The 115,343-nt window shown below is 59.1% G+C and carries 90 protein-coding genes, 1 tRNA gene and 7 pseudogenes (1 of these 98 only partly in view); 38 read left to right on the top strand and 60 right to left on the bottom strand.

Annotated features, from left to right (window positions below):
* Positions 1–372 precede the first annotated feature (372 nt).
* Positions 373–1,197 carry a M949_RS01915 family surface polysaccharide biosynthesis protein gene (locus PF1751_RS13555; RefSeq protein ID WP_031291350.1) on the top strand — a complete coding sequence of 275 codons (825 nt, stop codon included), beginning with the start codon at positions 373–375 and terminating at the stop codon, positions 1,195–1,197.
* Between the two features lie 108 nt (positions 1,198–1,305).
* A complete protein-coding gene (locus PF1751_RS13550) occupies positions 1,306–2,220 on the top strand; it encodes a site-specific integrase (RefSeq protein ID WP_021493142.1) in 915 nt (304 codons plus the stop codon).
* Between the two features lie 129 nt (positions 2,221–2,349).
* On the opposite strand, the gene PF1751_RS13545 is transcribed toward PF1751_RS13550, so the two are convergent.
* Together PF1751_RS13545 and PF1751_RS13540 are read right to left on the bottom strand one after the other, a co-directional pair.
* Positions 2,350–3,207 carry an SDR family oxidoreductase gene (locus tag PF1751_RS13545; RefSeq protein ID WP_010210431.1) on the bottom strand — a complete coding sequence of 286 codons (858 nt, stop codon included), beginning with the start codon at positions 3,205–3,207 and terminating at the stop codon, positions 2,350–2,352.
* A 196-nt stretch (positions 3,208–3,403) separates the two neighbouring features.
* Positions 3,404–4,612, bottom strand: coding sequence for a multidrug effflux MFS transporter (locus PF1751_RS13540; RefSeq protein WP_010210432.1), 1,209 nt, complete (start codon positions 4,610–4,612; stop codon positions 3,404–3,406).
* A gap of 160 nt (positions 4,613–4,772) precedes the next feature.
* Between PF1751_RS13540 and PF1751_RS29880 the strand changes: the two are divergent.
* Together PF1751_RS29880 and PF1751_RS29875 are read left to right on the top strand one after the other, a co-directional pair.
* A pseudogene (locus PF1751_RS29880) lies at positions 4,773–5,528 on the top strand (MCP four helix bundle domain-containing protein); the annotation flags it as partial.
* Positions 5,523–6,386 carry a methyl-accepting chemotaxis protein gene (locus PF1751_RS29875; RefSeq protein WP_420820067.1) on the top strand — a complete coding sequence of 288 codons (864 nt, stop codon included), beginning with the start codon at positions 5,523–5,525 and terminating at the stop codon, positions 6,384–6,386. The pseudogene PF1751_RS29880 and the gene PF1751_RS29875, both read left to right, overlap by 6 nt.
* A 58-nt stretch (positions 6,387–6,444) precedes the next feature.
* On the opposite strand, the gene PF1751_RS13530 is transcribed toward PF1751_RS29875, so the two are convergent.
* Positions 6,445–6,804 carry a winged helix-turn-helix transcriptional regulator gene (locus PF1751_RS13530; RefSeq protein WP_044287208.1) on the bottom strand — a complete coding sequence of 120 codons (360 nt, stop codon included), beginning with the start codon at positions 6,802–6,804 and terminating at the stop codon, positions 6,445–6,447.
* 103 nt (positions 6,805–6,907) lie between these two features.
* Between PF1751_RS13530 and PF1751_RS13525 the strand changes: the two genes are divergently transcribed.
* The 4 genes from PF1751_RS13525 to PF1751_RS13510 all read left to right on the top strand — a co-directional run bounded on the left by PF1751_RS13525 (position 6,908) and on the right by PF1751_RS13510 (position 12,763).
* Positions 6,908–7,657: a glucose 1-dehydrogenase gene (locus PF1751_RS13525; protein ID WP_010210437.1), complete on the top strand. Its 750-nt coding sequence runs from the start codon at positions 6,908–6,910 to the stop codon at positions 7,655–7,657.
* Positions 7,658–7,877: 220 nt separating this feature from the next.
* Positions 7,878–9,131, top strand: coding sequence for a tyrosine-type recombinase/integrase (locus PF1751_RS13520; RefSeq protein WP_044287207.1), 1,254 nt, complete (start codon positions 7,878–7,880; stop codon positions 9,129–9,131).
* A gap of 175 nt (positions 9,132–9,306) precedes the next feature.
* Complete coding sequence (locus PF1751_RS29355) at positions 9,307–10,662, top strand: tyrosine-type recombinase/integrase (RefSeq protein WP_015372089.1); 1,356 nt, start codon at positions 9,307–9,309, stop codon at positions 10,660–10,662.
* Entirely contained in the window at positions 10,649–12,763 is a 2,115-nt protein-coding gene (locus tag PF1751_RS13510) for a hypothetical protein (protein ID WP_044287206.1), read from the top strand. Before PF1751_RS29355 ends, PF1751_RS13510 begins: the two co-directional genes overlap by 14 nt.
* Positions 12,764–13,648: 885 nt before the next feature.
* Here PF1751_RS13510 and PF1751_RS29730 read toward each other — a convergent pair.
* The 8 genes and pseudogenes from PF1751_RS29730 to PF1751_RS13465 all read right to left on the bottom strand — a co-directional run.
* Positions 13,649–14,023, bottom strand: a pseudogene (locus PF1751_RS29730) (AAA family ATPase); the annotation flags it as partial.
* Positions 14,024–14,231: 208 nt separating this feature from the next.
* Positions 14,232–15,266: a hypothetical protein gene (locus PF1751_RS13490; RefSeq protein WP_016980308.1), complete on the bottom strand. Its 1,035-nt coding sequence runs from the start codon at positions 15,264–15,266 to the stop codon at positions 14,232–14,234.
* Positions 15,267–15,657: 391 nt separating this feature from the next.
* Entirely contained in the window at positions 15,658–21,204 is a 5,547-nt protein-coding gene (locus PF1751_RS13485; RefSeq protein ID WP_044287203.1) for a DEAD/DEAH box helicase, read from the bottom strand.
* Positions 21,204–22,238, bottom strand: a complete 1,035-nt coding sequence (locus tag PF1751_RS13480; RefSeq protein ID WP_044287202.1) for a hypothetical protein — start codon at positions 22,236–22,238, stop codon at positions 21,204–21,206. The genes PF1751_RS13485 and PF1751_RS13480 overlap by 1 nt, the downstream gene beginning before the upstream one ends.
* A complete protein-coding gene (locus tag PF1751_RS13475) occupies positions 22,239–24,128 on the bottom strand; it encodes a hypothetical protein (protein ID WP_016980305.1) in 1,890 nt (629 codons plus the stop codon).
* Positions 24,125–25,552 (bottom strand): hypothetical protein, encoded by a 1,428-nt coding sequence (locus PF1751_RS13470; protein WP_144407261.1) that lies wholly within the window; start codon positions 25,550–25,552, stop codon positions 24,125–24,127. The genes PF1751_RS13475 and PF1751_RS13470 overlap by 4 nt, the downstream gene beginning before the upstream one ends.
* 105 nt (positions 25,553–25,657) lie before the next feature.
* Positions 25,658–25,792: pseudogene (locus PF1751_RS30010) on the bottom strand (competence protein CoiA family protein); the annotation flags it as partial.
* Between the two features lie 18 nt (positions 25,793–25,810).
* Complete coding sequence (locus tag PF1751_RS13465) at positions 25,811–27,040, bottom strand: Druantia anti-phage system protein DruA (RefSeq protein ID WP_016980302.1); 1,230 nt, start codon at positions 27,038–27,040, stop codon at positions 25,811–25,813.
* Positions 27,041–28,243: 1,203 nt separating this feature from the next.
* Here PF1751_RS13465 and PF1751_RS13460 point away from each other — a divergent pair.
* Both PF1751_RS13460 and PF1751_RS13455 read left to right on the top strand, forming a co-directional pair.
* Positions 28,244–28,801, top strand: a complete 558-nt coding sequence (locus PF1751_RS13460) for a hypothetical protein (RefSeq protein ID WP_016980301.1) — start codon at positions 28,244–28,246, stop codon at positions 28,799–28,801.
* A gap of 2 nt (positions 28,802–28,803) precedes the next feature.
* Complete coding sequence (locus tag PF1751_RS13455; RefSeq protein WP_016980300.1) at positions 28,804–29,634, top strand: hypothetical protein; 831 nt, start codon at positions 28,804–28,806, stop codon at positions 29,632–29,634.
* Between the two features lie 16 nt (positions 29,635–29,650).
* Here the strand turns inward: PF1751_RS13455 and PF1751_RS28875 are convergent.
* Positions 29,651–29,767 (bottom strand): annotated as a pseudogene (locus PF1751_RS28875) (IS3 family transposase); the annotation flags it as partial.
* Positions 29,768–30,046: 279 nt separating this feature from the next.
* Between PF1751_RS28875 and PF1751_RS13450 the strand changes: the two are divergent.
* Positions 30,047–30,757: a DUF4365 domain-containing protein gene (locus tag PF1751_RS13450; protein WP_044287200.1), complete on the top strand. Its 711-nt coding sequence runs from the start codon at positions 30,047–30,049 to the stop codon at positions 30,755–30,757.
* Between the two features lie 679 nt (positions 30,758–31,436).
* Here PF1751_RS13450 and PF1751_RS13445 read toward each other — a convergent pair.
* A complete protein-coding gene (locus PF1751_RS13445; protein WP_044287199.1) occupies positions 31,437–33,725 on the bottom strand; it encodes a hypothetical protein in 2,289 nt (762 codons plus the stop codon).
* Between the two features lie 55 nt (positions 33,726–33,780).
* Positions 33,781–33,855: transfer RNA gene (locus PF1751_RS13440), tRNA-Lys, on the bottom strand.
* Positions 33,856–34,100: 245 nt separating this feature from the next.
* Between PF1751_RS13440 and PF1751_RS13435 the strand changes: the two genes are divergently transcribed.
* Positions 34,101–34,970: an isocitrate lyase/PEP mutase family protein gene (locus PF1751_RS13435; RefSeq protein ID WP_021493150.1), complete on the top strand. Its 870-nt coding sequence runs from the start codon at positions 34,101–34,103 to the stop codon at positions 34,968–34,970.
* 357 nt (positions 34,971–35,327) lie between these two features.
* Positions 35,328–36,650 carry an OprD family porin gene (locus tag PF1751_RS13430; protein WP_021493152.1) on the top strand — a complete coding sequence of 441 codons (1,323 nt, stop codon included), beginning with the start codon at positions 35,328–35,330 and terminating at the stop codon, positions 36,648–36,650.
* A gap of 109 nt (positions 36,651–36,759) precedes the next feature.
* On the opposite strand, the pseudogene PF1751_RS29870 reads toward PF1751_RS13430, so the two are convergent.
* From PF1751_RS29870 to PF1751_RS13420, 3 genes and pseudogenes are all read right to left on the bottom strand, one after another.
* A pseudogene (locus PF1751_RS29870) lies at positions 36,760–37,236 on the bottom strand (methyl-accepting chemotaxis protein); the annotation flags it as partial.
* A 111-nt stretch (positions 37,237–37,347) separates the two neighbouring features.
* Positions 37,348–38,115, bottom strand: a pseudogene (locus PF1751_RS29865) (PAS domain-containing protein); the annotation flags it as partial.
* 114 nt (positions 38,116–38,229) lie between these two features.
* Positions 38,230–38,718, bottom strand: a complete 489-nt coding sequence (locus tag PF1751_RS13420; RefSeq protein ID WP_010210461.1) for a winged helix-turn-helix transcriptional regulator — start codon at positions 38,716–38,718, stop codon at positions 38,230–38,232.
* A gap of 108 nt (positions 38,719–38,826) precedes the next feature.
* Here PF1751_RS13420 and fabF point away from each other — a divergent pair, with 108 nt between their 5' ends.
* From fabF to PF1751_RS13405, 3 genes are all read left to right on the top strand, one after another.
* Positions 38,827–40,095, top strand: a complete 1,269-nt coding sequence (fabF, locus tag PF1751_RS13415; protein ID WP_042572409.1) for a beta-ketoacyl-ACP synthase II — start codon at positions 38,827–38,829, stop codon at positions 40,093–40,095.
* Between the two features lie 65 nt (positions 40,096–40,160).
* Entirely contained in the window at positions 40,161–40,541 is a 381-nt protein-coding gene (locus PF1751_RS13410) for a RidA family protein (RefSeq protein WP_042572410.1), read from the top strand.
* 70 nt (positions 40,542–40,611) lie between these two features.
* Positions 40,612–42,591: a peptidase U32 family protein gene (locus PF1751_RS13405; RefSeq protein WP_044287198.1), complete on the top strand. Its 1,980-nt coding sequence runs from the start codon at positions 40,612–40,614 to the stop codon at positions 42,589–42,591.
* Here the strand turns inward: PF1751_RS13405 and PF1751_RS13400 are convergent.
* Entirely contained in the window at positions 42,569–43,471 is a 903-nt protein-coding gene (locus PF1751_RS13400) for a DMT family transporter (RefSeq protein ID WP_010210466.1), read from the bottom strand. The two genes, PF1751_RS13405 and PF1751_RS13400, sit on opposite strands and share 23 nt — an antisense overlap.
* A 109-nt stretch (positions 43,472–43,580) precedes the next feature.
* On the opposite strand from PF1751_RS13400, the gene PF1751_RS13395 reads away from it, so the two are divergent.
* Positions 43,581–44,024 (top strand): Lrp/AsnC family transcriptional regulator, encoded by a 444-nt coding sequence (locus tag PF1751_RS13395; RefSeq protein WP_044287197.1) that lies wholly within the window; start codon positions 43,581–43,583, stop codon positions 44,022–44,024.
* 10 nt (positions 44,025–44,034) lie between these two features.
* On the opposite strand, the gene xylB is transcribed toward PF1751_RS13395, so the two are convergent.
* From xylB to PF1751_RS13365, 6 genes are all read right to left on the bottom strand, one after another.
* Positions 44,035–45,525: a xylulokinase gene (xylB, locus tag PF1751_RS13390; RefSeq protein ID WP_044287196.1), complete on the bottom strand. Its 1,491-nt coding sequence runs from the start codon at positions 45,523–45,525 to the stop codon at positions 44,035–44,037.
* A gap of 7 nt (positions 45,526–45,532) precedes the next feature.
* Positions 45,533–46,534 carry a LacI family DNA-binding transcriptional regulator gene (locus PF1751_RS13385; RefSeq protein WP_010210470.1) on the bottom strand — a complete coding sequence of 334 codons (1,002 nt, stop codon included), beginning with the start codon at positions 46,532–46,534 and terminating at the stop codon, positions 45,533–45,535.
* 22 nt (positions 46,535–46,556) lie between these two features.
* Positions 46,557–47,489, bottom strand: a complete 933-nt coding sequence (locus PF1751_RS13380; RefSeq protein ID WP_010210471.1) for an ABC transporter substrate-binding protein — start codon at positions 47,487–47,489, stop codon at positions 46,557–46,559.
* Between the two features lie 30 nt (positions 47,490–47,519).
* Complete coding sequence (locus PF1751_RS13375) at positions 47,520–48,497, bottom strand: ABC transporter permease subunit (protein ID WP_021493157.1); 978 nt, start codon at positions 48,495–48,497, stop codon at positions 47,520–47,522.
* Positions 48,490–50,022 (bottom strand): sugar ABC transporter ATP-binding protein, encoded by a 1,533-nt coding sequence (locus PF1751_RS13370; protein ID WP_044287195.1) that lies wholly within the window; start codon positions 50,020–50,022, stop codon positions 48,490–48,492. The genes PF1751_RS13375 and PF1751_RS13370 overlap by 8 nt, the downstream gene beginning before the upstream one ends.
* Before the next feature lie 164 nt (positions 50,023–50,186).
* The gene (locus PF1751_RS13365; RefSeq protein WP_021493159.1) at positions 50,187–50,729 is read right to left on the bottom strand and encodes a cytochrome b; all 543 of its coding nucleotides are present in this window, start codon (positions 50,727–50,729) and stop codon (positions 50,187–50,189) included.
* Positions 50,730–50,910: 181 nt separating this feature from the next.
* On the opposite strand from PF1751_RS13365, the gene PF1751_RS13360 reads away from it, so the two are divergent.
* From PF1751_RS13360 to PF1751_RS13330, 7 genes are read left to right on the top strand one after another with little or no spacing between them, the layout of a single operon-like run.
* On the top strand, positions 50,911–51,585 hold the full coding sequence (locus PF1751_RS13360) for a thermostable hemolysin (RefSeq protein ID WP_044287194.1): 675 nt from the start codon (positions 50,911–50,913) through the stop codon (positions 51,583–51,585).
* Entirely contained in the window at positions 51,575–53,053 is a 1,479-nt protein-coding gene (locus tag PF1751_RS13355; protein WP_044287192.1) for an AMP-binding protein, read from the top strand. The genes PF1751_RS13360 and PF1751_RS13355 overlap by 11 nt, the downstream gene beginning before the upstream one ends.
* Positions 53,050–53,724, top strand: a complete 675-nt coding sequence (locus PF1751_RS13350; RefSeq protein ID WP_044287191.1) for an iron-containing redox enzyme family protein — start codon at positions 53,050–53,052, stop codon at positions 53,722–53,724. Before PF1751_RS13355 ends, PF1751_RS13350 begins: the two co-directional genes overlap by 4 nt.
* Entirely contained in the window at positions 53,711–54,511 is an 801-nt protein-coding gene (locus tag PF1751_RS13345) for an SDR family oxidoreductase (protein ID WP_044287190.1), read from the top strand. The genes PF1751_RS13350 and PF1751_RS13345 overlap by 14 nt, the downstream gene beginning before the upstream one ends.
* Before the next feature lie 4 nt (positions 54,512–54,515).
* Complete coding sequence (locus PF1751_RS13340) at positions 54,516–55,160, top strand: tetratricopeptide repeat protein (protein ID WP_044287189.1); 645 nt, start codon at positions 54,516–54,518, stop codon at positions 55,158–55,160.
* A gap of 12 nt (positions 55,161–55,172) precedes the next feature.
* Positions 55,173–55,835: a response regulator gene (locus PF1751_RS13335; RefSeq protein WP_010210483.1), complete on the top strand. Its 663-nt coding sequence runs from the start codon at positions 55,173–55,175 to the stop codon at positions 55,833–55,835.
* Positions 55,832–57,196 carry a sensor histidine kinase gene (locus tag PF1751_RS13330; protein ID WP_021493164.1) on the top strand — a complete coding sequence of 455 codons (1,365 nt, stop codon included), beginning with the start codon at positions 55,832–55,834 and terminating at the stop codon, positions 57,194–57,196. The genes PF1751_RS13335 and PF1751_RS13330 overlap by 4 nt, the downstream gene beginning before the upstream one ends.
* A gap of 200 nt (positions 57,197–57,396) precedes the next feature.
* Here the strand turns inward: PF1751_RS13330 and PF1751_RS13325 are convergent, their stop codons facing one another.
* A complete protein-coding gene (locus PF1751_RS13325) occupies positions 57,397–58,197 on the bottom strand; it encodes an alpha/beta fold hydrolase (protein WP_010210486.1) in 801 nt (266 codons plus the stop codon).
* Between the two features lie 143 nt (positions 58,198–58,340).
* Between PF1751_RS13325 and PF1751_RS13320 the strand changes: the two genes are divergently transcribed.
* Positions 58,341–59,198, top strand: a complete 858-nt coding sequence (locus tag PF1751_RS13320; RefSeq protein WP_010210488.1) for an AraC family transcriptional regulator — start codon at positions 58,341–58,343, stop codon at positions 59,196–59,198.
* Here PF1751_RS13320 and PF1751_RS13315 read toward each other — a convergent pair.
* Complete coding sequence (locus tag PF1751_RS13315; RefSeq protein ID WP_044287188.1) at positions 59,160–60,158, bottom strand: M14 family metallopeptidase; 999 nt, start codon at positions 60,156–60,158, stop codon at positions 59,160–59,162. The two genes, PF1751_RS13320 and PF1751_RS13315, sit on opposite strands and share 39 nt — an antisense overlap.
* A 90-nt stretch (positions 60,159–60,248) precedes the next feature.
* Between PF1751_RS13315 and PF1751_RS29480 the strand changes: the two are divergent.
* Positions 60,249–60,788 (top strand): annotated as a pseudogene (locus PF1751_RS29480) (TetR/AcrR family transcriptional regulator); the annotation flags it as partial.
* Here the strand turns inward: PF1751_RS29480 and PF1751_RS13305 are convergent.
* The 5 genes from PF1751_RS13305 to PF1751_RS29685 are packed head-to-tail and all read right to left on the bottom strand — an operon-like array spanning position 60,744 to position 66,026.
* The gene (locus PF1751_RS13305; RefSeq protein WP_010210491.1) at positions 60,744–61,742 is read right to left on the bottom strand and encodes a DMT family transporter; all 999 of its coding nucleotides are present in this window, start codon (positions 61,740–61,742) and stop codon (positions 60,744–60,746) included. The pseudogene PF1751_RS29480 and the gene PF1751_RS13305 sit on opposite strands and share 45 nt — an antisense overlap.
* Positions 61,739–62,437 (bottom strand): ABC transporter permease, encoded by a 699-nt coding sequence (locus tag PF1751_RS13300; protein WP_010210492.1) that lies wholly within the window; start codon positions 62,435–62,437, stop codon positions 61,739–61,741. The genes PF1751_RS13305 and PF1751_RS13300 overlap by 4 nt, the downstream gene beginning before the upstream one ends.
* 7 nt (positions 62,438–62,444) lie before the next feature.
* Positions 62,445–63,149: an ABC transporter permease gene (locus tag PF1751_RS13295; protein ID WP_010210493.1), complete on the bottom strand. Its 705-nt coding sequence runs from the start codon at positions 63,147–63,149 to the stop codon at positions 62,445–62,447.
* Positions 63,150–63,151: 2 nt separating this feature from the next.
* Entirely contained in the window at positions 63,152–64,006 is an 855-nt protein-coding gene (locus PF1751_RS13290) for a transporter substrate-binding domain-containing protein (RefSeq protein WP_029529146.1), read from the bottom strand.
* 25 nt (positions 64,007–64,031) lie between these two features.
* A complete protein-coding gene (locus PF1751_RS29685; RefSeq protein WP_010210497.1) occupies positions 64,032–66,026 on the bottom strand; it encodes an aminotransferase class I/II-fold pyridoxal phosphate-dependent enzyme in 1,995 nt (664 codons plus the stop codon).
* 333 nt (positions 66,027–66,359) lie between these two features.
* Between PF1751_RS29685 and PF1751_RS13280 the strand changes: the two genes are divergently transcribed.
* Complete coding sequence (locus PF1751_RS13280) at positions 66,360–67,712, top strand: cation:proton antiporter (protein WP_044287187.1); 1,353 nt, start codon at positions 66,360–66,362, stop codon at positions 67,710–67,712.
* Here the strand turns inward: PF1751_RS13280 and PF1751_RS29645 are convergent.
* The 3 genes from PF1751_RS29645 to PF1751_RS13275 all read right to left on the bottom strand — a co-directional run bounded on the left by PF1751_RS29645 (position 67,703) and on the right by PF1751_RS13275 (position 68,625).
* Positions 67,703–67,837 carry a hypothetical protein gene (locus PF1751_RS29645; protein WP_010210499.1) on the bottom strand — a complete coding sequence of 45 codons (135 nt, stop codon included), beginning with the start codon at positions 67,835–67,837 and terminating at the stop codon, positions 67,703–67,705. The genes PF1751_RS13280 and PF1751_RS29645 overlap by 10 nt on opposite strands.
* Before the next feature lie 11 nt (positions 67,838–67,848).
* The gene (locus tag PF1751_RS29245; RefSeq protein WP_010210501.1) at positions 67,849–68,010 is read right to left on the bottom strand and encodes a hypothetical protein; all 162 of its coding nucleotides are present in this window, start codon (positions 68,008–68,010) and stop codon (positions 67,849–67,851) included.
* 69 nt (positions 68,011–68,079) lie between these two features.
* A complete protein-coding gene (locus PF1751_RS13275) occupies positions 68,080–68,625 on the bottom strand; it encodes a hypothetical protein (protein WP_010210502.1) in 546 nt (181 codons plus the stop codon).
* A 351-nt stretch (positions 68,626–68,976) separates the two neighbouring features.
* Here PF1751_RS13275 and PF1751_RS13270 point away from each other — a divergent pair, with 351 nt between their 5' ends.
* From PF1751_RS13270 to PF1751_RS13260, 3 genes are all read left to right on the top strand, one after another.
* The gene (locus PF1751_RS13270; RefSeq protein WP_044287186.1) at positions 68,977–70,386 is read left to right on the top strand and encodes a circularly permuted type 2 ATP-grasp protein; all 1,410 of its coding nucleotides are present in this window, start codon (positions 68,977–68,979) and stop codon (positions 70,384–70,386) included.
* A 2-nt stretch (positions 70,387–70,388) separates the two neighbouring features.
* The gene (locus tag PF1751_RS13265) at positions 70,389–71,339 is read left to right on the top strand and encodes an alpha-E domain-containing protein (RefSeq protein WP_010210504.1); all 951 of its coding nucleotides are present in this window, start codon (positions 70,389–70,391) and stop codon (positions 71,337–71,339) included.
* A 107-nt stretch (positions 71,340–71,446) separates the two neighbouring features.
* On the top strand, positions 71,447–71,875 hold the full coding sequence (locus PF1751_RS13260) for a nuclear transport factor 2 family protein (protein WP_021493172.1): 429 nt from the start codon (positions 71,447–71,449) through the stop codon (positions 71,873–71,875).
* Between the two features lie 118 nt (positions 71,876–71,993).
* Here PF1751_RS13260 and PF1751_RS13255 read toward each other — a convergent pair whose 3' ends face one another.
* The 3 genes from PF1751_RS13255 to PF1751_RS13245 all read right to left on the bottom strand — a co-directional run bounded on the left by PF1751_RS13255 (position 71,994) and on the right by PF1751_RS13245 (position 76,905).
* The gene (locus PF1751_RS13255; RefSeq protein ID WP_010210508.1) at positions 71,994–72,926 is read right to left on the bottom strand and encodes an alpha/beta fold hydrolase; all 933 of its coding nucleotides are present in this window, start codon (positions 72,924–72,926) and stop codon (positions 71,994–71,996) included.
* An 80-nt stretch (positions 72,927–73,006) separates the two neighbouring features.
* Positions 73,007–75,262, bottom strand: a complete 2,256-nt coding sequence (locus tag PF1751_RS13250; protein ID WP_044287185.1) for an ATP-dependent DNA helicase — start codon at positions 75,260–75,262, stop codon at positions 73,007–73,009.
* Positions 75,259–76,905 carry a VRR-NUC domain-containing protein gene (locus tag PF1751_RS13245; protein ID WP_042571153.1) on the bottom strand — a complete coding sequence of 549 codons (1,647 nt, stop codon included), beginning with the start codon at positions 76,903–76,905 and terminating at the stop codon, positions 75,259–75,261. Before PF1751_RS13245 ends, PF1751_RS13250 begins: the two co-directional genes overlap by 4 nt.
* Before the next feature lie 186 nt (positions 76,906–77,091).
* Here PF1751_RS13245 and PF1751_RS13240 point away from each other — a divergent pair, with 186 nt between their 5' ends.
* Complete coding sequence (locus PF1751_RS13240) at positions 77,092–77,316, top strand: YgdI/YgdR family lipoprotein (RefSeq protein ID WP_010210513.1); 225 nt, start codon at positions 77,092–77,094, stop codon at positions 77,314–77,316.
* A 40-nt stretch (positions 77,317–77,356) separates the two neighbouring features.
* On the opposite strand, the gene PF1751_RS13235 is transcribed toward PF1751_RS13240, so the two are convergent.
* The 10 genes from PF1751_RS13235 to PF1751_RS13190 form a co-directional block, all read right to left on the bottom strand.
* Positions 77,357–78,769: a polyurethane esterase gene (locus PF1751_RS13235; protein ID WP_044287183.1), complete on the bottom strand. Its 1,413-nt coding sequence runs from the start codon at positions 78,767–78,769 to the stop codon at positions 77,357–77,359.
* A 49-nt stretch (positions 78,770–78,818) separates the two neighbouring features.
* Positions 78,819–81,929 carry an autotransporter serine protease gene (locus PF1751_RS13230; protein ID WP_044287181.1) on the bottom strand — a complete coding sequence of 1,037 codons (3,111 nt, stop codon included), beginning with the start codon at positions 81,927–81,929 and terminating at the stop codon, positions 78,819–78,821.
* Positions 81,930–81,972: 43 nt separating this feature from the next.
* Entirely contained in the window at positions 81,973–84,930 is a 2,958-nt protein-coding gene (gene eprS / locus PF1751_RS13225) for an autotransporter serine peptidase EprS (protein WP_044287179.1), read from the bottom strand.
* Positions 84,931–84,960: 30 nt separating this feature from the next.
* Positions 84,961–86,295 (bottom strand): TolC family outer membrane protein, encoded by a 1,335-nt coding sequence (locus PF1751_RS13220; protein WP_044287177.1) that lies wholly within the window; start codon positions 86,293–86,295, stop codon positions 84,961–84,963.
* 2 nt (positions 86,296–86,297) lie between these two features.
* Positions 86,298–87,599: an HlyD family type I secretion periplasmic adaptor subunit gene (locus PF1751_RS13215; protein WP_010210522.1), complete on the bottom strand. Its 1,302-nt coding sequence runs from the start codon at positions 87,597–87,599 to the stop codon at positions 86,298–86,300.
* The gene (locus PF1751_RS13210; RefSeq protein ID WP_044287176.1) at positions 87,596–89,347 is read right to left on the bottom strand and encodes a type I secretion system permease/ATPase; all 1,752 of its coding nucleotides are present in this window, start codon (positions 89,345–89,347) and stop codon (positions 87,596–87,598) included. The genes PF1751_RS13215 and PF1751_RS13210 overlap by 4 nt, the downstream gene beginning before the upstream one ends.
* A gap of 103 nt (positions 89,348–89,450) precedes the next feature.
* A complete protein-coding gene (locus PF1751_RS13205; RefSeq protein WP_010210526.1) occupies positions 89,451–89,819 on the bottom strand; it encodes an AprI/Inh family metalloprotease inhibitor in 369 nt (122 codons plus the stop codon).
* Between the two features lie 49 nt (positions 89,820–89,868).
* Positions 89,869–91,302 (bottom strand): serralysin family metalloprotease, encoded by a 1,434-nt coding sequence (locus PF1751_RS13200; RefSeq protein WP_044287175.1) that lies wholly within the window; start codon positions 91,300–91,302, stop codon positions 89,869–89,871.
* Between the two features lie 366 nt (positions 91,303–91,668).
* On the bottom strand, positions 91,669–92,772 hold the full coding sequence (locus PF1751_RS13195; RefSeq protein ID WP_044287174.1) for a DmpA family aminopeptidase: 1,104 nt from the start codon (positions 92,770–92,772) through the stop codon (positions 91,669–91,671).
* Between the two features lie 9 nt (positions 92,773–92,781).
* Positions 92,782–94,146, bottom strand: coding sequence for an APC family permease (locus PF1751_RS13190; RefSeq protein WP_044287173.1), 1,365 nt, complete (start codon positions 94,144–94,146; stop codon positions 92,782–92,784).
* 200 nt (positions 94,147–94,346) lie between these two features.
* Between PF1751_RS13190 and PF1751_RS13185 the strand changes: the two genes are divergently transcribed.
* Positions 94,347–95,132, top strand: coding sequence for a helix-turn-helix transcriptional regulator (locus PF1751_RS13185; protein WP_010210532.1), 786 nt, complete (start codon positions 94,347–94,349; stop codon positions 95,130–95,132).
* Between the two features lie 133 nt (positions 95,133–95,265).
* Here the strand turns inward: PF1751_RS13185 and PF1751_RS13180 are convergent, their stop codons facing one another.
* The 4 genes from PF1751_RS13180 to PF1751_RS13165 are packed head-to-tail and all read right to left on the bottom strand — an operon-like array spanning position 95,266 to position 99,039.
* A complete protein-coding gene (locus PF1751_RS13180) occupies positions 95,266–96,345 on the bottom strand; it encodes a polyamine ABC transporter substrate-binding protein (RefSeq protein ID WP_044287172.1) in 1,080 nt (359 codons plus the stop codon).
* Between the two features lie 60 nt (positions 96,346–96,405).
* Positions 96,406–96,747: a cupin domain-containing protein gene (locus PF1751_RS13175; protein ID WP_010210534.1), complete on the bottom strand. Its 342-nt coding sequence runs from the start codon at positions 96,745–96,747 to the stop codon at positions 96,406–96,408.
* A gap of 26 nt (positions 96,748–96,773) precedes the next feature.
* Positions 96,774–98,180, bottom strand: a complete 1,407-nt coding sequence (locus PF1751_RS13170) for an NAD(P)/FAD-dependent oxidoreductase (RefSeq protein WP_044287171.1) — start codon at positions 98,178–98,180, stop codon at positions 96,774–96,776.
* Between the two features lie 49 nt (positions 98,181–98,229).
* Positions 98,230–99,039 (bottom strand): helix-turn-helix transcriptional regulator, encoded by an 810-nt coding sequence (locus PF1751_RS13165; RefSeq protein WP_010210536.1) that lies wholly within the window; start codon positions 99,037–99,039, stop codon positions 98,230–98,232.
* 257 nt (positions 99,040–99,296) lie between these two features.
* Between PF1751_RS13165 and PF1751_RS13160 the strand changes: the two genes are divergently transcribed.
* Entirely contained in the window at positions 99,297–99,569 is a 273-nt protein-coding gene (locus tag PF1751_RS13160) for a DUF1652 domain-containing protein (RefSeq protein ID WP_010210537.1), read from the top strand.
* A gap of 37 nt (positions 99,570–99,606) precedes the next feature.
* On the opposite strand, the gene PF1751_RS13155 is transcribed toward PF1751_RS13160, so the two are convergent.
* Entirely contained in the window at positions 99,607–102,054 is a 2,448-nt protein-coding gene (locus PF1751_RS13155; RefSeq protein ID WP_010210538.1) for a UvrD-helicase domain-containing protein, read from the bottom strand.
* 218 nt (positions 102,055–102,272) lie between these two features.
* Here PF1751_RS13155 and PF1751_RS13150 point away from each other — a divergent pair, with 218 nt between their 5' ends.
* Complete coding sequence (locus PF1751_RS13150) at positions 102,273–102,968, top strand: pirin family protein (protein WP_010210541.1); 696 nt, start codon at positions 102,273–102,275, stop codon at positions 102,966–102,968.
* 64 nt (positions 102,969–103,032) lie between these two features.
* Here the strand turns inward: PF1751_RS13150 and pgm are convergent, their stop codons facing one another.
* The 4 genes from pgm to PF1751_RS13130 form a co-directional block, all read right to left on the bottom strand.
* Complete coding sequence (gene pgm / locus PF1751_RS13145; protein ID WP_044287170.1) at positions 103,033–104,676, bottom strand: phosphoglucomutase (alpha-D-glucose-1,6-bisphosphate-dependent); 1,644 nt, start codon at positions 104,674–104,676, stop codon at positions 103,033–103,035.
* A 107-nt stretch (positions 104,677–104,783) separates the two neighbouring features.
* Entirely contained in the window at positions 104,784–106,190 is a 1,407-nt protein-coding gene (locus tag PF1751_RS13140) for an aminotransferase-like domain-containing protein (RefSeq protein WP_010210543.1), read from the bottom strand.
* Positions 106,187–107,596, bottom strand: coding sequence for a hypothetical protein (locus PF1751_RS13135; protein ID WP_044287169.1), 1,410 nt, complete (start codon positions 107,594–107,596; stop codon positions 106,187–106,189). The genes PF1751_RS13140 and PF1751_RS13135 overlap by 4 nt, the downstream gene beginning before the upstream one ends.
* 705 nt (positions 107,597–108,301) lie before the next feature.
* A complete protein-coding gene (locus PF1751_RS13130; RefSeq protein ID WP_010210545.1) occupies positions 108,302–109,324 on the bottom strand; it encodes a zinc-dependent alcohol dehydrogenase family protein in 1,023 nt (340 codons plus the stop codon).
* Positions 109,325–109,571: 247 nt separating this feature from the next.
* On the opposite strand from PF1751_RS13130, the gene PF1751_RS13125 reads away from it, so the two are divergent.
* A complete protein-coding gene (locus PF1751_RS13125; protein ID WP_010210548.1) occupies positions 109,572–110,486 on the top strand; it encodes a LysR family transcriptional regulator in 915 nt (304 codons plus the stop codon).
* Between the two features lie 144 nt (positions 110,487–110,630).
* Here PF1751_RS13125 and PF1751_RS28870 read toward each other — a convergent pair whose 3' ends face one another.
* Complete coding sequence (locus tag PF1751_RS28870) at positions 110,631–110,915, bottom strand: hypothetical protein (RefSeq protein WP_144407260.1); 285 nt, start codon at positions 110,913–110,915, stop codon at positions 110,631–110,633.
* Positions 110,916–110,975: 60 nt separating this feature from the next.
* On the opposite strand from PF1751_RS28870, the gene PF1751_RS13120 reads away from it, so the two are divergent.
* The 3 genes from PF1751_RS13120 (at position 110,976) to PF1751_RS13110 (ending at position 113,669) form a co-directional block, all read left to right on the top strand.
* A complete protein-coding gene (locus tag PF1751_RS13120; RefSeq protein WP_044287168.1) occupies positions 110,976–111,809 on the top strand; it encodes an oxidoreductase in 834 nt (277 codons plus the stop codon).
* 26 nt (positions 111,810–111,835) lie between these two features.
* Complete coding sequence (locus tag PF1751_RS13115; protein WP_044287167.1) at positions 111,836–112,777, top strand: AraC family transcriptional regulator; 942 nt, start codon at positions 111,836–111,838, stop codon at positions 112,775–112,777.
* Positions 112,778–113,186: 409 nt separating this feature from the next.
* A complete protein-coding gene (locus tag PF1751_RS13110; protein WP_021492020.1) occupies positions 113,187–113,669 on the top strand; it encodes a GNAT family N-acetyltransferase in 483 nt (160 codons plus the stop codon).
* Between the two features lie 280 nt (positions 113,670–113,949).
* Here the strand turns inward: PF1751_RS13110 and PF1751_RS13105 are convergent, their stop codons facing one another.
* The 3 genes from PF1751_RS13105 to PF1751_RS13095 form a co-directional block, all read right to left on the bottom strand.
* Entirely contained in the window at positions 113,950–114,333 is a 384-nt protein-coding gene (locus PF1751_RS13105) for a tautomerase family protein (RefSeq protein ID WP_021492018.1), read from the bottom strand.
* 61 nt (positions 114,334–114,394) lie between these two features.
* Positions 114,395–115,225 carry a phytanoyl-CoA dioxygenase family protein gene (locus tag PF1751_RS13100; RefSeq protein WP_021492017.1) on the bottom strand — a complete coding sequence of 277 codons (831 nt, stop codon included), beginning with the start codon at positions 115,223–115,225 and terminating at the stop codon, positions 114,395–114,397.
* Positions 115,226–115,264: 39 nt separating this feature from the next.
* Positions 115,265–115,343, bottom strand: the end of a protein-coding gene (locus PF1751_RS13095; RefSeq protein WP_044287166.1) for an MFS transporter. Its footprint extends 1,301 nt past the window's final position; 79 of the gene's 1,380 nt are visible here — the last part of the coding sequence; its start codon lies beyond the right edge, outside the window — the gene reads right to left on this strand; it ends in the stop codon at positions 115,265–115,267.

Below are 115,343 nucleotides of genomic sequence, written 5' to 3'. Positions count from 1 at the left end.
ACAGCAGCAATCATTGGGGCGAACGTCCAGGCCGCAGGTTAAGAAACGGCGCCAAAGGTGAAGCGTAATCAATAGGTTAGACGATATAGCGCGGCTTGCCGTGAAGTACTGTGTTTAAGATTAAGCGTAAAAATGTGGAACAGATATGAAAGGCGGATGAAAAACTCGTTTATTTGACAGGTAGACAGCTAGGGTTCAGCTAAGCAACTAACGGGTTGTCGACTTTAGTTAGTGGGCGAAATAAGAACTGTTTGTAGGACGTTTGGTTCAACTTGAGCGCCTACGCTCAGCCAACGAATTTTAGTGAAGAATCTTCTCTGCAATGCGCCCCAAGTGCCGGTAAAGTAAGCCGTCTCTTGCCAGGGTGATCGAATGAATAGCGTGCAGCTTTTACGCGGCCAATTGCGGCCTGCTTTGATGGGATCATTGATGGCGTTGTTGATGAGCGTGGCCAGTGTCACGACAGTCCAGGCCGATGACGGCGTGGCGCTGACCAGCATCGATCAAGTGCCGGACGGCGTGGAAGTGCGCGGCAAGCAGATCGCCGCCTACACCTGGGACGATAAACAAGGCAAGAACCTGCTGGTGCTCGCCGAGCAAGTCAGCGAGCGTGACGACGACGGCACCCAGTCGGGGTTCGTGTATGCGGCGCAATACCTGATCGACGGCAACCGCCCCAAGCGTGTGTGGATGCTCTACGACGACGTGCAGCATTGCGAATTCGACGCCGCCCTGCATTTTGACAGGGCGGCGACCAAGGTCACCGACCTCACCGGCGACGGCATCACCCAGGCCACCGTGGGCTATTCGCGAACCTGCACCAGCGATGTTAGCCCCAACGAATTCAAGCTGATCATGCATGTCGGCAAGTCGCAGAAATTCCGTCTGCGCGGCCTGGACCGCGTGGGGGCTGCCTGGTGGGACGAAGAGGCTGGCGCCTTGCGCGGCATGCCGTTGCCCAAGGATTGCAGCGTGGCCGGACAGCAGGCACTGGTCAGCCAGTACAAGGAGCAGGGCACCGAGTTGCCGTTGCCGGGTTGTTATGGCGATGAAAAGGATTTTGCCAAAGCCCCTGAGGCTTACTTGACGTTCATGCGTCAACACTGGTTCGCGCTGATGCAGAAGCAGGACAGCGACTGGAGCCAGACCCAGGTCCAGCCGCAGGACCCTACCGAAGATGACGACACGGCCCCGTGATTTTGTGCCTGGGCCGGTCCTGGGTTAGACTCGGCCTTCGCCAATTCACTAAATACCTCGATTAATCAAAGGCTTGTTCGAGGTATTTAATCCAAAGGCTGATCTACCTTGACTGAGTCTATCCGCAACCCGCTGACCCTTTACCTCACCCGCCTGGCACCCTCCAGCCAACTGACCATGCGCTACGTGTTGCAAGACGCGGCCGACCGCCTGGGCTTCGAGGACATTAACCTTGAAGACATCGACTGGCATCTGCTGCAGCCCGAACACGTGATCGCCCTGGTCGCTGCCTTGCGTGAGGACGGCTACGCGCCGAATACCTCATCGTTATATGTCAACGCGGTACGCGGTGTGATGAACGAAGCCTGGCGGCTGAACCTGATCAGCCAGGAACACCTGTTGCGCATGCGCACCGTCAAGGCTGCACCGGGCACGCGCCTGAGCCAGGGCCGCAACCTGCGGCGCAGCCTGATCCGCGAAATGATGGAAGTCTGCGCTGCCGACCCTCGGCCCCAGGGCCTGCGGGATGCCGCGGTGATCGGCATTCTGTATGGCTCCGGCATGCGCAAGTCGGAGTCGGTCAACCTCGACCTGGCGCAGATCAACTTCGAAGAGCGCAGCCTGCGGGTGATCGGCAAGGGTAACAAGGAGTTGATCAAGTACGCGCCGGACTGGGCATTCGCCAAGTTGCAGGCGTGGCTGGCGTTTCGCCGCGAGCAACTCAAGGAAGGCGAGCAGGACGACAGTTTCCTGTTCAACCGCATCCGCCGCGGCAGTCATATCACCCGCGAACGCATCACCAAGCATGCGATCTACTACATCGCCCGCCAGCGCGGCCAGCAGGTAGGCGTGAAAATCATGCCTCATGACTTCCGCCGCTCGTTCATTACTCGGGTGATTGAAGAGCATGACCTGTCGATTGCACAGAAACTGGCGCACCACACCAATATCCAGACCACCGCCAGCTATGACGTGCGTGACGACAACGAGCGGCGGCGGGCGGTGGATCGGTTTGATCTGTAACGTCCGACATGATGAAGATCAAAATGTGGGAGCGGGCTTGCTCGCGAAGGCGGTTTGTCAGTCAAAGTCCGGTGACTGATACGCCGTATTCGCGAGCAAGCCCGCTCCCACAAGGGTTAGGTGTAAAGGTTAGAGGATAGGCTTGCCGCCCGTGACCGCATAACGCGACCCAGAGATATAGCTGCCTTCATCCGAGGCCAGCAGCACATAGATCGGCGCGACTTCCACCGGTTGGCCCGGACGGCCCAGCGGGGTTTCGCTGCCGAAGTTCTTCACGTCTTCATCGGTCATGGTCGCCACAATCAGCGGCGTCCAGATCGGTCCCGGCGCTACGCTGTTGACGCGAATGCCCTTGCTGCCGAGCAACTGCGCCAGACCACCCGTGAAGTTCGCGATCGCACCCTTGGTGGCGGCGTAGGGCATCAACGTCGGCTTGGGCATGTCCGAGTTGACCGACGATGTATTGATGATCGAACTGCCCGCCTTCATATGCGGCACGGCAGCCTTGCAGATACGAAACATGGCTGTGATGTTGATATCGAAGGTTTTCACCCATTCCTCGTCTGAGATCTCTTCAAGCGTTTCATGGCTCATCTGGAATGCTGCATTGTTGACCAGCACATCGATACGGCCGAATTGCTCGACCGTCTTGTCGACCAGCGACTGGCATACGCTTTTCTGCGCGATATCACCGGGCAGCAACAGGCATTGGCGTCCGGCTTCCTCGACCCAGCGTGCAGTTTCCCTGGCGTCCTCATGTTCATCCAGATAAGCGATAGCCACATCCGCGCCTTCGCGTGCAAAAGCGATCGCAACGGCGCGGCCGATGCCACTGTCGGCGCCGGTGATCAGCGCGATCTTGTTGGCGAGCCGGCCGGAGCCCTTGTAGCTTTGCTCGCCGCAATCCGGGTAAGGGTCCATTTTTTTCTGCGAACCTGGCACGTTCTGAGCTTGCGGCGCGAAGGGTGGGCGAGGGTAGTCAGCCATTTCAATCTCCATAGGTTTCCAAAGGTGCTATGGGATTAGTAGTTTTGCGCCGGACGATAGTTGTAATGGATGCCATTGAAGCCCGACGAGTGGTTGGCTTCAGACTTATGCATACAGGGTATTTCCACGCGTTGATGTTGCCCCATAGGCGCAGTCAAGATTCGAGATCCGAACCTGCTGCGCAGACGGGCAGCGATCAGGAGGAGGGCGGGGCACTGGCCAGGTGAATGGGCAGGCGGCGCAAGGTCCACAGCGTGGTGAGCATCGCTGCGATGGCGCATAGCGCAATGCCTATCAGCATCGGCGCGGGTGTGTGATCGGCGAACACACCGACCACCGTCATTGACAGGGCTGCCGTGATCATCTGGATCGCCCCGAGCAGGGCCGAGGCAGAACCGGCCACCGCGCCATGATCCTCCAACGACAACACACCGGCTGCCGGCAGCAGCAGGCCGAGAAAGCCGAAGCCGATAAACAGCAGCGTCATCATCAAGGCCAGGCTATCGACCCATAGCGTGGTGGCCGCCAGCAAGGCCATGACCGCCGCCACGGCCACCACCGACCAGCGGATCAACGGCGCCAGGCCAAAGCGTGCAGTGAGGCGCGCGGTCAGTTGGCTCATGGCGAAAAACGAGGCGGCATTCAGGGCAAAACCCAGGCTGAACTGGGTCGGCGTCAGGCCGTAATACTCGATGTACACGAACGGTGCGCTGCCGATGAACACGAAGAAGGTCGCCAAGCCAAAACCACACACCACCGACAAACCGATAAAGACCGGGTCGCGCAACAACGCGCCATAGCTGCTGAACGCATTGCCCAGGGTTTTGCCCAATCGACGTTCGGCCGGATGGGTCTCGGGCAGTTGCACGATGGTCATCACCAGGCAGGCCACGGCAACGACGGCCAGCACGGCAAACACTTCACGCCAGCTCCACAACGCGATCACCAGGCTGCCGGCGAGCGGCGCAAGGATCGGCGAGACGCTCATCACCAGCATCAGCAACGCCATGAGCTTCGCCGCTTCATGCCCGGTGTACAAGTCACGCACGATGGCCCGCGGAATCACCATGCCCGCGCACGCACCAAACGCCTGCAGGGCACGAAAGGCAATCAGTGTTTCGATGGTCGGCGCCAGCGCACACCCGACACTTGCCACGGCAAAAATTACCAGGCCTGCGTAAATCGGCGGTTTGCGCCCAAACACGTCACTGATCGGCCCGTAGAACAGCTGGCACACCCCAACGATGACGAAAAACACAGTGAGGCTCATCTGCACCAGCGCGGGTGAGGCATGCAGGCTTGCGCCCAGAGTCGGCAAGGCTGGCAAGTAAATATCGATGGCGAAGGGGCCGACTGCGGTGATCAAACCCAGCAGCAAGGCGAGGTGGGCGATACGTCGAGACATGGGGCAGTTCCGGGCGAAGCAAAGGTCGGTCAGCTTAAGGGATCTGCGCAGATCCGCAAACTTAGGCTTCAATAAGCAGTATGGTTGGCCGATAACATGACCAGCGAGGCTTCTGCGGTTGGGTTCCCAACCGACTGACCAGGCACGGGGATATATCAGCATGACGATCAAACTACGCCTGATGCTGTTGATAGCGACCGGACTGCTTACGGCCTTGATCATGAGCCTGGCCGGCTACCTGGGAAATACTCGGATGGGCACTGCCGTGCAGGACAGCGAGCTCAGCATGACGGCGCTGCGCAACCATATGGAAGCCGACATGATGCACGACGCCCTGCGCGCGGATGTGCTGTCGGCCATGCTGGTGGGCCTGGGTAAAAGTACCAGCACGAAGGCGCAGGTCAGCGATTCGCTCAAGGAACATGCCGAGCACTTTCGCCAGGTGTTGGCGGATAACCTCAAGCTGCCGCTGGACAACACGCTCAAGGCAAACCTGGAAAAAATCAAACCCAGCCTGGACAACTATATAAGTACCGGCGAGCGCATCGTCACCCTGGCGCTGGATGACCCCGACGCCGCTCGGGGCGAACTGGGTACGTTCAACGCCGCCTTCAGCCAGCTTGAAGATCAGATGGCGACGCTCAGTGAGCTGATCGAAAACAACACCCAGCAGGCCAGTGTCGGCACTCGGCAGAGCATCAGCGTCGCCAACTTCACCCTTGGCGTGGTGTTGATCGCCAGCCTTATATTGCTGTTGGCCCAGGGCCGCTGGGTCATCCTCAGCATCATGGGACCGCTGCAAACGGCCAGCCGGATTGCCGACAGCATTGCTCATGGCAACTTGAGCGAACCGATTGTCGAACCCGTGCGCAAAGATGAAGCCAGTGCATTGATTCGCAGCCTCGCCACCATGCAACGGGATTTGCGCGGCATGATCGGCGTGGTGCGCAGCAACGCCCATGGCGTCAATACCACGAGCGAGCAACTGAGCCACGGCTGTCATGAAGTGGCTGGCAGCAGCCAGCAACAAAGCGCGGCGGCAAGCGCCATGGCCGCTGCCGCGAGTGAAATGACCGCGAGCATTGAGGAAATCACTCGGCATGCCGAGCGAGCATTGGCCATGGCCAACCAGGCTGAAACACTGGCCAAGGACGGTGGCCAGGTGATTCATCAGGTGGTCAGCGACATGGACGGCATTGCCCGCTCCGCGCAACAGTCCGCCCAGGTAATCCGCACGCTGGACAAGGAGTCCGAGGCGATTTACAGCATTATCCAGGTGATCAAGGGAATCGCCGACCAGACCAATTTGCTGGCCCTGAATGCCGCGATCGAGGCCGCCCGTGCCGGTGAACAGGGGCGCGGTTTCGCCGTGGTCGCCGATGAAGTACGCAACCTCGCCGGGCGCACCAGTGCCTCGACCCAGGAAATTGCCAGCATGGTAGGGCGTATCCAGCAAAGCACGCGCGAAGCCGTCGCCAGCATGGAGGAGGGCGTTGCTCAGGTCGATAAGGGCATGGCGGTGACCGCTGATGTGGAGCGCTCAATTCGTGAGATTCTCCAGGCCACCTTGAATACCACCGAGATGGTCAACGATATCTCCCGAACCATCGGGGAGCAGAGCCTGGCCAGCAATGAAATTGCCCATCAGGTGGAGATGATTGCGCAGATGTCAGAGAGCAACAGTCGCGTAATCGGCCAGACGGCGTCGACGACGGACGAATTGTCTAGCTTGGCAGGCCAGCTGTCACAGTCCGTCGATCGATTCAGGCTCTAACTTATTGATTTAACTCAACTAAATAGTCATTTAGTTGAGTTGGATATCGGGCAGGGGCTCAGGACCGGGAGAGGGCAGACGTGCGTCGTTCGGCGATGCGCTCGACCGTTTGCATATGCTGCGTACCCCATTGGCACAACCCGCCCAGCGCCGTAGCCAAGGACTGGCCAAAGGGCGTGAGGGAGTACTCGACCTTCGGCGGTATCTCGTGAAAGTCCACACGAGCAATGATCTCGTCGCGCTCCAACTCCTTGAGTTGCTGAATCAACACTTTGTCAGTCACGCCGCCAATCGCGCGCCTTAATTCGCCATATCGATGAACATTCTGCGCCAGGTTGAACAGAACCAGGGGTTTCCATTTGCCGCCAATCACGGCCAGCGCAGCTTCCAGGCCACAGTTGAATGAGTTGTTAGCCATGATGATGAAGGCTCCGAGGGGGTACTTACTAAAAGGTGCATACTATTCAAAAGAATAGCGCAGATCTACAGTTGGGCCTCAACCTTATTCATTGGAGCTCACCATGAGCAGGCTCAACGGCAAAATTGCAGTAGTTACCGGCGGCAACAGCGGCATCGGCCTGGCAACCGCCATTCGCTTTGCAACTGAAGGCGCGCAGGTCGTGATCGTAGGACGTCGGCAGGATGAACTGGACAAGGCGCTTGCACTGATTGGCCATGAGGCCATCGCCATCCAGGGTGACATTTCAAAACTCGACGACCTGGCGCGCATTTTCACTCAAATCAAAGCCGACAAGGGCCGCGTTGACGTGCTGTTCGCCAACGCGGGCCTGGGGGATTTCCAGCCGATCGGATCCATCACCGAGGAATCGTTTGACCGGACATTCGGCATCAACGTCAAAGGCACGCTGTTCACCGTGCAAAACGCGTTGCCACTGATGCACGCTGGCAGCTCAGTGATCCTGACCGGTTCAACCACCGGCACCATGGGCACACCGGCATTCAGTGTGTACAGCGCCACCAAGGCTGCGCTGCGTAATTTCGCCAGAAGCTGGGCGCTCGATCTGAAAGGCAGCGGCATTCGCGTCAACGTGCTGTCACCAGGCCCGATCTCGACACCAGGCCTGGACCTGGCGCTGTCAGGCACGGGACAAAAGGAAGCCATCATCGACGACATGACGGCGCAGGTTCCGTTGGGTCGTATCGGCAAGCCGGAAGAAGTCGCAGCCGCCGCATTGTTCCTGGCGTCGGATGAGAGCAGCTTCATGACGGGCAGTGAAATGTTTGTCGATGGTGGCTTTGCTCAGGTTTGAGCAAGACAGGGGTTTTGCCTGCTGAAATCTCACGGGCACTGCCCCTGAATACGCAATGCGACATTACGCATAATGTATATTATGTTAAATCAGGTGCTATGTCAGATATGTTCATAAGACACGTAAGTCACTGATTCGACGAATTCGTATTTGACGTCTACTCTCTCAACGGGCCATGTCCATAGTGTTCATGACGATTCCTTGAATGAGGTGGCTGTCGATGAAACTGATTCAGTGCCGTTTCTCTTCAGGTCAACGACTACCGCTGCTTGTACAAGCTGGTGATGCGACGCCGTTGCCCATACTCATTCCGTTCATCTACGTCCAACTTAAACTCAGGCACCGCGCTTACAACACGGCTGCGGCGCACCTGCGCGCCATCCAGGCTTTCTACGCCTATGCCAAAAGCCGAGATATGGATATCGATGAGGCCATTTTGGCCTGCCACTTTGAGGCGATTCTGGCTTTGCTGGACGGTTACGCTATTTGGCTCCAAAGTGGCCGTCATGCCGATAATCTGATCGCCCGAATCGGCAAACCTGGCACTGTACTTTTTCAGCAGATCAGTTCACGAACACGTGACCAGTACCTGCGCCTGCTGAAGAAATACCTGTCTTGGTGCGTCACCCGTTACATCCCGCGCGCCCGTCAGAATTCAGCCACACAGGCAGACATCAACGTGGTATTTGCCGATGTTGCTGACGTCATTGAGCGGCGCTTTGAGAGCCATATCATCAATGCTCGTCCCGACCGCACTCGTTACCGCAGCCTGACAGATACGCAACTACAGATCGTTCGCAGACTGATTCGCCCTGGCGCTGTGGAGAATCCGTTCCCGGAACGTTTGCAACTGCGTAACTGGCTAATGATTGAATTGCTCTTGGAGACCGGCATCCGTCGCGGAGAGCTTCTGAAGCTCTACACCACGGATATCAATAAAGGTTCTCAGCACGCCTATGTCAGCATCAATGATCGCGAACATGATCCCCGCGACCCGCGCGTTGAAGAGCCTGCGCTCAAAACACATGGGCGGACCGTAGGCATCTCCGCACAGTTGTATGAGGTCTACGAGCGCTATATCCAGAGCGACCGGCGCCCTCTGCGTGATGGTAAACCGATGAAATTGCTGTATCGCTATTTGTTCATCTCGGATCGTGGCCGCCCGCTGTCGATCCGCGCGTTGTCTAACGTTCTTGATCGGCTGTTTCTGACCATTGAGCTGGCTCATCCAGGATTGTTGCCTACACTTTCTGCGCATGACTTTCGCCACACCTTTGCAGACCACTTTTTGGCTTACCTGGTCGAAAAGCGTGGGCATGACCTCGAGCGGGCCACGGACGAACTACGGCGAGTCTGCGGTTGGTCTGAGACCTCGAATATGCCACGTCGTTACGCAGGTCGTTATCTAGCCGAGTCGGCCAACCTCCACAATGCCCAGCGCACCTCGGCAGCCTGGAGCCGACTTGACAGTTAAGGAGATTCGCCGTGACCAAATCAGCCGCTCAAGAACACGCGTCACCGCCCTCCTCTTTGCCACTTACGTGTTCAGGGGGCCCGCTTACGTTACGATTCGGACTCGCACTAATGACCAGCCAAAGTATGTCGATACTCGATTGAACGTCTGGACGTGGTACGACGGCGGAACGGCAATGAATATTGATTGGTCTGGTCTAAAGTTGAGCTCGGAGTTTGTCGAAATAGCAAAGGCATTTATGGCCCATATGTTAGAGAAATACTCCCCTTCAACTGCATATAGGGCCGCCAGAATGCTCCATCGGGTTTCGGAAAGTGATATTTCCTTGAAATTCCCTTGGGCAGCCGAGGAAATTATTAGTGCATTCAACAGTTGGAACAGCTCAAGAGAGTACGTAGTCGTCTTTCGCACGCTTTATCGCTGGGTAATGGATAGAGGAATTGCCGGATTTAGTAACGATATTTATCTAAAGATCAAGGACTTCAAAACCGAACGCTCATCTCCCTACTCTCGAATTTTTCTCTCTCAGTCAGGCTTGGAGCTCGATGAGGAAATTCTATTGCTTAAACGCATTGAACGACAATCTTTGACTGACTCTTGGGAGGATGTCCAGTTTAATATCGTACTTCACTTAGGTTTCGAACTCGCACCTCGATCGATTCAATTTCATTCGCTAGACATTGCTGATTTTGAGTTTATTGAAAGCGCTGATCACGAGAAGTACTACACCCTATGGCTACCCATGGCCAAAAAAGTTGGCCAACGCAAACCTGAGCGGCGCCCTCGTAAAATAACCTCGCGCCTGGGGGTGAAAATCTCACGCCACATTTTAGAAATTCAACACCGTTTTGGTAGCGGCTGTGAACCATTATTTGTCAACCCTTGTGGAAGGCGTCTCTCGGTTAGCGAAATCGGTTCAGGTCTCAAACACGAGCTGGGTGAAGCTGGTATAGATAGGCCGAATCAGGTATCCATATTGTTGCGACATCACCTCGGGCAAAGCCTGGCGGATCAGGGTACTCCGGCAGACATGATTGCCGAACTGCTCGGACACAACAGCACGGTTGCGGCGCGTGCTTACGTAACTGCCACCCCAAACATTGCCCGGATCAAAGAGAAAGCTCTGGGTAAGAGCCCGGCCTATCAACGCATCATGCGCAGCTTATTAACTGGGAAAATCGTCAAACGCCGCGATACGGCTCCTGAAGCAGCCGTCCGCGGCGTCATTGATACGCAGTACATAGGCGATATTGGAGCCTGCGCCCTGCCCGTCCATACCCACTGCCCCTACAACCCTATATACGCGTGCTACACCTGCAAGAAGTTCCACCCCTTTGCTGACGGCCGCCATGAGCAGGTAAAGGATGCGCTCCAGCGGGAGGCCCAACGGTTCATTGATATGGCAGAACAAGCCGGTGATCTCAGTCAAAATCGGCCCCTCGCCCAGCATCAGATAACCATCCTGGCAGTAAGCACTACGATCGAACGCTGCCGGCAGCACACGGAGGGTGCCGCAGATGACGCTGTCTAGGGCAAGGCAGAGCCTCGAAGGTTTCATTAAACAGGAAAAAGTGATTTTTCAGTCTTTATCGATTCCAACCCCTTGGGAGTCAGCGCTATGGTCGGTCCAGCATTGGTTACCGCAGCGCTTAAAGCAGCAGACTATAACCTTTGAAACTCAACGACAATCACTTGAAAAGAATGGCTATTCTGTTCCTCCTAAAGCTGCCCTTCCCTTGGATTTCCAGGATTTTTGCAAGGCATTAATCGTATATCTACAACGCACCCGAAGCCTGAAGTTTTCGATGGTCGCCGCCTACAATATTGCGGTACGCCGGCTTTACAATCCGTTGTTTGAACGACGTGTATCCGACCCTACACAGTTGACGCGGGGCGATTTTGACCGTGTCGTAGAATTTCTCAGAGGGAGTGGCTACAAGAACCTTTACGACGCGATATCTCATCTTCAGGTAATTGCGGATACGATCGATAAACTACAATTAACCGACACCGCCATCCACTTTACACATGATGCAAAACCAGAGAAAAGCCGCCACGAGTTCATCTCATTGCACGATCCTGATCGTGCGGTAAAACAGCGTAAATCTGATGAGAGATTACCTTCTCGTGAGGCGATGGAGGCATATGCCATATGTTCGAACAACCCACTCAGTGACGGCGAAGAAATTTTGCTGCGAGTGATCGACTTATTGATAGCGACTGGGCAACGAGGTAACGAAATAGCAGTAATACCTTATGATTGTTGGGTCGAAAGGCCGATCAAAGGGACGACAGGAGAAGTGGTTGTCGATGCCCATGGCAAGCCTCTCGTCGAATGCGGAATTAGGTACTTCGCGGAAAAGCAATTTCAATCCCGTGTTCATTGGCTGGCTGAAAGCGACATTCCTCTAGCCAGGCGCGCAGTAGAGCGATTAAAAACGCTAACCAATGAACAACGAGAAATTGCCGCCTGGCAAGAACTCCACCCAGGACGTATTTGGAGCTACCCCCCTCAGTCAGTGATCTCCGATGCAAAGGTCTTGGACTGGCTAGGTTTTAGCGAAGCAAGAAGCGCAAGCAGAAATCTATACCTTTTCCTCACTCGCAACGGTGTCCATCCATTTGACGATGAACCGGATGAAAAGCAAGGAAGGTCGTTAAAGCGACGTTACGTCGCCGGGGAGATTGAGCGACTGATCGTCCCGAGAATCCGTGGGCACGCGGCATTGACAGAAAATGTCGGGGGACAAGTTCGTATCGTACTTAGAACCAGCGAAACGCTTGCGATCGCTTTCGACGGCCAATTTCGTTTCGGTGGACGTGAGGCGAATGTGTTTCGTGCGGTCCCGCGTCGGGTCACCCTCGGGGATATCAATCACGCATTAGGTGACAATGAAAAATATACGTCCATTTTTTCGCGTCGTTCATTAACCGAATCCGATGGAACTCCGATTAGGCTAACAAGCCACCAACCTAGACACTGGCGGAACACAATTTACCACTTGACCGGTATGAGCGATGTTCAGCAAGCATTGGCTCTGGGGCGAAAACGCCTCGACCAGAATGTTTATTACCAACACACGAGCATTGAAGAAAACACCGCTGCCCATCATGAGTTTCTGGCGTTCAATAGCTATCACGAGCGCCTCGACTTTCTACATACAGCCATAAGAGATAAGCGCATTCATGGCGCTTTGACCGATAGTTACCATGCTTTGCTATCAGATAAAGGTACAACAACTGCGGAAGCATTCCTCACGGTACACGCTACGGCGCTGCATGTGACCCCTTTCGGAGGTTGTATCCACGATTTCTCCCAGGCCCCCTGCCCTAAGCATCTTCAATGCTGGAATGGCTGCTCGCATCTACATCTGATGGGCACTTCATCGGAGCGGCTCAACCTTGAAAAACAAGCTAAGAATCTGACGAAGGCAATATCCATCATGCGCGACGCAGGCACCGGAGAGGCAGGCAGCGATGTATGGCTAGCAGACCAGGAAAACAAGCTCAAGAATTTAAAATCTGTCCTTGCACGCGATACCAATGGAGGTGTGCAACGCGTGTTTCCAAACGGGCGTCCAATCACGGTTGTGGACTCGGACAAACGACACAGTTCGGTATCAGATGACTAGGGGCAACTATGGCACGACGACAGACATTGAGGGGCGGCACTCTTGACGAAGCAATAGACGCTCTCCTCGCCCAGATGATTAGCTCAGGAGTGGAGTTCGCTCCTATTTCCCGACCGGAGGTGCAGCGCCGGCTGGGCCTGACAAGCCGAGCTACGCTAGGAGGTGACCGTGGAGGCAGAATTGAGGCCGCCCGTATTGTTCAAATGAGGGAAAGCGGGAGAGATCCGGATGGTGCCCGCCGGCGCAGAAGTCTCGAAGAGCGTATTGCAAGACTTCAAGCGGAGAACGCTGCGTTGGTAATACAGCGAGACAAGCTTTTCGAGGCTCTGTCAGTAATAGCACACAACTGCCTTATGAACGGTTTGGACGTAGAGTCAGTAATGGAACCGTTGAGAAACACCCAATAAATCAGCTTAGTAGTCTTCGTATCGACTACAGATTGCGGCATGGTAATCTGCCCACAGAGCTAGACAGGACTGCGTCAGCTCTGACGACTACACATTACGGTACACGTATCCTAACTACTTAGTCCCAGACGCAAAGCGTTGACATGTGCGCCAACCGCTCGTAGAGTTTCGGTGGTAGCCCTTTGAGGCACTTGAGTTTTATCTCCCCTAGAGGGATCTGCAAAGCCCGGTTTTTGATCGGGCTTTTGCCTTTGTGCAGTTCGGGATCAGGCGTTAAAGTATACGTAATCATCGTGACGGCGACTTGAGCATCTGAATCGCCATTTACCGTAGCTCTATAAATGGACTGACCTTGGCGGGCTAGTGCCACGACGCGGTATAGGATGACTGCATACGACGGTATTCCTTTTGTTCCTGATGCTCCAGGATGAGGTCGATCAGGTGTAACCATCCAAGCGGTGGCTTGCAACGCGCCGCGCTAGGGGGGCGGCAATTCAGCTCGCAGATCCCTAGCTCGCTCGCGGTCAGCAACGCTCCCTATGCAGCGCTCGATGAACTGAAGCTCTTGGGTGAGCTCAATGGCGCGCTTTTCCAGTGCCTTTAACCCGGCCTGGTGCTCTTGTTGCACATCTTCCGGCGCCCTGGCGAGTCCTACCAATTTCCTGCGGCCCTTCTCGATTTTTTCATTCACCTCTGCAATGTAGCAAAGTTCAGGCGTCCTTCATCAAAGGCGTAGTGCTCCTGGTTTTGGCCTCCCCAGTTCACCAGGTCATGAAAGGTCGTAGTCAATGAACGGCTCCACCAGCTTGAAGGTGTGCTCCAGGCTCACCATTGAGGTAATGCCATTCGATAGATGTCCCGCTCTTGGCGAGCAATGCATCAAGGCCTGCCAGGAACGTCTGCACGCCTTGGTTCGCGGCCCATTAGGATCGTGCGCCTCGATATCCGGCTCTTACAGCTAGCCCAGCAACGGCGCCTAAGTGGGAGGCCGCTGATCCAATTTGTAACTTAATCAATGGATTACTGTTCTTTAGTTCTCCCGCTCATTTAGATTATTTTTCTCAAATCTCGATAAATCCGTCCGGAATTAACTCATACGGTTGCAGTCCGTTGTAGGTACCTAGCGAGTCGTTAACTACAAAGCTCTGCCCCATGAAAAATCCTGGGGCAACAGAATTGCGCACGCATGTTGCAAAAATATTCAGCGCATGAACCAAGTTACGATGAAGATAAAATAGCTCCTCTCTCCATTTTTGGCTTGCCTCATCCATCTGCTTGTAAACGCTTGGCGTGCGCTGTATTTTTTTCCAGCTTCTATCTTGACTCCAAATACGATTACCGAACAAGGATGAATGCTCTGAATGCGTAAAATGATTCACCAGAGCATCTATTCTCGCAGCCAAACCATAAATGGCGCCTTCTAATTCCGGCTTCACTCCAGGCATATTTGTTCGAAACACAATAGTCGTAAACTCAGCGAAACTATCCACAAGCTTCGCTGCAATGCCTCCAGCAATCAGGTTGTCGCTTGTGTTTAACCAATACACCAGCTCTAGCTTTTGAACTGCCTGAGTCACCAAGTGCTTGTAGATAACATTGTCAGCATTGGATTCGAGCACCAGAGCGCCTAGCACGTCGGCAATCACTTCATTTTTCTGAGAAAAAAGCTTTTCCTCTAACTGGCCCGAGAGAAAAACTTCCGCAATCGTTAGGCCGTGCTCAGTTTTCAAGGCCGAAACTGCTTGGTAGATATGTGGTGATGCACCTTGATATCTGTCGTTAACTACAAAATAAAATTCGCGCACCGGAGAAATCGTATCCCAGTACGATTTAAGCGTCCTAAAATCTTTATTCAGTTTAGCAATTGCGGTCTCGGTATTGGCTGGGAGGTCTTCCGGAGCGTAGCATTGATAATATCTGCCACTTGTAGAAATCCATCCATCATTCCCACGATCACCTATGTTTCCATGTGGCTTTACAGGCTTAAAATCCTGCTCACACTGCATCATTATGCGAACAAATAAATCTTCGTACTTCTGACCATTGGCCTCATGCACTGCAAGCTTGAATTTTGTTTTTAATACACCACTATTCACTTTAATACCTCATGGGAAATTAAGCTGGAACATCCAGAAGAGTTCTAGAGCCCTAATTCATGGCTGAAGCTGCTGCTAGGTATGCTAGAGAAATTGGTAACGTGTTTACTCAGCCTCTCTAGCCCCCTCAGTGCGATATCCGCCGATGCTCTTGCTCAGGCAGCCGAACGCTTTCATGAGATCAAGAGTGGGCCTGCCCATAGGAAGTGGTCCGCCCGTACCGATTCCTGCTTTCTAGGACTGACTGGCGGCGTTCCAACCTGAATGATCACTACTCGACTCACAACCATTGAGGCGTAACACCAGGCTGTCCGGCACTTTACGCCAAGGCTAATCTGGCCAACATCAAGGTGGCCAGATGAGTTCGGACCTTTTCTTATCAGGATTTGGTTCAACGCTCTGTGAATCCTTCAAACAATGCCTTGACCCTCTGATGCGCACCGGGCATATCTGACCTGAGCAAGTACTCATTCAGCGCAAGGTGACCATCTACGTTATCCGCCGTAGCCACCCCATGCACAAAATCGGGCGTATGAATCAGTCCTGGGAAACAGCCGACCGCCAGGCTTCGACCATTACGCTGCACCAGCATTGGCACCGCCTTCACGGTATTGAACGAGCAGTCAAAGCCTTCAAGCTCAAGACTGGCGCGCAAGTGCGATAGTGTCTGCCACTGCTCATCCAAAGGCGCACAGCCAGGCACAACGCCATCCACCGCATACTTCAAGAGCGTCGCACCGAGGCGTCTGTCGAGGCGGTGCTGCAGATGTTGATTGTGGAAGTGATTCAGACATTCGGTGCAAGACGATTCGCAGTCGCAATTCTCCAACAGAACAAGGGTTGACTCGAGGATCTCTTTGATGTTCCTGGCTGCAATCTCTGCGTAGCCTGCCCCTCCCGACAGGGTGTCATAGAGGAACACTTCCAGGATTCTCGCCTCGCCCTGCACTCCTGGATCAATCCGGAAGCCCGATCCGAACTCCGAGGGATCGAGGTCAAGTTGCTGGTGACGGCTCGCCGCTAGCCGCAGTGCCTCCGCGATAGAGTGCAAGGCATCCTCAAGAATTTGTAGGACCACGACTTCGGCAGTATTGCTAACCAGTGGAGCCTCGACCTTCAGCCTGAGCAGCAGCAAGTCCGTCTTGAAATCATGGCCGAGCAGGACCCTGTCAAACCTTCCGGAGCAGAGAGTTGGCCCACCTTTCGGGTTCAACAGCTTGTAGGGGCGTTCATGAGGGCCGAGATGAACGTTGTGATCGAATACTGATGCGTGACCACACTCAACGCACACTGAGAACCCACCGAATTCGGCTCCCTCGATACCCCGGTTGACCGTCACCAGTGTCTGGTTTGTCGCATGGGTAAAACTGGCTTTCGGTCCGCAGATTTGGAAGGTCAATTCATCCGGGTTAACGGGCTGCGGGAACTGTGCCATCGTGGCGAAGGTGATCTCCTGTTCACGATCATTCTCTGGTAGATCTTCTGCTTTTTCCGGGCCGAATACCTCTGGGAGAATCATCGTCTCCGTGGCGAGCTCGCCACCGCAAACAGGGCATGGTCCATGATTACCAACCGGTGAGTTGGGGTTGCGCACAAAGGAACAGGTCTTGCAGTGAACATGGCGCTTAGCCTTCTTGAACAGAGGCGCGGCGCGGTTCACCACATTTCCGGGCAAGTCAGCGAATACGCCGCCCGAGCGATAGGTATGCCGATCGATGACAATGAGTCGTCCCGGTGCGTATTCGCTCAGCGCTTTCGAAATCGATTGTTGCGGGCGTTGAACTGTCTGGATTTCCGCCATGCCATTGACCTTGGCAATGTTCTCTATCAGGAAACTGCACAAATCCGTCGGAAACGCATAGGTGGGCAGCAAGCTGTGGTGGAATAGAAACTCCAGTAGTTCCTTTTGCTCTATTTCAGCAGTGGAAGCATTACTCTCATCGTCATTGGCGTCATCCGCCTCGCTCTCATCGTCTTGGTTGACCGCTTGTTGCGGTAATTCTGCCGCCAACTCATGCAGCCTATGAATCAGGCGGCGTGCAGTATCTTCCAGCCATTCGGCCAAGGTAAGGCCTTGCGTGTCGAGATTTGGCGGTAACCACGCCAGGACCGAATTTTTTAGAGGCGCTTCATCGTGCAGCAGCTTTCCCGAAACCCAGGACTTGAACTGTTCCAGATTAAGGCCCGAGTCGATGCCGGCGAAAAAGAAATCATGAGTCGCGCCAAGCGCCTTTTCCAACAACGCGGTCTTAGGCTTAGACAGCAACGGATTTTGCGCCATGACTTCGTGGAAAAACGTCTGAAACAGATATGCATGGACGTGACGACGGGCAATTTTCTCGTTGTCCACCTTGATTTCTGGCGTTCGCGGTGAACCAGCAACTATGTGTCGCGGATTGAGGAAATAGTGGCTGTCGTGCGGTCCGTTTTGCGAGTAGGTGACAACTGTGGAAACGGAGGAGCCACGGCGCCCTGCCCGCCCCGCGCGCTGCTGGTAGTTTTCTCGTTGAGGGGGCACGTTTCGCAGTGCAACCGCGACCAAGGAACCGATGTCGACGCCTACCTCCATGGTGGTCGTGCAACTAAGCACGTCGATCGGACGATCCGTGGGATCAATCAGGACGTCCTGGAACCTCAGTTCATAGAGCTCCGTCGTCGCATGGACCTTGCTGCGATCACGATTCGACAACTGCGCAGTATGTTCCTCTACGTTGAGATTGGTGAGCCGGGCCCCAGGCTGCAAGGCTTCTCGTACCGGCTCGCGCCAAAGTCCCTTGCGGGCGGACAAGTACGGACTGGTAGCAGGATCCACAAGCGTGGCACGATCACTCCCGCACGCGAGACAAATTTTTCCGGCCAACGCAAGTGGCGTGACAGCCGTACATTGGCCGCATTGCGCCCAAACGTGCCCAAGGTCTACGACCAGGCTAACCGAGTTAGGCGACAGGAACCACGTGCCGTTCTCTTCGTCAGCAAGATGGTTGCGGAAAGTCGTCTCGATAGCTTCAAGCGTTGTCAGACTGCCTGGTAACTGGGCCGCAAGCGCCTCCCTCAGCGGCTTGTCGAACATTCCGTTGCTGCCCCACGGTGATTTTACGTAGCCTGCGGCTTTATAACGTAGGTAGCGATCAATCGTTTTATCAAACGCGAAGTCCTGCAGCAGCGTTTCTATCCAGCCAATGGCGAGCGCTCGCAGATCTTGATCCCCGAGCGATACGCCCGCCGCACCGAGATCTTGCTTGATTTTTTTCCGTTTGGATTCGACAGGCTCGACATAGCCAATTGTTGTCCCGGTCAGAGAGTAGTAGCTGCTGCACAGCAGTTTGAGCAAGGCGATTCGATAGCGTGGCGGCAGTTCTGGGGGCAGACCGTTTTGCTGCAGAGCCTCTTCCAAGTCAGAGTCGCAATCGCGTTTGTACACCGTAATGGCGTCGGCAACCTTGCGCGCATCGTTGCCGTCAAACAGGGGCAGGTCAAACTCGGTAAGAACAGCTAGGAAGCCGGTGTAAAGCACTTGCGTAGGCCGCGGTTCACGTGAAATGTCGCGCAGCTTCTGACAGGCCAGTGCTATCGCTTGCCGGAAGACATCCAATTCAATATCGCGCGGAATGTCACGTGCCAGGCGTGCCGCTTTCTGCCGGCCGTCCGAAAAGATCAGGACTTTACGTCCGCCGTTGGGGTGGCGGGAGTCCACTACCCTGCTCTCTGCCTGTTTGGCCATCTGAGTACGAACCAAAGTGGTGAACGGTGCCTCCCCCTTGGTGACGTGGTCCATGATCTTTGAGGGTTCATCTTTACCGTTGCGAATCTTTCGAGTGCACACGGGGCAATTGTCGAAGGTAATAGCCTCGCCCGCCGGTGGCTTGTCCGGCACTCGAACCCTGCGAAACCCTTCAACCCCGTCCTTATTGGTCGAGCTCATGATGCCCGTCGACATATGCAGCCATTTGTCGCGGTGACGGCTGCGTGGGTGGGTCGTTTCTTCGACGAAAATGTCCACTGGCATCAGCGCTGCAGTGCTCGTTTCGGCGAACGGACCATTAGGTTGATGCCAAACGAAATCCATGTCTTCGTTCACGTAACCGCGCACAAACGCGGCCCCGCAATCACGGTGAGTCAGGAATTCAAAAACGCGCCCTTTGGACTCGCAGTTGCATTGCGTCGAGGGCTTGGTGTGCAAGCGGCCTAAGATAGTAGGGCCCTGGTGATCCCCTTGACGACTGGTACAGTGGGGGTTGACGCATGCATAAAGTCCCGGCAAACCGCGGTGAAATAGGTGTAGCCGGGTCGGTAATAATACCCGGCCGTCTGAGCGTCGTTGCGCGTGGCTGCCCAACGCCAGAAGTGCATCTGTTGCCTTCTCCGCAGTGGCGCCCGGAGCATCAGCGAAGAGCTTTTTGCCGAGGTCATCGAGCTTTTCCGCTTTACCTGACACCAGTTCGATCAGCTTTTCCAAGGGACCGAAACCGGTCAGGTTCTCAAACAGCCAGTCACGCAACGCAGTGTGAGCCAGGCCTTGGAACGAGGGCCATCCGAGTTCTTGAGCCAGGTTGTTCAGCGCCTGAGTAGCCGCCGGCAGGTCGTTCGCCACGCGCTGAAACGCAGGCAGATCCAAGGAAGCCAGCGCATGCATCTGCGAATCGGTGATGCTGCGATCAGCAGAGCGCGGTTCATGGGTGCCTTGAATCACACGGAGGCTGCGCGGTGACCCCTCAAGCAAGCCGGTCAAATCACGAGCAAATCGATCGCCATTGGCAGCAGCAGCATCCTCGCCTCCCAAGCTGGCACTAGTGAGGATGCAGCGCATACGCTCGCGTGGAATGTCCAGGCGGGCGCACAGCCGTCGGATCAGAAGCGCTACCTCAGCTCCGCCCGCTCCGCGGTACATATGCGCCTCGTCCAGGACCAGGATGAACTCGTTGCGGACGTCACTTTTCAGCCAATCCTTGGTCTGCTCGAAGATATCGCGCTCGATGGGGCGCATCAGCATGTACTCGAGCATGGAATAGTTGGTAATCAGGAGCTCGGGGCAGCGAACCTGCATCTCGTCACGCGTCATCAACTCGCGGTCGCCTGGCTGAGTAAGCAGGCGACCTTTCCAATTCTTCGAGATGAACTGTTTGCCTTGCCGCTTGCCTGAAGTCCAAGTCTTGGTCTGCACCGAGTCATCGGCATAAAAGCCAACCAGATCTTTGCTCGGCCAACGTCCGATCCGAGCCAGTTCGCCCTGTACTGCAGGGACTTTGGCAACCTTTTGATAGAACTGCTCAAACAGCGGTTTGATGAAGCGCTCATCGCGGCCACTGTCTCGCTTACCCGGATACGGCGTGCGACCTGTGTAACTACCAAAACGAATTGGGAGCGCTCGGTCTTGCTGGAGGATACCCGCGGCATCGGTGTCGCCGAAAATACGACGAATTCGCGCCAATTGATCATTGACCAAGGCGTTCATGGGGTACAGGAGCATGGCCCTGCATCCTGGCATCGCAGCGGAGGTGGGGCGTTCTGCACCCTCCACCGCCAGAGAGCCAATGATTGGCATGAGAAAGCTCTCTGTTTTTCCTGAGCCCGTGCCAGTGGCGATGACCAAGTCCGCTGCATCCTGACCCAAGAATGCAGTAAGTGCCTGCGACTGATGCTCATACGGGCGGGGATAGAGCCCCAGCCCCATCGCCGAGAGGTTACTCAATGCTGAGGCCGCTGCCGGCGGGATGGCCAAATTATCGTAGGTCTCACCTGTCTTGTAGACTTGAGTGGCCTCAACGTAGGGGGTCTGGGCGATCGTTTCATTGGATTGTAGTAACGCGTGCCGTTCTCTGACCAATCCTTCATCTCGGATGTGATATTGCGCTTCGATGTATTGCCGCAAGCTTTCGGCAAGACTCTTGGCGGTCTCGTGAACCCCGGTAGCCTCTGCGGTCATAGATGTATTGCTCATCAGATCCCTCCTTGCGCGCGCTTGCGCTCGACCAAAACAATGCCTAGTCCCTCAAGCGCACAGCGCACGATGGGGAATGTCTCGACAGGTATGACGTGGGTTTTTAACCCAGGATGCTCACCCTCGGCTTTGGGTAACTCCCAGCCAAGGAGGAGCGCTTTCTCCTGCTCTGGCGGGAGTCGGCGATAAGATCTCAGCGTCACGAAACGTGGCGACGTTTGTGTTTCCATCGTACAAGGACAGCCCGCCTCTAGATCCAATTGGAAACGCAGGCGGCGAACATCGGACGCTTCAATGGAAGCCAGTTGTTGAAGCCGACCGGACTGAAATCTACCGATGAAATAATTGACAGTGGTCCCGGTTTGACACTTACCCAGTAACTGACCTGAGGCATGGGGGTGGCATGCCAGCTCAGCCCAGCGCCCTTGTAGGTACACCGACACGGGTTCTAGCACCTTAGGGCATTGGGTGAAGCGCCCAGCCGCTTGCAGCACAAAGCGGGAAGACCAATTGGCCAGCCCTTCGATAGGCGCACCGATCCAGTCGCCCGGATCGCTTACATCAATCCATCCCTCGCAGAGCGAAGCTGTTACCACACGTACACGTCCGAATGTCCTGGTTTTGATACCTCGTGGGAAGCACGGTGATGGCCCTCCACCCAGCACGACCGCGTTGCCCTCCAAAGATCTGATCGCGCGTGGCGGTGGAGGCAACCATCCTTTTTCAACCCGGACCAAATCCCCAATCTGCCCAAGGCTTTCCAAAACGCTCAGTACCCCTGGCTTAGAATCTGAGTCCTCCAGCATGTCTGGCCAGATCGGCGTCAGATGTTTGCGGGCAACGCTGGTCAGACTGAGCGATGCAGCAGGAGCCCATGCCCCCTGCCCATCCGTCGGAATCGCGCACAACAAACAAGCAGATCGCAGGCACTCCGCTATGGCGGCGATCCGCAGGCCTTCGCCTTGGCTGGTACAACCCAGGCCGATGGCCACGATTCTTTGCGCGTCGTACTGGGAAATCGCCTGCCACTTCATCTAGGCGCCCTCGAAGCCGGAGGTTTCGACCTGGTGCTGCGACATAACTTGCTCCGCCACGCGGGTCAAGTCGTCGATGGGGCAGCCGGTGGCTTTCGCCCAAGGCAGCGCCCAGTGCTTCAACATGGCGTGCAGGTCCTCGGTCTCGCTCGCACCGAGTGAGGCCCGCAAACGCAAATAGGCCCGTTCGGCGCATCGTGTCCATAGATTGCCCGGCTGGAAGTGTGCCTCCTCGAACAGCGCCTTCAATTCCGACACGAGGCTGCCCGAGATGTCGCTGGCAAAACCCTCAAGCTGATCCCATGCATCACACGTAAGGTGGCCGTATTTTAGGCTTAAAGTGCGGGAAGTCACGCCGCGCATGGGCAACGCGTCAGTGTCGAAGACGGGCCCGAGTTCGGCAAGGGTACCTCCGTCGGGGAACGCGGCAGGGCCCTGCGCCCAAGAGGCAATCAGTGCAAGGCGAGGATAGGCTGGCATGCCCAATTGACGGCGGGTGATCGCATCGCGAACGGCGTAGCCATACACTTCAAAGGCAGAGCGATTGGCCCCTTTCAAGGCCAAACAACCCGAAGTATCACCCACCATATCGAGGCATTCTGCCGCGGCCTCATCCGACACTAAACCGACAGGCACGCGCCACTCGTGATATATTAGTCCGCCCACCGCCGCTGCCGCAGCATCGGTCGCCATGTCCGCCAAGGATCCGGAGAACTGGATCAACTGGCCGGCAGCCAGGGCAGCCAGGGCTTGCCGCGCAACAGTCTGTGCTGCGCCCTTGACGATACCGCAAGCTTGCAAGTTGATCGAAATCAGCTCACACGCGGTCTCTACGCTGCGGATCTCAACAACAGGCCCCTGTGCCTCCGCCTCAAAGAGACGAACCTGCGACGTTGGGGCCGTACTGTTGCGCACTCTGCCTAGGTTGCTTTGCAGGGCTTCCAGGCGATCGGACAGCCCTGCAACCGCTTCCGTGGTTCCTAACCAAGTCTTTTCCCGTGCGGTAATGGCGCCTAGCTGGTCCTCAATGGCGCCTAGGTGAGCCGCAGCCTCATCCCAGCCGTCTGCTCGGCCAGCCAATACCTCAACCGCCTCGCGCAATGATCGCGCGTTGCCATCCGCCGCTTCGGCAGCCGCATCAGCGCGCTGGGCATTTTCTTGCAGTGCCCGCAGGGTCGAGACCAGTCGCTCATCAGCGGCAAGCAGGTGGTCCGCCATGGCGTGCAGTTCGAACAAGTCATTCGTCGATTGCGCTGCGCGCTCGCTGACGTCGCCGACGTCCTGCATCAGGTTCTCAATCTTCGAGCGCAATGACTCGATTGTCTCGGCGGCCTGCTCGGTGTCCGCTTGCAGGATCTTAATACTGTCCTCAATCGTGTCGACGCGTTTCGGCAAGGCGTCGAGTAGTCGATCGCGAGCTACCGTGGACGCGGGACGGAATTTGCCCAGCACTGTTTGGCTTTCGTCGTGGTCAGCGAACCCACTGAACACGATTAATCGCTCTACCGTCTCGCGCGGGGCATCTGGGAACCGCTCAGCGAGGCCAGTGAGGAAAAGAGGACCGGCGTCATTTGCGGGCAGCAACTTGTCACCCGCGGGGAAATCGCTATCCAGATGGTGTCTAGCCCAAGCGACCCAGAAGTTGGCGAAGGTCTTCCAATCGGCTTCACCTTTCGCGCCGCCTTGCGGGTGCAAGAGATGACTGATGAGTCGTTTCTGCTTCGCTTTGAAATCCGCCGGTGAGCCGCTGCGAAAACCGTCGATCGCGGACAGGCGGTTGTAGGCGGATTTTCGATAGCTATGCGGTACTTCCTCAATGAAATCGGTAAGGTACTGTTGTTCGAACGCCGAGATCCGAACTCTTGCCTCCTGGCTGTAGTAGTAACTCATAGCGAGACACTTTTCCCTTTTCGTTTGACCTCGAAACCGCAGGCGATAACGTCCCTAATCAGGGCACGGTAATGCGGAATGAGTGCGGGTTGTGGATTGATGGCGCCGACCGCGCACACCAGTTGGGCATCATCGGCATCAACGCGGATCGGCGTGCAACCGCGCAATTGAGAGATGAAGCTGCGTACTCTCAATCGCATCGCCGTCCCAAGAGTTGGAGTGGCGACATTCGGAGCGAGCAGTTCGCTGCCGTTCATACGCAACTTACCGAACCCGCCAAGATCGAGGTCGACGTGGCATGCAGCATCTGTCAGGCAATCAATCAGATTTGCTAGTGGTTCCGGCGCGATTAGCCTTTGATACGGACTGTGGGGCGCTCTTAGGTCGCTCGCTAAAAGTTCGTACCGGATGCCCACTGAAGCTCGTACCACGTAAAACCACCCACGCGTGCCAGGAGGTACGGCCAAATACTCCAGCGTCATCTGGTTCAGCCTGGCCAAATCGATGTAGTCCTTGCAGCGAGCCCTATCGAAGGGCACCACCAGCCGCACGCCAGCGGGATTAGTAAACGCCATTTCCACCACCGGGAAATCGGCTACAGCGTCGACCTGGAATGTCGTAGATAGGAGTTTTTCGATCTCCTCCGTCCCGGCTTTGGCCACAAAAAATTGCTGAAAGTTATCAGGTATCAAGGCAAACAGTGCCGTATCCCGCTCCACCCCGGTTGCCAACAACCGCTGTTGGCCGCCGCGCATCAGCATGATGGGACCGGTATCACTCTGCCCAATCGGCATCCCTCTCGCAGCCACAATGAGCGCGGCAGACGTAGTGCATTCAGCGGAATTCAAACTCGTATTGCGGGCCAAGAATGGCCAGGCGATTGAAATATTAGGCGTCGAGCCACTGAGGGTTAAGCCCGTCAAGGACTCCAGCCATTCAGTACATGCAGTAGACGGCGCCGCAGGTACCGTGACCAACGCCAGATTCCAGTCCTGACGACTGATAAAATTGTCGGGCACCAGTTCTTCAGGAAATTTCAGTGCGTCAGGCGCCTTCCACAACAGCGCATAAGTACCTGACTTTTTGAGCTCATGTGCCCGGGGGAAACCTGCTGCACCGTCACCGCCGGAAGCGGTGAAGACGGCTGCCCCGAATGTAGGCAGTCCCTGGCAGGCACGCTCTACACCTTCTACGAAGTTCTGATCAGGCTTACCCTGAAAAGATACGATGCGGAAACTTTCTTGGGACAACTCCGCGGTTACGCGACGACCTGTAGACATCCCGCCCATGTCGATTTCCTGAAGTATCCCATTGCCCACGTCGAGCGTGACGGTCGCCTTGCAAAATCGACATGATGGTAACGTCAGTTCCAAGCACCATGCTGCGCGGTTTTTCCCTCGCTCGATTTTCAGGCGTAACTCCATACTGCGCATTGGGCGCGCAGCCAATGCGAGTCCGGCACCGTACTGCCCATGGAGACCAGGCACAAAATTTTCGCACCGCGCCGAGCCGAATCCTGGCCAGTGAGCGAAACACCTTTTCTGCTTGAGCCCAGCGCGGAGCAATACTTTGGCGCGACATATTGGGCACACGTAATTGCGCCTGCCTGTCGCATGCTCTGCTGTCTCGATCTGGTTAGTTATTGTGTTAACGGCAAAATGCACGGCCGGTCCCCTCGTGCCTTAATATCCGAAAGCGCTGATCGGTCCTTGATCCAACTGGATCTCGGGGCGCAGCAAATGGGCTTGACTACCATACAAGCCAATCAGATTCGATGCCCTCCAGCGTCTGTAATCGGGCACGCTGGCAGCTCGTGGGATCACCCAGCGCTCCAGTGCTAGACCTGCGATCTGCTTGACGGTTTGAAGAGAGCGGATATCGGGCTTGCCTTTTCCGGTTTGCAAAATCTTGGTGGCGTTTGCTGCCAGTTGGCAGATAAAAACTTCACGCTTGATGCCGTGTCGCATTAAGTCGTCCTTGAAGCCCAAAGCCTTGAGAGCGGCTCGGGTGGTTCGCAGTCGCCAATTAGGCCCTTGGCCATAGGCGTGATGATCCGCGTAGGTGTGATCAATGTGACGCAGATAGTCACGCAGTTCCATGAACAACCAGTCTGGAATATGGAAGTGTCCCCATCCGCCGGTGTAGCCAACCGACTTGAGATATTCCGTACCCTGAAGTTTCAAACGGTTGTAGACCGACGAACGCCCCATCGAAGACGTAGTGATGATGGCCATCAGGCGCGCCCGTTTTTCCTCTTGAGAAATGATGCCCGTGGAGGCCCCATAGGCATGGGCAAAATCGTTGTACAGGTCCCGACTGCGGAGCAAGCACGCGATGAGCTTGCCGCACAGCAAGGTGTTATAAGGCGGCAGCGCGCCAAGGACGTAGGCATCCATGATGTTGACCAGTCGAGCGCCCCGATCATGAGAGTTCCAACCGATAAACTTGTCACGCACGCCCAAGTTGAAGACTGGATCACCCACGGCAATTAGACCCATCAGCTTACCGTTGGATTGGTCCCACACCAGATAGCGTAGGCGTCTGCCGAATCCACTGGATACCGGCACCGACCATGAAAGCGATGCAAGTCTGAACAGGTCACTCTGCCAAGTGCCGGACGAAACTCGTTCCAGCACAGGCGAAATTTTCTTGGGAATTACCTCAGTGCCTGAGGCGAAATACTGCATCAGTTTCACACCGGCTCGGGCGACGAAGTTACCGCTCGCTATGAGCCGTTCTTCCCTCTGGGCGCCATGCAGCACCCGAATCGCTTCCTTGTCACTGCCAGGAGCACGCAAGGCGCCCTCATCGGTTCTGGTAAAGCCCAGAGAATGCAGGTGCTCGCGAACTTTTCGCTTGAGGTTCGCTTCCCTCGGGTTTACACCCGAAATAATGATGTTGCCTTGAGACATCTACGGCTTCCTGCTCATTGTCATGCTGCCTTGAATATATGATGCTCATCACTTCACGCATGCCGCACCGCGCATCGGCAAAGTGCGATCGCTTCAGGGAAATTTCGAGCAATACCCAGGCGTTTTGGCGGCGGCCGGTACTGACGAGTGAAGATATAAGTGAGCCCAACATCTCGGGATGCCAGAGCAACCGAAGAATCTCCGCACTTGGGGCCAATGCTTCTTCCCTGAACATCGTGCCGGCTCAGCCTAAAGCTTATAGGTGGCATTGCGCCAGTCTTTTACAGCGGATTTAGTGGCCTTCTGCCCAAGGGGCGACGTTAACCTCTTCCAGCAAACGTGCCCGCCAGCAAAAATGTGTTCGCTCCACATCCAGCGCTCTATGAATCGCCCCAGGAAAATCATACCACCCAAGTCACCACGCCAGTCGTGGCATTGGATCCAGTGCGTTTTGATCGCCTGCAATTATTCAAGCGCTTGCCGCGGAACCTCTATCAGCCCTCGTCAGGGGCCAATCTTCGCTACTGGGACATGCCTTGCCGACTCATGGGATCCATGTGGGGAGAAGGTGGTCGCTCTTCTGGAGAAGAAGTGCCCAAGCCGACGGTACTACGGACCATCGAATCATTCCTGGTGGCGGATGCCCCATGGAAAGTGTCCTCTCCGCGAGTGGTCGCGCCCATCGACGTTGCTGCCTTGCTCGACGGAGTATAGGCCGGGGACGTCTATCTTTTCAGGGGCAGTCCAGGTTCTGCTGCATTGAGTTGATGACGATGACTTTTGTGAGCCTACCCTCACTCAGATTCAGGGTGTGCGTTCGAGCATGCTGCTCAAGCTTGGCCAGGGTCAGAGGCGTACCATTGACCCAAATCTAGAATCCGGGGTCATGGATGAACTGTGCTGCAAGCACCGTCACGATCGCCGTCACATCCGGCATCTTGCGGGTACCTGATTGATTTACTCAACTGAATCCGCGACAAGCACGCGGATGTGCTCACCTTCCCGTGCTTCTTCAATCTGGTCGGCCTGCGCGCCCGGAACCTATCATCTCAACGCACGTGCCCGCTCATGCAGGGCATCTTGGGTTTAGATATCGGGTTTAAAAAAGCTAATTGACAGTCATCGGCCAGAACTGGCGAGCCCCGACGCTTTTTGGTAGCATCCTGCCATCATTGGATGAAAATGATTACGGATGATTTTTGAGTGGACTTCAACACGCTATTCAGATTACTGCTGACCTTCAACGCGACGTCCCTATTGGTGATTGTGTATCTGGTTCAGCGTGGAATCACATTTGGTGAGTTTATCGCAGATCCGAGCTTGCCCGGGTTGAAAGCTGCCATTAGTGGACTCTCCTATGCCCTGTATCTTGCCGTTCCTATTGTACTGACAGGCCTCAGCTTAAGACTAAGCAGACGACTGGGAAGTGATACCTTTCAACCTGGGCAGGTTGTGAGCATTGAGCATGCGAACAATAGCTTTTTGCCAAGCTATTTGGGTTATTTCTTCGTAGCGCTCAGCATCAATAGCTTCCAGACTCTAGTGTTTGTGTATTTGATACTATTTATCTTCACATACCGATCACAAGCGCTGTATTTCAATCCTCTATTCTTACTATACGGATATGAGTTTTACAACGTGAGCACCTCATCTCATGTCACGCTTTTCTTGATTAGCAAGGAAAGCTTTCGGACTCCTAAGGAGGTCGTGATTGACAAGGTGTACCGCATTAATGACTACACTCTAATCGATAGAGGCTGAAAATGGACTTTGTCCTCGCTAAAATCAAACGTCTCCAAAAGAATGCCATCGTAAAGGTTCTTTCGGACAGTAAACTTTATGCAGAAGTCGTTATCGACGCGGCAGCCTGTGTACCTTATGAGCCTGACCATAATCTGGATGAAGACTCTTGGTTTGTGATTCCTGGTTTTTCAGGGCAACCGTTCTGCATCGATTTTCTGAAAGAGCCGTTCGACAGCAAAAATCATGTCGAACTCAAGAAAAACCAGTTTGATAAAATCACATGGCTGTGTAGTGTCCAGAATGACTCCTTCTACTTTCAAAAAGTAACACCGTCCCTGCTAGTGTGCCGAAAAAGCATCACTTTCGGAGAGGTCGCGGAGCTAGACGACGGGCAGTTGCGACTTGTGATTAACACAACGCCGGACGCTATTTACCTGCCCAAAACAGATTCGCTGGTTTTCAAGAGTCTGGCCACGATCTCCAGCATTTTTAAAGGGATCGGCCAGCTGTTCAAAGAAGCAACTCATGAGGAAGTGGAAAAATTCCTTGATGAGCCCTTTATTGAGCTTTCAAATAATTTTGAGGCGGCACGTGTGTCTACACCGAACAGGAAGCGCATTGGATTGGCGATGGCGACCCTTGCAGCGCTTCCGTCTAGCCAGCGAGCTGCGATGGTCAGCTACATCGACGATTACTGCGCCGGCCACCTTGATTTCGACAAAGCCAAAGGCGTCTTCGATATTGGCAGCGATCATCAGTTAAAGCTGCTGATCTACGGCATCGAGCAACGCTTTTACACAACGCTTTTCGGAAATGAGAGGCGCCTGGCAAACTCTGTTCAACTGCTGTAGGTGAGTTGTAGTGGTAACTAATCCCGGACACGACGTCAAATTTTTCCTCGGCAGGCGCTGGTGCCAACCCCTCGTTGAATTGGTGAGGCTGAATCCAGTTGTAGCGATGCATCAAAGAATGGCTGATCTCGCGCAGTTCGATAGCCCTCCAATGCCGAGTGAACGGCTGGCTTCGATGTAGCCGCAGTTTGTTTGAGCACGTGGTCGGCGGCCTCGCGCTTGAATTCAGGAGTAACGGAGCGCCGTTGTTTGGTTATCTGACACCTCGATCTGGCGAGCATTCTCGCCTAAATGGGTGTCCGGTTTCATTAGACCACTAGAGACACAATCGACTGAGAAAAATAAGGTGCTTGCTTCCTTTCATCACCTCGCTATGCTCGTTGAGCTTAACTGACAACCTCAAGGTAACAAAATGCATTATTCCGATAATCAGCAAATCGGTGACATGGGCGAGTTAATTGTAAAGAAGGAATTCATAAAGCTTTTCAAATGGCCGTGCCGTGGCCAGGAAATTGATTTAGGGATAGACGCTGAATTCGAGGTAATGCTCGAGGACAACTCCTCCTCAGGAAAAATCGTCAAGGTTCAAATAAAATCCACTGATACCCCTTTCAAAGATGGGACAAACACCATATACCCAGATCGAGAGCACATTGAATATTGGAAAAAAATAACAACACCAGTAATATTATGCGCAGTAAATGTAGAAAGCGAAGAAATCCTTTGGAAAGTCATAGATACAGACTTCAACTATGACACGCCCAAAGGAGCAAAAATAGAACTAGATCGCACCACCGACAGATTAACCAAATCTTCAAAATTAAAGCTCGAAAAGATCGCCGCTGATGGCAACAGCGTCCTCGCCTCTCTAGCCAAAACCACAATGAACTCACTTCAAAGTTTTATAGACAGTTCGGGGGTCGCATGGTTATCAATAGACAGTCCAAAATCTTTAGAACAGCATGCCGCTAACGAAGAGGCCATTTTACTTATTCATAGGATGATTGCATTAAGCAATGGCCGACTCCCCGCATCATTCTCAAAAACCGCAGAAACCTTGAATCGTCTTTGGAATCAGATAGACATGTCACTTGATAGGCAAAAAAAGGAAGACCTTTACTAACTTTTGAATATGCGAAAGCAAGCGGAGCGCGCAGGCCGCCCCGGTCGAAGGCGTGCAGGATGAACGCCCGCAGGGCGTAGACCCGCGATGCGGGCTCGGTTCACGACAGCTTGCAGCGCATTTCCGAAATGATGAAAGCTCTGGCCGCGGTTCGGCGGCGCGGTGGTGGCGATCCGATGGCTGAGTCATTGGGAATGCCCGGTCTAAATGGCTGTACCAAACGGCTCGCTCGGTTGCCACCATCGGCCAGTATCAATCCCCCCAACGCGAATGCCTGCCCATCTACCGCAGCATCCTCACCGCTGGAGTAGCGGCAAGAGGTCGGACCGATCAGACGAGCGGGAAGCCTAGTCCATGAACATGAATCGATGAACAAGCACATTCATTTTAAGTGTGTTGAACCAAGTGCAACTGGCTTTAGAGCGGCTTATGAACACCTGACATCGCCCACTTGTTCAATGATGTGTCGGGGTGGAACTTTCTATACTTGTGCTTGAGGTCACGCGCCACCACTTTCCGATTTTTGCAGACGTTCAGGCTCTTCTCGTTGGACGTCCTTCCTGACTTCGGTCCTGATGTATGCATGAAAGTTTTGCCCCGTCTGTACAAGAACTCCAGCCAGATATACAGATATCGCTTTTGAGGCGTTCAAGCACGCCTCATCGATACAGCCGAGCGGTTAACTGATGTCATTCGTTTGCGATGGTAACAACCAATGTCGTTCGGTGGTCCATCCGAGAAAAACCTGAGCACCCTCACTTTTCCGGCGGTTCAGGGTCAACGGGAGCCCGGAAGCTGCTACACGCAACCCCATAATTGCCGGTAGAAATCTCTCTCGGAATGCAATGGGTTGAGCCGTGAAATGAGCTTCGATGCTATCGATTGCGCAACGCCTCTCGGCGTCATCCTGCATGGATAAATAAAACACCATCTGGCGCCAGGCATAAGCGGTATTTTTGAGCATCACCAAGCTAGAGTGATAGAACTTGATTTTCATCTGCTGCCGCATGCATATCCATTGGAAGCACTCCTGAGCAAGTGAGCCCAAGCGATGATGTAGCAGCGCTTTCAAACCTAGATCACCAAATAGAAGCGAAAGGTTTTGCGTTGTCAAAATCTGTTGTTGCTCGATGATCCTGCCGTTGGTTGCTGAATGCCATCCACCCGAGGGTGCATTAGCCCGCTGTGCGCACAGGTTCGCCAATGCATCACTGGTATCCAAGTCACGCTGGAAATAGTTTCTGCTCTTTGATTTCGGCTTATCGGGAAGGATCGCCAGTTGGTTCGTGTCGATGTCGTAATAATGGGCGTAAAGGGTGCCATCTATCAACGAGGCCGCTCGCCTGGCTGCTTCCACGAATTTATTCGAAAAGGTTCCCATGAAAATGTCTGCCGCGACCTCCTCCACAAAAGGAAGATCCAGCTTCGCCGTGACAGCAAGCGAACCAAACTCCTGAAGTAGCTTGTTCGGAAGGATTGCCTGAGGGAAAGCAGCGAGAGTTGTTGCCGAGGATTCGATCAAGGCTTGTCTGGCTCCCTCAACGGCGACAGTGTGTGCCTCTCGTTCACCTTCAACGGCCGCCACCCAAGGCAACTCACTGATTTTGACTTGGCTCTGTAGGTTGAGCAGTAGCAATGAACGGCGTCGCCGAAAAGCACGAGACGTTGCGATAGACAACGTGCGCAGTGTCGTATCGCGAAATCCAGCACTGCAGATTTCGGCCGTCATCGCTGGCAGTACTCGCGCCACGGTGTCCCCAGATGTGATCAATCCCTTGTCAATCAACTGACTGATGGTTCCCTTTCGACAGCGCTCGAGGCGTCGGCGAACTGCTGGTGGAATGGCGACACCGGTTTTCAGCGAATATGCCTTCGCCTCCTCATTGGTAATCGGTTCCAACAGGGACGAAAAATCAGAGATGCCTTCCGAGCTCGTATAGCTGGTCAGACGCTCAGAAACCGCCTTCGCGATCAGATGATGCTCGGGCGCGGCCACCTGATGGCGCTGTATGGCTCGGCTCTGTAGATGATTTTCGGATTCGGGATGACCATGTTTGCACACGAAATCATTGACGATCCGCCGAATACGTCCGACTTGACGCCCTGTCAGCGAGATTGGGTCACGGGAGCAGAGCCTTAGCAACGCGTACAACTCCCCTACCCGGCCCCTGAAAGGTTCAACGTTGAGGATGTCATTGCTACCGGATGCATCGAACTGACTAATTAGCGCATTCGCCTGCTCAAGCCAGCCTTCAGGATATTGCCGACAAGGCCAATCATCCTGGTACGTTAAGAGGAAGAGCGAGATAGCTGCATCGTAGAAAGGCAACCGAGTCACGACCACATGTTTTTGCACCGCCAGACGCTGCTGCGCAGGGAGTTTTGAAAGCAGCTTTTTGATATCGCCGACATCGAAGATCTGCACTTCCACCGCCGCGAGCGGTAGCCCGTCAGAAGCCATTGGAAAGAAACGCAGTTGCTCAAAAAAAGATGCGATCGACTCAATCAGTCTGCGTGCTTCCTCCGTGCGCTGCTGTCCCAACAGCCAAGCCACGTACAGTAGCGCTGCCTCTTCTGGTACATCGATCCGATAGTCGCTGTTCACCAGTTGCTTTTGCAGGGCTTCGATCCCCTCATCCGTAAGGTGCCAGGTGTTGAGATCAAGTCGTTCAAAACCAGGGCGGATGCCCGGGATTGAGGCGGCCAGCCGCCGTTCGTACTCGGTCAGTGCACCACCGGCCAGATACTGTCCAGTGGCAAGACCACCCGTGACTACCTCCAGTGTGACCCATTCAGGCACATCCACGAGTGGTATACGCGAGCCATACAGCGCGGTGCCCTGCACCATGTGTTCGACCACCTGCTGCCAGCGCTCAATCCGTTCACGCGCTTTCTCAGTGTCTAGACCCGATGAGGTCAATGCTCGAGATAACTGAAAGACCGCATAACCGGCGTTTATGCCGGCCATTGCATCCGATTCCCTATCGTGCCTGGACATATGTCCTTCTGACCCTGCGATGTAGTGGGTCCGGGGGCTGGATTCGAACCAGCGCCCACCCGGTTAAGAGCCGAGTGTTCTACCGCTGAACTACCCCGGAACAGAGCGCACATTGTCTACTCGCAACGAAACGAATGTGAAGACTGAAAACGTTGCCGCTCGTGACGCATACAAAGATTACTCCCGTTCGAAAATATTGGTGTAACTTCTCCCCAACCGTAAACCCGCACTCCATACCCTCCAATGCTGAAACGTCATCATCCCGCGCGCTCCTGCATGTTAATCTCGCACCACCACGAATAGACATTGATCGTCACAAGACGATGACCAGAATCAGGAAAGCCCATGCCAAAGATTTCTCACTCAGCCCTGCGCCGCAAATTCCGTGAATTGCTTGCCACCCCAACCTGCGTTGAAACCGCTTCCGTCTTTGACCCGATGTCGGCGCGGATTGCCGCGGACCTGGGTTTTGAAGTCGGCATCCTCGGTGGCTCCGTTGCGTCGTTGCAGGTATTGGCCGCGCCCGATTTTGCGCTGATCACCCTGAGTGAGTTCGTTGAGCAAGCCACCCGTATCGGCCGTGTCGCCCAACTGCCTTTCATTGCCGATGCCGACCACGGTTACGGTAACGCGCTGAACGTGATGCGCACCGTCGAAGAACTTGAGCGTGCCGGTGTGGCCGCGTTGACGATTGAAGACACGTTGCTGCCTGCGCAATTCGGCCGCAAGTCGACTGACCTGATCTCTATTGAAGAAGGCATCGGCAAGGTCCGCGCCGCGCTGGAAGCCCGTGTTGATCCGCAGTTGTCGATCATTGCCCGGACCAATGCCGGCGTGTTGCCGACCGAAGCTGTGATCGAGCGCACCCTGGCGTATCAGCAAGCCGGCGCCGATGGAATTTGCATGGTCGGTGTGGCGGATTTCGAGCATTTGGAGAAGATCGCGGAGAAGCTGACGGTGCCGCTGATGCTGGTGACTTATGGCAATCCCAAGCTCAATGATGCCAAGCGCCTGGCGAGCCTCGGCGTACGCGTGGTGGTTGCCGGTCACGGTGCTTACTTTGCGGCGATCAAGGCGACTTACGACAGCCTGCGAGCCCAGCGCCAGTTGACCCACAGCACCGATAACCTCAGTGCCACCGAACTGACGCACACCTATACCTTGCCGGAAAGCTACGTGGCATGGGCTGAAGAATTCATGGATGTAAAAGAGTAAAGCGCCCCGCTCCGCTTTCCTTATACAAACCAGTTCCAATCAGCCGCCCACGCAAAAAAATCCGCCGCAGACTCTGCGGCGGCAACCAAAGGATTTTGTCGAAGCAGAGCGGCTAAGACAGCCCCCACGCTACACCCGCAGGCGATTAAAAAGAGTGAAGTTTAATTAATCGAGTTTCATCCGGTCCCCCGCTGCAGGCCGCGCAGACTGTGCTTAGAATCAAGCTCGGCAGCCACGCCGAACACAATAAAAAACCCTAACAGCTCACCTGCAAACATCTGCCCATACACCTTTATGCGCCAGCCAATAAGTGCAGTGTTTCTGCGCGCGCGCTCATTATTCCGGGGAAGTCACAACATGATTAAACAGTCGAGCCTGTTAGCACTGGCGGTGTGTGCCGGTATCAGTCAGATGGCGTTTGCCGAGTCGGTCACCGACCAGGCGGACTCCAAGGGGTTTATCGAGGGCAGCAGCGTCACCGGGTTGTTGCGCAACTACTACATGAATCGCAATCGCGAAGGCGGACGGGCCGATAACATCGACTGGACCCAGGGCGCGATGCTCAACTACGCCTCGGGTTTCACCCAGGGCACCATCGGCTTCGGCGTTGACGCCTACGCCTATGGCGGGTTGAAACTTGACGCCACCCACGCGGACGCCGGCACCGGCAACCTGCCGACCGACCGGCATGGCGACCCCGAAGACGCCTACGGCTCCGTGGGCGCGGCGGTGAAGATCAAAGTCTCCAAGACCCAGCTCAAATTCGGCGACATGCAGCCCACCGCCCCGGTCTTCGCCACCGGCGGCACGCGCCTGTTGCCGCAGACCGCTACCGGTTTCGACCTGACCAGCAGCGAAATCGCCGGGCTGGACCTGGAAGCCGGGCACTTCACCAGCACCAACAGTGGCATGACCAGCAACCATGATCACGATATCTACGCGACCTACGCCAATATCGCGGCCAACAGTGCAAGTTTCCTCGGGGGCAAGTACACCTTCAGCCCATCCCTCAGCGCAACGGTGTATGCCGGTGAGTTGGAAGACATCTGGCGCCAGTACTATACCAACCTCAACTACGTGATCCCGCTGGCCCATGACCAGTCACTCGCGCTGGACGGCAACCTCTACCGCACCCTCGACACCGGCAGCGCCAAGGCCGGGGCGATCAACAACACCACCTACTCGTTGGCGGCGGCGTACTCGTTCCTGCAGGCGCATACGCTGACGCTGTCGTTCCAGAAAGTGCATGGCGACACGCCGTTTGACTACATCGGCACCGGCAACAACGGCGCGGGCGAAGGCGGCGACTCGGTCTACCTGGCCAACTCGGTGCAATGGGGGGACTTCAACGGGCCGGGCGAACAGTCCTGGGGGATCCGTTATGACCTGAACATGGCCAGTTATGGCGTGCCGGGACTGAGTTTCATGGGGCGCTATATCAACGGTTCGGATATCAATGGCACCCACACGCCGGATCACAGCGCCTATGCGGGCGACTACGGTGACGACGGCGCGCACCACGAAACGGATCTTGAGGCCAAGTACGTGATCCAGAGTGGTCCGGCGAAAAACCTGTCGTTGCGCGTGCGTGATGCGATCGTGGCAGCAAACGCCGACCAGCGCGATGGCGACCTGAACGAGCTGCGGCTGATCGTCGACTATCCGTTTACCCTGCTATAGGTAGGCACGCGCTTGCTCGCGAATAACCTCAAGGATAACGCGTACATCCTGAATCTACGCGTTGCCCGGGCGTTTTTCGCGAGCATGCTCGCGCCTCCCATTGGGGGCGTTAACCCACCCAACCCACTGCGGTCTTGGGAATGACTTCCGACTCATCCAGCTTCGACGCGAACATGCTCACCGCCTCCACGGCGTCACTGGTGCTGGTGCGAATCTGCAGGATCACCGAACCCGCCTGATCAGCCAGGCTGACGCCGCGTTGCGCGCCTTCCTGGGTGGCGTTCATGCTGGTCACTGCGTCACGGGTTTCCGAGAGGATCATGCCGATCATTTCGGCAATTTCCGCCGTCGAGCGGCTGGTCCGCCCGGCCAGTTGCCGGACTTCATCGGCCACCACCGCAAAGCCTCGCCCCTGATCCCCCGCGCGCGCCGCCTCGATCGCCGCATTGAGGGCCAACAAGTTGGTCTGGTCGGCGATCCCGCGAATGGTGTTGACGATGGCAGTGATCTGCTCGGAACGATCGCCCAGTTGCCCCACCAGCCGCGCAGAGGCGCCGATGTTGTCGGCGATGCGGCGCATTTCGCTGGCAGTCTCCTGGATCACCTGGGTGCCATGTTCGGCAAAGCGCTCGGTCTCGGAGGAGATATGGTAAGCCCGCGACGCACCTCGGGAGTCTTCTTCGAACTTTTCCACGCGCTCGGTGATGTCGCTGGCGAACTTGACGATCTTGGTCAGCTTGCCGTCGCCGTCATATACCGGGTTGTAGCTGGCTTCCAGCCATACCACACGCCCCTGCTTGCCCAGGCGCTTGAATTGACCAGCGAAGAATTCGCCGCTGTTCAAGCGACGCCAGAAGTCAGTGTATTCATGGCTATTGATCAGCGCCGGTTCGCAAAACAGCCGGTGATGTTTGCCTTTGATTTCCGCCAAGGTGTAACCCATCACATTGAGGAAATTCACGTTGGCGTCCAGCACTTGCCCATTCAAATCGAATTCAATCACCGCCATTGCCCGGTCCAGCGCCGTGAGTTTGCTGCGGGTGGCCGCTTCTTGCTCGACCTTGCTGGTCACGTCCAGCGCGTACTTGACCACTTTTAACACCTGGCCGCGCTCATCCAGCACCGGGTTGTAACTGGCTTCCAACCAGATGGTGTTGCCGTTGCTATCCACACGTTTGAAGGTACCCGAGACAAACTTGCCCGCCTTCAAATCACTCCAGAACTGGCTGTAGGCCGGGCTGCTGGTCAGTGCTGGCGGGCAAAAGTCACGGTGGGATTTACCCGTCAACTGACTGGCGTTGTAGCCCAGGGTGTTGAGGAAGTTGTCGTTGGCCCGCAGCACCCTGCCGTTCAGGTCGAATTCGACCACGGCCATGGAGCGTTCCAGTGCGGCGATCAGTCCTTTGAACTCGGTGACTTCGGCCGTCCTGGCCGACAGTGCTGTCTTGAGTGCTGTGTTGAACATGGACTTACCCTCAACCGTGCGGAGAACCCTGTGTCTCTACTTGCTATCGGCTCGGAAATCCGCGACTTTACGCGCGCTGGAGGGATTATTTTCTGGCGTCAACTACTCGTTTGATCAGCGCTTTGCATCAAGCAAGGCCAGGCGTTCGCGCATGCCCGAACTCGCCGCCGGGCCGGCCTGCAACATGCACTGGTCAAGTGGTACCTGCTGCCCATCCGCACGGGCCAACATTGGCTGTACTGGCGTGCCCGTCGCACGCTCCACCAACTCCACGCTGGTGCCCTCCTCGGCGTAATGCCGGTTACCCCAGGCTACCAGCGACATCAGCACCATGCGGAAATCCTCGCCCTTGGCCGTCGGCACATATTCATAGCGCGGCGGCCGCTCACTGTAGGCCTGGCGCTCCAGCATGCCGGCCTCCACCAGGGCGTTCAGGCGGCGCGTAAGCATATTGGGCGCGATGCCCAGGCTGCGGGAAAACTCATCGAAACGGCGCAGGCCCTGCAGCGCGTCGCGCATGATCAGGATGCTCCACCACTCCCCTACCCGCTCAAGGCTGCGGGCGATGGGACATTCGTCGCGGGTAAGGGACTTGCGTTGCATGGGGGGATTCCTTTGAGCGGTGCCTATTTGCGTGACGCCATGTTACTTTCATCATGATAGTGACGTCCATAGGGTCTGTTCCCTCAACGCAACCGGAGTCGATTGATCATGAATAAACGCATCGTTGTGACAGGCATGGGCGCGCTGACGCCGCTCGGTGCTGACGTGGAGTCAACCTGGCAACGCCTGCTGGCCGGGCAGTCGGGCATTCGCCGGCTACCGGAAGAACTGATCGGAGACCTGGCCGTGAGCATCGGTGGCCAGGTACAAAGCGTGCAGCAGGATCCAGAAGCCGGCTTCGACCCCGATCGACTGCTGGCGCCCAAGGAACAGCGCAAGATGGACCGCTTTATCCTGTTCGCCCTGGCGGCGGCGGATGAAGCCTTGAAGCAGGCCGGATGGGCGCCAGTGACGCCCGAAGCGCAGGAACGTACTGCCACCATCATCGCTTCGGGTGTCGGCGGCTTCCCGGCAATTGCCGATGCGGTACGCACCACCGATAGCAAAGGCCCACGGCGGTTGTCGCCGTTCACCATCCCCTCCTTCCTGAGCAACATGGCCGCCGGGCATGTGTCGATCAACTATGGGTTGAAAGGCCCGCTGGGCGCACCGGTGACCGCCTGTGCGGCAGGTGTGCAGGCGATTGGCGACGCGGCACGGATGATTCGTGCCGGTGAAGTCGATGTGGCGGTATGTGGCGGCGCCGAAGCGGCAATTCATCGGGTCAGCCTGGCCGGCTTTGCGGCGGCACGGGCATTGTCCAGCGACTTCAATGAAACACCCGAGCTGGCTTCGCGGCCATTCGACCAGGCACGTGACGGTTTTGTCATGGGCGAAGGCGCCGGCATCCTCGTCATCGAGGAACTCGAACACGCCCTGGCACGTGGCGCACAGCCGATTGCGGAATTGGTGGGCTACGGCACCAGTGCCGACGCCTATCACATGACGGCCGGCCCGGAAGATGGCGACGGTGCGCGACGCGCCATGCTGCAGGCCTTGCGCCAGGCTGGAATCGATGCAACCCAGGTGCAGTACTTGAATGCTCACGCCACCTCCACTCCGGTGGGCGACAAAGGCGAACTGGCGGCGATCAACACGGTGTTCGGCGCCAAAGGCAGTCCGGCCATCAGCTCGACCAAATCCGCCACCGGTCACCTGTTGGGGGCTGCGGGCGGAATTGAAGCCATTTTCACCGTGCTCGCCCTGCGCGACCAGGTTGCCCCGGTCACCCTCAACCTGCAAAACCCCGACCCACTTGCGGATGGCCTGGATATGGTGCGCGGTGCAGCCCGCCCCATGCCGATCGAATACGCGCTGTCCAACGGCTTCGGCTTCGGCGGCGTGAATGCCAGCGTGTTGTTCCGCCGCTGGGCGTAGTTTGCCCCTGTCGTCAATTTCGGGGACCATGGGCGCCTTTCTGAACCTGCCAACCAGAGGCGCCCATGGCCAACCACGACCTGCACTACACCCCGGACCCCGATGCCGACTCGATTTCCTCCGACGTGATCGGCTTCAATGGCATCCTGGTGTCCACCCAGATCCCGACCCATGCCGATGGCAGCCTGGAGCTGGGCGATATCACCCAGCAAAGCGAATGCACCCTGCAAGCCTTGAAAGTCGCCCTGGAAAAGGCCGGCAGCTCGATGGACCGGGTGATGCACCTGACCATTTATCTGACGGATATGGCCGATCGCGCGGCCTTCAACGAGGTCTACAAACGCTTCTTTGCCAAGCCCTGGCCCGTGCGCGCGGCCGTTGGCGTTGCCGCTTTGGCCGTAGAAGGCATGCGCGTGGAAGTGACTGCGATGGCCGCTCAGGCCTGAGTGGGTGCCGGTCAGGCATTTCACAGCTACAATGCCCGCCTCAACCGTGACAAGCCTGACTAAAAAAACTATGTCCTTGCCCAAGCATCACCTGGAATTGCTCAGCCCTGCCCGCGATGTCGCCATCGCGCGCGAGGCGATCCTGCATGGCGCCGACGCCGTGTACATTGGCGGCCCGAGCTTCGGCGCGCGCCATAACGCCTGTAACGACGTGAGCGATATCGCGTCCCTGGTAGAATTCGCGCGCCGGTACCACGCACGCGTGTTCACCACGATCAACACCATCTTGCATGACAACGAACTGGAACCCGCGCGCAAGCTGATCCATCAGCTCTACGACGCCGGCGTCGATGCGTTGATCGTGCAAGACCTTGGCGTGATGGAGCTGGACATTCCGCCCATCGAGCTGCACGCCAGTACCCAGACCGACATTCGCACCCTGGGCCGCGCCAAGTTTCTCGACCAGGCCGGTTTCTCGCAGTTGGTCTTGGCCCGTGAGCTGAACCTGCAGGAAATCCGCGCCATCGCCGACGAAACCGATGCCGCCATCGAGTTTTTCATCCACGGCGCCTTGTGCGTGGCGTTCTCCGGGCAGTGCAACATCTCCCACGCGCAGAACGGCCGTAGTGCCAACCGTGGAGATTGCTCCCAGGCCTGCCGTTTGCCGTACACCTTGAAAGATGATCAGGGCCGTGTCGTGGCCTTTGAAAAGCACCTGCTGTCGATGAAAGACAACAACCAGAGCGCCAACCTGCGCGCCTTGGTCGAAGCCGGCGTGCGCTCGTTCAAGATCGAAGGTCGCTATAAGGACATGGGCTATGTGAAGAACATCACCGCCTACTACCGTCAGCGCCTCGACGAGATCCTTGAAGACCGCCCGGACCTGGCTCGCGCTTCCAGCGGCCGTACCGCGCACTTCTTCCTGCCCGATCCGGAAAAGACCTTTCACCGTGGCAGCACCGACTATTTCGTCACTGACCGCAAGATCGACATCGGCGCCTTCGACACCCCGACGTTCACCGGCCTGCCGGTGGGTGTGGTGGAAAAAGCCAGCAAGCGTGACCTGCAAGTGGTCACCCATGAGCCGCTGTCCAATGGCGACGGCCTCAACGTGCTGGTCAAGCGTGAAGTGGTGGGTTTCCGCGCCAACATCGCCGAGCCTAAGGGCGAGTTCGAGGAAGACGGCGAGAAACGCTATCGCTACCGCGTCGAACCGAATGAAATGCCGGCCGGCCTGCATCAACTGCGCCCGAATCATCCGCTGAACCGCAACCTCGACCACAACTGGCAACAGGCGCTGTTGAAGACCTCGTCCGAACGCCGCATCGGCCTGACGTGGGTGGCTCGCCTGCGTGAAGAGCAGCTGGACGTGACTGCCACCAGTGAAGAAGGCATCAGCGCCAGCGTCACCCTGCCCGGCCCGTTCGGCGTGGCCAACAAGCCGGAGCAGGCGCTGGATACCTTGCGCGACCTGCTCGGCCAACTGGGCACCACCGAATACCACGCGACCGATATCCAGCTGCATGCGCCGCAAGCGTTCTTCATCCCCAACTCACAGCTCAAAGCCTTGCGCCGCGAAGTGATCGAAGCGCTGACCGCTGCCCGTGTTGCCGCACATCCACGCGGTGGACGCAAAGCCGAAACCACCCCGCCGCCGGTCTACCCGGATGCGCACCTGTCGTTCCTGGCCAACGTCTACAACCAGAAAGCCCGCGACTTCTACCACCGTCATGGGGTGAAGCTGATCGACGCCGCGTTCGAAGCCCATGAGGAAACCGGCGAAGTACCGGTGATGATCACCAAGCACTGCCTGCGCTTCTCGTTCAACCTGTGCCCTAAACAGGCGAAGGGTGTCACGGGCGTGAAGACCAAGGTCGCGCCGATGCAGTTGATCCACGGCGATGAAGTGCTGACCCTGAAGTTCGACTGCAAACCGTGCGAGATGCACGTGGTGGGCAAGATCAAGGGGCATATCCTGGGCTTGCCGCAACCGGGCAGCGCGGTGGAGCACTTCAACCCGGAAAACATCATTTTCCAGGGTACGCACTGACCGTCTGCGAGCGGGGCCACCACCAGCCCCGCTGCAACCCCGCAGCCGCCAGCAGAATCGCCGCCACACCCAACCATTGCAGCCAGCCCAGGCGATGCCCGAAGGCGATCCAATCGACGAAGATCGCCGCAATCGGGTAGATGAACGACAGCGCACCGGTAATCGCCGTGGGCAGTTTCTGGATCGCGCCGTACAGCAGCACGTACATCAAACCGGTGTGCACCACGCCGAGTGTCACCAATGCCGCCCAGGCGTTGGTGGTGGCTGGCAAACTGTTCCAAGGCACCATTGGCGCGAGCAGCAGCGCGCCGGTGGTCACCTGGATCAACGCCATCAAATGCGGTGGCACTTCTTTCAAACGCTTGATGATCAGCGCCGCAATGGCATAGAGAAACGCCGCACCCAGCGCCAAGGCGATGCCGGCCAGGTAATCGTCGCCGGTCTGTTGGTCGCCATGGGCCGTGACAATCGCCAGCATCCCCAAAAACGCAATACTCAGCCACGCCAGTTTCTGCACGGTGATCTTTTCTCCGAGGAACACTGCCGCCAGCATCACCAACATGAACGGCTGCACGTTGTACACCGCTGTGCTGATGGCAATGGAGGCACGGGAATAGGATTCGAACAGCAGCAACCAATTGCCAACAATCGCCACGCCACTGAGCATCGCCAGGCCGAGCTTGGCCCCGTTCAGCAGGTCCAGGCGCAAATAACCCAGCAGCGCGCACACCAGCAAGAGCGTCAGCCCACCGATCACGCAGCGCCAGAACACCACTTCGATCACCGACACGCCAGAGACCAGTACAAACCAGCCAATGGTGCCCGAGATGAGCATGGCGGCGATCATTTCCCACGAACCACGACGGATGGATGTGTCCATGATTGAAGCTCCTCAAGTGAGGCTCAATTATGGCAATCTGTTCGGGAGCGGCTCCAGCGCCTAAAAAAGGCCAAACCACTGGATTGCCTTTACTTATTAGGTGGAAACCATGATTGACACCATCGACCAGCAACTCATCGCCGCTTTGATGGACGACTCACGCCTGTCCCTCAAGACCCTGGCCGGCATTACCGGGCTGTCCTCGCCGAGTGTCAGCGAACGCCTGCGCCGTCTTGAAGAGCGCGGCGTGCTAACCCACTACACCGTCGACATCGACCCCAAGCACTTCGGCTACCTGCTGCAAGCCATCGTGCGCATCCGCCCCCTGCCCGGCAAACTGCATGAGGTGGAACGCCAGATCCAGGCGATCCCCGAATTCACCGAGTGCGACAAAGTGACCGGCGATGATTGCTTCATCGCACGGCTGCATGTGCGCACCATGGATCATCTGGACAGCCTGCTCGACAAGCTGAATGCCTATGCCGAAACCAACACCGCGATCGTCAAGAAAACCCCGGTGAAACGGCGTTTGCCGCCGCTGTCGGATGATTGATCGTGAGTCATCAGCGCGATGCCTGACACGGCTGCGTGGCCTGTTCGTGCAGTGCTTTTGCCGCTCCCAGTAAACCCTGAAACAGGCGATAACGCGCTGCCAGTACTGCCTGCTGTGCGGGATCCGGCCTATACCGGGCCTTCACCGGCATTCCTGCTTGCAACAACGCGTCCCCTTCCCCGATCGACAGGAAGCCCAGTTTCGCCGCCCCGATGCAGGCGCTCAATTCACTGCCGTGCAACGTGTATATCTCCCGCTGGAGGATGTTGGCCAGCAACTGCGCCCAGTATTCGCTGCGCGCCCCGCCGCCCACCAAGGCGCAGGCATCAACGTTGGCACCGGCCGATTGCACGGCGCGCAGCGCATCCAGCAAACCGAAACCCACCCCTTCCATCACCGCATAACCGAGCATAGCGGGTGTGCAGTCATGGCCCAGGCCCATGAATCCGCCGCGCAGCAGCGGATCGTTGTGGGGCGTGCGTTCGCCGGCGAGGTACGGCAGAAACAACGGGGTACTGAGGGGCACTGCCTGCTCAATCGGCAATTGCGCCTGCACCTGGTCCAACAAGGTCTGTTCATCCGGCATCCCCGTCAGCCGCGTGACCCAACGCAGGCAACTGGCCCCGGCCAGCATGGCGCCCATGGTGTACCAACGGTCAGGCAGTGCGTGGCAAAAGCTGTGTACCGCGCTGGCCGGGTTGCCGGCAGCGTGGTCGGTGATGGCGACGATGGCCGCGCTGGTGCCGAGGGTGATAAAAGCGTCCCCTGCCTTGATCGCACCGATACCGACAGCCGCGACCGGGTTGTCACCGCCGCCGCCGGCAATCACGACGGAGGAAGACAAACCCAGCCCGTCCGCCGTCAACACCGCGCTCGCGGCACCGCCCTCGACCAACCTGGGCATCTGCGCAGGCGACAGCCCCGTCGCGCGCAACATCGGGACGAACCACTCACGCCGTGCCACATCCAGCCACAACGTACCCGCAGCATCCGACATCTCGCTGATGCGCTCGCCACTCAAACGCAAGCGCAGGTAGTCCTTGGGTGACAGCACACAATCGATGGCCTTGAACACCTGCGGCTCATGCTGTTTCAGCCACAACAGTTTCGGCGCTGTCAGCCCCGCCATGGGCAGGCTGCCGGTGACGTCGGCAAACGCCGTTCCCAACCGTTCAGCCTCGGCGACCGCACGCGAGTCATCCCACAGGATCGCCGGATACAACACGCGATTATCCGCCCCCAGCAACACCGCGCCATGCATCTGCCCAGACAGGCCGATACAGGCCACACGGGCAAATGCCTCATGCGTGCGCAACTGGGCCAGCGCCTGCAAACACGCCTGCCACCAATCCTGCGGGTCTTGCTCGGACCAGCCGCTATGACGCCGCGACACGCTCAGGCGCACGCCGGCATGGGCCAGGACTGAACCGTCGAGGTCCATGAGGATCGCTTTGAGTTCCGAGGTGCCGAGGTCGATGCCGAGGGAAACAGGGTTGCTCATACGGAGGTCATTCCAATCCAATACAGCCACATGAATTACGCACTTGCAGGGTCGGCGTCAGGCGCACGCTGTGGGGCGGCGCGTCAGGCGAGGCCATGCGTTGCAACAACAGGTGCACGGCCTGGGCGCCGAGTGCCTGGACCGGCTGCGCGATCAGGGTCAGGCGTGGCTCGAAAAAGTCCGCCCAGTCAAAATCATCGAAACCGACCAGGGCCATCTGCCCCGGCACGGTAATCTGCGCGTCACGCAGGGCCTGCATGGCGCCGAGGGTCATCAGGTTATTACCGGCCATAATCGCCGTAGGTGGTGCTGCCAGCCCCAGCAACTGCACCGTTGCCTTGCGCGCCGGTTCAGTGTTGGAGCCGCCGTTGACCAGCAGTTGCGGATCAAACGCCAGCCCCGCCGCGAGCAATGCCGCGCGATAACCCGCGACGCGCTCGTCCGTGGTACTGAACCCCTCCCGCCCGGCGATAAAACCAATCCGCCGGTGCCCATGGGCGATCAGGTGCTGGATAAGGGCCTGGGTCGGCTGGGCGTTGTCCACCCCGATCTGGTCAAATTGATCGCTCATCATGCGGTCAACCAGCACTGCTGGAATCTCGTTGGCCCGCAGGTACTCCAGCGCCTTGGAGCCATTGGAGGGCGCCAGCACAATCCCATCCACCCGCCGATGATGCAGCGCCGTGACCACCCGCAATTCCTGCTCCGGATCATCATGGGTGTCGACAAACAGCATCATGTAGCCGTTCTTGGCGCACTCGGTTTCAATCGCGTGCACCGTTTCGCTGAAGTAGTGGTTGGACAACGCCGAGATCGCCACACCCATGGTATTGGTGCTTGACCGGGCCAGCGAGCGCGCCAGGGTGTTGGGGATGTAGCCCAACGCCTGGATCGCCTGCTGCACCGCCAGCACGGTGGCCGGGCTGACCTTGCGGGTGCCGTTCAACACGTGCGACACCGTCGATGTCGACACCCCGGCCCGGCTTGCCACGTCATCCATGGTGACCACGGCGTTGTTCCTTCTCAATGGATCAATGTTTACTCGACCAACCGCTGTACGTACCGATGTTGTCGCGGGTGATCAGTTTGGGCGTGAGCAGGGTAACCGCTTCGGCCGGGGCTTTGTCGTTGAGAATGTCATTGCCCACGTTTACCGCGGTCTGCGCCATGGCCCATGGGTCCTGGCTGGAAGACGCCTGTATCTGGGAGTCGGTCTTCAGCGCATTCTCGATATCCGGCGCGCCATCCACCGAGGTGATGATGAGGCCGCTGCGCTTGAGCTGCTTGGCCGCCAGGTCGCTGCCGACGGCTTGCGGGTCGTTGATCGCGAACAAGCCGTCGATTTTCGGGAAGCGCGTGAGATAACCCTGCATCACGTTCAAGCCACCTTCGCGGGAGCCTTTGCCGTCCTGATCATCGGACAGCACCTTGATGTCGGGCGCAGCAGCGAGTGCGGCCTTGCAGCCTTTGACGCGGTCGGTCACGGCGGTCACTTGCGGGCCGTTCTGGATGATCACGTTGCCCTTGCCGGAGAGCTTGTCCACCAGGTACTGGCAGGCCAGCTTGCCGGCTTCGACGTTGTCGGTCTGCACGGTGGCGTTGACGCCCTTGGCGTCCACATCCACAGCGACCACGACGATCCCGGCATCGCGGGCTTTCTTGATCGCCGAGGCCATGGCAGACGGGTCGACGGCGTTGATCAGGATCAGGTCGACCTTGGATGAAATGAAGTTATCGATCTGCGAAAACTGCTTGCTCAGGTCATAGTCAGCCGACACCGAGGTGACCTTGACATTGGGGTTCAGCTCCTTGGCCCGCGCCGTGGCGCCATCGGCCAGGGTCACAAAGTACGGGTTGCCCAGGGAACCCATGCTGATGCCGAGGGCTTTCAACTCACGGGCTTCGACGGCTTGGGACATCAGGGCAGCCAAGGCAATGACGGGAAACATGCGTTTAAGGTTCATGCGGGTCTCTCTTGTGATTGTTGTATGAAATCAGGTCCGCGCACCGGACTGGCGATAACGATCCAGCGCCACCGCGCCGATGATCACAATGCCCTTGATGATGTATTGCCAGATATCCGACACGCCCAGCAGCACCAGCCCATTGGTGAGCACTGCAATGATCAGCGCACCGATCAGTGTGCCGCCGATGGTGCCGACGCCGCCGGTGAAACTGGTGCCACCGAGGATCACCGCCGCAATCGCATCCAGCTCGTAGGATTGCCCCAGTTGCAAACCATTGGCAGCGAATAGACGCGAAGCGCTCATCACCGCGCCCAGCCCGGCCAGCGCGCCGGACATGGCGTAGACGAACAGCAGCACCTTCCACACCTTGATCCCCGACAACCGCGCCGCTTCCGGGTTGCCGCCGACCGAGTAGATCTGCACGCCCATCACCGTGCGGCGCAGGATGAACCACGACAGCGCCACCACGGCCACGGCAATGATCACCAACCAGGGCACGCCGAGTAACGAGTCATTGCCGATGAAGGCAAATGGCAGGTCCGGGTTGAACACGGTCTTGTCGTCCGCCAAAAGCCGCGCCAGCCCGCGCATGGCCGTCAGTGCGCCAAGGGTGACGATAAACGGCGGCAGGCGCATAAAAGCGATCAACCCGCCATTGACCAGCCCGAGCAACAGCCCGAAGCCGATACCCGCGGCAATCCCGAACATGCCGAACTGCGGCGACATCGACGCCTGCAACGCCACCACCGCCGAGGCCGCCAGGATCGCGCCCACTGACAAGTCGATACCGGCGGTGAGGATCACAAACGTCATGCCCGCCGCCAGCACCACGTTCACCGACGCCTGTTGGGAGATGATCGACAGGTTCTGCATCGTCAGGAAGTTCTCGCTGGCCAGGGCAAAGCCCACCAACAGCAAGATCAGCACGGGCAACATGCCCACCGTGCGCATCAGCTCGCGTGCGCGTTCCGTTTTGTTTGTCGTTGCGATATTCAACTCAGCCATGGGCAACCACCTGCTCGCCACCGGTGGCGAGGTCAATAATGCGTTCTTGGGAAATAGCCTGGCCGGAGGCACCGCCGACTTCAGCGACGAGCTGGCCTTCGCGCATGATCAACACGCGGTCGCAGGTGCCGATGATTTCCGGCAACTCGCTGGAAATCACCACGATGCCGATGCCGGCCTGGGCCAATTGATTGATGATGCGATAGATCTCGGACTTGGAGCCGATGTCGACGCCGCGTGTGGGCTCGTCGAGGATCAGCACGTGGGGTTTGACCTCCAGCAGCCGTGCCAGAAGCACCTTCTGCTGATTGCCGCCGGACAAGGCGCCAGCATTGACCTTGCCTGACGCCACGCGAATCGACAGCGACTTGATCGCATCATTGGAACGCTGCAACGCATGGTCGCGGTCCAGTACTCCGCCGGCATGGGCATCCGGCACACAGGCGCAGACGTTGATGTTGTCCGCCACGCTCATGTCGAGGAACAGGCCCTGAGCCTTGCGGTCTTCGGTGAGGTAGACGACGCCTGCGCGAATCGCATCCGCCGGGGTGCGCAGTGGGGTAACGGCCTTGCCGACCACTTCCAGGGTGCCCGAGGTGCGTGGGTCGGCCGCAAAGATCAGCCGCGCCAGCTCGGTGCGCCCTGCCCCGACCAACCCGGCAATGCCCAGTACTTCGCCGGCATGCAGGTCGAAACTGCAGTGGCGCACGCGCTTGCCGTCGGCCATGTCGCGCACCCGCATCACCACGTTGCCGGGGTTATACGCGGCGTGTTCCTTCTTGTAGAACCCTGACAGGTCGCGGCCCACCATCATTTTCACCAGCGCTTCGGCGGACAGTGCATCGCGGGTCAACTCGCCGATGTACTGGCCGTCACGCAGCACCGAGACGCGGTCCGATAACGCGTAGATTTCGGCCATGCGGTGGCTGATGTAGATGATCGCCAAGCCCTGGCTGCGCAGTTGCTTGATCAGCGCGAACAAGCGGTCGGTCTCGCGGGATGACAAGGGCGTGGTGGGTTCGTCCATCACCAGGATCTTGGCGTGGGCATGCAGGGCGCGGGCGATTTCCACCAACTGACGCTCGGCGATCGACAGGCTGCTGACTCGCGTGGCCGGGGTGAACTCAGCGCCCAGGCGCTGCAACACTTCGATGCAACCGGCCTCCATGCCCTTACGATCGATGCTCCAGCCGCGCCGCAATTCGCGGCCCAGGTAAATGTTCTCGGCCACGCTCAGGTTGGGGCACAGGCTCAATTCCTGATAGATCACGGCGATGCCAAGGGCTTTGGCGGTGGCGGGGTCGAAGGTGGGGATGAGCTGACCGGCAATGCGGATTTCACCGCCTGGGTCGGCTTGGTAGGCGCCGGAGAGAATCTTCATCAGCGTCGACTTGCCGGCGCCGTTCTCCCCCATCAAGGCGTGGATTTCGCCGGGGTAGACCTTCAGGCCGACCGTCTTGAGCACGCGCAAACCATTGAAGGTTTTGCTGATGCCCTGCATCTCAAGCAAGGGTTCAAGGCTCATGGATGAGCTCCTGGATTTTTTTATTTTTGTATTCGAGCCCCTTGGATCAGAGCCGATTGCCACCGACTCTAATCAGATACATTTACTTACGCAAGCGCTTGCGTGAGCCGTTTATCGCAAGATGAAACGTTTCATCAGGCACGTTATTCGCGATTTGTGTGGTTCTAGCGTTTTGGCAACATGCGCATCAGGGTGTTGTCTCGCACCCAGTAATGATGGAAAAGCCCAGCCACCGCATGCAGGCCGATCAACCAATAACCGGCACTGCCCAGCCATTCGTGCCAATGCTTGAATTGCTTGGCCAGGACCGGGTCTGGCGCTACCAGCGAGGGCAAGGCAAATTCAAAATACGGCACGGGCTTGCCGCCGGCGTTGAGCATCAACCAGGCCAATATCGGCGTGATGATCATCAGGCCGTACAACGCCAGGTGCATAAGGTGCGACACGCCGGTCTGCCAGGCCGGCGGGCGCGGCACGATCGGTGGCCGAGGTGCCAGGCGCCCGAGCAAGCGCAACCACACCAGCAGGAAAATCCCGCTGCCGAACAGTGCGTGGCCACCAAGGAGCAGGCTTTTGAGCGCATGGCCGCGGGGCAACAGGCCTTTGAGTTCGATGCAGCCATAGACGCCAACAAACAGCGCCAGCATCAGCCAATGCAGGGTCATCGATAACCGTGTATAGCGCTGTGTGGTCTGGGTTTCGCTCATGAAAAAGACACCTTGTGGGGAAGGGATGGCCGAACGTGGCTTGGAAGAGTCGACGCCACCCTCCCCGAGGAGTCTTAAGGCAGTCTGAAGATCGCCAAATCGATCATTTTCGCCACCTTCAGACTTCGTTAAGAAATGCCTTCGATACTGCCCCCAACTTCACTTGGGAGGCGTACCGCCAATGCCCGATATCGATTGGAACATTCCCTTGCCCCTGCTATTCGGCCAGGCAAACAGTGCACCGCTGCGCCTCTGCCGCGCCCTGCCCCAAGACCCTCAGCGACCTGCCTTCGAGGCATTTATCCAACAGCGTTTCCGCGTCGCACACGGCGCTGACATTCGCCACTTCATGCCGCAGTTGTTTGGCGTGAGCCACGCCAACGATGAGCTCTGCGCGGTCGCCGGCGTCCGCCTGGCGAGCGCCGAGTCGTTGTTCCTGGAACGCTACCTCGACCATCCGATCGACCCGCTGATCAGTGCCGCCGCCGAACAACCGGTGGAGCGCAGCGTCATCGCTGAAGTCGGCAACCTCGCGGCCAGCGACACCGGCAGTGCGCGCTTGAGCATCATCGCCATTACCTGGCTGTTGGCCATGGGAGGGCTGGAGTGGGTGGCGTTCACCGGCAACATCGGTCTGGTCAACAGCTTCCACCGCCTCGGCTTGAAGCCCGTCACTCTCTGCGCGGCCGACCCGCAGCGCCTGGGCGATGAGCGCCAGCACTGGGGCAGCTACTACGAGAGCCAGCCTTGGGTGCATGTCGGCAATATCCGCGCCGGGTTCATTCATTTACGCAACATGGGCCTGTTCTCACGCCTGGGGTTGCCTACGAACGAGGACGCCAGCAATGTCGCCTGAAACCCGTCGTTTCCACGCCGTGCTGCGCGGCCATGCCGAACGCAACGATGGTGCTATCGCCCTGTGGGGTGACACTTGGAAAATGGACTACACCTCCCTGTTCGCCGAAGTCGCTTATCGCCAGGAGCGCCTGCGCGACGAAGGCGTCAAGGTGGTGGCCCTGGCCCTGGACAATGGCGTCGACGCGATGCTGTGGGACCTGGCAGTGCTGTTCGAAGGCTTGACCTGCCTGACACTGCCTCCGTTCTTCAGCCCGGCCCAGCGCGCCCATTGCCTGGAACAGAGTCACGCCGAACGGGTGATCGCCGAGCCTCACCTGGCGGCAGAACTGCAGGCTGGCGGTTACCGCCAAGCCGGCGAGTTCTGGTGCCGCACCTTTGAAGGCCGGCCAGCGATGCCGTCAAATACCGCCAAGCTGACGTTCACGTCCGGCACCACCGGGGCCCCCAAAGGGGTCTGCCTGAGCGCCGACAGCTTGCTGCGGGTTACCCGCGAGTTGCATCAGGCCAGCCATTCCAGGGACCCGCGGCACCACCTGGCGTTGTTGCCCATCGCGATATTGCTGGAAAACCTCGGCTGCTACGCCGCCTTGTATGCCGGCGCCACTTTGAGCTTGCCCAGCCAGAAAAACCTGGGCATCCAGGGCGCCAGCGCAGTGGACGCCGCCCAATTGCTCGGTTGCCTGGCAACGCGCCAGCCCCACAGCCTGATCCTGGTGCCGCAATTGTTGTTGATGCTGGTAAGCGCCGCCGAGCAAAAGGCGTTCAACCCCCAGAGCCTGCGATTTGCTGCCGTCGGCGGCGCGCGCGTATCCAAGGCCTTGCTGCAACGTGCGCAGCAATTGGGCATGACGGTTTACGAGGGTTACGGGCTGTCGGAATGCGCGTCTGTGGTGTGCCTCAATCATCCTGAGGCACACCGTCCGGGGAGTGTCGGTCGACCGCTGCCCCACGTTGAAATCCGCCTGGCGGAAGACGGCGAAGTGCTGGTCAAGGGACCGATGCTGCTCGGTTACCTGGACCAGCCCGACCTGCACGCGCCATGGTGGCCCACCGGCGACCTGGGTGACGTTGATGAAGACGGTTTTCTCTACCTCAAGGGCCGCAAGAAGCATCAGTTCGTCACCAGTTACGGGCGCAATGTCAACCCCGACTGGGTCGAGGCCGAGTTGACCCAGGGCGGCATCATCGCCCAGGCATTCGTCTATGGCGAAGCCCTGCCGGAGAACCACGCCCTGCTCTGGCCCCTGCGCGCCGACTGCAGCGCCGCCCAACTGGCCGCCGCCGTGGCCGAGGCCAACACCGGCCTGCCCGACTACGCCCAGGTGCATCGCTGGACGCGCCTGGCAGAACCGTTTACCACCGCCAACGGCCTGCTTACGGCCAATGGTCGACCAAAGCGCGACGCCATCGTCGCCCGTTATCAATCCGATCTCACCCCCGAACTGAATGAGGAATCCTCATCGTGAATTTTTTCGACACCCTGCAAGACGCCACCCAACACGAACGCCAGGCCCTGTTCAATTTGCCGATCATCCGGGACGCCCTGGAAGGCAAGGTCAGCCTGGAAAGCTATCGTGCGTTCCTGGCCCAGGCCTACTATCACGTCCGCCACACGGTGCCATTGATGATGGCCTGCGGTGCGCGCCTGCCGTCACGCCTGGAATGGCTGCGCAAGGCCGTCTGCGAGTACATCGAGGACGAATATGGCCACGAACACTGGGTGCTCAATGACATCGCTGCCTGCGGTGGAGACAAAGACGCGGTGCGCGATGGACGCCCAGGTTTGCCTATCGAGCTGATGGTCAGCTACCTCTATGACCTGATCGCCCGTGACAACCCGGTCGGCCTGTTTGGCATGGTCAATGTGCTGGAAGGCACCAGCATCGCCCTGGCTACCCATGCGGCCGGTAGCATCCGTGAGCGCCTGCAGCTGCCGGCCACCGCGTTCAGCTACCTGAGCTCTCACGGTTCCCTGGACATCGGTCACATGGAAACCTACCGCCGCTTGATGAACAGCCTGGAAGACCCCGACGACCAGGTCGCGGTGATCCGTGCATCAAAGGTGGTGTACGCCCTTTACACCGACATGTTCCGCAGCCTGCCGCGTATCGGGGAGACGCCCCATGCGCCTGTCTGATGCTCGCGTGGTGCTGACCGGCGCCAGCGGTGGCATCGGCCTGGCCATCGCCTCTGCCCTGTGCGCCAGTGGTGCGCAGGTGCTCGCCGTAGCCCGCCACCGCGTGCCGCTGGAGGGCTTGCTTGAGCGCTATCCGCAGCAACTGTGCTGGGTCAGTGCCGACCTGACCTTCCTCACCGACCGCCGTAAAGTACTGGCCGCCGCCGAGGCCATCGGTGGCGTCAACCTGTTGATCAACGCAGCCGGCATCAACCACTTTGCCATGCTGGAACAGTTAGACGACAACGAGATCAACAGCATGCTGGCGCTCAACATCACCGCGCCAATCTGCCTGACCAAGCTGCTGCTGCCGCTGCTCAAGCAGGCACCGACCGCCATGGTGGTGAATGTCGGCTCAACGTATGGCTCTATCGGTTACCCCGGCTATGCGACCTACTGCGCCACCAAGTTCGCCTTGCGCGGGTTCTCCGAAGCCCTGCGCCGGGAACTGGCCGACACGCGTGTCGGCGTACTGTACGTAGCGCCGCGCGCGACCCGGACCCAGATGAACAGCCCGGCGGCGCAGGCCTTGAACGATGCACTCAAGTCCAACGTCGACGACCCGAACACCGTGGCGTCCGCGGTGATCCAGGCGATCGCCAACGAACGCCGCGACCTTTACCTGGGCTGGCCAGAACGCTTCTTCGTGCGCCTCAACAGCCTGTTGCCGAACCTGGTCGACCGCGGCTTGCGTAAACAACTGCCGCTGGTCCGTCGCTTGAGCGTTAAACCCGTGAAAAGGATCTGAACCCATGAAACAATTGTTCGCCGCGCTGTTGCTCAGCGCCTTGAGCGCCTTCACCTGGGCGTTGGACTCCATCGACCAGCAGCGCCTGAATGACATCCAGACGCGCTGGGCCCATATCCAATACAACCTGCCGGAGGAGCAGCGTACCCAAGCGTTCGAACGACTGGCCTCCCAGGCGACAGCGTTCACACAGGATCGCCCACAGGTCGCCGAAGCATGGATCTGGTCGGGGATTGTCACCAGCAGTTGGGCCGGCGCCCAGGGCGGGCTCGGCGCCTTGAGCAAGGTCAAGGTGGCCAAGGCCGACCTGGAAACCGCCCTCGCCCTTGACCCCAAGGCCCTGCAAGGTTCGGCTTACACCAGCCTGGCGGCACTGTACGACCGGGTACCTGGCTGGCCGATCGGTTTCGGCGATGCCGACAAAGCTGAGCAGTTGCTCAAACAGGCCTTGCAACTTAACCCGGCGGGCATTGATAGTCTTTACTTCTGGGGTGACCACCTCTACCGGCAAAAACGTTATGGCGAAGCCCGTGATGCCTTGCAAAAAGCCCTGCTGGCCGCGCCACGGCCCGGTCGGGAAACCGCCGATGCCGGGCGGCGCAAGGAAATCGAAAGCCTGCTGGCCGACACCCATAAAAAACTCAACTGACAAGGGGTCTGCGTGCGTCTATTACTGATCGAGGATGACGTGGCGCTGGGGGAAGGTATTCACCAGGCGCTGGCTCGCGAAGGGTACACCGTCGATTGGCTGCAAGACGGCAGCAGTGCCCTGCACGCGCTGCTCAGCGAAACCTTTGACGCCGTGGTGCTGGACCTTGGCCTGCCACGCATGGACGGGCTGGAAGTGCTGCGTCGCCTGCGCGACAGTGGCGCCACGGTGCCCGTGTTGATCCTCACGGCACGCGATGCCACCGAGGACCGCATCGCCGGGCTCGATGCCGGTGCCGATGACTACCTGATCAAACCCTTCGACCTGGCCGAACTCAAGGCGCGCTTGCGCGCCTTGCTGCGCCGCAGCGCCGGCCGTGCACGGGTGGTGATCGAACACGCAGGCATCTGCCTTGACCCGAGCACGCAGCACGTCAGTTACCATGGCCAACCCGTGCTGCTGACTCCCAAGGAATATCAACTACTGCACGAATTGCTGTCACCGCCCGGCCGCGTCATGACCCGTGACCAATTGATGCAGTTGCTCTACGGCTGGAACGAAGAAGCCGAAAGCAACACGCTGGAAGTGCATATCCATCACCTGCGCAAGAAGTTCACCAGCGATCTGATCCGTACCATTCGAGGCGTTGGCTACCTGGTGGAGGAGCGCCGATGACCTCGATCCGGCGGCGCACCCTGACGCTGATCATCGGCCTGTTGCTCACCGGTTTGCTGGTGATCAGCGTACTGAACCTGCATGACAGCAATCACGAAATTGCCGAAGTCTACGATGCACAACTGGCGCAGAATGCGCGCCTGCTCCAAGGTGTCATGAGCCTGCCACTGGCAAGCAAAGACCAGGCCGACCTGTATCGCGCCTTTAACAAAGCCCTGGGCGAGGCCATTCCCAAGGTGGATGGGCACCCTTACGAAAGCAAGATCGCCTTTCAGGTGTGGAGCCCAAAAGGCGAACTGCTGGTATTTACCGCCAGCGCGCCATCATTCGCCGTGCCCCCGGCACAACCGGGGTACAGCAATATCGACGACCTGAACGGCCGGGAATGGCGCGGTTTCGTGCTCAAGGACAAGGACAATGGCCTGCGCATCTGGGTGGGTGAGCGTGACGACGTGCGCTCCGACCTGGTGCAACGCATCGTGCGGCATACTTTATGGCCCAATGTGTTGGGTAGCCTGATCCTGGCAGCAATGGTCTGGCTGGCCATCGGCTGGGGTCTCAAGCCGCTGGCCGATATGGCCGCCACGTTGCGGGCGCGGCACTCAGGCTCACTGGAACCGATGCAATTGACGCCCTTGCCCACCGAGCTGGAGCCGATGCAGGCGGCATTGAACCGGATGCTCGCGCAGATCCAGGAGATGCTCGGCCGTGAGCGGCGCTTTATCGCCGACGCTGCCCACGAGATGCGCACGCCCCTGGCGGTATTGCGCGTGCACGCGCAAAACCTGCTGGAGGCCGGCACCGAAGCCGAACGACGCGAATCACTGGCCTTTCTGATCACAGGCGTCGACCGCACCAGCCGGCTGGTCAGCCAATTGCTGACCATGGCGCGCCTGGAACCCAGCGCCGGGCAACTAACACTTCAGACGATCGACCTCGCGACAACCGTGCGTGAAACGCTGATCCAGCTGACCCCCTGGCTGCTGAGCAAAGGCCTGGAACTGGTGTTCAATGCCGACGATGCCCCGTACCGCGTGACGACCGATCCTGGCGCGATCAACATTGCCCTGACCAACCTGGTGACCAACGCGGCGAATTTCTCTCCAGAACATGGGGTCATCACCGTGAAGCTGAGCCAGGACGCCAAACGCTTCGTACTGACCGTGGACGACCAGGGGCCGGGCATCGACGAGAGTCAGCGCGAACGTCTCTTTGAGCTGTTCTACAGCCGGGGCAATCCCGAAGGCGCTGGCTTGGGCCTGACCATCGTGCACACCATCGCTCAGCACTTGGGCGGCCGGGTACACCTGGAAAACCTGGCGTCCGGTGGCCTGAGAGCGACACTGGAGATACCTAGGTGAAGTCTGCGCCGGCGGGCACTTTGGAGCGCCTGTTGCTGGAGCGCTTAGAGAACCCTTGAGGTCTCCTGCAATCGGAAAGCCGATCTCGATCAAATGTGGGAACTGGCTTGCCTGCGATGGCATCACCTGGCTATGCCTGATGTGCCGAGTACCTGCATCGCCGGCGAGCCAGCTCCTATCGTCGAGTGGTATCAGCGCTGTTATTGCGCGTTAGCCTTCGCCGCATCGTTGATGATCGCCACCACCCGCGCCGGGTTCGACACCATCACCACGTGAGAAGCCCCCTTCACATCCACGGTTTCCTTCGAACCCGCACGGTCGGCCATGAATTTAAGCGCGGCCTCGGGAATATTTTTGTCAGCTGAGCCGTATATGAAATAGGACGGCACGCTTTTCCAGGCTGGATCACCCGACGGCTCCTTCAGCGCGGCTTCGGTGATCGGACGTTGCCCGGCTGCCATCAACTGGGCTTCCTTGGGTGCCACGTCGGCGGCGAACTGGCTGTTGAACTTGTCCTGCTGGATATACAGGTCGGTCACGCCGTCCTTGGAGACCACCGGTTTGTCGAGGGTCGGACCCAGGGTGCCGCCAGGGTAGCGGCCGGACAGTTCGAACGCGGTCTCGCCTTTTTCCGGGGCGAAAGCGGCCACATACACCAGCGCCTTGACCTTGTCGCTGCCATGCACGGCGTTGGTAATGACCGAGCCACCGTAGGAGTGGCCGACCAGGATCACCGGCCCCGGGGTATGTGCGACGATGTCGGCGACGTAGTCCGAGTCGGTCTTGACGCTGCGCAGCGGGTTGGCCACGGCGACCACCGGGTAGCCTTCGGCCTTGAGTCCGGCGATCACGCCGTTCCAGCTGGAGGCGTCGGCGAACGCGCCATGCACCAATACCACGGTGGCTTTCTGTGGTGCGGCAAAGCTGGCGGTGGCGGCACCGAAGGCCAATGCACCAGTGATCAGGGCGGCGGCGACGCGGGAGAACTTGAAGGTTTTCATAGACGTTTGCTCCGTTAGGGTAGGCGCTCAAGGCGTTGAACGTGAGGCCATGATGCCGAAGCGCTTTTTACAAATGGAGGCTAATAGTCGACGATATAGCGCAGATCGTCTAAAACTATTATTTATTTGCTATCAGGTGAGTCATGGATCGCTTGTCCACACTGCTGGTGCACTTCGGCATCGGTGCCGATACCTTTCACAGCGGGCCCCTGCACGGCGCCCTCGACACCCGCGATCTGCAGCAGCGCGGCCGGGTTTACTTGCTCAAGGAAGGCCAGGCCAGCCTGGAAATGCCCGACGGCACCCTGCGTATTCCCGAGCCCAGCCTGGTGCTGGTGCCGCGCCCCCTGCCCCATCGGTTGGTCGCGGCAAAAGCCGAGCGCGCCCAGGTGGTGGCGGCTTCGCTGCGCTTTGATGGGGGGATCGATAACCCATTGTCCGTGGCGCTGACCGACACCATCGTGATGCCGCTGCAGCAGATCCCAATGATCGCCGGCACGCTGGACTGGCTGTTCGACGAAGCTTTTGCCGAACATTGCGGTCGCGAGGCGGTGATGAACCGGCTGTTTGAGCTGATGGTGATTCAGTTCCTGCGCCACATGATGGCCTATCACAGCATGACCACCGGCATGATGTCTGGCTTGGCTGACTTGCGCCTGGCGCGGGCCATGACCTTATTGCACAACAACCCCGAACGCCCATGGACCGTGCAGGAAATGGCCGTTGAGTCGAACATGTCCCGTGCCAGTTTCGCCGCGCATTTCCATAAAGTGGTCGGCCAGACTCCAGCCGACTATGTGCTGAGCTGGCGCGTGAGCCTGGCACAGAAACGCCTGCGTGAAGGTCGCCCCATCGCCCTGATCGCCGATGAAGTCGGTTATGAAAGCCCCTCGGCGCTGGCCCGTGCGTTTCGCCGCAAGATCGGCACCAGCCCGCGGGAGTGGCTGCAGTTGCAGGCGCCGCTACGGGTCGAGCACGCCGCCGCTGTAGCTGGCGGATAACCGTGTGCCAGTGAACTTGGCGACCACCGCGCCCTGGGCCACCAAGCGCTCGCGGTGCGCGGTGACCATGCGTCCGGCCTGGGCAGCGTGCAAGATCACTTCGGAGGTCGGATCACCGGGGCGGCCGATGATGCGCGCGAAACGCTGGCCTTCGTCCACGTAGTCGCCCAGGCTTTTCTCGAACACCAATACTCCGGCGCAGGGGGCGAGGATGGTTTCCATACAGCCCATGTCGACCACGTCGCCTGGCCATTCGGCGATGCTCGCCACCTCGTCGATCACGCCGTGGACGCACAACCACGCCCACAAGCCATCGGCATCCTGTTGCGCCAGGGCGTCGCTGACGTCTGCCTGCCCGCGCAGCTCAATGGTGGCGGCCAGTTGCGGCGATGCGTGATTGATGATGGTTTCTTCAAAGGAGCCATCGCCGCCTTCATCCCAGACAATCACCAGCTCCACCTGCAACGCTGCTGCCAGCGCCAGGCCTTGGTCGGGCCAGAAACGGCGATGGATGTAGAGGTATGGCAACGCCTCGTCATCGGTGTGCAGGTCCAGCACCAGGTCAGCCTCGGCAGCCAACTGCACCAGGCGTTTCTGCCATTGCGCCAGGTTGCTTGCCGGGCGCTCCATGGCCAGGGAATGGTCGAAGGCACGGTTGAAATTCTGCCCGGTGGCTTCGTGGAAACGTCCGAGCAAGCGACCCTGGCGAAACTGGCCGATGCCGAAGGGATTGGCTTGGGGCACCACGGTAACAGTCCCCTTGAGTCGCCCCTGATCGGCACATGCCTGCAAGCGCGGCAGCAATTGATGCAATACCAGCATCCCGGCGATTTCGTCGGCATGCACGCCCGCCTGCAGGTGCACCTTCGGCCCACTGCCGTCGCCGTCAAAACGCCAGGCCCCGATATTCAGCACATTGCCGGCGTCGCCGGTTTCCTGCCACGAAAGGTCTTTCGCCATGCCTTGCCTTCCTCTAATCAATTAATCGGTAGAGATTGAACACACGTTCAACTAATCTGAGCGCTGTGCTGTTTCATCCAAGGCCTGCCCATGACCTCCGACCTGCCCAAACTGCGCCGCGCCGACCCCGACGAACGCCGGGACCTGCTGATTGCCGCCACCCTTACCTGCCTGGCCCGTGATGGGCATGCCGGGATATCCGTGCGCCGCATCGCCTCCGAGGCCGGGGTGTCAGTGGGGTTGCTCAACCACCATTTCGGCAGCATTGACGCGCTGATCGCCGAGACCTACCACAAGCTGGCCAACGAGCTGACCAGCGCCCTCTGGGCACACGTGGAACAGGCCGAAGGCGCTGCCGCGCGCCTGGACGCGTTTCTCAGTGCCTCATTCTCGCCCAGGGTCATGGACCCCGATCTGCTCGGCGTGTGGGTGGTGTTCTGGAGCCTGATCCGCCACTCGCCCCACGTGAACCAGTCCCACGAAAACAGCTATCACGCCTACCTGGCATTGATCCGACAACTGCTGAACGACTTGGCCAACAGCGAAAACCTGGTAATCCACGACAGTCACCTGGCCGCCATCGGCTTATCGGCGATGCTCGACGGACTCTGGCTCGAGGGGTGCCTCAACCCCGGCACCTTCAGCCCCGCCAACGGGCTGCACATCTGCCGCTGCTGGGTACAGGGGTTGCGTCACGGCGCATTCGGCGCCGACCACGTCCTGTGACACCGGGTGCCGAGCGCTGAGCATGGCCAGGGTGCCGCTGATGGCAATCAACACCGCGCCGATGATCAGCGAGCCATCCATCAGCGTGCCCCACACCAGGCTCGAGAGAATGAACGCCCAGATCAGCCCGGTGTACTCGAACGGCGCGAGTAACGTCGCCGTGGCGCGGCGGAAGCTGGCAAACAGCAGGAACTGTCCGATACCGCCCACCAAACCCGCCGCCAACATGCCCAGCCAGGCCGGTGCAGGGGCCGGTGTGTGGGTCCACGGCAAGGTCACGCCCATGCACACGACAAACACCACGTTGGTGATCAACATCTGCTCCAGCACCGTGCTGCTCGGGTCGACCTGGCGCAACTGGATATAGGTAAACGCCCAGCACAACGCCGCCCCCAAGGTCAGGGCGATGGGCCACGGGTCGAGCATATGGGTGGGACGGCACGCGATGATCACCCCGACAAACCCGATGATCAACGCGATCCACTGTCCACGGCTGGCGCGCTCCTTGAGGATCAGCGCTGCCAGCAGCGTGACCATGATCGGCGCGGAGAAATACAGGGTGGTCATTTCCGCCAGGCTCAGGTCCTTGGCGGCGGTGTAGTAGAGCAACCACGCCAGCAACGACAACAGACCGCGAATGATCAGCATGCGGCGGCTGACCGATACCCAGGCCCGCCGCAACAAGCCCATGCGCCCAGCCACCAGACACACGATCACCACCACCAGGCTGCGCCAGAACAGAATGGTGAACACCGAATAATCCGCCACCAGCCACTTGACCACCGCGTCCTGCAACGCCAGGAACAAGTAGGCCAGCGAACACAGGGCAATCCCTTGCAACCCGCGGTCCTGTGTCATCCGGCCGACCTGCGCAGCGGTGTGCCGCGCCGTTCGGCAATGGCGTAGACGCCTTCGATGAGGAAGGTCAGACACAGGTAGACCGCCGCCACCAGCAACAGCGGCTGATAGATCTGCAAGGTCTGTGCGCGTACCACGTTGGCCGCACCCAACAGGTCGACCACGGCAATGGTCGAGGCCAGCGCGGTGGATTTGAGCAACATCACCGTCTCCCCCGCCAGCGTCGGCAACAACAGGCGCATCGCCCGTGGCAGCCGCACCCGCAACAAGGCTTGGCGCGGCGTCATGCCGAATGCTGACGCGGCTTCCATTTCGCCCTTGGGCACTGCCAACAGGCCACCGCGAATCACTTCGCCGACATAGGCGCCGACTGACAACACCAGCGCAAACACGATGTACCAGTAACCGTCACGCAGGTAGGGCCAGAGAAAACTGCCACGAATCATCGGAAACTGCGCGAACAGGCTGCCCAGCCCGTAGTAGAAAATGTAGATCTGAATCAGCAGCGGCGTGCCACGCAACACGCTGGTGTAGGCCTGCGCGCCACGGGCCAGCCATTTGCGTCGCGACAACCGCGCCAACGCCACCAGCACCGCCAGGGCAAAACCCAGCAGCGCCGAAATCACCAGCAGCGACAAGGTGGTCTGCAAGCCTTTGGCGATCAGCCCCGCGTAGTAACTTATCCAATCAGGCATGGGCCGCTCACTCGACAACCGGCATCCAGCGACGGATTCGTCGCTCCAGGCGCCCGGACAGGTAGTTGGAAGCCAGCGTCACCAGGTAATACAAGGCGGCGGCCGTGAGGTAGAACAGCAGGTATTGACGGGTCGAGCCCGCCGCCTGCTTGGCGGTGTACAGCAACTCGTTGGTGCCGACCACGCTGATCAAGGCGCTGTCCTTGATCAGGTTGATCCACAGGTTGGACATGCCGGCCAGGGCGAACGGCGCCATGATCGGCAAGGTCACCCGGCGGAACAGGCCAAACCCGCTCAAGCCAAACGCCCGTGCCGCTTCGATCTGGCCGTGGGGAATCGCCAGGATTGCCGCGCGGAAGATCTCCGAAGCATAGGCGCCTTGCACCAGGCCCAACACCAGAATCGCCACCAGCGGTCCGCTGATGTTCATCTGCGCGAAGCCCATCCACAGCATCAGGGCGTTGAGGCCCATGGAGCCGGCGTAATACAGCAACAGGATCAACAGCAGCTCCGGCACTGCGCGAAACACCGTGGTGTAGCCGCGCATCAACAGCGCGATGGGCCGCGGCGCACTGAGCTTGAGGCAAGCCACCACCAGGCCGATCAACACGCCCACCGCAAACGAGCCGGCGGAGATCTGCAGGGTCATCCATAACCCTTTGAGCAACGCATTGCCCCACCCTTGTTCGTCGAAGCTGAGAAGGTCGAACATGGTTATTCGGTCTTCTGGGCGATTTGCGGGTAGGGGCTGTCACAGGTCTTGCTCACAAACGCCGGGGTATCGGTGCGCTTGCACGGGCTGACCGACAGGCCGAAATAGTGCTGCGACAGGTCGTCGTAGTCCTTGCTCACCAGCAACTCGCCGATGGCCTTGTCCAGTCGGGCCTTGAGCGCGGTGTCTTCCTTGCGCAGGCCGGCGCCGACCCCACGGCCGATGATCGGGTCGTAGGGCACGCTGGCGATATGGGCCAGGCCACTGGCTTCCGGGGTCTTGACCATCATCGCAATGGCGGTGTCGTCGGCCATCATGTAGTCGATACGCCCGGCGATCAGGTCGGCGTTGGCCGATTCCTGGGTGTCGTAGTACTTCAGGTCAGCGATGTTTTCGTAGTACTTCTTCAGGTAGTTGGCGCTGACGGTGGAGATCTGCACGCCGATCAACTTGCCCTTGAGGCCCGCCGGGGAGATCTCGACTTCGCTGCCTTTTGGCCCGGCCACGCCTAACAGGGAATCGTAGTAAGCACGGCTGAAAGCAATCTGTTTTTCACGCTCATCGGTCACCGACATCGACGAGAAAATCACGTCGATCTTCTTCGCCAGCAACGAGGGAATGATGCCGTCCCACGCCACTTCCTTGATCTGGCATTCGGCTTTCATGCCTTCGCAGAGCTTGTGGATCAGGTCCACCTCAAAGCCGGACCACTGGCCATTGCCGCCTTTCACGGTAAACGGCGGATAAGGTTCTGCGGCAACCGCGAACACGATGGGTTTCTCCGCCGCCCAGCTGAAACCGGCGGCCAACATCAACACTGCACTGCCCAACCACGTTGCCATTCGCTTGGATTTCATGATGTTGCCCCGTCTTGTTATGGAGTTAGCGAGTTTGATGCGCGTTGACGAACTGTCGGCAACGTTCACTGCGTGGATCGATAAACACCGCATCCGGCGAGCCGGTTTCTTCGATCATGCCTTGGTGCAGAAACGCCACTTTTGACGACACATCCCGGGCGAAGGCCATTTCATGGGTGACCAGGATCATGGTGCGGCCTTCCTCGGCCAGGGAGCGGATCACCCGCAGCACTTCGCCCACCAATTCCGGGTCGAGGGCCGAGGTGGGTTCGTCAAACAGCATGACTTTGGGGCGCATGGCCAACGCGCGGGCAATCGCCACCCGCTGCTGCTGGCCGCCGGACAGGAACGCCGGGTATTCGTTGCGTTTGGCCGCGAGGCCGACACGTTCGAGCAAGGCTTCGGCGCGTTCGATGGCCTCGGCGCGGCTTTCGCGCAGGACCTGGGTGGGAGCTTCGATGAGGTTTTCCAGCACGGTGCGGTGCGGCCACAGGTTGAAGTTCTGGAACACCATGCCCAGGGTCGAGCGGATACGCACCAGTTGCCTGGCATCCGCGACCAGGGGCGCGCCGGGACGGCCGTAGTTGAGTTTGATGCTTTCGCCGTCCACATGGATGCTGCCCTGGTCCGGCACTTCGAGCATGTTGATGCAGCGCAGCAGGGTGCTTTTGCCGGAGCCGCTGGCGCCGATCAGCGAGATCACGTCGCCTTCGTGGGCCGTCAGGGAAATGCCCTTGAGCACTTCGATATTGCCGAAGCGCTTGTGCAGGTCGATGACCTCGATCATCTTTTTGGCTTCGGCCGCTGGCACCTCTTCGATCCTGGGCGCTGCCGCAATACGCGGTTCACCGGCGAGCTTGGCGACAAAGTGCGCGATGCGTTGGCAGGCTTCAGACAGGCGCTCCTCGCCCAAGGTGAAAGACAAGCGAACGAAACCCTGGGCCGGCGCCCCAAACGCGGCGGCGTCGAGTACCGAAACGCCGGCTTCACGAAACAGGCGCCAGGCAAAGTCAAGGGAGCCCAGGCCGGTGCCGCGCACATCCACCAGCACAAACATCCCGGCTTGCGGCGCCTGTACCTTGATGCCAGGGCATGCACTGAGCCCCGCCATCACCAAGTCGCGACGGCGCCGATAAATCTCGCGCATACCCTGGGTCACGTCGTCATGGGCCAGCACCGCGGCGGTGGCGGCTTCCATCACGAAACCCGGCAGTCCGTAGAGCATGCTGAGCACCAAGGTTTCGGCGTGTGCGACCATCTGCGGCGTGGCGATGATCCAGCCGATACGCCAGCCGGTCATGGCATGGGACTTGGACAAACTGCCAATCACCACGCAACGCTCGGCCATGCCCGGCAGCGCAGCGAGGCTGTGGTACTCACCGTCGAACACCAGGCTTTCATAGACCTCATCCACCACCACCCACAGGTCGCGGGCAATCGCCAGGTCGGCAATGGCTTGCAGCTCTTGCAGGTTGAGCACCACGCCGGTCGGGTTGTTCGGGTTGGAGAAGAAAATCGCCCGCGTACGCGGTGTGATGGCTGCGCCGAGCAACTGGGCATCGAGGCGAAAACCGGATTCCGGGGAACAGGGCACGCGCACCAACGTCGCGCCGCTGGCCTTCAGCGTGGCCTCGTAGGTGACGTACATCGGGTCGAGCACCAGCACTTCATCACCGGCCTGCAACAGACACAGAGAGGTCACGAACAAAGCGTTCTGCGCACCCGCCACGGTGATCACGTTCTCGGCGCTCAACGCACGTGCCAGCGTTTTGCTGTAGCGCGCGGCAATGGCCTCGCGCAGTGCCGGGCGACCGGGGATTTCGGTGTAGTGGGTGTCACCTTCGCGCAAGGCACTCACAGCGGCGTCGGTGATGAACGATGGCGTGGCGAAATCCGGGTCGCCGACGCTGAGGATGATGATGTCTTCCCCCTGGCTGGCCGCCTGGAACGCGGCGTGGTGGATGTCCCAGGCGGCTACGCCCTGCCCTGCAATTCGTTCGACGAAGGGGGAAAACCGCATGCCAGAGCCTCTTGTTCAAGAAGAAACAGCGCGACCCCGTCCGGTGACAAACGGGTGGATGCGGTCAACATAGTTCAAACTGAACAGTCGTTCAATGGGTAAGTTTGCGACCGTGTCGTTTATGGTCCAAAGAGGTCGTTGTGGTGATTTTTATCGATTGGCAGCGGTGACAGTCCTGCAATTCGCCGGCTGAGCCGAAGTTCAGCTCGCTCAACGTGACGTGGGTGGAGAGCAGCATGAATTCCCATCGGTTCGCAATTGACCCAATCACATTGAACCGGTGACCCGCCACAGTCCTCCAAGCTGAATAGACCACGGCCCGGTACACCTTCGATGACTTTTATTCTATGGATGGCCGTACTGGGCGCCGTATTGCTCACCCTCGCCCTCACCTCTTCCTATCTGCGCTGGATGCCGGTCACCACCTCGGCAGTGTGTCTGCTGCTGGGTGTGGGGATTGGCCCCCTGGGTGTTGACCTGCTGCACCTGGATATCAAGCACTCGGCACGCTGGATGGAGCACCTCACGGAAGTCGCGGTGCTGTTTTCGCTGTTTGTCAGCGGCCTGAAACTGCGCCTGCCGCTCAAGCACCGTACCTGGCGCATCGCGTTTGGCATGGCCGGTCCGGTGATGTTGCTGACCATCCTGGGGATCAGCCTCGCGCTGCACTACCTGTTTACGCTGTCGTGGGGCGTGTCGCTGCTGGTGGGCGCGATACTGGCGCCAACGGATCCGGTGCTGGCAGGCCTGGTGCAGGTTAATAACGCTCAGGATTACGACGCGCTGCGCTTCGGATTGTCCGGCGAAGCGGGCTTGAACGATGGCACCGCCTTCCCCTTTGTGATTTTTGCCCTGCTGTTCATGCAACACGGCGGGTTTGACGGCGATTGGCTGGGCGGTTGGGTGTTGAAGAATTTGCTGTGGGCAGTGCCGGCCGGGTTGTTGATCGGCTACTGGATGGGCCGGGGCATTGGCCGCGTGACGTTGTGGCTGCGCATCACCAACAGTGACAGCACGCTCTCGCCCAATGATTACCTGACCCTCGCTCTGATTGCGCTGGCCTATGTGGTCGCCGAGGCGGTGGGCGGTTATGGCTTTCTGTCCGTGTTTGCGGCCGGCCTTGGTTTGCGCCAGGCGGAATTCCGCTCCACCGGAAACTCACAAACGCCTTCGGAGCATCTGGCATTGCCAGTGGTGGGCCATTTGGAAGTCGAGCCGGACCGGGCGTTGCAAGGGGATGTGAGCGAACTGAAGGACACCCAGATCGCCGCCGGCGTCATGATGGGCGACATGCTCTCATTCGGCAGCCTGGTGGAACGCTCGATGGAGGTGTTCCTGGTGACCGTGTTGGGCATTGTGCTGATAAGCCATTGGGATTGGCGGGCATTACCGATGGCGGCGCTGTTGTTTGGCGTGATTCGGCCGACCAGTGTGCTGGCGATGCCTTGGGGGCGTCTGATTGATCGTCAACAACGCGGCCTGATGGGCTGGTTCGGTATTCGCGGAATCGGCAGCATTTACTACCTGTTTTACGCGCTCAATCACGGCCTGATCGGCACCAGCAGCGCGGTGGCGGTGAACCTCACCTTATCGGTGATCGCCCTGAGCATCGTCGTTCATGGCCTCAGTACCCAACCGATGCTGGTGTGGTATGAACGACGTGCCCGGGTGAATACTCAGTCCTGACGCTCGGTGTTACCCACATCCGCCGCGTCATCCAGATCGTTGAGCGGCACCTCTGCATCATCCATCAACGAACCCGGGTCTTCATTGCCGGGGTCGTTGAGTTCATCGTCGAGTTCTTTGGACATGACCGTCTCCTCTAACCACCTTGGGTGTCGATATCGGCATCGGTTTCAGGCTTGGGCTCAGGCTTGGGCTTGAAGTCTGGACTGTAGTCGTTTTCCTTGGCCTTGGGGTCTTTTGCCGGAACCGGGTCTTTGGGCGCATCCGCACCGGTGGCGGGTTGTTTGTCTGTGCTCATGGTTACCTCTCGGAAAATATCGCCTGGGTAGAGTTAAGGTCATGCCCGGGGCGATGAAGTTCCATCGGCTTACGACCCTGGGTTGTCGACCTGGATGTAAAACGCGTAAGCGGCGAGCATTACCCAGAACACCATGAACAACCAAGGTGCGCGCATGGAGAACAGCAGCGACTTGCGATACCCCTTGTGGGACGACTCCATCTCGGAAAACAGCGGCGACTCGTCATACGCCATGCCCATCACCGGCTCGCTGCGCAACAGCTCGCTTTGCTTGAAGTGCCAGTGATCGATGATGTCATACGCCGCACGGATCCCAGGCCATGCGTTGAGGGAACTGAGGATGCCCAACACTGCGAGAAAGATCGGCACCACCAAGGTGAACAACTTGCCCCATTCGGGGTTGAGGTTCCCCATGCCCGACACAAAGGCAATCACCAGGAACGACTGCGCGGTGAGATAAGCGTCAGTACGGTTGGCGAGGATGGAGGTTTCGTATTGGATTTCGCGCCGATAGAAGTCGAGGCGGTCCTTGGGCGAGCCGAAAATCTTGGCGTTGTGTTCACTGTGATCGATCAGGCTCGATTCCGGAGTGTCCGGTGAGATGATTCTGGGCACATCGATGCTCCATGCGGGTTCGTGTCCTGTTAGAAGAATCAGGTACGGATGAAGTTCAAGTTTGCTCACGCACCAAATCGGAACAGAGCGTGCACCATGAATGGGAGCGCTGGCCTGTTGGAATCGCCCCATACCCAACAAATCGAGGGTTTCCGGCATTCCGGCACAGGCATTGCTTTATCCATTCATCTGCCCGGATACAGGAGCATTGGTTACCCCCCGACCCAGAGCCGACCCCATAAGAAAGTAAGGACCAGGCCCATTGGCACCCATCGCCACGGGCTCATAAAAAATGCGTTTTTTGAAACGGCAGTGCCCCCCCTGCTTCCTCGGCACTGACAAGGTACTGGAATGGCTCGATCTTTCTTTGATGAAATGAATGACGCAAACGGCGTGTGCCGTGCGCATTACCAGGATTTCTCCCGCTGGCTGGCGAACACGCCGCCGGATCTGCTGGCCCAGCGTCGCCGTGAAGCCGACTTGCTGTTCCACCGCGCCGGTATCACCTTCACCTTGTATGGCGACGAGCAAGACACCGAGCGCCTGATTCCCTTCGACATCATCCCCCGCAGCATCCCCGCCAGTGAGTGGAGCGTGATCGAACGCGGCTGTATCCAGCGCGTCAATGCACTGAACATGTTTCTTGCCGACATCTACCATGACCAGCGCATCATCAAAGCCGGGATCATTCCGGCGGACCAGGTGCTGGGCAACGAGGGTTACCAGAAGGCCATGGTCGGCCTGGACCTGCACCGCGACATCTATTCGCACATTTCCGGCGTGGACCTGGTGCGCGATGGCGACGGCACCTATTACGTGCTTGAAGACAACCTGCGCACCCCCAGCGGCGTGAGCTACATGCTCGAAGACCGCAAGATGATGATGCGCCTGTTCCCCGAAGTGTTCGCCAAGCAGCGCATCGCGCCGGTGGACCACTACCCCAACCTGCTGCTCAAGACCCTGAAGAGCTCAAGCCGCCTGGACAACCCCAACGTGGTGGTGCTGACGCCGGGTCGCTTCAACAGTGCGTTTTTCGAGCATGCGTTCCTGGCCCGTGAAATGGGCGTTGAGCTGGTAGAGGGCGCGGACCTGTTTGTGCAGGACCTCAAGGTGTTTATGCGCACCACCGACGGCCCCAAACCGGTGGATGTGATTTACCGGCGTATCGACGACGCCTTCCTCGACCCCAAGGCGTTCAACCCCGAGTCGATGCTTGGCGTGCCCGGCCTGGTCGCCGCTTATTGCGCCGGCAACGTGGTGCTGGCCAACGCCATCGGCACCGGCGTGGCCGACGACAAATCAATCTACCCCTACGTCCCGGAAATGATCCGTTTCTACCTGGATGAAGAGCCGGTGTTACAGAACGTACCGACCTTCCAGTGCCGCAAGCCCGACGAACTGTCCCACGTCCTGGCCAACCTGCCGCAACTGGTGGTCAAGGAAACCCAGGGCTCCGGCGGCTACGGCATGCTGGTAGGGCCGGCGTCCAGCGCGGCCGAGATCGAGGATTTTCGCCAACGCATCAAGGCCAGGCCCCATGCCTACATCGCCCAGCCGACCCTGAGCCTGTCCACCTGCCCCACGTTTGTCGAAAACGGCATCGCCCCACGGCATATCGACCTGCGGCCCTTTGTGCTCTCGGGCAAGGAAACCCGCCTGGTGCCGGGCGGCCTCACCCGCGTGGCGCTGAAGGAAGGCTCGTTGATCGTCAACTCGTCGCAAGGCGGTGGAACCAAGGACACCTGGGTGGTGGAGGGCTGAGTATGTTGAGTAGAACCGCCGCAGATCTGTACTGGATGTCCCGTTACCTGGAACGTGCCGAGAACCTGGCACGCATGCTGGAAGTGAGTTATTCGCTGTCATTGATGCCCCAGGCCGGGCGCAGTGACGGACTGGATGAACTGGCCATGTCGTTGCTCAGCAGCGGCACCCTGGACAGTTACCTGGAACGCCATAAACAGCTGGACGCCGAGCGTATGCTGCACTTTTTCGCCCTCGACGAAGAAAACCCCGCCAGCATCTACAACTGCCTACGTGCCGCCCGTGGCAATGCCCACGCGGTACGCGGGCGCATCACTGCCGATATGTGGGAAAACCTCAACGCCACCTGGCTGGAAATGCGCAGCATCGCCGCCGGCGGCCTGGCGCGACATGGCATCAGCCACTTCTGTGATTGGGTCAAGCAGCGCTCGCACCTGTTCCGGGGGGCTACCTCCGGGACGATCATGCGCAACGACGCCTATCGGTTTATCCGCCTGGGCACCTTTGTCGAGCGCGCCGATAACACCCTGCGCTTGCTGGATGCGCGCTACGAGATGTTTGGCGAAGAGTCGGAAGAAGTCAGCGACTTGTCGGCACGCGGTTACTACCAGTGGAGTGCCCTGCTCCGCGCGTTGTCGTCGTTCGAGGCCTACACCGAGCTGTACCCGAACGCACTGAATGCCCGTTCCGTGTCCGAGTTGCTGCTGTTGCGCAGTGATGTGCCGCGTTCGTTGCATGCCTGCATCGAGGAACTGAGCCATATTCTGGCAGACCTGCCCGGCAGTTATGGGCGCACGGCGCAGCGTCTGGCGGCGGAGTTCGAGGCGCGGCTGAGGTATACCGGGATTGATGAGATTCTTGAAGAGGGATTGCACAGCCGTCTGACGGACTTTATCGACACCGTGCGCGAGCTGGCGCGGGCGATTCAAAGTTCCTACCTGGAAATGGTCTGAGTGCATTTCGGGCACTTAACTGTCAGTTAGGGTGATTGACCCTGCTTGGATACCGCTCTTATGTTGGGCAGGTGAACGCCTTCCCATCATAAGAACAGGTACAGCGCATGTCCGAACTCAACCTCACCCCTACCGCCGCCAAAACCCTGCAACGCTGGCACGCCATGTTGGCCAATCGTGACCTCAAGGCCCTGCCCGACCTGCTGGCGCCCGACGCTGTTTTCCGCTCGCCCATGGCCCATACGCCGTACCCTGGCGCGCCGGTCGTCTCGATGATCCTCAATACGGTGATCAACGTGTTCGAGGACTTCACCTATCACCGCGAACTCGCCACCGGCGATGGCTTGAGTGTCGTGCTGGAATTCAGCGCGCGCGTGGGCGACAAGCAACTCAAGGGCATCGACCTGATCCGTTTCAACGAACAAGGGCAGATCATCGAGTTTGAAGTGATGATCCGCCCGTTGAGCGGGCTGCAAGCCCTGGGTGAGGAAATGGGCCGGCGCCTGGCGCCTTACCTGGCCAAGGCCAAGGGCTGATTAGCGACGTCGGTGCCAACGGTGCTGGCGGACGTGAGCCTGCGCCTCGTGCACCGCACCCTGCAATTGCATGGGCGCAGCATCCGCTTGGTGGATCAACCGGGTCGAGGCGCGACCTTTAGATTTTCCCTAGAAACCCGAGCATTAGCGCGTTGACCTGTCGGGCTTGTTCGTTCTGGATCCAGTGACCACAGTTCGCCAGTACGTGCTGCTCAAGCTGTGGCACTGAATCCGGCATGCGCTTGAGCGTGTGGGCTTCGAAGACCCCCACCGGATCGCGGTCGCCGATCAGAAACAGCGTGGGTTGCAGTACTTGCTGTCCCGCCAGGAACTCAGTGCGTTGCCAGTTGCGTTCGAAATTGCGATACCAATTCAGCGGGCCGCGGAAACCGTGGTCTGCGAAGGTGCTCACATAAACGTCCAGATCCGCCTGGGAGCACCAGTGTGGTAATGGACCGGGCGCCGGAACGCCTTCAAGCAAGGTGGCGCTGGCCGGTTTCTGTTGCAAAAACACATCCTGGTCCTGCATGAACAGGCGCAGTGTGCGTTCGATATCGGCGTCCAACTCCTGCTCGGCAACGCCCGGTGTCTGGAAATACAGGATGTAGTTGAAACGGTCGGCGTACAACTCGCGCATGATCTCGATCACTGGCCGCCGTGCACGTCCGGCGAATGGCACGGACAGCGTGATCAAGCGTGTGACACGCTCAGGCTCAAGCAGCGCCAGGTGCCAGGCCACCACGGCGCCCCAGTCATGGCCGACCATCACCACCTGGGTATGGCCGAAGTGGTCCATGGCCTGCTGGATATCGCCGCATAGCGTCAACAGGTCATAGTCGGTTATTTCAGGCGGTGAACAGGTGCGGCCATAACCGCGCATTTCCGGGGCAAACACCCGATAACCCGCCGCTGCCAGTACGGGAATCTGTTCGCGCCAGGAGTGCCAGCACTCCGGGAAACCGTGAAGCAGCCAGACCGGTACGCCCTGTTCGGGCCCCGCAATATGAACACTTAACTCAATACCGTTGACGCTGATGAGGTGCTGGCTCATGGGCATGACCTGTTTGACGGTTTTGCCCAGCGTGGACCCTTGCTGTTCAAGCCGCCAGCATCATTGACGCCAGGAATGACTCAAGCCACCGTCCACCAGCGCGGCAACAATTGACGTACCCGTGCCTCGCCAAACCGGTCATCGATCAGCATCACCACGCCCTGATCCTGTTGGCTGCGAATCACCCGGCCTGCGGCCTGCACGACTTTCTGGATACCAGGGTACAGGTAGGTGTAGTCGTAACCCGCGCCGAAGATCGCGCCCATGCGCAGCTTCATCTGTTCGTTGACCGGGTTTAGCTGGGGTAAGCCGAGGGTGGCAATGAATGCGCCGATCAGGCGGGCACCGGGTAGGTCGATGCCTTCGCCGAATGCACCGCCCAATACCGCGAAACCGATGCCCTGACTGTGCTCGGTGAATTGGTCGAGAAAGGCCTGGCGCTCGGCTTCGGCCATGCCGCGAGACTGTTGCCACAGCGTGATCGTTGGGTGCTTCTCGGCCAGTAACTGCGCCACTTGTTGCAGATAATCGAAACTGCTGAAGAATGCCAGGTAATTGCCAGGTTGCTGGGTGTACTGGCGAGCGATCAGCTCGACGATAGGTTCCAACGAGGCGTGGCGATGGACGAAACGGGTGGATATTTCATCAACGATGCGCACGTGTAATTGCTCGGCCTTGAACGGCGATTCCACATCGATCCATGCCGTATCCGCCGGCAAGCCGAGCAAGTCCGCGTAGTAATGTCGGGGGCTCAGGGTCGCGGAAAACAGCACGCTGCTGCGGGCTGCCGTCAACCGTGGGCGGATGAACTCGGCGGGCACCACGTTGCGCAGGCACAGGGTCGAGCTGCTGCGCTTGCCGTTGAGCTGGCGCTTGCTGATGTCGAAAATGAAGTGTTCGTTGAACAGCTCGGCGACCTTGCCGAACTGCAGCACCTCGAAATAGAAGCGTTGCAGGTCGCCGCTGAGGGATTCGGGGTGATCGTTGAAGTATTCACCCATGGCGCTGGCGCACAGGCTCAGGGCCTGCAACAGCTTCTCGGGGCGGGCGGTGTAGGCCTGGTACGGCGCGAGTTGGTCCTTGTGCAATGCGTTCCACGCGCGGTTAAGCCGCTGCAAGGGTTGCTTCAAGGGCTCGGGGGCGGTCTCGCGCAGTGTCTTGAGGTGGTACTGGTCGAGACTGGCGCTGTACATCGAGCGAGCCCGCTCGACCAGATTGTGCGCCTCGTCCACCAGCACGGCTGCGCGCCATTGGTTGAGCTGGGCCAGGCCGAACAGCATGGCGCCAAAATCGAAGTAGTAGTTGTAGTCGGCGACCACCAGGTCGGCCCAGCGTGCCATTTCCTGGCTCAGGTAATACGGGCAGACATCATGGGCCAACGCCACGTCGCGCAGGTTGTGCTGGTCCAGCAGGCGCACCTTGGCGGCGGCGATGCGCGCGGCGGGCAGACGGTCGTAGAAGCCCTTGGCCAGCGGGCAGGCGTCACCGTGACAGGCTTTGTCCAGGTGCTCGCAGGCTTTGTCCCGCGCCACCAGTTCCAGCACTCGCAGTGGCTGGTCAGGACTGCTGGCATGCAGCACGTGGGCGGCATCCAGGGCGAGCTTGCGGCCGGGGGTCTTGGCGGTGAGGAAGAACAGCTTGTCCAGTCGCTGAGGCGCCAACGCCTTGAGCAAGGGGAAAATCGTACCGATGGTCTTGCCAATGCCGGTCGGTGCCTGGGCCATCAGACAACGGCCGGTACTGACCGCCTTGTACACCGACTCGGCAAGCGAACGCTGCCCAGGACGGAAACCGGCATGGGGAAACGCCAGGGTTTGCGCGGCGCTGTTGCGCGCTTCGCGGTGTGCCATTTCCTGCTGGGCCCAACCGAGGAACAGCGCGCATTGCTGGTTGAAGAAGGGTTCCAGCTCGGCGGCTTGAAAGCGTTGGTTGAGCACCGTCTCGCCTTCACCGACGATGTCGAAGTACACCAGCGCCAGGTTGATGTGCGAGAGGTTGAGTTTCTGGCACATCAACCAGCCATACACTTTGACCTGAGCCCAGTGTAATTGACGATGGTTGGCGGGCTGGGCATCGAGGTCACCGCGATAGGTCTTCACTTCTTCCAGACGGTTGGCGTCCGGGTCGTAGCCGTCCGCCCTGCCCCGCACCTTGAGTTGTTGGTACTCGCCTTCTAGCGCCACTTCATTCTGGTAGTGCGCGCTGCGCCGCGAAGCGACGGTGCGGTGGCCGATGATGCCTTCCTGAGCACTGGGCGACGGTGTGAAGCGCAGGTCGAGGTCACCGACCTTGGCCGTGAACTCGCACAGTGCGCGCACGGCAACGCTGTAGCTCAAGCCGACTCTGCCCAGCGCACATAGCAGACCGTTACCGGCATCTGGTATTCGCTGCAGAACTCCAGCCAGCGCAACTGGTTATCCTGCAGGCGATCGCCAGGTCCCTTGACCTCGATCATGCGGTAGGTTTTTTGCGTCGGCCAGAACTGGATCAGGTCCGGCATGCCGGCGCGGTTGGCGCGAATGTCCAGTAACAGCCGTTCGAACCAGTAGCGCAGGTGTTCGGCGGGCAGGCAGGCTAGGGCCTGTTCCAGCAGGTCTTCGCTCAGCAGGTTCCAGAACACGAAGGGCGACTGGATCCCCCATTTGTCGCTGTAACGCTGGCGAATCGTGGTTTTGTAGCGTTCGTCCTGCAACTGCTCGAAACACGCAGCGAACAGCGGTGCACGGCGCGGGCGGAAGTCCTCGCTGTGCAGGTCCGCCGGGCCACGTTGAAACGGATGGAAGAATGAGCCCGGCAGCGGCGCAAAGATTACGTCCCAGCACAGCAGGCCGAACAGTGAATTGATCAGCCCGTTTTCAACGTAGTGCACCGGCCCATCAGGCTCGCTGAGGTGCGCCTGCACGCAGTACTCCACCGACATCAGCGGCTCGGGTAGCGCAAGGGCCAGGTCCAGGCGCGTGACCGCACGAGGCTGCGCTTTGGGCAAGGCCGGCTTACCCAGTTTGCGGCGCAGCCGTGGCACCACACGCAATAAGTGCTGCTGCTCGGCGGCGCTTTCCGGAGCCTGTTGAGCGGCGTTCGCCAAGGCCATGGCTTGGCCGTAGTCCTCCTGGCGCTCCAGCACCCGTATCAACCTGGAGCGGGCACCGGGATAGGCGCACGTGCGGTAGATCTGTTCCGCCAATGCCAGTTCGGCAATGCGCTCGCACTGTTGACCGATCTGGAACAACAATTTGGCCCGCCGCTTTTCCAGCCAAGGATTGTCGGTACTCAAGGTTGCGATCTGCGCCAGTACCTGCTCCAGCGTTTCACCGGCCTCAAAAGCCTGCTGGCATTGGTGCAGGAACAGAAAACCATGCACATCGTCACGGCTGCGCAGGCCGCGGGATTCTGCGCAGAATTCGACTTTTTCGTAGGTGTAGATGCCCAGGTCTGCCAGCACGAATTCCGACCAGTCCTGATGCAGGTTGCCGAAGAACATCAGGCGCAGGCGGTCGCACAGCTCCATGATCGAGAGGCTGTACAGCGTGTCGGCAAGCTCCGGACACCAGCCAGCAAAACTGCGGCGGTCGGTAAAGTGTGCCGACAGCCCTTGCAGCCAATCGGACTTCCTGCCTTTGGGCTGGTCGATCCAGGGCTTGAACGCGCCGAGGATTTCGCCCTTTTGCAGCAAGGCAAACAGCTCTTCAAAGGCCAGTAAGAACTGAGTGTCGACCCAGCCCAATTCAAGCAACGGCGCAGCAGCGGTGTGGGTGCAGCCGATCTCCACGTAGTTGAGTTTGCCCGCCCGGAAATGCACGCCCTTGCGCATCACCATGCGCACCAAAAGCGCCTGGGATGGCTGCGGCAACCTGTCAAATTGCTGAATGAAATGCTGTTCGTCCGCATCGAGCAGATCCGCATAACGTAGCCCCAGCCAATGCAGGACCTGGCGGAAGTTATGCAGGTAATAGAGCGGGTCTTCGAGGGGATTGGCCATAGTACGCAGCGATCAAATACTGGTTATGCATACAGAGTGCCGTCGCAAAGACCAGGTTGCAATCGCTAATAGATAAATGGCGGCTGCAACTTTTTGCATAAAAGTGATCAGATGGTGAAGTCGATGGCGTAACATTTGTTGCCCGCGGCCTCTGGCGCGGGACTTTTAAGGGTTAAGGTAAGGGTTATGAACATGAAGAATTTGGGTCTGCCGCTGGTTGCACTCACTTTTCTGGTATTAGCCGGTTGCGCGACGCAAACCGTAGTGACGCTGCAAAATGGCACGCAGTATTTGACCAAGGACACCCCGAAAACCCAGACCGCCGATGGCTTCTACGAGTTCACCGACATAGCCGGCAAGCGTGTACGGGTCAAGGCTGCCGATGTGGCCACCGTGCGTAAGGAAGGCTGATCGAATAGGTCAGTGGGGGCCGGGCCCCCACTGACCCTCTTCAACCGATGGCAACGCCCTCCCCCGACCACCCGTTGACCCCCACCAATGTCACCGAATCTGCGCCGAAGCTGATCACTGTGTCCCCTCCCTGCTCACGGTATTGAGCACTCCCCTCTACCTCCTTGAATACCAGTTGATCGCTTGGCTGATAGCCGATGATCCGGTCCTGGCCAAACTGACCGCTGAACAAAAAGGTGTTGTGCCCGCTGTTGTCACGAATCGTGTCATTGCCTTTGCCGCTTTCGATAAAGTCCGCACCCTTGCCGCCCTGGATCAGGTCGTTGCCGTCGCTGCCGATGATGAAGGTATTGCCCTTATGCGGCTCGGCATTGCGGTTGAGGTCCTGCACCCAGGTGGTGGCCCGTGCCGGGTCGGACAGGTTGGCGACGATCACGGTGGAGTCGCGGGTCATTTGCTCATAGAACCCGGAGTCAAGCACGCGACTCAGGCCATCGCCGTACCCGGTAGGCAAGTGCGAAACCCAAGTCGGCAGATTGACAATGGAAAACGGCAGCACATTCCACAGCGTCGAGGCGTAGTGGTCGTTGAAACTGACAATATTGTCGGTGGTGGACTCATGGGGGGTGTCGTGCACACCCAGAGAAGACAGGTTGAAGGATGTGCCATCCAGCGCACGGAACACCGGGTCATTCTCGTAGCCGATGTTGAGCACCTTGTCGCTGGCACTCTGGGTCGGCGAGGCATAGGCCACGTAGTTCGCGTCCTTGTAGAACCCCGACCACTTGCTGTTGCTCAGGTCGGCCATGCTGTTGACTGCCAGCCCGCCCAGGCTGTGGCCGCTGACCACCACATCGTGACCGCTCAAGCCTTGGGCGCTGGCGTAGTCGGCCACATTCTTGAGCAAACCGCCGAAGGCTTCCCCGGCGTAATTCTTCGCGTAATCCTTGGGGCCCAGGGCGGCCAGCAGGTCGCTGACCAGGTCACCGATGGAATCGCTGATCAAGGTTTCCCGAGGCCCCGAAGTGCCGCGAAAACCAATGCCGATTTCCAGCAGTTTTCCGGCGTCATCGTACTTGCCCAGCACCTCGACCTGGGCCGTGGTGTAGCCCGTCTTCTCGCCAAAGAAGGTGCCTCGCGCATCGACGTTGCCACTGTAACCCAGGGTGCTGGCGCTGATGGGCGTCCAACCGGCCTTGTGTACCGCGTCCAGCGCGGCTTTTTCGGAGTCCGGGTTCCAGGGGATGCCGGGGATTACGCCCTGGGAGTCCGTGCTGCCCAACAGCGCCCCGACCAACGTAGCTGGCAAGCCCAGCCCCAGGCCGTTGTGCTGGTACCCCACGGCAAAGCCGTTATCCAGGTTGTGATAGGAATACAACGTGATCGCCATGGCATCGGCGAACAATGCTTTTGAGCCCTCGGTCCCGAGGTTTTTATAATCAAAGATACCCATGGTGCCGCCTCTCTTGTTGTTGAATGTCGAGAAAGCCAAGTAGCAATCATCAGAACGCCCAATCGAGGCTCAAGCCCACCCCATGGACTTTGTCCTTGCTGGACAGCAGGCCGTTGTAGTCGAAGTTCACCCGCGCTTCCTTGCTTAACGCCAGACTCACCCGTGCACCGACCAACGCGGCATCACGCGCCATCGGCGCACTTTCGACGGCAAACGAAGGTCCGCCCGAGGCGAAGGCCAGGTGCTGCTCCGAGTCAGTGCTGCTCAGGGTGTGCTGCCAGCCCAAGGTGCCGGACACCTCCAACTGCTGGTGGTCATTCACATTGAAGGTTTTCAGGGCGCGCATACCCAGGGTGCTCAGCACCAGGTCGCGGGTATCGTCGCGACTTTCAAGCGCCGCAGCGTCACCTTTTTCGGTGAAACCATCGCTGTCCAAGTGCACATAGGCCAGGTTGGCGAATGGCTCCAGCGCTAACGGTTGCACGTTGATGCGATAGGCCGCCTCGGTGAACACCTGGGTGCTGCGTGCATCAACCTTGGCTTTCTGCTTGCCGGAGACGTCGCCGTATTGCAGGTCGCGCTTCACGTCTGCGCGGTGCCAGCTGTAGGTGGCACCCCCGCTCAAGCGCCAGGCGCCGATCTCATGCCCGGCATAGGCGCCGAAGTGGTAGCTGTCGACCGACGCACGTGAATGCGTGCCGCTGCCCATGTTCAGTGAGGTATCGCTGTAGCCCGCGACCAGGCCGATGCGCGTGGACTCGTCGAGTGCACCGTCCACCCCGGCGAGCATGCCGCCGATGGAGGTCGTATAGCCTGCAGTGTCGCTGCGGCTGTCGGTCTTGCCCCAGGCGCCCAAGGCCTTCACCCACACGTTGCCACGGGTGTCGACGGTCTCGCTGGTCGCACCCATCTCTCCATTGCGCAGGCGCTCGCCGACGGCTTCGCGTACATAGCGGCTGTCATTGACCAGGGCGGTTTCCAGTGCCGGGTAGATTTCCCCCGACAGTTGCTGGAAAGCACCTTGCGCCGAAGCAGCATCCGGCGCCAGCAGCAGGCTCTCATACACGGCATTGCCCGCGCCCAACTGCTCGGCGGAGGCGGCCACGGCCCGCTGGTTGTCCGTGGCCCCCACGCTGGCAAAACTGTTGGCGTTACGCGCCACGTCCAGTTGCACGCCGTTGGCCGCATAGTTCAGATTGCCGCCAAGGAACAGGTAGTTGGGCAGCACCGCGCCAAAGCTGCCGCTAACTCCGCCGGCGGCTTGCAGGATGTTGTACTGGCGCCCGATCAGGCTTTGCGCCTGTGCGCCACTGAGCAGCGTCGGGCTGTTTTCCAGCGCGAGGGTCACCGTGCCGCCGTTCAACGTGGCGGTGCCTCCCGCCACAATACGATCGCTGTTGGTGGGCGACAGCTCCACGGCGTAGGTCGACCCGGCCTCAAACGTCACATCCCCCGCCACGTTCAAGGTGCCGATGGAGTTGCCCGGCGCTACCGTGCCGCCGGCTTTCGCCAGCAGTGAACCGATGCGCCCTGAGCCTGCGACCACGCCACTTTGGCTCACGGTCACCGGCGAGGTGACCGAGCCATTGATCGCCAGCAGGCCCTGGTTGACCAACGTCGGGCCGCTGTAGGTATTGGTGCCGGTGAGTATCAGCGTGCCAATGCCCTGTTTGGTCAGGCCGCCGTGCCCGGCGATGTCATTGCTCCACAGGTCCAGCCCGCAATGCACATCGTTGCAGATGCGCTGAGTCGGCTTGCCGGCATCGACAATCGCGCCTACGCCCGGCAAATCCGCGACAAACTGCCCGCTGCCATAGGCGCCGTCGATGCGGAACTCGGCCGGGATGTCCTCGGCCGTGACAAACATCCCCGGGCCATTGATCGCCTTGCCCAGGTTGATCATGCCCCAGCCGTACAGCGAGTCGATGCCCGGTGCGCCGAGATCGGTGGCGGTAGTCTTGAGCAGCGTCGAAATCTGGTCGCCGCTCATGTACGGGAAACGCTCCATCAGCACGGCCGCGCTGCCGGCTACATGGGGCGCCGCCATGGACGTGCCGTTGAAGTTGGCGTAATCGGTGGTGAGATTGTCCAGGTTGGTGCCGTTGATGACGGAACTGTAGATCTTGGTACCGGGGGCCGACACGCAAAAGCTCGCCGCATAACCGCAACGTGAAGAGAACGTACTGATCACATACGGATCGGCGCTCGCGGTGTCCGGGTTCTGTTGCAAGGCCGCGACGGACAGCCAGTTGGGTGCAATCTCCGGCACAAAGTACGCCAGCCCCGAAATCGCGTCCGGGTTATTGCGGTTGTAGTCGTTACCGGCGGCGAAGATCGTCAGCACGCCGCTGCGGGCCGCGTCGATCGCGCCCTGGTAGGCGCCACCGGCGATCGTTCCGAGGATCGGCCGGATGTTATTGAACTGCGCCTGCGCTTCATTGACCGTGAAATTCGGGAAAGCCGGGTCGCGCCCGCCCTTGGCGTACTGGTCACCGATGCCAATGCCCCAGCTGTTGTTGATGATCCGCGCGCCGCTGGCGACCAAGGCGTCCCAGCCGGCCTTGTACACCGCGCCATCGTTGCCGAGGATGATGCCGTCTTCAGGACCCGGGTCACCGTTCTCGGCGCTGATGATTTGCGCATCAAAGGCCACGCCGTGCATCGGCCCGCCATCGCGGTTACCCGCGGCGATTCCGCCGACGTGGGTTCCGTGGTTGCCGAGCTTGCCATTGGAACCGAGGGACGGTGTGCCGTCATAACGAAACGCATCGCCGGCCTTCACCGGAATGTACGGGTCGGTGTATTGGCGAATTCCCTCGGTGACAATCGTCACCACCTTGCCGGGGCTGGCGAACTCCGGATGCTGGGCATACACCGGCTGATCGAAGATCCCCAGCTTGACGCCTTTGCCGGTGTAGCCGGCGGCATACGCGGTATCCGCATGCACAGCGCCCAGGCCCCAGTCGGCCTTGAACTCATTGCTGCGCCAGCTGGCGGCATCGCCCAGCTTGCCGGTTTCCACATAGGGTGCGGCCTGGGCGGTACCCAGGCTTGCCAGGCAACACAGTAACGCACCGTATGGCACGCTGCGGTTGGCCTTGAGCGGATAGCCCAGGGCGGTGCGGATGGCGGTAGTTAACCCTGACTTGCGTGTATTCACGGTGACCTTCCTTAGTTTTCTTATTGCACGTGTGTAAATCGCTTCAGAATTGCCAGTTGAGGCTCAGCCCCACACCCTGGGTTTTCTCCCGGCCACCCAATTGGCCGTTGTAATCGAGGTTGACCCGCGTGACCGGGCTCAGCGCCAAGCTGGCCTGCACGCCCACCAGCGCGGCGTCGCGCAGCAAGGGCGAACTGCGCACGGCGAATGAAGGCCCGCCGGCAACAAACGCCAGGTGTTCTTCGGATTCAATGGCGGTGAGGCTGTGCTGCCACCCCAGCGAGCCAGAAAGCTGCAGCTGTTGGTGATCATTGAGGGCAACGGTTTTCAGTGCGCGCATGCCAAGCGTGCTGAGCACGGCGTCCCGGCGATCGCTACCACGCTCCAGCGCCGCAGCAGCGCCTTTTTCATGGAACGCCTCACTGTCCAGGTGCACATATGCCAGGTTGGCAAACGGCTCCAGTGCCAAGGGTTGCAGGTGTATCCGGTAGGCCGCTTCGGTGAAGAGTTGCGCCGTGTGCGCATCCAGCTTGGCGTTCTGTTTACCGCTGACAGCGCCGTAGTGCAGATCACGCTTTACATCACCGCGATGCCAGCTGTAGGCGCCACCGGCACTGACGCGCCAATCGCCCAGCTCGCGCCCGGCATACGCGCCGAGGTGATAACTGTCGATGGACGCCGAGGAGTGTGTACCGCTGCCCATGTTCAATGAGCTATCGCTGTAACCGGCGACCAGCCCCACGCGAGTCTGCTCGTCCAGCGCACCCTCCACGCCGCCCAGCAAACCACCGAGGGACGTGGTTGAACCCGCCGTCTCACTGCGGCTGTCGGCCTTGCCCCAGGCGCCAAGTGCCTTGAGCCACAGGTTGCTTTCAGCGTTGACCGGCACATGGCGCAAACGCTCGCCCACGGCGTCACGTAGCGACTGGCTGTCGTTGATCAGCATGGCGCCAATCGCCGGGTAGATCTCCCCGGACAGTTGCTGCAAGCCTTGTTGCGCGACCGCAATGGAATCCGACTGCAGCACGCTTTCATATACGGGGTTGCCCGCGCCCAATTGCTCGGCGGCAGCGGCTACGTTGCGTTGGTTGCGGGTCGCCGCCACGCTGGCGAAGGTGGCGTCATTGCGGACCACGTCCAACTGCACGCCGTCGGTGGCGTAAGCGAGGGTGCCCCCGAGGAACAGATAGTCGGGCAACACCTGGCCAAATTGGCCCTGGATACCCCCCACCGCCTGCAGGATGGTGTACTGGCGGCCGATCAGGCTTTGCGCCTGCGCGCCGCTAAGCAGGGTCGGGCTATTTTCCAGAGCCAGGGTGACGTTGCCGCCGCCCAGGATTGCCCTGCCGCCGGCGACGATACGGTCGCTGTCGGTGGGCGTGAGTTCCACCGCATAGGTCGAACCTGCCCCCAGGTTCACGTCACCCGCCACCTGCAAGGTGCCCACGGAGTTGCCCGGTGCTACGCGGCCACCCGGGTGAACCGACAGCGCGGCAATCCGCCCGGAGCCGCCCAGTGTGCCGCTGTCGTTGACCGTCACCGCAGAGGTCAGCGAGCCGTTGACTGCCAGCAACCCGCCGTTGACGGTGGTCGCCCCGCGATAGGTGCTGTCGCCGCTGAGTACCAGCGTACCCGCGCCGGACTTGATCAGGCTGCCTTCATAGATCCGCGTCGCGGCCGCTTGATCGCGTGCCGTGCCGACAGCGTAGTCCGTTTGGTCCTGCTGGCTGGCATTGGCGCCCACGCCGTTTTGCCAGCCCTTGTCGATCAGGGTCTGCTGCCAAGCGCTGTGCTCGGTGGCGTCCTCGGCCTGGCGCCGCAGCAAGGCCTGGTCGGAGATGCCGTTGCTCCATACATCGCCCTGCCCGGCCGCGAGGCTGACGTTCATAGGCCCGAGTAACTGCCCCGGGCCGTGCATCGCCCGTCCCAGGTCCGGCACACCCCAACCTACGGTGGTCGTGGGCGCCTGGGTGAGGGAACCATCGAGCTGCGTGGCGGTGGTCAACAACACCTGCAACGCCTGCTCGTTGGTCATATAGGGGTAGCGCTCCATCACCAGCGCCAACGCGCCGGTAGCATGGGGCGCCGACATCGAAGTGCCGGATTTGACGCCATAACCGCCGTCGGGGATGGTGCTGTTGATCAACGCACCGGGGGTGGAAATGCACCAGTATTTGGCAATGCCACACTGGTTGTATTTCTGGTTGTTGGCCTTGTCCAGGCCCGACACCGCCAGCCAGTGTCCTTCCAATTCCGGCTGGAAATACGGCAACGCCGAGCGCACGCTGGCGTTCGCGTAACCACTGTTGCCGGCGCTGAAGACGTTGATGACACCGGCTTTGGCCACGTCCGCCGCCGCATCCAGCCAGGTGCCCTGGTTGTAGTGCTGGGCGTAGGCCGCATGCAGGTCAGCGAGAGTGCGGTAACTGACATCCTTGGGTTGGCTGCCCCAGCTGTTGTTGATTGCCCGCACACCGGAATCCACCAGGGCGCTGTACACCGCCTTGAAGTATTTGGGATCGGGCGTCGGGCCAAACAGGAAGCTGTCGTTGGCGTTGGTATTGCCCACGTAGAGTTGTGCGTTGTACGCCACGCCGTGCATGCCCACGCCGTCGCGGGCTGCGCCCATCGTGCCGGTAACATGGGTACCGTGAGAATCATTGTTAGGGTTAAGCGCACCGGTGGTGCTGAAGGCGCTGCCATCGACGTAACTGCCGCTGGCGCTGACGGCGTGATAACGATCCCTGGAGGCCTCCGGATGGTTGGGATCGAAGCCTGAGTCCAGTGCGCCGATCTTTACCCCGCTGCCGGTAATGCCGGCAGCGTAAGCTTCATCCGCCTTCATGCGTCCCAACCCCCAGTCGCTCTGGAACTCGCTGGAACGCCAACTGGCGGCGTTCCCTGGCTGGCCGCTCTCGGTGTAGGCCGCTTGCGCCGCAACGGACAACAGCAGCAAGGAGGTGGCGGTAAACGGTTTGAAACGCGGCGAATCGGTGATCATAGAAACCATCCTTATTGTTGTTATAGAGGCCTACTTCATGGGGCCGAAGGCCTCATCGACTTTTGCCAGGTCGGTGTCCCGCAGGTTGCCGGCGTAGTAATGCAATTTGGTCCAGGCCATCAGGTAGTCATACCGTGCCTGTGCCAGGTCGCGGCGGGTGCTGTAGAGCTGCTGCTCGGCGTTCAACGCATCCAGGTTGACCCGCTCGCCGCCGAGGATGCTTTGCTGGGTCGACACCACCAGCGCTTCGGCAGACACCAGTGCCTTTTGATACGCACGCAACTTGCTCACCCCCGACAGGCACGCGCTGAACTGCCGACGCAGTTCGATCAGGGTTTCGCGGGTCTTGCCCTCCAGTTCGTACTCGGCCTGCTCCATGGCGCGGCTGGCCTGGCGCGTGGACGCGGAGATACCGCCACCGGCATACAGCGGCAGGCTGACTTCGACGCCGATGGTGTTGGTGTCATAGCGCTGGTTGTAGGTGTTGCCGCTGTCGGACTCCTGTTGTCGCGAGCTGGCATAGGCCGTGACCTTGGGCAAATGCCCGGCGCGATTGCGCTCAACTTCATAACGCGCCACTTCCAGAGCCTGGCGCTGGGAGGCCAGCGTGGGGTTGTTGCTGATCGCCAGCTCATGCCAGGTGTCATAGTTGGCCGGCGTCAGGGTGAACGCGGCAAACCCCTGGTTCAGCGGGGCCAGGTCATGGATGTTGACGCTCTGCACGCCGATCAAGGCGCCCAGTTCCCGCAGGGACGCATCCTGTTCGTCCAAGGCTTGGATCTCTTCGACGGTGGCCAATTCGTAGCGTGATTCGGCTTCCAGAATGTCCGTGCGAGTCCCCTCGCCTTGCTGGAACAAATGCTGGTTCTGCTGGAATTGCTGTTCGAACGCCTTCTTCTTGGCACGCGCGATGTCGATCTGGTCCTGGGCGAACAACGCCTGGGTGTAATACGTCAGCACCCGCACCAGCAGCGCCTGGCTCTTGTCGCGAAAGCTTTCATCGGCGAACAATGCCTGGGCCACGCCCTTGCGGTAATTGGCATAGGCCTCGTAGTCGAACAGCGGCTGTTGCAGGCTGAAGGTAGAGCCGTAGCTGTTGTAGTTGCGGTCGTCGTGGTAATTGCCACCTCGCCCGTCCGGCAAGGTCGCTTGGGAATTGTTGCGGCCCTTGTTGTAGTTGTACGAGAGCCTCGGCAATAGCCCGGCGCGGCCGATGGCGCGGTTTTCCAGACCGGCGTCGCGCTCCTTGATGGCGCCAAGGAACACGGGATCGTTACGCAAGGCCTGCTCATAGACATCGAACGGGCCCATGGCGGCCTGGGCACTCGCGCTGGTCAACAGCAAGGCGATAAACATGTGCTTCATGCCTACTCCTCGGTCAACGCGGAGCCGGCACGGTCGAGCAGCGGCTTGAACAGGTAATTGAGCAACGAGCGCTCGCCGGTGCGCACGAACATCTCGGCGGGCATGCCCGGCTTGATCACCAGCCCGTGGAGTTTTTCCAGGGCCGCTTCGCTGACCGTGGTGCGCAGCACGTAATAGGGCGCGCCGGTTTTTTCGTCGAGCATCTGGTCAGCGGAAATCAGGCTGACCTCCCCCGGCACACGCGGTGTGCGGCTCTGGTTGAAGGCGGTGAACAGGATGTCGACCGGCAGGTGGGTGCCAACCTTGTCGACCAAATGCACCGGCAAGTGCCCTTCCACCTCCAGGCGCGTGTCCTGGGGCACGATTTCCAGCAGGGTTTCACCGGCACGCACCACGGCGCCTTCGGTGTGCACGCTGAGATTGACCGCGATGCCATCTGCCGGCGCGTTGATTTCGCTGTGCTGCAGGTCGAACCCCGCCGAGGTAAGTTGCTGCTCCAGGGTCAGGCTACGCAGTTGCGAATCGGCCAACTGGCTGCGCACCTCCTTTTGGTATTCCTCACTGTGCTGCTGCAGTTTCAACCGCGATTCGAGAATGCCCTGCTCTACCCGGCCACTTTCGCCGGTGTTCTGCGCCAGGTCCTGTTGCACCTGAGACAACTGCCGCTGGTAGTCCATCAGCCGATTGCGCGGGATGTAGCCATTGTCGGCCAAGGGTTGCAGATTGCTCAGTTGATCGCGCAGGGATTGGGCCTGGGCGGTCAGGTCGCTGCGGGCACGGCGCATGCCGTTCAACTGTGCGGTGGCGCCGTCGATATTGGCGCGGATACCGGCCTGCTCCCGGGCAAAGGCTTCGCGACGGCTGCTGAACAATTGACGCTGACCTTCCAGCACCAGCGCCAGGGCGGGGTCGGGATTGGCGCTCAGTTCAGGCGGAAAGAGGATGCTGGCCCGGTTGTCGCGCTCGCTCTGCCAGCGTGCCACGCTGGCCCAGGCCATGCGGTACTGGGCTTGCAGGGACTGCACATCGGCCTGGTGCTGAGTCTGGTCGAGACGAAACAGCGGCTGGCCTTGCTTCACCCGTTCGCCCTCCTTCACCAAAATCCGGCTGACCACGCCGGGGCTCAGGGTTTGCACCGCCTTGCGCTTGCCCGATACCACTACGGTGCCCTGCACCGGAATCCCCTGGTCCAACGGCGCCAGGCTGGCCCACAGGAAAAAACCGCCAGCCCCGACCACCGTCAGCAGCCAGCCCATACGCGCGAAGAAGTTCGCGTCGCGTTGTTCAAAAGTGATGCTGCTCATGCGCCTGGATTCCTTCCGGCCTGGTACTGACGACTGAAACTCACGCCCGGTTTCTCTCTAGGCGGCTCCTGCTGGCCGGACAACGCCCGCAGCACTTCCTGACTCGGCCCGAATGCCTGCAAATGCCCCTCGCTGAGCACCAGCAGCTTGTCGGCCTGGGCCAGCGCGGACGAGCGATGGGTGACCAGCACCACGCTGCTGCCCTGGGCTTTCATCTGCACAATGGCGCTGGCCAGGGCCGCTTCGCCGACGGTATCGAGGTTGGAGTTGGGCTCGTCCAGCACGATCAGGCGCGGCCCGCCGTACAGGGCGCGCGCTAACGCCACCCGTTGTTTCTGACCGCCCGACAGGCCGCCGCCGTTGTCGCCCAGCACCGTGTCGTAGCCTTGAGGTAAACGCAGGATCAGTTCATGCACGCCGGCCTGCTGCGCGGCACGTACCACGGATTCAGGATCAGCCTGGCGAAAACGCGCGATGTTGTCGGCAATGCTGCCGCTGAACAGTTCGATGTCCTGGGGCAGGTAGCCGATGTGGGGGCCGAGGTCGTCGCGGTCCCAGCGGTGAATGTCCGCACCATCCAGGCGCACGGTGCCCGCCAGGGTCGGCCATACCCCCACCAACACACGGGCCAGGGTCGATTTGCCGGAGCCCGATGCCCCCAGAACCCCGAGCACTTCACCGGCGACCAGGTTGAAACTGACTTGATGCAAGGTCGCCACACGCCGGCCGGGCGGGCCCGCGCTGACCTGTTCGAAACTGACCTGACCTTTGGGCGCCGGCAGCTTCATCTGCTCCACTTCCGGCGGAAATTCGCGCAACAGATCATCCAGCCGCTGGTAGGCCAGCTTGGCCGAACTCCATTGCTTCCACACCGCAATCAACTGGTCGATGGGGCTGAGCACTCGCCCCATCAGAATGGAACCGGCGATCATCATCCCGGCGGTCATATCGCCCTTGATCACCAGCAATGCCCCCAAGCCCAGCACCAGCGATTGCAGGCACAGGCGCAGGCATTTGCTCAGCGAGGTCACGACTGAGCCGGTATCACTGGCTTGGTTCTGCAAGCCGAGAAACTGCGAATGCACTGCAAACCAACGTTGGCGCAGCGCACCGAGCATGCCCATGGCCTGGATGGTTTCGGCATTGTGCAAGTGGCTGGTGGCCAATTGCGTGGATTGCTGGGAATAACCACTGGCCTCGCCCAACGGCTTTTTGGTCAGGTATTCATTCAGGCACGCCAGGCCGATCAACAGCACTGCGCCCGCGGTGGCCAGCACGCCCAGCCATACGTTGAACAGGAAGATCACAAACAGGTAGAGGGGAAACCACGGCGCATCGAAAAACGCGAACAGCGCCGGTCCCGTGATGAATTGGCGGATATGGGTCAAATCGCCAAGGGATTGCCCGGCATGTCCCTGCCCACGTTGCAGGTTGCGCTCAAACGCGGCCTTGTACACACGCAGGTTGAAACGCCGCTCCAACTGGCTGCCGATACGGATAACGATAAAACTGCGGATCGCCTCAAGCGTGCCAATAAACGCAAAGAACCCCACGACCATCAGTGTCAACATCACCAGGGTGGTTTCATTCTGGGAGGACAGCACGCGGTCATACACTTGCAGCATATAAATCGACGGCACCAGCATCAGCAGGTTAATCAATGCCGTAAAACAGCCAACACTGATCAAAATACGTTTGTATTCACCCAGCGCCTTGAATAACGGCGCGACGGCATGGGACTTCGCCATGTTTTCTGATCTTCCCTGAAACAAATTGCGCGCAATAGTTGCCCCAGCCCCACATAACGGAGCGGCCAACTAATATATTCAAGTTATAAGCTTATAACGGCAACTAAGGTGCGCGTTGCAATACAACTTCAAGACCGGTGGGTGTGCGACCGGTATATTCACCCTCTTTCTGCCGATTGAGGTGAGTAATACCGCTGCCTTCGGCGTTCATCAGCCAGATGCCATCCGGCGTCGGCGACCAGGTCAAGGGTTTATCACCGAGCCACTGCGCCACACAGGCCACATCGCCAGCCAAGGCATTCGCTTGCTCCAGCAGGTCCAGCGCACACACCTGATCGTGTTGATGCAATTGCCAGTGGCCCGCCAATTGGGCGGTGGTGGGTAATACAAGACTGCTCGCCATTGCGTGGGCTCCTGCCGACACGAACATCACCTGCAATACGCCGGTGATCATTTTGAAAAAACGCTGCATGTTCACGCTCCATCGGTAAAGCGCGGCGCCGAAGCGCCGCGCCCGTGCATCACGCCACGATGTCGCTGACCGCAGCCTGGCCGACGGTGGTGACGAGGAAGTCCGCCACGCCGTGACCGGAGAAGTCCACTGCCAAGGTGCCCAGGTTGGTGCCTGCGGCGTAGGTCAGCACAGCGTCGCCGGCATGCCCGGTGAAGGCATTGACGAAGGTCAGGCCTGCGCCCTTGGTGATGCCGGACAGGTCGATCTTGTCGGAACCGGAGGCAAAGTCAAAGATCTTGTCCGCCGCCCCAGGCTTGGAGTCGGAACTGGCACCGAACACAAAGGTGTCACTGCCCGCGCCGCCCCACAGCTGGTCCGCTCCGCCGCCGCCGTAGATGAGGTCGTTGCCGGCCCCGCCTTTGATCACGTTGGCCGCGTTGTTACCAATGATCAAGTCATTGCCGGCGCCGCCGAAAGCGTTCTCGATGGTCACGCCCTTGGCGATGGACACGTTGCCCACCAGGCCGCCCACGTCGGAGAACGACGCTTCATTGAGGTTGATCTTCTGGTTCTGGGTGAAGCCGGAGAAGTCCAGGGTGTCGTTGCCGCCACCGTCCCACACCGAGAACACCAGCTTGTCGGCGTTCGACGTTGCGCTAAGGAAATCACGCCCGGTGTTGGAGTTGAACCCGTAGGTGGTGTCGCTGGCACGGGTGCTGTAGTTGGCGCCGTAGAGCTTCTGGATCGCCGCAATGTCGTCGATCAGCGGGCCGGAGGCGTAAGCTTCGACGCCGCCTTTGCTGAAGTTCTGATTGGTATTGCTCTCGCTCCAGTAGCTCATCAGGCTGTAGCCACGCGTGTCCTGTCCATAGGTCGCGTCGTTGTAGGTCGGGTTGCCATTCCCGGCGTTGTAGTCGCCAGGGTGAGCCAGGCCCAGGGTGTGGCCGATTTCGTGGGTGAGGGTCTGCCGGCCGTAGTTGTTCAGGTCCGGGGTCTTGTTCGGCGTGTAGCTGTTGTTGGTCAGGTACCACGACGTGCCATCGTAGCCTGCGCCGGTGCCGGGCAGGTAGGCGAAGGCCGCTGCGCCGTCCTGGCCGCTGCTGTAGTTGCCGAAGGTCATGTGCCCGTCACCGCCGCTGGCTTTCTCGGTGAAGGTGACCTTGGCTACGTCCGCCCAGGATTGCATGGCCAGTACGGCCTGTGCTTTCTGCTGTGCGTTGAACTGGCTGAAGCCCGAGATGCCATGTTTGTTCATGGTGCTCGAAGAGGCCGAGGTCAGGAAGGTGTAGGTCAGGTCGATCTTGCCGTTGCCGTCAAAGTCCCGGTACGCGGCGCCGTCGCGCAGCAGCTGGGTGGCTGCCTGATCAACGGTGTAGGAGGGTTTGCCATTGACCGTGAGGTTGCCGCCACGGTCGTACAGATGGCTGAAGCTATCGATTTGCGAGTAAGCGGTGCTGGCTTGCGCCGCCGATACGATAGCCTTGTCTTTTACTTTTGACATAAACGTACTTCCTTGTGTGCAAGTGCATCAGTCTTTTTTCGATAGGAACCTCGCGGGCGAGATCGTCCTATCACTCGCCTCTTTTGAAGGCGTAAGAAAACTGACACAACTTGAAATCTTTCGTCTACATCTTTTCCAGCGGCAAAACCTGACTCATCATCAACCCAAATAAAGTTCCGCGCCGTGTTTGCTGGGTTAACTTGGGTTTGCCCGCCGAAAACCCACCTCCACTTATTTAAATATTAAATAGCACTAACGCCGCTCAACTAGAGCGGCGCTGTTAATTGTGGATCCAATATATTGGCAGGGTGTCATTGGCAACATTAAACAGCCACTACTTGAATTAATAACTTAAGGTGCCCCCGATTACCGGGACACACTCCACCCCGTCTTGTGCAAGGCCGCCAACAGCGTTTCACCCTCCAGTCCGGGCACCAGGACACCTTGATCGGTGAGCATGTCCTCTCCGGCCAAGATCGCATTGATGATGGACTCTTCCACCGCCTCCGCCGCAGCGCTGAACAGCGGCGAAATATGGTCGTTATTGACCATCTGCAACGCGCTGCTGAAAGGCAGGCCCTTGCGCCCGTAATCCGCCGCCGGCAAATCGCGGTTACCGGTGGCAAAGGCCAGGAACAGATCGCCGCTGGAATCCTCGGTACCGCCGCCGGTACGTGCAATGCCGATGGACGCGCGTTGCGCCAGGCGCTGGCATTGGTGCGGCAACAACGGCGCGTCGGTAGCAAGGATCACCACGATCGAGCCCATGCCTGGCGTACCCTGTTCGGCAAAGGGCGACGCAATCTCCATCAACCGGCGCCCCACCGGATAGCCATCCACCCGCAGTTCCTGGCGCTTGCCATGGTTGGCCTGCACCAGCACGCCGACGGTCCAACCGCCCTGCTCTGCCGGCAAGCATCGCGAAGCCGTGCCAATGCCGCCTTTGAACTCATGGCAGATCATGCCGGTTCCGCCGCCGACTGCGCCTTCCTGCACCGGACCGGTTTCGGCGTTGTCCACGGCTTCACGCACATGCTCGGGGCCGACGTGCTGACCCCAGATGTCATTGAGCAGACCGTCATAGGTTTCCATCACCACCGGCATGCACCAGTACACCGCCGGGTCCGCCACGCGTTCGCGCTCCAGGGCGATCAGGCTGTCGCGCACAACGCCAATGCTGTGGGTGTTGGTGATGGCCAGCGGCGTGGTCAACAGCCCTGCTTCGTTGATCCACTCAAGGCCGGTGGCATCACCATTGCCATTGAGCACGTGATAGCCGGCAAAGCACGGTTGCTGGCGCGCCTCGCCAGCGCGCGGTTGGATCACACTGACGCCGGTACGCACGTGCTTGCCATCGACAAGCGTCTTGATCGTGCTGTGGCCGACCCGGATTCCCGGCACATCGGTGATGGCGTTCCACTCACCGGGCGTGCCCAGTCCCAACGTGATGCCCAATTGACGTGCGCGCATAACCACTCCTTACAATTTCTGGAAGACCGGACTCAACCGGCCACTGATGCAATACAGAATCACCGACAGGGCCAGCAAGCCGACAATGATCATGATGTCGCGGATCGAGGCCGCCGCCACCAAGGTGACCAATAGATAGCCCGCGCCCAGTACCGCGACCAACGCCGGCAGGGGCCACAGCGGCATGCGATAGGGATGCTCGCGATCACGCAGCAGCACCCGGCTCATCAACGCACTCAACGCCACCACCAGGTACACCAGCATGATCAGCAAGACGCTGAACGAGGTCAGGTCGGCCAGGTTGGAGCTGAAACTGAGCAGCGCCGAAGGAATCGCCAGGAACAGCGTAGCCAACCACGGCGAATCCCAGCGCGGGTGAATGCGAGTGAACAGTTTGTTGATGCTCGGCGTCCACAGCGCATCGCGGCCGCTGCTGAACACTACGCGGCCGATCTGGATCACGATGGCGACGATGGCATTGAACACCGACAGGAAGATCCCGGCGCTGACCAACCGCGAGAGGGTTTCATTGCCGTGGCTGGTCAACAGATAGCCGATAGGGTCCGGGCTGCTGATCATTTCACTGAGCGACGGCGCGCCGATCAACAACGCGGTGATGGGCACCAGTTCGATGATCACCACCAGCCCCAGGGACCACAGCACCGCCTTGTGCACGCCTTTGCCGCCGCACTTCATGTCCTCGGCAAGCAACACCGCCGGACCATAGCCATTGTAGGAAAACAGACCGATGCCCACCGCGCCGATCACCAGGGCCCAGGGCGCCAGGTGCAGCACGCCGTTTTCGACGATCTGCGGCTGGAACAGCACGCTGGCCGGTTGCACCGGGTTGCCGAAACCGATCACCACGATCACCAGCAGCGCCGCCACTTCAAGCAGCAGGCAGGTGCCGGTGATCCAGGCATTCAGCTTGATATTGAGGATGCCCAGGGCGTAGCTGCACACCACGATCACCAGCGCCACGGTTTGCGAGTCAAACTTCGTGCCCAGCGCGTTGTTCAGGTAAGTCGCGGCTCCCGTGGCGAGTACCGGCGGGATAAACAGCAACATCACCAGCACGGTCAGGAACGTCGCATAACCCGCCATGCCACCAAACACGCGCTTGGCGTACACATACTCGCCCCCGGCGCTGTTGTGTGCACGGCCCAGCTCGGCGTAGCAAAAGGCAAACATCAAGGCAAGCAGACCGGCCATCACGAACGCCAGGAACACCCCGCTACCCGCCTGCTGGATGGCAAAGGGCGCAATCACAAACACGGAACTGGCCGGCGTCACCGCCGATACGGTAATGGCGACTACATCGAAGACACTCAAGGTGGGTTTCAGCACGCCATCGGGCGTGGGGGAAGTGCTCATATCGTTATCCTCTGTCGTTGTTCTTGGTGTGAGGCAGAAACGAAAAGTCTGATGAGTCACGGGCTATGTTTCCCGCTGAATGATGGCGACGATAAACGCGACGTTCATATCAGCCAATTCCCCTATTGGCGTACTCCCCTTGACGCCACCCGGCAAAAGCCGAACCCTTGGCCGATGTTTTGTGGGTGGGAGCCTGTCACATGAGCCTGTTTCGCGAAGTCGGCATGCACGCCGGCCTGGGCCGCACCGTCGCGCACATCGGCACCGAGCGCTTCTGGAAACAGCTGGTGTTGTTGCTGCATCAGTGCCTGCCCTTCGATAACGCCCTGGCGATCTTCTACCCATTGGAGGGGCCGCCCCAGGCCCTCGAAGAATACGACGCCCAGCCCAGCAGCAAACCAGCGTCGATGCTGGTGTACCTCAATGGCTTGTATTTGCTCGACCCCTTTTTCCAGGCCTGCCGTGAGGGGTATGCCAGCGGTGTGTATCGCCTGGAGGAAGTGGCGCCGGACCACTTTCGCCAGAGTGAATACTTCCTCAATTACTTCCACGACAACGTGCTGGAAGACGAGGTGCAGTTCATTCTGCAATTGCCGGGTGCGGGGACCTTATCGCTGTCGCTGGGCATGCAGCGACGCTTCAGCCTTGAAGAGACCGGGCTGATGACCACCGTGGCGGCCTGGGTACTGCCGTTGATGCAGCAGCACTGGCAGCAAAGCACCCAGCGAGCGCCGGCGATGGACAGCCAGATCAGGGATGCATTGAGTCAGTTTGGCTGCGGCGTGCTATCGGAGCGCGAATTGGAAATCGCCCGCCTGGTGCTGCGCGGGTTCTCGTCCAAGGCCATGGCTGAGCGCCTGAACATCTCGCCGGATACGGTGAAGGTGCACCGTCGGCATTTGTACGCGAAGCTGGATATCTCATCACAGCCGGAGCTGTTTTCGTTATTTATCCAGTCGTTGGGGCATGACCTGGAAAACCCCTGAGCCCGAGGTTGTACTCGGTTTAAATGTGGAAGCGGGCTTGCCCGCGAATGCGGTACACCAGTCGCCAGATCTATTGATCTGACATTCCGTATTCGCGGGCAAGCCCGCTCCCACAGGGGGGCGGGCGTGGCACTTACTTACCGGTGCGAATGGTGTTCCATACCCGCGTGCGCACCCGGTCGATATTCAGCGGCATGGCTTCCAGCGCGAACAGCTTGCCCATCATCTCGGGGCTCGGGTAGATCTTGGTGTCGGCCTTGATCGCCGGGTCCACCAGGCTGTCGGCGGCTTGGTTGCCGTTGGCGTAATGCACGTAGTTGGTGATGCTGGCCATCACTTGCGGGCGCAACAGGTAGTTCATGAACGCATAGCCAGCTTTCTCGTTGGGCGCATCGGCGGGCATGGCGACCATGTCGAACCAGATCGCGGCGCCTTCCTTGGGAATGTTGTAGCCGATGTTCACGCCGTTCTTGGCTTCTTTGGCACGGCTTTCAGCCTGCAGGATGTCGCCGGAGAACCCAACCGCCACGCAGATATCGCCGTTTGCCAGGTCCGCGGTGTATTTCGAGGAATGGAAGTACGCCACATAAGGCCTGACTTTCATCAGCAGGTCTTCCGCTTTCTTGTAGTCCTCGGGCTTCTTGCTGTGGTGCGGCAAGCCCAGGTAGTTGAGCGCGGCCGGCAGCAGCTCCGGGCCGTTATCCAGAATCGCCACCCCGCATTTCTGCAGCTTGGCCATGTTCTCCGGCTTGAAGATCAAGTCCCAGGAATCGACCGGCGCGTTGTCACCCAAGACCGCCTTGACCTTATCGATGTTGTAGCCGATGCCGGTGCTGCCCCACAGGTACGGGAAGCCATGGGCATTGCCCGGATCGTTGTTTTCCAGGGCCTTGAGCAGCACCGGGTTGAGGTTCTTCCAGTTGGGCAACTGGCTCTTGTCGAGCTTCTTCAACGCGCCGCCCTGGATCTGCCGGGCCATGAAATGGTTGGACGGGAACACCACGTCGTAGCCGGATTGACCGGTCATCAACTTGCCGTCCAGGGTTTCATTGCTGTCGTACACATCGTAGGTGAAACCGATGCCGGTTTCTTTCTGGAAGTTCTTGGTGGTGTCCGGCGCAATGTAGTCCGACCAGTTGTAGATTTTCACCGTCTCGGCGGCCTGGCCGATAGAGGCCACCAACATCAAGGGCAACAGGGCAATGGCTTTCATGGTTCGATTTCCTGGCGGTTTTAGGGCTGTTGTTATGGCAGGCGATCAAGGATCAAAGCGTTACAGAATCAACACGTAGGTCTTGCGCACGGTCTCCTGGATATCCCAGATACCAGTGCTGTTGGCCGGCAACATCAGTGCATCACCGGCTTCTATGTGGACGACTTCACCGTTGTCAGGGGTAAAGGTGCAGCGGCCCTGGATAAAGTGGCAAAACTCCTGGGATTTGATCTGTCGACGCCAGACGCCTGGGGTGCATTCCCAGATGCCGGTCTCGACACCGTCGTTGCGCTCGACGCTCAGGGTCGAGGCCACGGCGATGGGCTCACCCAGGGGCACGGCGACGGGCGACGAGTCCGGCAGGTGGGCGTTCAGCGTGTCTTTGAATTGAGTGATGCTCATGGGTTTTCCCGTGTAAGTGAAACGACTTAGTGCATGAAACCTTCCATGAACCCGGCCACGCCGGTCGCCAGCTTGCGGCGCCAAGGGGCGGTATTGGGGTTGGCCAACACCTGGTCTTCATGGACGAAACTGCGAATGATCGCGTTGTAGCCCAACCAGCGGCAGGGTTCGGGTTCCCAGGGCTTGAGTGCGTCCAGGCCACGTTCGCGGATCACCCAGGGTTGATGGATCAGCGCAGTGTCGCGGCCCAGGATCAGGTCGGCCAGGGTGCGGCCACCCAGGTTGGTGGCGCCGACGCCCTCGCCGCCATACCCGCCCGAGAGCGCGATGCCGGTTTTGTGGTCGCACAGCATGTGCGGTCGGAAATTGCGCGACATGCCCAGGTTGCCGCCCCAGGAATGGGTAATGTTCACGTGCTTGAGCTGTGGGAAAAGCTCACCGAACAGGTAGCGACGCAGCTCGACCTCGCTGTCAGTCAGATCGAAGTCGTGGCGCAGCTTCCCGGCAAACTGGTAACCGCCACGGGCGCCGAACACCAGGCGGTTGTCCGCCGTACGCTGGCCATAGGTAACCTGGCGGCTGCTTTCGCCAAAGGCTTGGCCATGGCTCAGGCCGATTGCCTCCCAGGTACTGGCCGGCAACGGCTCGGTGGCGACGATCAAGCTTTGCACCGGCAGTTGGTAACGGCCCAAAAGCGGCAAGGTGTTGGCATAGCCCTCCACTGCCGGCACCACCCAGGCAGCACGAACACTGGCCTTGGCCGTGCGCACACTGCCCGACTGCCAGTGCGTGGCCGGGCTGTTTTCGTAGATCGTCACGCCCATGCGCTCGACCACCCGCGCCAGCCCGCGCACCAGCTTGGCGGGGTTGATAGTCGCTACGTGCGGCGCATAGATACCGCCATAAGGCTTGGCGATGCGAATCTGTTCGGCCAGTTGTGGCGGACTGAGCCAGCGATAGTCGGCTTCGGTCAGGCCCTGGGCGTAGAGCTTGTCCAAGTAGCGACGCAGGCTGACTTCCTGCTCAGGGTAACGCGCGGCGCAGTAAAGGGCGCCGCCCTTGCGGTAGTCGCAGTCGATGCCTTCACGCGCCAGCACCTGGGCCACTTCATCGGGGATGGCATGCAGCAGGTCAAACGAGGCGCGGCGTTGTTCTGGCCTCAGGCCGGCCAACAGGCGGTCTTCACCCAGCACGTTACCCATCAACCAGCCACCGTTACGTCCGGAGGCACCAAAGCCTGCGGTCTGGGCTTCGATGATCGCGATGTTCAGTTCGGGCGCCTGGCGTTTCAGGTAGTACGCGGTCCACAGCCCGGTATAGCCGGCGCCGATAATGGCCACGTTGACGTCCAGGTCATGTTCCAGCGACGGCCGCGCGTGCAGCGGCTCGTCCAACTGGTCCATCCATAAGCTGATGTTGCGCCATGCCGGCATGCCGGGATCCCCTACCTCGTTTCGATAGGTTGGATCCTAGAGCGCGGTGTCAGGGGCTGTCTTGCGCGCGTGCACGCAGGGAAATTTGTTTGACGTAGGCCTTGGGCGACTGGCCAGTGTGCTGGCGGAACGCGCTGTAGAACGCCGACAGCGAGTTGAAACCCGCGGCGAATGCCAGGTCGTCGACCTTTATCGGCGGGACGGCCTTGTCCAGCGCCGCCAGCAAGTGCTGGAGCCTAGCCTGGTTGACGTAGCGATAGAAGCTTTGCCCCAGCACCTGGTTCAGCAGGTAGGAAATCTGATTGCGGCTGTAGCCACATTCCTTTGAAACCCGCTGCAGGTCCAGTTCCGGGTCCAGGTAGGGTTGTTTGTGCTGGAAGTACTGCTGCAGGTCATTGGCCATGTGCCCCAACTGCTGGGGCGACAAGCCCAGGCGGCTGACCGAAGGCCGCGCGGCCTGGGCGGGCTGCTCATGCACCAGGGACGCGTATTCATTGACCCGCCAGATCAGCCCGTCACGTACCGTGATGGCTTCGCTGGTGCGGAATGACACCAGCCCGTGGCCGCCACGCAAGGTGATGCGGTACTGGATGAACGCGGTGTCGCCATCGGCGCGGATGCGATCACTGTGCTCGATCGCTTCGTCGGCCTCGCGCGGCATGCTGGCTTGCAGGTATTCACGCAACTCGGCGTAACCGACGACACGGTTCTGGAAAAAGTCGTGGTACTGGATGTCCGGATGGTAGTAGGACATTACGCCCTCCAGGTCCCGATGGCGCCAACACAGGTGGTGGCGTAGCACCAGCTCGCGTGTGGCGTGGGATTGCTGGGAATCATCGTCTGGAGCGATGTCAGGCATGGAGGGCTCTGCGGCGGGTAAACCGTGAAGATTGCCGAATTTTGCCGGAGTCTTCAATGGCCAGTGGGCTCTTCTGACTAATGGCCTATTGCCCAACCTCAAGCAGGACATGACCTGTATCAACCTAACGCAAAACAACCGCCAGACGGGGCCGAAAAAGTCACCTTGCGATTGCGAGCGGATGCTATTTTGAATGCTTGAACGCCATGACCAGTGAAGGTCATGGCCCCCCTGCCACGAGCTAAAGGAAGCGCTCTATGAACAAGGTGGGCAACATGAACAAAGTGACGTTCCCCAACGCCTGCCAGTTGATGCGCTGGCATTTCCATCCAATGGGCTTTGAGGGCAGCATGGACGCGCCCGGCAGCATGATCGTTCGATTGTTCAACCGCGCCAGCGGCGAGACGCTGATCGCCATCGCCGGCATCCCCTGCGCCACAGTAATGAATGCCGCCGATGTGGAACGCATCATCGAAGCGGTGGAGGATGAGCTGGAGTCGTTTGTGCCGCCGCAATCCCTGCGGGCCTGATTCGCAAGCCCGCTCACAGGCTAGCTGCGGTGCACCCTCAGTTGCGTTGATCATCGAAGAAGGCTTTTTTGCCATCCACCCGCTCCGACGCCTTGGGCACATTCACTGCCTGGCCTTCGGGCTTTTCCACGTACCAATAGCAATGGCTCACGGCGCGGGTGATGCCCACATAGGCCAGGCGCAGCACTTCGTCCTTTTGCGCATTGTCATAGGGCTCGCTGTCGCCAGCATTGCCCAGGCCCGCCATCCGGTATACCTGGTTTTTATACGGCGAGCTGGTGACATGCTGGCAATCCCCAAGCATAAACACCGCGTCCGCCTGCAGGCCCTTCGCACTGTGATAGGTCAATTGCTTCAGCCTGCGTGCCTGGGGCGGCAAGCTAGAATCCACATTAACTACAGAACTAATATGCTCTTCAATCAATGACTTATCGCTACTTTTTCGATAAAGCATCAAGATCGAATCGCCCTTCTGGTAATGCTCCGACAGCTGCCGACCCAATGCCGCGTCGTCCCGTTCCAGCACCTTGACCGGTACCAAGGCCTGGGGCGCGCCACTGGCCTTGGCTTTCTTGCCAGGAATCGCCGGTGCGGCGCGCACGATGTGCTCGGCCGCATCAATGATGTGTTGGTGACTGCGGTAGTTCTCGCCCAGCATCACGCGGGTAGTAGACGGCGACGGGAACTCCTTGTCGAAGGCCATGAAGTACTTGGGCGAACTGCCCCGCCAGCCATAGATCGACTGCCAGTCATCCCCCACACACAGCAACGATGAGCGCTGGGCGCCGCGCCCGATATGAATCGCAGGGCCACGGCTGCGGATCTCGCGCAGGCTGGCGCGGATCCACGAGACAATCTGCGGCGAAACGTCCTGGAATTCGTCGATCATCAGGTGCGACAGCGGCCGCAGCAGCGGATCACTGAGCAGCTTGAGGTTTTCCGGGGTGTTTTCGCCGAACAGCGAGAACATCCGGTTATAGGTCATGATCGGTGGCGATTGGTCCAGCAGGTGATCTTCCAAGGCCTTCCAGAAGATGCTCAAGGCTTCAAAGAAGAAGCGGTCCGGGTCATCCTTGGCAAAGCTCATCTGCCCGACAGCGGTGGGTACGTCCAGGCCGAGGTTCTCGATAAATCCGGCGGCCGCGACGAAACTGTCCAGCAGCGGCGCTGACGCCAACTCGCCTTTGACCTTGTAATCAAAGCCGGGGCCGGCCATGGCGTCACCGGCCACACTGCTCAGCAAACGCCTTGATGATTCATAACTATCCAGCCATATCAATGGCTTATGACAGAAAGCTTGAAACAACGTGCGCTTTACCGCCCACTCTGCGCGCACCGAAAGCTTTGAGTGAGGTCGGCTGGTCTGTGGGTTTTCCCGTGAATCGAAGCCCAGCACCACCCAGGCATCCAGCTCAGGGATATAGCCATGGCAGTGGAACTGCGCGCCGTTGATTTCTATGGTCTGGCGGTTGGGTTCAATGCCCTTGATCGGCCACGCACCTGCACGGAACCACAGGTCCTCAATCACATCGCAGAGTTCTTCATCGCGCTTGGCGGCCAGCTCAGTGACAGCCACGCGTTTTTGCACATCCGGGTGATCGCGCTCCAACGCCTTTAGCTGCAGGCCGTGGCGCGCCAGCGGCGCAATCAGCTCACGGAACCGTGGGTGTTCCCTATGCAGCCGGTGATAGCAGGCATTCATCTGCTGGCGTTGGGCTTCGTTGATACGCAGGTCGAAGGGGTTGCTGTCGGCGTCTTCAAAACCCGAGTTCAGGTTTTCGAAGGCTTGCAGGCGCTCAAAGCCCGGGAGACTGCGCACCATGGGCAGAATGCGCGAGTGAAAGGTACGCACCACGGCTTGGGCTTCTTTCACACCCAGGGGTTGGCCCCACAGGTTGAGAATTTCCATGAGTTTGTTGATGAAGTCCTTGCGCGATTCACGGGTGAAGGTCACCACCGTCATTGAGCTCAGCTCAAAGCCCAGGTAATGGGTGAGCAGCAAAATGCGCAACACCAGCGACGTGGATTTGCCGGCACCGGCCCCGGCGATCACTGAGGTTGAAGGCGTTTCGCTGAAAATCATCTTCCATTGCGCCGCGCTGGGCTGGGCATGAGCCGGCAGCAATCGCGCAACGTCGGCCTTCATGCGTTTCTTCAGCTCGGCGGTAAGCGGCAGGCGCCAATCATCGAACAGACTGTCATCCACGCCCGGCGCTCGGTGTTCATCCGGGCGGAAGTCACGAATCAATAGCACCTGGCGACCTTCCTCGATGCCCTCGGCCTTACCTTCGCGGTAGCCATACTCCACGCCCGCCTCATGCCCGCTGCGAAAACCGTCGGCCTGCCCGTGCAACCAGGAGAACCGGTGCTGGGCGCGCAGACGCGTCAGACCATGGCCAAACAGGCGTGCAGCCAAGCGTTTGAATAGCGGCATTTCAGCCAAAGGGCGCAGTTCGGGAGGAAGATCAGGCTTTTGTTGCGACACGCGGACTCCTGCGATGAGCTGGGTTCAGACAAGTGCGCCATGGTCGCCGGAATCGACGCCGAGTTCCAGCCAATTGCTTTGCAGTCATGCAGTTAGGCGATGAACTGAAAGTCAAAACCCCAGCGACCAATCTAATTAGCCGATAGGAATAAGGCAGTTTTTACGCTTTTTATCGATTATGAGCTGCAGGATCATAGAGCCATTCACAGGAGACGATCATGCTTGAACTTCGACCTTTCAAATCCCTGGGCGGCGCCCACCACGGATGGCTTGACGCTCATCACCACTTCTCGTTTGCCGAGTACCACGACCCCGAGCGCATGCACTGGGGCAACCTGCGGGTATGGAACGATGACATTATCGCGCCGGGCACTGGCTTCGCGCAGCATCCGCACCGCGACATGGAAATCATCACCTACGTGCGTGAAGGCGCGATCAGCCATGCCGACAACCTCGGCAACAAGGGTCGCACCGAAGCCGGTGATGTACAGGTGATGAGCGCAGGCACCGGGATCGCCCACAGCGAGTACAACCTGGAAGACACGCCGACCCAGATTTTCCAGATCTGGATCATTCCGAACGAGGCCGGCTTACCGCCGTCTTGGGGTGCCAAGCCGTTTCCCAAGGGTGAACGCGAGGGCTTTGTGACGCTGGCCAGTGGCAAGGCCGGGGACAGCGAGAGCTTGCGCATTCGTGCGGATGCACGGCTGGTGGCGGCGAACCTGAGGGCTGGAGAAACTGCCGAATACCGGCTGGACAACGGGCGTCGGGCGTATCTGGTGCCGGCGACCGGACTCATTGAAGTCAATGGCTTGCGTGCACAAGCTCGAGATGGTGTGGCGGTTGAAGACGAGCAGGTGTTGCGAGTGACAGCGGTTGAAGACAGCGAAATTGTGTTGGTCGACCTCGCCTGACCCTGTTGGAGCTGGGGAACGTCGAGTGCTTGCCGACGTCCCCCAAGTTCCTACACAGGATCAGTTATTGGCTGATAGCACCGTCTACCAACACCTGCGCCTCTTCCACCAATTGCTTGAGGTGATCCTCACCGATAAAGCTCTCGGCGTAGATCTTGTAGATATCCTCGGTGCCGGATGGGCGCGCGGCGAACCAGCCGTTTTCGGTCATCACCTTCAACCCGCCGATCGCTTGGTCATTGCCCGGCGCATGGCTGAGGATCTGCTGGATGCTCTCCCCGGCCAATTCGGTAGACGTGACCTGGTCCGGCGACAACTTACCCAGCAGGGCTTTCTGCGCGGGAGTAGCCTTGGCATCCACACGAATCGCGAACGGTTCGCCCAGGGCGTCCGTCAGGCCGCGGTAGATCTGGCTCGGGTCCTGGCCTTTGCGCGAGGTCATTTCCGCGGCCAACAGCGCCGGGATCAAGCCGTCTTTGTCCGTGCTCCAGACCGTGCCGTCCTTGCGCAGGAACGAAGCACCGGCGCTTTCTTCGCCACCAAAGCCCAACGAACCGTCGAACAGGCCATCGGCAAACCACTTGAAGCCTACTGGCACTTCGTACAGACGACGGCCAATGCGGGCGGCAACGCGATCGATCAAGCCGCTGCTGACGACAGTCTTGCCCACGGCGGCGTCCGCGCGCCAGTCAGGACGGTTCTGGAACAGATAGTCGATGGACACCGCCAGGTAATTGTTCGGCGCCAACAGGCCGCCGGACGGGGTGACGATGCCGTGGCGATCGTGGTCCGGGTCGCAGGCGAAGGCAACGTCGAAACGCTCCTTGAGACCAATCAGGCCTTGCATGGCGTAGCTGGAGGACGGGTCCATGCGGATCTGGCCGTCCCAGTCAACACACATGAACCGGAAAGTCGCGTCGACCTCGGTATTCACCACCTCCAGGTTCAGCCGGTAGTGTTCGGCAATCGCCGACCAGTAGCGCACCCCTGCTCCGCCCAGCGGATCCACGCCCAGGCGCAGGTCGGCGCTACGAATGGCGTCCATGTCGATCACATTGACCAGATCAGCCACATAGGTGTTGAGGTAGTCATGACGATGGGTGGTGTCAGCCTTGAGGGCCTGGGCGTGGGTGATGCGTTTGACCCCGGCCAGTTTGTTGGCCAGCAACTCATTGGCCTTGGCTTCGATCCACTTGGTGACGTGGGTGTCGGCCGGGCCACCATTGGGCGGGTTGTACTTGTATCCGCCACTCTGCGGCGGGTTGTGCGACGGCGTGATGACGATGCCGTCGGCCAGGCCGCTGGTGCGGCCACGGTTGTAGCAGATGATCGCGTGGGAAATCGCCGGCGTCGGCGTGTACTCATCGTCCTCAGCCAGCATCACGTGCACGCCATTGGCGGCCAGCACTTCCAGCGCGCTGGCACCGGCAGGTGTCGACAGTGCGTGGGTGTCCAGCCCCACAAACAGCGGGCCGTTGATGCCTTGGGCTTCGCGGTACAGGCAGATAGCCTGGCTGATGGCGAGTACATGCCATTCGTTGAAGCTCAGTTCAAACGAGTTGCCACGGTGGCCGGAGGTACCGAACGCCACGCGTTGGGTGGAGATTGCTGCATCAGGCTGGCCAGTGTAGTAGGCCGTGACCAGTCGCGGGATATCCACCAGCAACTGGGCTGGCGCCGGCTTGCCCGCAAAAGGACTGATTGTCATGCATAAACCTCGGAAAGAAGGATTCGGGAAAAAAACGGCAGTTTACTGAGTGTTGGACTGCTTCGCGACGTTATCGATCCTACAACAGTCAAAGAAACTTCACGCAATCATCCCATCTGTGCCTGACGCAATGCTTCGCTTAGCGCCGCCAGGACGACATTCAGGTCCGGTTGCCCCTGAAAGGTGTGGCTCAGGCGCAAATGCTGCTGATGCAGGCCATTGACACTGAACAGTTCGCCGGGGGCAATCACCACTTGCTGGGAAAGCAGGCGCTGGAATACCTGGCGCATATCGACGGTTCTTATGGAGCGCAACCAGAACGCTGCGCCGGCAGCTGGCGCACGGTAGGTCATTTGGTCGCTCAGGTCCCGGTCCAGGCGCTCGCACATTTCGTCCGCCTGCAGGCGTAACTGCAGGCGCAGCCCACGCAGGTGCTGGTCGATCCGCCCGCTGTGATAAAGGCGCGCAATGGCGCGCTGACGGATCGGTGATAAACGAAAGGAGCGCAGCAGGAAATGGCGCTGCAATTCGTTGTTCATACGCCGAGACAGCAGATAGCCATAGGGCGCTTCCGAACCCAACACTTTCTCGAAGGAGGAAAACACCATCAATCGTTCAGGGTTCACCAGCTCGCGTAGTGCAGCCTGCGGCTCGTCGAAACCCAACTCGCCAAAGGTGTCGTTTTCCAGCAGCCAGCAACCGTATTGATCGAGCAATTGTGCAAGGGCCAGGCGATCTTGGGGTGGCATGGAAACCCCGGCCGGCAAGCTGACTCTTGATGACAGCAACACCAGACGCACCGACTCAGCGCTTAACAAGTGATCAAGGTTCACCAGATCCAGTCGCCCGTCCGGTGTCCAGGGAAGCTCGATAACACGCACCCCGGCATCCTGGAGCAGGCGCAGGACCAACCAATCGCAAGGCGATTCCACAATCACCGGCGCCCCCCTCAGGCCCAATACTTCGATGAGGATGTCCAATACACCGCGCAGGTCGGGACCGATGTAGACATCATCGGCCTGCCAGCAGCGGGTGGGCGACGACGTATAGCGCGCCGCCAACGCTGCGCGCAGCTCCCAGACACCGCAAGGCTGGGACCAGGGTTGCAAATACCGCGGATATTGGCGGACGAGTTCGCGCTCCAGACGCAACAGCGTGCCATCCAGCGAGGCCAGCAGCGCGGGTTCATCTCCGCTGAGCACCACCATGCCAGGGCGCCGCGCCGCTGCGTAGAGCCGATCAAGCGGATCACCGCTGGTGCCCGCCAGCGGATTTGCCGAGAGTGGCCAGGCGTAATAACCCGATTTAGCCACCGAATAAACCCTGCCCTCTTTTTCAAGCAACGAGTAGGCATACTGGACCGTCGAGATCGACACGTTCAAGCGTCCCGCCAATTGCCGCAGGGATGGCAGTTTTACTCGTGTATCGGTACTGACTTCGTTGATCAGGTTGATCATGTAGCGATAGACCGCCTGATACGCGAAATCCGCCTGTCGTTCGCCGCGCAGCGTCATCGCCCGGACGATTGACAGGCCTGCGCGCTGCCCTCTGCCATGGTGTCAGCACTGCGCAGTTTGCCACTTGAGTAGCCCAGCGCACGCTTGCGATAGAGGTGTTGCAACAAAGGCATCGGTAAACCGCTGGTATCGGTGACCCACTGTTGCAGCATGTCGGCAGACGGTTTGCCCTGCAGGGCTTTGTGCAGTTCAGGCAAGGCCACCAGCATGCCCGGATGGCATTGTCGCAAATAGCCTTCCAGCCGTTCACCATGATGGACAAAAGGTGAAAACAACAGGCAAATCAATTGCGTCTCGTCCAAGCCAAAGAACTGTTGAGCGTAGGTGCTCGACAGGCTGCGCCCTTCACTGCTCCTCACCTGCGCGAGCAACGCCTCGGGCATATGGCGTGCGGCCTGCCGGATAAACTCTTGCACGCCCTCTTGATAATCCAGGTCCCGTAGACATTGGGCCTGCAACCCACGCAGGTGCGCCATCAGCAGGGGATTGGAATAGGAAGGATGGCTGAAGTGAAAACCCTGCGGGTCAGGCGTGAAGGCCATGAACACGTTGAGCATGGGCGAAGATGGCAGGTCGACGTCGTCCAGCAAATCGGCAACACCAATGTAAGCCAAGTGACGATGGCCGTTCTTGCTGGGGTCGTCACTCACCCCATAGTGCTCTCCGTAGACGTCACCGTAATAAGCGGTACTCCATTCGTCCATGCGCGCGAACAGCCCGGTGAGCGACGACGGCCAAGTGTCCGAGATCGCGATACCCGCGCCGCGTGCTGTGTTCTTGAGCCAGGCAAGAAGCTGACTTTGTTTACGCGGGGAATCGCCACTGACCAGTGCATGGACCCCGCCATCCCAGGCAGTGACGCGTTGGTAGAAATCCCCAAGCGCCAAGTAGGTATCACTGCTTAATGTCGCACGGCAGTCACCGGCGCTCAGGTGGCCGATCATCAACATGTTGCGCTGGCTGATTTCTCGCCCAATCGTAGACGCAGGTCGCAAATGGTTGAAGGGTGTCACTTCCTGGTTGTCTACCATCAGCAGCTCAACCCTTGGATCATCATGCAGAAACAGGCGCCCATAGCCCTGATTGAGGTCGTCGAGCATGCCCTGGGTCATTCCCGCATGCCGCAATGTCGCGACCCGCAAGTGAAAGGTTCGCGGGGCTCGGCCGGCGATGGTCAATTGGGCAGCCCGCAGCAAGGCCAATGTGTAGCTACTCACTTTGCCGCCACCATGGGCCACCAGCACTTTGTAACCCCCCACTTGCTCCATGCCGCCTGCCGCCACCACGATTCGCTGGACCAATAACTGGAGTGCCGTTCGCTCTGCACGAGAAAAGTGCCCGATCAGGCGTTGTAGAACTTGCTGATAAACATACGTCATAGCTTGTTCGTGAATAGTGCTCATCATTCTATTACCTGAGTTTGGATATCAGTTTCAAGCAACTGCTGACAGTATTTGCTCGACCTATTACGCGTGTAAGAAATTCGCGCGCAGCCCTGTGCGCTAATGACTAGACACTAGCACCACGCAACAAAATGACATCAGGTCCATCGTATTAGGATCGCCCCCTGAAAAGGCTTAAAAACCCCGTATTTACTGGCCCTCGGCAAACTGGATCGCGACCCTAGGATGTTTCCGACAAACTCTTACACATACCTGAGCAACCAGTTAAGGAAGCGTCTTACAAATAACTGCGACCAACTTTCAAACTTATTGTATTGAGGTTTTACATGGGCAAATGTATTCCCCTGGCGTCCTGCGCTTGCTGCGAGATCAGTCCCAACTACTCGCAATAGCGGTATCGGATATTCAATCATTGCTCAGTCCTTGAGATGAAAGTGAAGGCGCAATTATCAGTGCTGGAATAATGATTAATAGATACAGAACCCTGCCGAAAAGCAGTGCAGATGAATAACTACCGGCCTATAAGTCACGCGCACACAAAGACGCCGCACTGGATTTCAGGGCGGCGTGAGTGAAAAGATCAGATTTCAGGGGTTAAAGTACCCGTCTTGCAGCTGAAGGGTAACACCGCTGCAGCCTGTCAAATGGCGCTTTTGCCCCATGCGACAGGTGTAAGAAATACTTTTTTGAGAATATTCCTACAGGCTAAACAGCCTCAACCTGCAACGCAACGCGCTCGCGGCACGGGCACTCGTCCATGTAGCGATGCGCTTCCACGAACTGATTGAACGGAAACACGGTGGTTTTCAACGGTACCAGCACACGGTCGGCAGTCAGTTGGTTGATGTCCCTCAGCGCTCGCTGCAAGGCGACCTGGTCCTGGATGATGCCCAGTTCAGGCTTGCCGGTGAAATTGCCGATACAGTGCACAAAGAACTGAATGTTCTTCTGGAACGCTGCACAGGCCGGGAACGGTGTCTGGTTGCCGCCCTGCAAGCCATACAGCACCAGACTGCCACGCGGTGCGAGCACATCGCCCAGCAACGACATCTGCGGGCCGCCCAAACCGTCAAACACCACGTCAACACCACGGTTGTCGGTGAACTTGTTGATCTGCATCAGCAAGTCCTGCTCTTCGGTGACGATGACTTTCTCCGCACCGAGGGACAGCAGGTATTCACGCTCATCACTGTCTTTGGTGGCGGCAATCACCCGTATGCCCAGCGCTTTGCCCAGTTGCACAAAGGACGGCCCGGCGCAGTGACTGGCGTCCGTCACCAGGGCAAATTGCCCAGGCTTGACCCGCGCCAGATCCACGTACGCGAAGTAGGCAATCAATAGCGGCGTGTAGTGCACGCTCGCCTCGATAGGGCTCAAGACATCCGGATACCGGGTCAAGGCCGAACGGGGCAGGACGATCTGCTCGCCATACACCGGGTAATCATTGGGGCTCTCGGCCGGAAAACTGGCCACCTTATCGCCCACAGCCAAATCATCCACGCCATCGCCTACAGCGACCACGACACCGGCCATCTCATGACCAAGGCCGGACGGCAGGCGTGCATGGGAAGACGCCAGGTTCTGGCGCCACAGGATGTCATACCAGCTGATGCCAATCGCTTCGACACGCACCTGCACTTCGCCCGGTGCGGGCTGCGCGGCTGCATGCTCTTCGCATTTGAGCACCTCGGCCGGACCAAACTTGTGAAAACGGATCGTGCGGGACATCGCAAACCTCGTCAAAGTAACCTCTAATGCCATGAACTCTATCTGGGCTTTCCGGGTAAGGCCACCGGTCGCCATTAATAGTCGACATGTCTGTCATTGATTCCGCATGTGAGGGATAGACCTCAGCTATCGTAGGAAAACTCAATTATCCTGTGCAGAGTACCAGCCTTTCCCCGTAAGATTCATGCCGGCCATTGTTTACATATGGCCGCTCTCGTCAAGTTTGCTGACTCTTCCAGGACACAAGATGAACCGTAACGACCTGCGTCGTGTCGACCTTAACCTCTTGATCGTATTCGAAACCTTGATGCATGAGCGCAGTGTGACCCGCGCTGCCGAGAAATTGTTCCTCGGCCAGCCGGCCATCAGCGCGGCCTTGTCACGCCTGCGCGGGCTGTTTGATGACCCCTTGTTCGTGCGCACCGGCCGCAGCATGGAGCCATCGGCGCGGGCAGTGGAAATCTTCGCCCTGCTCTCCCCGGCGCTGGACTCTATTTCCACCGCCGTCAGCCGCGCCGCCGAGTTCGACCCGGCCACCAGCACTGCGGTGTTCCGCATCGGCCTTTCCGATGACGTTGAATTCGCGCTGCTGCCCCAACTGCTCAAACGCCTGCGCGCCGAAGCCCCCGGCATTGTGCTGGTAGTACGCCGCGTCAACTACATCCTGATGCCCGGCCTGCTGGCGTCCGGCGAAATCTCCATCGGCGTCAGCTACACCGCCGACCTGCCGGCCAACGCCAAACGCAAAGTGTTGCGCCGCAGCCTGCCCAAACTGCTGCGCGCCGACAGCGTACCGGGCTCCCTGAGCCTGGACGACTTCTGCGCCCGCCCCCATGCGCTGGTGTCGTTTGCCGGTGACTTGAGCGGGTTTATCGACGAAGAACTGGAGAAACTCGACCGCAAACGCCATGTAGTACTGGCCGTGCCGCAGTTCAACGGCCTGGGTACTTTGCTGGCAGGCACGGATATTCTGGCAACCGTGCCGGATTATGCGGCCGAGGCGCTGACCTCGGCGGGAGGCCTGCGGGCGGAGGACCCGCCGTTGCCGGTGCGCAGCTTTGAGCTGCATATGGCGTGGCGTGGGTCGCAGGATAACGATCCGGGTGAGCGGTGGTTGCGGTCACGGATTCAGATGTTTTTTGGCGACCCTGAGAGTCTTTAGGCGACGTCGGGCAGGCTGTTTATCTGATCATTTATGCCTTTTCATAGACCATGGAGACCCTTTCATTTCCAAGCCCGCCAGTCCCGTTGCCTTACCGAAATCGCCATCAACTTATTCTGGCCCAGCAAATACAACCGGGCCCCGTCAATAAATGGTTCCGACACCTGATGTTCGATCTGTTCGGCGATTAACTGCGCGCACAGCCTTTACTGCCAATGCGAACACCTTGAAGCGCAGGTGCGACACCTTCGGCCAGACCCTATGCACATCAGCGTTGCCGAAAAACCACTCGCGACACGAAGCAGACATTGGAGCAAGTAAATAAGCCCGTCGTTTTTCTTCCTTTGGCCTCGTTTTTTGCCACCCGTTTTCAGGTTGCTCGCCGATCACTCCGATAGGATCAGGCAATACTAAAATCGAATCAGGCATAGTTCCCAACCACTCCCCGCCCTAGCATAGCCTGACCTTATATATTCAGGAGTGCGCCCCATGCGTGCAGACAAAACCATTTTTATCACGGGCGTTAGTAGCGGCTTTGGCCAGGCCCTGGCGAAGGAAGCTCTCGCTCAGGGCCATCGAGTGATCGGCACTGTTCGCAGCGAATCCTCTCTGGCAACGTTCCAGGCGCTCTTGCCTGAGAGAGCCCATGGCGTGGTGCTGGACGTTACCCACTTTAATGCCATCGACGCCGTCGTCGCCGCTGTTGAGGATCAGTATGGCCCGGTGGACGTGCTGGTTAACAACGCGGGTTATGGCCACGAAGGGGTTTTCGAGGAGTCGTCGCTGGAGGAAATGCGCCGTCAGTTCGACGTCAATGTATTCGGCGCGGTGGCGATGACCAAGGCGTTTGTGCCCTTTTTTCGCCAGCGACGGGCGGGACGTATCCTCAATATCACGTCCATGGGTGGCTATATCACCATGCCAGGTATTGCTTACTACTGCGGCAGCAAATTTGCCCTGGAGGGCATCTCTGATACGTTGAACAAAGAGCTTGCGCCCTTCAATATTTTTGTAACGGCCGTGGCGCCGGGGTCTTTCCGAACGGACTGGGCAGGTCGTTCGATGCGGCGTACGCCGCGCAGCATCAGTGACTACGATGCGACGTTCGACCCGGTGCGAAAAGCCCGTGAGGAAAAAAGCGGTCTTCAACTGGGCGACCCGCAGAAAGCCGCACGCGCCATGATGACTATTATCACCAGCCCTAATCCGCCGGCTCAACTGCTGCTGGGCAGCGACGCCCTGGCTCTGGTGCGTGACAAGCTGCAGCGGACGGCGGAGAGTATTGAGCAATGGGAAGCGCTGAGCTGTTCCACGGACGGCTGAGCATAAAAGTGGAGAACGTACAATCGATGCCGAAATCCAAGGATCCGAGCAATGCGCGTATGGTGCAGTTGATGGGCCAGCTTGCACCGCTGGAGGGTTACAACCTGAGTCCGCTGGATGATGTGCGTTTTCTGCGTTCCAACCGGCCGCTGAAGCGCACGCCGGTTCTATATGAACCAGGCATCGTCATCCTCTGTCAGGGGCAGAAACGCGGCTATCTGGGTGATGACATTTACATCTACGACGCCCAGCATTATCTGGTGGTGTCAGTGCCCGTGCCTTTTACAATGGAGACTGACGCTAGCGAGGCGGAGCCAATGCTGGCGGTGTACATACGTCTGGATTTCAATCTGGCCGGTGAGCTGATTCAGCAGGTAGATGAGGTATGGAACATCCGCGTGGCTCAGCCTATGGGTATGTACGCCTCGCCCATGGACGAACCGCTGCGCCAGTCGACCCTGCGTTTTCTGGAAGTCATGGGCGACTGCACCGACGCGCAAATCCTCGGACCGGCGATGTTGCGCGAACTCTACTACCGCATCCTCACTGGCGAACAAGGCGGCACCCTACGCGCGGCTATCGCCCAGCAGGGTCAGTTCGGCAAGGTGACGCGCGCCATTCACAAAATCCACCACTGTTACCACGAGCGTCTGGATGTAGAAATCCTCGCCCAGGAAGCGCAGATGAGCGTGCCTAACTTTCATCTACATTTTCGCAAGGTGACCGATTCCTCGCCTATGCAGTACCTCAAGTCGACGCGGTTGCATCAAGCGCGACTACTGATGCTGCGTAACGACCTGACAGCGGCCAAGTCGGCATTTCTGGTGGGTTATGAAAGTGCTTCGCAATTTAGCCGCGATTTCAAACGCCTCTTCGGACGCACGCCAATAGCGGAGGTGGCATGGATGAAGCAGGCTTATGCGTTGCCGGCACCGCCAACCCCTTTGCCCTTCGTGTCATCACACTGAGTTTCAAACAATCCTGTCTTGGCCGTCGCCAGTAGGCTTGGGATCGTGCGGATGGCGTGCCTGCCGATACGGCGGGCGAGTGAAGTTTCACATCTGCGGCCGCATGGATGAACAGTAAGGGTCTGGTGAAGACGTCTGGACAAAGTAAATGGTCTGAACACGATCAGATTTCCCGAAAGAGCCACTCGCCAGTTCGCATTTTCGTTTCTTGACACAGTGCTCGAATTTCCAGATTATCGATCAATGACGCCTACAAATCTCGTTAGCATGATGCGCCCCTTGATGACTGCCTTTGGCGGGCCATAGGGCGATGTGCGCTTAGAACAGAAGCATTGACCAGAAGCCCCGCCAGAAATGGATGGGGCTTTTTCATTCCCCTTCCAACTCATTGATGACAAGGAGAGTGAAGATGCTGTTGATCCGCCCAGCCAAACGTACTGACGCCGAGGCCGCGTTTGATATACGCCTCCAGGCGATCCGGCATCAATGCATTACCGTCTATACCGCTGAGCAAGTAATGGCGTGGACTGATGTGCCGCTCACAGACCGATATCGGGCTTGGGTGGAAAAGGAGTACCACGTTGCCTGGTTGGGCGAGATACCGGTCGCAACAGGTCTGATTGATTTCCAGTCTGGAGAGATAGGCGCTATTTTCGTATTGCCTGCATTCATGGGACAGGGGATTGGCAAGACAATGCTCCTATACCTTGAGCGACTGGCCTTTAACGCTGGGATCCTCGACATCCATTTAGATGCTACCCCTAACGCAGCCGCGTTCTACCGTCGGTGTGGCTATCACGGAGATATTCAAGCTATCTATACCTCGCCCTCCGGTCTTGAGCTGGCTTGTACACCGATGCGGAAACAGTTGGCCAGTGGAGAGCTCCTGTAACGCGGGTGACGAGCAGGCTGCCGAACTCAAGTTGAGTAAGTCAGTCCGGCATGCAGTCGTGGAGGAAGCTTAACCCTGGAGATCCGGCGTTGAAGTGAAGCGTCAGGTCATAAGCCCCCATTCGCGATCGCCCGCGCGCCCGATGTAAAGGGGGGCAAAACTGGGCGCGCATTCATTTTCATCGCCGCGATGCTGATAGCGAACCTGTCGCGATATGAATACATCAACGGTCCCGGCGAGGCCGAAGACGGGCATCTTGATGCATTCCATCATCCAACCATCATGGTTCCAAAAACGTTGATCGTATGCGCACGTAGCCACTTGCGGGCACTTCAGTGATCTGTACGGATATATCCACCTTCTGCTGGCGCAGCACCGGCTCGAAAATGTCAGCGAGCACCTCCAGCAGGAGACTGCTGATGGTGTGGCGTTTTTCATCATCGCCAGCCTTACCGGAAACAGTCGACACGTTCAGATGGATGAACTCCTGAGGCTCAACGCAATCACCTACGAAATAGCTGTCGTATCGAATGAGCCGCGTCTTAACCAAGTCCAGCCGCAGTCCGGAAACCTCAACAAGGGTGTTATGAAGGCGCTGGCTAGCCTCCTTGAAATTAACGTCACTCCCTACCCCTGCGGTGTACTCAAGGTATACATGTGGCATGTTCAACTCCTTGGGCGTAATCAAACACCGACCGGCAGGCGCCGGCCGGGTAACCTGCCTGTCAGCGCGTTGGGATAATGGGGAACTTCGGGTGCTCCATCGGCATATCCAGCGTCAACCCGAGGGGGTCGGTACGGTGGTTGGAAGCCCCGGTGTAGCGTGCCGAAACGGGCAACCACAGGGTTGAATACACCCATCGTGGCGTATTAGAGCTGTTAGCGGGAGCCGCGTGGATCACGTTCATGTCATGCACGGTGGCATCGCCGGCTTTGAGCGAAATAGGCGGTGACATTTCGAACTCATCCAGCACCCAAGGATGTTCGTCGAGCAACGTTACGTTATCGCGGCGATTGAAGTAGCGCCCCAGCATGCCCGCTCGGTGGCTGCGGCTGAGAAACTGCATGGTCCCCATCTCCGGCGTGAGATCGACCAGCGCGATCCAGATATTCAGCGCTCCTTGCCGGTCCAGTGGATGATGTGGAAAGTCCTGGTGCCAGGGAGTGTCACCGCCGGCTTCGGACTCGGGGTTCTTGGCGAACACATGGTCCGAATAGAACCGCACCTCCTCGCCCGCCAGTTGCGACGCAATGCTGGCCAGCTGCGGCGAGTGGCTGAGTGCCTTGATCTGCGGACAGGTGGCGGAGACTTCATCCCAGCGCGCATACCAGCGGTAGGCATTTTCGATCTGCTTGCCGGGATCGTTGCGATCGACGGTGCGCGCGACTTCGCCCATCCGGGTCTTGGCCTCGTTGAGCAGCATCTGCACGGTTTGGGCGTTGATCACATTTTCCAGTTTCATCCAGCCGTTGGCCCGATAATCCAGGATTTGCTGGGCGTCCAGAGAGTGCGGCGCGTAGCCGTCGTTTGCCTCGGTCTTCATGACTGCTTGCATGTTCAATCTCCAATGTTTCCAGGTTTATTGAGCACTGCTTCAGGCGGCCGATTGCGCGGCCATGGGTTGCTTGCGCAGCAACACGAGCGTCAACGCCCAGCCCGCGGCCAACAGCAGC

The organism is Pseudomonas simiae, from assembly GCF_000934565.1.
Taxonomy (GTDB): domain Bacteria; phylum Pseudomonadota; class Gammaproteobacteria; order Pseudomonadales; family Pseudomonadaceae; genus Aquipseudomonas; species Aquipseudomonas simiae.
This window is presented reverse-complemented; position numbering and strand designations above follow the sequence as displayed.

Coding starts and splice junctions, on each gene's coding strand:
- PF1751_RS13110 (WP_021492020.1), top strand. CDS start 113,187: ATGCTGTTGATCCGCCCAGCCAAACGTACTGACGCCGAGGCCGCGTTT.
- PF1751_RS13455 (WP_016980300.1), top strand. CDS start 28,804: ATGGACTTTGTCCTCGCTAAAATCAAACGTCTCCAAAAGAATGCCATC.
- PF1751_RS13300 (WP_010210492.1), bottom strand. CDS start 62,437: ATGCCTGATTGGATAAGTTACTACGCGGGGCTGATCGCCAAAGGCTTG.
- PF1751_RS13445 (WP_044287199.1), bottom strand. CDS start 33,725: ATGGCCGGCATAAACGCCGGTTATGCGGTCTTTCAGTTATCTCGAGCA.
- PF1751_RS29875 (WP_420820067.1), top strand. CDS start 5,523: ATGCAACGGGATTTGCGCGGCATGATCGGCGTGGTGCGCAGCAACGCC.
- PF1751_RS13480 (WP_044287202.1), bottom strand. CDS start 22,238: ATGAAGTGGCAGGCGATTTCCCAGTACGACGCGCAAAGAATCGTGGCC.
- PF1751_RS13450 (WP_044287200.1), top strand. CDS start 30,047: ATGCATTATTCCGATAATCAGCAAATCGGTGACATGGGCGAGTTAATT.
- PF1751_RS13365 (WP_021493159.1), bottom strand. CDS start 50,729: ATGAGCGAAACCCAGACCACACAGCGCTATACACGGTTATCGATGACC.
- PF1751_RS13360 (WP_044287194.1), top strand. CDS start 50,911: ATGCCCGATATCGATTGGAACATTCCCTTGCCCCTGCTATTCGGCCAG.
- PF1751_RS13400 (WP_010210466.1), bottom strand. CDS start 43,471: ATGGACACATCCATCCGTCGTGGTTCGTGGGAAATGATCGCCGCCATG.
- PF1751_RS13395 (WP_044287197.1), top strand. CDS start 43,581: ATGATTGACACCATCGACCAGCAACTCATCGCCGCTTTGATGGACGAC.
- fabF (WP_042572409.1), top strand. CDS start 38,827: ATGAATAAACGCATCGTTGTGACAGGCATGGGCGCGCTGACGCCGCTC.
- PF1751_RS13190 (WP_044287173.1), bottom strand. CDS start 94,146: ATGAGCACTTCCCCCACGCCCGATGGCGTGCTGAAACCCACCTTGAGT.
- PF1751_RS13465 (WP_016980302.1), bottom strand. CDS start 27,040: ATGTCTCAAGGCAACATCATTATTTCGGGTGTAAACCCGAGGGAAGCG.
- PF1751_RS13345 (WP_044287190.1), top strand. CDS start 53,711: ATGCGCCTGTCTGATGCTCGCGTGGTGCTGACCGGCGCCAGCGGTGGC.
- PF1751_RS29355 (WP_015372089.1), top strand. CDS start 9,307: ATGAATATTGATTGGTCTGGTCTAAAGTTGAGCTCGGAGTTTGTCGAA.
- PF1751_RS13525 (WP_010210437.1), top strand. CDS start 6,908: ATGAGCAGGCTCAACGGCAAAATTGCAGTAGTTACCGGCGGCAACAGC.
- PF1751_RS13165 (WP_010210536.1), bottom strand. CDS start 99,039: ATGCCTGACATCGCTCCAGACGATGATTCCCAGCAATCCCACGCCACA.
- PF1751_RS13245 (WP_042571153.1), bottom strand. CDS start 76,905: ATGGCCAATCCCCTCGAAGACCCGCTCTATTACCTGCATAACTTCCGC.
- PF1751_RS13200 (WP_044287175.1), bottom strand. CDS start 91,302: ATGTCAAAAGTAAAAGACAAGGCTATCGTATCGGCGGCGCAAGCCAGC.
- PF1751_RS13325 (WP_010210486.1), bottom strand. CDS start 58,197: ATGAAAACCTTCAAGTTCTCCCGCGTCGCCGCCGCCCTGATCACTGGT.
- PF1751_RS13175 (WP_010210534.1), bottom strand. CDS start 96,747: ATGAGCATCACTCAATTCAAAGACACGCTGAACGCCCACCTGCCGGAC.
- PF1751_RS13125 (WP_010210548.1), top strand. CDS start 109,572: ATGAACCGTAACGACCTGCGTCGTGTCGACCTTAACCTCTTGATCGTA.
- PF1751_RS13280 (WP_044287187.1), top strand. CDS start 66,360: ATGACTTTTATTCTATGGATGGCCGTACTGGGCGCCGTATTGCTCACC.
- PF1751_RS29685 (WP_010210497.1), bottom strand. CDS start 66,026: ATGCGGTTTTCCCCCTTCGTCGAACGAATTGCAGGGCAGGGCGTAGCC.
- eprS (WP_044287179.1), bottom strand. CDS start 84,930: ATGATCACCGATTCGCCGCGTTTCAAACCGTTTACCGCCACCTCCTTG.
- PF1751_RS13195 (WP_044287174.1), bottom strand. CDS start 92,772: ATGCGCGCACGTCAATTGGGCATCACGTTGGGACTGGGCACGCCCGGT.
- PF1751_RS13240 (WP_010210513.1), top strand. CDS start 77,092: ATGAACATGAAGAATTTGGGTCTGCCGCTGGTTGCACTCACTTTTCTG.
- PF1751_RS13290 (WP_029529146.1), bottom strand. CDS start 64,006: ATGAAATCCAAGCGAATGGCAACGTGGTTGGGCAGTGCAGTGTTGATG.
- PF1751_RS13295 (WP_010210493.1), bottom strand. CDS start 63,149: ATGTTCGACCTTCTCAGCTTCGACGAACAAGGGTGGGGCAATGCGTTG.
- PF1751_RS13485 (WP_044287203.1), bottom strand. CDS start 21,204: ATGAGCAATACATCTATGACCGCAGAGGCTACCGGGGTTCACGAGACC.
- PF1751_RS13115 (WP_044287167.1), top strand. CDS start 111,836: ATGCCGAAATCCAAGGATCCGAGCAATGCGCGTATGGTGCAGTTGATG.
- PF1751_RS13435 (WP_021493150.1), top strand. CDS start 34,101: ATGCCAAAGATTTCTCACTCAGCCCTGCGCCGCAAATTCCGTGAATTG.
- PF1751_RS13135 (WP_044287169.1), bottom strand. CDS start 107,596: ATGAGCACTATTCACGAACAAGCTATGACGTATGTTTATCAGCAAGTT.
- PF1751_RS13185 (WP_010210532.1), top strand. CDS start 94,347: ATGAGCCTGTTTCGCGAAGTCGGCATGCACGCCGGCCTGGGCCGCACC.
- PF1751_RS13470 (WP_144407261.1), bottom strand. CDS start 25,552: ATGGAGTTACGCCTGAAAATCGAGCGAGGGAAAAACCGCGCAGCATGG.
- PF1751_RS13210 (WP_044287176.1), bottom strand. CDS start 89,347: ATGGCGAAGTCCCATGCCGTCGCGCCGTTATTCAAGGCGCTGGGTGAA.
- PF1751_RS29645 (WP_010210499.1), bottom strand. CDS start 67,837: ATGTCCAAAGAACTCGACGATGAACTCAACGACCCCGGCAATGAAGAC.
- PF1751_RS13375 (WP_021493157.1), bottom strand. CDS start 48,497: ATGGCTGAGTTGAATATCGCAACGACAAACAAAACGGAACGCGCACGC.
- PF1751_RS13520 (WP_044287207.1), top strand. CDS start 7,878: ATGAAACTGATTCAGTGCCGTTTCTCTTCAGGTCAACGACTACCGCTG.
- PF1751_RS13540 (WP_010210432.1), bottom strand. CDS start 4,612: ATGTCTCGACGTATCGCCCACCTCGCCTTGCTGCTGGGTTTGATCACC.
- PF1751_RS13555 (WP_031291350.1), top strand. CDS start 373: ATGAATAGCGTGCAGCTTTTACGCGGCCAATTGCGGCCTGCTTTGATG.
- PF1751_RS13160 (WP_010210537.1), top strand. CDS start 99,297: ATGAACAAGGTGGGCAACATGAACAAAGTGACGTTCCCCAACGCCTGC.
- PF1751_RS13380 (WP_010210471.1), bottom strand. CDS start 47,489: ATGAACCTTAAACGCATGTTTCCCGTCATTGCCTTGGCTGCCCTGATG.
- PF1751_RS13340 (WP_044287189.1), top strand. CDS start 54,516: ATGAAACAATTGTTCGCCGCGCTGTTGCTCAGCGCCTTGAGCGCCTTC.
- PF1751_RS13120 (WP_044287168.1), top strand. CDS start 110,976: ATGCGTGCAGACAAAACCATTTTTATCACGGGCGTTAGTAGCGGCTTT.
- PF1751_RS13140 (WP_010210543.1), bottom strand. CDS start 106,190: ATGACGCTGCGCGGCGAACGACAGGCGGATTTCGCGTATCAGGCGGTC.
- PF1751_RS13405 (WP_044287198.1), top strand. CDS start 40,612: ATGTCCTTGCCCAAGCATCACCTGGAATTGCTCAGCCCTGCCCGCGAT.
- PF1751_RS13260 (WP_021493172.1), top strand. CDS start 71,447: ATGTCCGAACTCAACCTCACCCCTACCGCCGCCAAAACCCTGCAACGC.
- PF1751_RS13315 (WP_044287188.1), bottom strand. CDS start 60,158: ATGGCGAAAGACCTTTCGTGGCAGGAAACCGGCGACGCCGGCAATGTG.
- PF1751_RS13220 (WP_044287177.1), bottom strand. CDS start 86,295: ATGAAGCACATGTTTATCGCCTTGCTGTTGACCAGCGCGAGTGCCCAG.
- PF1751_RS29245 (WP_010210501.1), bottom strand. CDS start 68,010: ATGAGCACAGACAAACAACCCGCCACCGGTGCGGATGCGCCCAAAGAC.
- PF1751_RS13320 (WP_010210488.1), top strand. CDS start 58,341: ATGGATCGCTTGTCCACACTGCTGGTGCACTTCGGCATCGGTGCCGAT.
- PF1751_RS13370 (WP_044287195.1), bottom strand. CDS start 50,022: ATGAGCCTTGAACCCTTGCTTGAGATGCAGGGCATCAGCAAAACCTTC.
- PF1751_RS13100 (WP_021492017.1), bottom strand. CDS start 115,225: ATGCAAGCAGTCATGAAGACCGAGGCAAACGACGGCTACGCGCCGCAC.
- PF1751_RS13130 (WP_010210545.1), bottom strand. CDS start 109,324: ATGTCCCGCACGATCCGTTTTCACAAGTTTGGTCCGGCCGAGGTGCTC.
- PF1751_RS13410 (WP_042572410.1), top strand. CDS start 40,161: ATGGCCAACCACGACCTGCACTACACCCCGGACCCCGATGCCGACTCG.
- PF1751_RS13530 (WP_044287208.1), bottom strand. CDS start 6,804: ATGGCTAACAACTCATTCAACTGTGGCCTGGAAGCTGCGCTGGCCGTG.
- PF1751_RS13255 (WP_010210508.1), bottom strand. CDS start 72,926: ATGAGCCAGCACCTCATCAGCGTCAACGGTATTGAGTTAAGTGTTCAT.
- PF1751_RS13420 (WP_010210461.1), bottom strand. CDS start 38,718: ATGCAACGCAAGTCCCTTACCCGCGACGAATGTCCCATCGCCCGCAGC.
- PF1751_RS13270 (WP_044287186.1), top strand. CDS start 68,977: ATGGCTCGATCTTTCTTTGATGAAATGAATGACGCAAACGGCGTGTGC.
- PF1751_RS13330 (WP_021493164.1), top strand. CDS start 55,832: ATGACCTCGATCCGGCGGCGCACCCTGACGCTGATCATCGGCCTGTTG.
- PF1751_RS13305 (WP_010210491.1), bottom strand. CDS start 61,742: ATGACACAGGACCGCGGGTTGCAAGGGATTGCCCTGTGTTCGCTGGCC.
- PF1751_RS13430 (WP_021493152.1), top strand. CDS start 35,328: ATGATTAAACAGTCGAGCCTGTTAGCACTGGCGGTGTGTGCCGGTATC.
- PF1751_RS13475 (WP_016980305.1), bottom strand. CDS start 24,128: ATGAGTTACTACTACAGCCAGGAGGCAAGAGTTCGGATCTCGGCGTTC.
- PF1751_RS13180 (WP_044287172.1), bottom strand. CDS start 96,345: ATGAAAGCCATTGCCCTGTTGCCCTTGATGTTGGTGGCCTCTATCGGC.
- pgm (WP_044287170.1), bottom strand. CDS start 104,676: ATGACAATCAGTCCTTTTGCGGGCAAGCCGGCGCCAGCCCAGTTGCTG.
- PF1751_RS13215 (WP_010210522.1), bottom strand. CDS start 87,599: ATGAGCAGCATCACTTTTGAACAACGCGACGCGAACTTCTTCGCGCGT.
- PF1751_RS13235 (WP_044287183.1), bottom strand. CDS start 78,769: ATGGGTATCTTTGATTATAAAAACCTCGGGACCGAGGGCTCAAAAGCA.
- PF1751_RS13150 (WP_010210541.1), top strand. CDS start 102,273: ATGCTTGAACTTCGACCTTTCAAATCCCTGGGCGGCGCCCACCACGGA.
- PF1751_RS13265 (WP_010210504.1), top strand. CDS start 70,389: ATGTTGAGTAGAACCGCCGCAGATCTGTACTGGATGTCCCGTTACCTG.
- PF1751_RS13170 (WP_044287171.1), bottom strand. CDS start 98,180: ATGCCGGCATGGCGCAACATCAGCTTATGGATGGACCAGTTGGACGAG.
- PF1751_RS13355 (WP_044287192.1), top strand. CDS start 51,575: ATGTCGCCTGAAACCCGTCGTTTCCACGCCGTGCTGCGCGGCCATGCC.
- PF1751_RS13105 (WP_021492018.1), bottom strand. CDS start 114,333: ATGCCACATGTATACCTTGAGTACACCGCAGGGGTAGGGAGTGACGTT.
- PF1751_RS13545 (WP_010210431.1), bottom strand. CDS start 3,207: ATGGCTGACTACCCTCGCCCACCCTTCGCGCCGCAAGCTCAGAACGTG.
- PF1751_RS13205 (WP_010210526.1), bottom strand. CDS start 89,819: ATGCAGCGTTTTTTCAAAATGATCACCGGCGTATTGCAGGTGATGTTC.
- xylB (WP_044287196.1), bottom strand. CDS start 45,525: ATGAGCAACCCTGTTTCCCTCGGCATCGACCTCGGCACCTCGGAACTC.
- PF1751_RS13510 (WP_044287206.1), top strand. CDS start 10,649: ATGACGCTGTCTAGGGCAAGGCAGAGCCTCGAAGGTTTCATTAAACAG.
- PF1751_RS28870 (WP_144407260.1), bottom strand. CDS start 110,915: ATGCCTGATTCGATTTTAGTATTGCCTGATCCTATCGGAGTGATCGGC.